This is a genomic window from Amycolatopsis sp. NPDC045836, from assembly GCF_056431745.1.
In genome coordinates this window covers 1-83644 of record NZ_JBWKKF010000023.1, presented here as the reverse complement: position 1 = coordinate 83644, position 83644 = coordinate 1, and the positions used below count along the sequence as shown (strand labels likewise).

Sequence of the window (83644 nt, the reverse complement as noted above, 5' to 3'; positions counted from 1 at the left end):
CGCACCCCCTCGGTGACCTGGGTGGTGGGGCTGGTTCGCGTGGTGGGGTGAGGGGCGGAGTGCGTGGGTCGTTGGCCTGCGCACCCCCTCGGTGACCTGGGTGGTGGGGCTGGTTCGCGTGGTGGGGTGAGGGGCGGAGTGCGTGGGTCGTTGGCCTGCGCACCCCCTCGGTGATCTGAGTGGTGAGGGCTGGCTTGCGTGGTGGGGTGGGTGACTTGGGTGGGGCGGTGGCTGGGGACGTGGTCGGCGGCTCGGCCGGGTGGGTGCCCGGCCGAGCGGCCGCCCCGGTTGATTGTCCGGCCTGGCTGCCCAGCCGCACGATCGCCCGCTCGACCGCCCTGGTCGGCTGCCCGGCACGGCTGCCCAGCCGCTTGGCCGCCCCGGCCAATCGCCCCACCTGGCTGACCAGCCGCCCGGCTGGCAGCCCGACCGCACGAACCGACCAGTTAACTGCCCAGCCGCCTGGCCGCCCCGGCCAATCGCCCAGCCTGGCTGACCGGCCGCCCGGCTGGCAGCCCGACCGCGCGAACCGACCAGTCAACTGCCCAACACGACTGCCCAGCCGCTTGGCCGCCCCGGCCAATCGCCCAGCCTGGCTGACCGGCCGCCCGGCTGGCAGCCCGACCGCGCGAACCGCCCAGTCAACTGCCCAGCACGACTGCCCGGCCGCACGATCGCCCCGGTCGGCTGCCCAAGCTGGTTCCGGGCGCGTGGCCACAGCAGTCGACTGCCTGACGCGGCTGTCCGGGCCGGGTGACTGCCCCGCCCGGCGGTCCCGGACGACTCGGCTGCCTCGGCGCTTGGCTGCAATCGCGTTGGGCTGCCTCGGCGCTTGGCTGCGGTCGCCGCGTTGGGCTGGCTGGGTGTGCAGGCGGGGCTGGTTGAGCGTGTGGGTGGGCGGCGCGTGTGGGTGGGCGGCGCGAGTGGGTGGGCGGCGCGTGTGTGGTTCGGCGGCCTGAAAACAGCGAGGAGGCCACGCACCGGCGGTGCGTGGCCTCCTCGGCGGGTCTCCTGGCTGGAGGGGTGCCCTTGGCCGGGTCAGCGGCGGGGGGCCTTCTTGCCCTTCTTCGCCTGGGCTCGGGCGGCGGCGCGGCGTTCGCGCCGGGTGCCGCCGGCCGAGTCGTTCCCGGCGGAGGCGGCGGCATCGCCGTGGGACTCGACACCGCCGTCTTCGGCGGGGCCCGAGTAGGTCAGGCCACGCGGGGCCCCACCACCGTCGAGGCCCTTGCCGCGCAGGGCGGCGGGCACCGGGTCGGGCTTCGGCTGCGGGGGCACGGCCTGCGCGTGCCTGCCGCCACCGGAGCCGTTGTCCCTGGCGGCACCGTTGCCGTTGCCGTTGCCCTGCGGAGCGCCACCGCCGGTGGGCAGCGGCACCGGCAGGTCGGTGGCCGGTTCCGGGGCGGGCGGCGGGTCCTGCCGCTCGACCTGCAGGTTGAACAGCAGCCCGACCGCGTCCTCCTTGAGCGCCTCGACCATCCGGTCGAACATGTCGAAGCCCTCGCGCTGGTACTCGATCAGCGGGTCGCGCTGCGCGACCGCCCGCAGGCCGATGCCCTCCTTGAGGTAGTCCATCTCGTAGAGGTGCTCACGCCACTTGCGGTCCAGCACCGACATCATCACCCGGCGCTCCAGCTCACGCATCGCGCCTTCGCCGACCGTGGCGTCGATCTCCGCCTCACGCCGCTCGTACGCCGCGTGGATGTCGGCGACCAGCGCTTCCCGCAGCGACTCGGAGTCCAGGTCGTCGGTGTCCTCGGCGAGGTCCTCCCACTGCACGCCGACCGGGTACAGCATCTTCAACGCGGTCCACAGCTTGTCGTGGTCCCAGTCCTCGGCGTAGCCCTCGGCGGTGGCCTCGTTGACGTAGGCGGTGACCACTTCGGTGAGCATGTTCGTCACCTGGTCGCGCAGGTCCTCGCCCTCGAGCACCTTGCGACGGCGGCTGTAGATGACCTTGCGCTGCTGGTTCATCACCTCGTCGTACTTGAGGACGTTCTTGCGGATCTCCATGTTCTGCTGCTCGACCTGCGTCTGCGCGCTCTTGATCGCCTTGGAGACCATCTTGTGCTCGATCGGCACGTCGTCCGGCAACCGCATGGTGGTCATCACGCGCTCGACCATGGTCGCGTTGAACCGGCGCATCAACTCGTCGCCGAGCGAGAGGTAGAACCGGGACTCACCCGGGTCGCCCTGACGACCGGACCGGCCGCGGAGCTGGTTGTCGATGCGGCGCGACTCGTGCCGCTCGGTGCCGAGCACGTACAGCCCGCCCGCCGCGCGGACCTCCTCGGCCTCCGCCTTGACCTCGGCGTTGACCTCTTCGAGCACCTTCGGCCAGGCGGCCTCGTACTCCTCGGAGTGCTCCACCGGGTCGAGGCCGCGCTCGCGCAGCACCTCGTCGGCGATGATGTCCGGGTTGCCGCCGAGCACGACGTCGGTACCACGACCGGCCATGTTGGTGGCCACCGTGACCGCGCCCTTGCGCCCGGCGCGCGCCACGATCAGCGCCTCCCGGTCGTGGTACTTCGCGTTCAGCACCTCGTGCGGCACCTGCAGCTTGAGCAGCAGCTTCGACAGGTGCTCGGACTTCTCCACGCTGGTGGTGCCGACCAGCACCGGCTGGCCCTTGGCGTGCCGCTCGGCGATGTCCTCGGCGACCGCCTCGAACTTCGCCTGCTCGGTCTTGTAGATCAGGTCCGGCTGGTCGACGCGGACCATCGGGCGGTTCGTCGGGATCGGCACCACACCCAGCTTGTAGGTCTGGTGGAACTCGGCGGCCTCGGTCTCGGCGGTACCGGTCATGCCGGCGAGCTTGTCGTAGAGGCGGAAGAAGTTCTGCAGCGTGATCGTGGCCAGCGTCTGGTTCTCGGCCTTGATCTCGACGCCTTCCTTGGCCTCGATCGCCTGGTGCATGCCCTCGTTGTAGCGGCGACCGGCCAGGATGCGGCCGGTGAACTCGTCGACGATGAGCACCTCGCCGTTGCGGACGATGTAGTCCTTGTCGCGCTTGTACAGCTCCTTGGCCTTCAGCGCGTTGTTCAGGTACCCGACCAGCGGGGTGTTCGCGGCCTCGTAGAGGTTGTCGATGCCGAGCTGGTCCTCGATGAACGAGACGCCCTTCTCGGTGACACCCACGGTGCGCTTGCGGATGTCGACCTCGTAGTGCACGTCCGCCTTCATCAGCGGCGACATCCTGGCGAACTCGATGTACCAGCGCGAGGACTGGTCGGCCGGGCCGGAGATGATCAGCGGGGTGCGGGCCTCGTCGATCAGGATGGAGTCGACCTCGTCGACGATGGCGAAGTTGTGCCCGCGCTGCACGCAGTCGTTGATGTCCCACGCCATGTTGTCACGCAGGTAGTCGAAGCCGAACTCGTTGTTCGTACCGTGCGTGATGTCGCAGTTGTAGGCCGCGCGGCGCTGCTCCGGCGTCATGTCGGAGAGGATCACGCCGACCTCGAGGCCGAGGAAGCGGTGGATGCGGCCCATCCACTCGGCGTCACGTTTGGCCAGGTAGTCGTTGACCGTGATGACGTGCACGCCCTTGCCCGAGATGGCGTTGAGGTAGGCGGGCAGCACCTGGGTCAGGGTCTTGCCCTCACCGGTCTTCATCTCGGCGACCTGGCCGAGGTGCAGCGCGGCCCCGCCCATCAGCTGGACGTCGAACGGGCGCTGCCCGATCACCCGCCAGGCGGCCTCGCGCGCCACCGAGAAGGCCTCCGGCAGCAGGTCGTCGAGCGATTCCCCGTTGGCGAACCGCTCGCGGAACTCACCGGTCTTGGCCTGCAGCTCGGCGTCCGGGAGGTTCTTCACATCGTCTTCGAGGGTGTTGATGTGGTCCGCGATGTTGCGCAGGCGCTTGACCATCTTGCCCTCGCCCGCGCGGAGCAGGCGGTTCAGAACCATCTCAGGAGACCTCACTATGACTATGCGTACTTCGGGGGGTCCGGGGGTTGCCCGCCCACCATCGTAGGGAACGTGCCGGTGTTCGTGCACGCACCGCCGTACGAAAGATGCTGCTCGGACAGGCCGACGGCCCGCACGCGCTGCGCGTGCGGGCCGCCGGGCGGAGTACCGGAACGGGATTTCAGCTCTTGGTGAAACAGGCCACCGGGTTCAGTTCGCCAGCCGGATCACGCCGTAGTCGAAGCCCTTCCTGCGGTAGACGACGCTCGGCCTGCCGCTGGCCGAGTCGTTGAACAGGTAGAAGTCGTGGCCGACCAGCTCCATCTGGTAGAGGGCCTGGTCGACGGTCATGGGTTCCGCGTCGTGCACCTTCTCGCGGACGATGCGGCCGGGGAGGTGTTCGGCCACACCGTCGTCCCAGCGCTGCTGGGGTACGTCGATGCCGTTCGTTCTTCCGGCGGCGCCGTCGAGCGCCAGGTCGTCGTGGGTGGGCGCGTCCAGCACCGCGGTGCTCGCGGCGGGGCGCCTGCCGGTTTCGGCCAGTCCGCCTGCCACCGAGGTCGCCTCGGCGACCGATTCGGAACGGCGGCGTCCATAGTGGACCCGACGCCGGTCGTGGGACCGGCGGAGGCGGCTCTCCAGCTTGCTGACCGCGGCGTCGAGCGCGGCGTAGAAGTCACCTGCCGTGGCCTCCGCCCGGACGGCGGGACCCTTGCCTGCCACGGTGATCTCCACGCGCTGGCAGTTCTTCGCCTGGCGGCGGTTGGGCTCGTGGAAGAGCTCCACGTCGTAACGGATGACCTTCTTGTCATAGCGTTCCAGCCGCGACAGCTTTTCGCTGACGTGTGCCCGGTAGTGCTCGGGCACCTCCACGTTACGGCCCTTCACGACGATGTCCATACACGACCTCCCTCGCTGAATTGACTGCGAGCTTGTGTGAGCATTACGGCGCCGGTGAAATCGGGACTGCGATAATCGGAATCCGCCGGAGCGGAACGGAAGTACGCCTTGCTGAGAGAATCCGGCCGCTGGGTCACGACGTCTCGCGCGGCCGGCCGGACGCGGGCTCAGCGCGCCTCCGGCGCCAGGGACATGGGCTTTTCACCTCCCCGCCTACCGGGTTTGCTGATAGCGGAGCACGTTAGCCCGCTCTGGCCCGGAACAACAGCCCCCGAGCCGGGGGATGTCACGCCGTGAGAACCCGTCACTGCGAGCAATGGGCTACGCCGGTTACTCGTCAGTTTCCGACCCGTTCGGAGCATTGCACGGTGCTGCCTTTCACGCAGAAGGCTCAGCGAATGGAAGCCAGAATTCAGCACCGTGACGGATGCGGGGAGAACGGCGGTCACGGCGGCGGGATACCCAGTCGAGGGCGTTCTACTCACTGACCGCGTCATATCCCGACAACGGACGGGCGGTACCGGAATGTTCCCGGCGCAGCTTCACTCGGATGAGTGAGCGTTGATCAGCGTTAACCCGGCGGTAACCGGGTGGCCCGCCGCACGCAGCACGCGGGCGCACGCCGACACCGTGGAACCGGTGGTCAGCACGTCGTCGAGCAGCACGACCGGCGTGCCGGGCGGGGGCAGACCGGCTGGCTCGGCCGTGATCCGGCCGACGAGGTTGGCGGCACGCTGGTGCCTGTTCAACGTGGCGGCGTCCGCGGCCCGCGAGTCGAGCACGAGCCCCGGCGCGACGGCCGCCGGGTGGCCGCGCTCGGCCAGGCGGCGGGCGCAGACGCGCGCCAGCCGCACCATGTGCGGGCCGCCTCTGGCCCGCGAAGCGACCCGGCGCGAGGGCACGGGCACCAGCCACCAGAGGCCGTCGGGCGCGGGTCTCACTCCTGGTAGGTACGGTACGGCCCTCGCGAGCAGCTCGCCGAGCACCGGCGCGAGGTCGCGGCGGCCGCGCTCCTTGTAGGCGAGCACCAGCCGGCGGGCCGTGCCGGTGTACGCGGCGAGGGTGAACACGGCTACCGCGGGCAGCGGGACCGGTACCGGCGCGCCCCAGACGCGGAGGCAGCCGGCACAGCAGGCGGCGCCGAGCGCACCGCAACCGGCGCAGATCGGCGGGAGGATGAGGTCGAGGAGTTTGCTCATGCCTGCAGCCTGCCGAGGGACCCCGACAAGTTGGGATCGAGTGGTAGGAAGTTGCGGTTGGGCGGTGCTGGGGCCGGGCGCGGGTGTGAGGTTGTGCCCCGCTTGGGAGGGGCGGCGGTCGGGCGAAGGGTGGGGTGTTCGGTCATGGGCGCAGCCTGACGACAGACCCCGACAAGTTGAGAACGAGTGGTAAGAACTTGCGGTTGGCGGGGAGGATTCGGCAGGTGGCGGCTTGAGCGGCAGGCGGATGCTGCGGGCAGCGGCCGGTAGCCGGTGCGGTGAGGCAGATCGGTCCGCTGGAGCGGCAGTCGAACCCGGGCGGAGCGGTGGCGGACGGCGGCCGGGTGCTGGGCGGCCGGGTGCGCCGGGGGCGCTGGGGGCGGCCGGGTGTGGAGGGGCGTCCGAGGGTGCGGAGGACCGACGGAGCAGGCAGACAGTGACTGAGGCAGTCGGGGCTGACCGGGACAGCTGAGGACGGCCGAGACCAGCCAGCCTTGATCAGGGAACCGCAGCCGCAGCCCAAGGCAGCCGGAGACGGCCACCGCGAAGGACAGCGGGGGGACGGACGTCAGCCGGGGTAGAAGGGGATGGCTTCTCCCAGGCTGTGGTCGTGCGGGCTCCACACCTCCCCCACCTCCGACGCCGTCCACAGGCCCTCCCGGTCGGCGACCACGACCGGGCGGCCCGGAGCCGCGGTGATGGCCTGCAGGGGCGGGGTCAGGTTCGACAGGTTGAACTGGTCCAGCCGCAGCCCGTCCACCGGGACGCGCACGACCGGCAGCGCCGTCGAGTCGGTGATGGCGACCAGGCTGTCCTGGTTCGCCCAGTCCACGTCCTTGACCTGCGAGAGCCGCGCCGCCTGGAGGACCCGAGGAGCGCGCAGGCTGACCGAATCCGCGTTGCGCACCACCGCGGCGACCACCAGTTTCCCGGAGACCACCAGTGCCGCGCGGGTGCCGTCGCGGGACAGGCGCAGGGCCGAGATGTCCGGGCCCAGTGAACGCACGTTGTCGGCGTTGACCACCTGGCTGGCCCAGGTGCCCTGCGCGGTCCGCAGCACCCGGACCACCTGCGAACCGTCGACCACCGTCCACAGTTCACCGCCCGCCCCGGAGGCCGGCAGCGAGGGGCGCCAGGTCGGCCTGCTCAGCCGGTCCCCGTTCAGCTCGGTCCTGGCCAGGTCGAGGCCGAACTCCCCGACCCGCAACCACAGCCTGCCGTTGTCCCGCTCGATCACCGCCAGCTGCCTGCCGTCCAGTGACTGCGCGGCGCTGACCACGTCGTAGGCCCGCGCACCGGCGGGCCCGGGGATCGGCGCGCCGTCGTTGAGCGCACGCACCCGGCCGCCGGTGACCATCAGGCCGGGCAGGTCGGACTCCGGGGACGCCCACGTCTCGTACGACGGCAGGTCGCTGGCCCGCCACTCCTCCCGGCCCGCCACCAGCGGCGCCCCGTCCGAGAGCAACCGGATCCGGCTGCTGGTCACGCTCTGCAGCGAGCGCACCACCTGCGCGGCGATCAGCCGTTTCTGCTCTTCGCTCTGCTCGGCGACCCCGGTCAGCGGCACCACCACCGAACCGTCCGGTGCGCCGCTGACGTTCTGGTCGATCGTCGCCTGCTGGCCCAGCGGGTTGTCCACCGCGCCGTCGAGGAAGTCCGACGGCCCGTTGAGCAGCAGGTCGATCACCCGCCCGGGCAGCCCGGACTGCGGTTTCTGCACCACGTACCGCAGGTCCGGCACCAGCGAGTTGCGATCGGTGGAGAAGAAGTACACCGGCACCCGGAAGTAGTTGCGGGTGAAGTCGGGCTCGGTGATCACGATGCTGTTCGACGGCGAGACGATGCGCCACTGGCCGTCCGGCTGCCTGGCCAGCTGCACCGGCTGCTCGAAGCTGTCGCTGAGCGGGATGAACGCGCTGTCCGGGCCGAGCTTGCCGACGTAGGTGCCGCGCAGCAGCACGATCCGGCGGTTCGGGTCGGCGGGCTGGTTGGGCGAGTAGACCGTGTCGAACTTCTCCTCCATCACGGTCAGCCCGCGGTCGGGGCGCCAGGTCGACCGGGACGGCGGGTCCAGGAACAGCCGCGCCCGGCCGTTGTCGTTCTGCGGCTGGGCGCTCGCGGCGACGAACTCGCGGACCACACCCAGCGCGTCGAGGTCCTTCTGGGGCTCGGGCACCGGGGGCGCGGGCGGCGCCATGCCGCCGGACGAGATGACCCTGGCCTGCGACTCCTCCGGCACCGTGGCGCAGCCACCGGCCCCCAGCACGACCAGGCAGGCCACCAGTGCCCAGACCGCCCGCCACCGCTTGCTCACCTGACCTCCTCGCGTTCGGCGGCGACCAGGTTCGGCGTCACCGAAGCCTCACCGGCCGGTTCGTCCGGTTCGATGCCGATGAACCCGCCCGGCGGCACGTCCGGGGGCAGCTCCAGCGGGCTGGCCTCCCACTGCTCGCCCTGGCGCAGCGGCAGGGTCAACCGGAAGCAGGCACCGCGGTCCGGCTCACCCCACGCCTCCAGTTCCCCGCCGTGCAGCTTCGCGTCCTCCAGGCTGATCGCCAGGCCGAGGCCGGTGCCGCCGGTGCGGCGGTTGCGGGAGGGGTCGGCCCGCCAGAACCGGTTGAACACCAGCCCGGCCTCGCCGGTCCGCAGGCCGACGCCGAAGTCCTGCACGGTGATCGCCAGCGCGTGCTCGTTGGCCGCCAGCCGCACCCGCACCGGCTTGCCCTCGCTGTGGTCGACCGCGTTGGCCAGCAGGTTCCGCAGGATGCGCTCGACCCGGCGGGCGTCCAGTTCGGCCTCGACCGGCGTCTCGGGCAGGTCCACTTCCAGTTCGCTGTTCGCGTCCCCGGCGATCACCCGGACCTGCTCGACCACGCGCAGCACGATCGGCCGGGCGTCGATCAGTTCGGCGGACAGCTCCTCCACCCCGGCGTCCAGCCTGCTGATCTCCAGCAGGTCACCGAGCAGCGCTTCGAACCGGTCCAGTTCGTCGACCAGCAGTTCGGTGGACCGGGCCAGCCCCGGCGGGAACTGCTCACGCGAGGCGTGCAGCACGTCGGCGGCCATGCGCACGGTGGTCAGCGGGGTGCGCAGCTCGTGCGAGACGTCCGAAGTGAACCGGCGCTGCAGCTGGCCGAACTCCTCCAGCTGCCGGATCTGCCGCTGGATGCTCGCGGCCATCTCGTTGTACGACTCGGCGAGCTTGGCCAGATCGTCCTCGCCGAGCACGCCGAGCCGCTGGTCCAGCTCACCCTCGGCGAACCTCTCCGCGGCCGCCGCCGCCCGGCGCACCGGGTGCACCACCTGGCGGGTGACCAGGTTGGTGATCAGCACCAGCAGGAACAACAGCACCAGGCCGCCGACCAGCAGGGTGTTCTGCACGGTCAGCACGGTGTTCTGCTCGGCGGTCAGCGGGAAGAGCAGGTAGAGCTGCAGCGGGCGCGGGGCGCCGGTGACCGGGGCGCCGATCATCAGGTAGGTGGTGCGGGCACCTTCGGCGCCGGCGGTGTGGATCTGCTCGGAGAACTGCTCGCCCTCGACGAACTGCCGCAGCCGCGGGGTCACCTTCTCGAACGGGCCCGCCACCGCTGGGGACTCGCTGGACTTGCTCGGGTCCACGCTGGCCAGCACCGGTTCGAAGGCCCCGGCGCTGGCACTGGTCGGGTCCTGCCCGGCCGGCGCGCTGGCCAGCTTCTTGAGCGCGTTCTCCAGCCGGGACTTGAGCTGGTCGGCCGGCGCGTCGAGGCCGGACAGCTCGCTCTCGGCGTCGTCGAGGATGGCCCTGGTCTGGGCGATCGCGGCGACCTTCTTGGTCTCGATCAGCCGGTCGGTGATCTGGTTCTGCAGCACCATGCCCAGCACGAAGACCACCGCCGACGAAAGCGCCAGGGTGGAGATGGTGACCCGGAACTGCAGGGACTGCCGCCACAGCTCGCCGAAGTCGATGGACCGGCGGCGCAGGAACGCGGCCACCCGGCGACCGGTGGCCACGGTGCCGCGACCGAACGCGGCCGGCCTGCTCACGGTCTGCTCACGGCGGGCCAGCCTTGTACCCGACGCCGCGCACCGTCAACACCACCTCGGGGTGCTCCGGGTCCTTCTCCACCTTCGACCGCAGGCGCTGGACGTGCACGTTGACCAGCCGGGTGTCAGCGGCGTGGCGGTAACCCCACACCTGCTCCAGCAGCACCTCGCGGGTGAACACCTGACGCGGCTTGCGCGCCAGCGCCACCAGCAGGTCGAACTCCAGCGGGGTGAGCGGGATGGCCTTGCCCTCCCTGGTCACCTCGTGCCCCGGCACGTCGATGGTCAGGTCACCGATGGCCAGCGACTCGGCCGGCTCGGACTCGGTGCGCCGCATGCGGGCCCGCACCCGCGCGACCAGTTCCTTCGGCTTGAACGGCTTGACCACGTAGTCGTCCGCACCGGACTCCAGGCCGAGCACGATGTCCACGGTGTCGCTCTTCGCGGTCAGCATCACGATCGGCACGCCCGACTCGGCGCGGATGGCCTTGCAGACGTCGATGCCGTTCATCCCCGGCAGCATCAGGTCGAGCAGGACCAGGTCGGGCTTCAGTTCGCGCAGCGCGGGCAGCGCCCGCGAACCGTCCGCGACGACGGCCGTGTCGAACCCCTCCCCACGCAGCACGATGGTGAGCATCTCCGCGAGCGCAGGGTCGTCGTCGACCACCAAGACACGTGCCTTCATGTTCACATACTCGCACTCTGGTGCGTGCGCGCACGCACGACCCGGCGAACAGCCGATGATCACCGGCCGGACTTAGCCCGGATGGACGATCAACCGACCGCCACCGGGGCCGCGAGCGCCCGCCGGAGCCGGGTGAACGGGCGCGGGCGGTCCACCGCGAGCACCCCGGTGATAACGCCGTTTCGGTGGTAGGTGGCGACGAACGGGCCGTCGGACGGCGATCCCTCGACCACGCGCACCTCGTCGGCGGCCTCCCCGGCGAACTGGATGCGGTGACCGTACTGTTCGGACCAGAAGTAGTCCGGCCGCCGGTACCGCGCGACGGTGCGGCCGGCCAGCAGGTTCGCCGCGGCGACCCCGGCCTGTTCGGTGGCGGCGGTCCAGTGCTCGGCCCGCACGCGGTGGCCGCCACGGCGGTACCTGGCCACGTCACCCACCGCGACCACGCGTGGATTCGCGGTGACACAACCGGAATCGCAGAGCACGCCGTGGTCGACGGCGATGCCGGAGCCGGTCAGCCAGCCGGTGTTCGGCCGGACCCCGATCCCGGCCACCACCACGTCCGCCCCGGACGGCAACTCGGTCACGCCGGTGCGCAGGCGCACGCCGTTCCGTTCGTGCAGCGCGGAAACCACCGCGCCCATGGTGTCCCCGAGCACCCCGGCCAGCGGGACCGGCAGCGCCTCCACCACGGTCACCTCGTGGCCCAGTTCGCGTGCGGTCGACGCCACCTCGGCACCGATGAACCCGGCCCCGACCACGAGCACGCGGGCTCCGCCACCGGACAGCGCGCGGCGCAGCGCGACCGCGTCGTCCAGGGTGCGCAGGGTGTGCGCCTTCGGTTGTCCCGGCAGGGTTTTCGGCGTGGCACCGGTTGCGAGCACCACACCGTCGGCGACGATTTCGGTGCCGTCGGACAGGGTCACCGCGCCGTCGGCGGGGCTGAGCCGCTCGGCTCGGGTGCCCAGGTACCACCGGGCTTCGAGGTCGAGCAGCTCCTCCGCGGTGGCCAGGTCCAGCTCGGCCACGTCGAGCTCGCCGAGCAGGAAGTCCTTCGACAGCGGCGGCCGGTCGTACGGGCGGTGCGGCTCCTCCCCGACCAGCACCAGCCGCCCGTCGTAACCGCGTGCCCGCAGTTCCTGCGCGGTGCGCAGCCCGGCCAGCGAGGTGCCGATGACCGCGATGGTCTTCACGCGACCTCCTCCCGCACGTCCGGGTCGACGTAGACCTCGCCGTCGGCGACCAGCACGGGATAGGGGCGCACGGGTTTCCTGGCGGGCAGGCAGCTCGGCGCCCCGGTGCGCAGGTCGAACGCCGCGGCGTGCAGGGGGCACTCCACCGCGCACCCCTCCAGCCAGCCGTCGGCCAGCGACGCGTCCTGGTGGGTGCAGGTGTCGTCGATCGCGTAGAAACCGTCGTCGGCGTGGAAGACGGCGATCGGCACATGGGCTTGGACAACGATCGCCTCACCGGGTGGGAGGTCGGCGACGGCGCAGGCTCTGATCATGAGGGGCCTCCGGATTGCCTTGCCGGGTCGAGTTTTCCTTCGCCGTGTTGCGTATGGCGAGACACGGCGTGCTAGACGCAACAGTGCGCGCCCCTCCCGGCGACGTCAAGCGATTCGCCCGGTCGGCCGAGCGGAACCGCGCCGAACGGTTACTGTTGCGCCATGCGGAACTCCGAGCAGGGCAACGGGGCCCCCAGCCAGGTCCAGTCCGTCGACCGCGCGATCAGCGTGCTGGAACTGCTGGCGCGCAACGGGGAAACCGGGATCACCGCGATCGCGAACGAGCTGGGTGTGCACAAGTCGACCGCCTCGCGGCTGGTCAGCGTGCTGGAGGCCCGCGGACTGGTGGAGCAGCTCGGCGAGCGCGGCAAGTACGTGATCGGCTTCGGCATCGTCCGGCTGGCCGGGGCCGCCACCGGCCGGATGGACCTGGCCAGGCTGGGCAGGCAGACCTGCCAGGCGCTGGCCGAATCGCTCGGCGAGACGGTCAACATCGCGGTGGCCGACGACGGCGTCGCGATCAACATCAGCCAGGCCCGCGGTTCCGCCGCGATCACCACGCAGAACTGGACCGGCCAGCGCACCCCGCTGCACGCCACCTCCAGCGGGAAGGTGCTGCTCGCCTACATGCCGGACGCCGAACGCCGCCGCGTCCTGCGGCGCCGGCTGGAGCGGTACACCCCGCGCACCACCACCGATCCGGCGGATCTGGCCGCCGAACTGGACCGGGTCGCCGAGGACGGGTACGCGGCCTGCTTCGAGGAGCTGGAGCTGGGCATGCACGCCGTCGCGGTGCCCATCCACGGCGCGCACGGCGAGATCGTCGCGGCGATGAGCGCGTCCGGGCCCTCGTACCGCCTTTCCCGGCAGCGCGTGCGCCAGGTGGTGCGCCCGATGGCCGACGCCGCCGCCGAGCTTTCGGAGCAGCTCGGTTACTTCCAGCGCTGACACCCAGGGGACTACCTGCCGGTACCCCTTGACAGTGCTGTCCCGCTTCCCGCACCTTGTTGCAGAAGACGGAACACACCTCCCCATCCGCAACACCCGCCACCCTTTGTCCACTCTGGACACGGCGGGTGGCGTACCCCTCTTCCGCTGGAGGTTTCGCGATGGTCGCCAATCCGCGCGTGGTCCTGATCGGGGCGGGCATCGTGGGGTGCGCGCTCGCCGACGAGCTGACCGAGCGCGGCTGGACCGACGTCACCGTGCTGGAGCAGGGCGAGCTGTTCACCACCGGCGGGTCCAGTTCGCACGCGCCGGGGCTGGTCTTCCAGACCACCGGGGGCAAGACGATGACCGGGTTCGCCCGCTACACCGTGGCCAAGTACAGCGCGCTGACGCTGGACGGGAAGTGGTGCTTCCAGCAGCTCGGCGGGCTGGAGGTGGCGACCACCCCGGAGCGCTGGGCGGACCTCAAGCGGCGGCACGGCTGGGCCGCCTCCTGGGGCGTGCGGTCCTACCTGCGCAGCCCGGACGACTGCGCCCAGCTGCACCCGCTGCTCGACCCGTCGAAGGTGCTCGGCGGTTTCCACATCCCCAGCGACGGGCTGGCCAAACCGCTGCGGGCGGCCGAGGCCCAGGCCCGGCGGGCGATGGCCCGCGGGGCGAAGTTCCTGGCAGGCGAGAAGGTGACCCGCATCGAGCGCACGGCCGGCCGGGTCACCGCGGTGACCACGGAAACCGGCACCTTCCGGGCGGACGTGGTGGTCTCCTGCGCCGGTATGTGGGGCCCGCTCCTCGGCGAGCTGGTGGACCTGCCGATCCCGCTGGTGCCGATGGTGCACCAGTACGCCAGGACCAGCCCGCTGGCCGTGCTCGCCGGGCGCAACGACGAGCTGACCGAGGCGGGTCAGCCGATCCTGCGGCACCAGGACGCCGACCTGTACTTCCGCGAGCACGTGGACCGCATCGGCATCGGCGCCTACGGCCACCGGCCGATGCCGGTCGACCCCGGTGAGATCGCCGATCCGCGCACCTCACCCGGTATGCCCTCGGAACTGCCGTTCACCCCGGACGACTTCGACGAGTCGTGGGCGGCGGCGGTCGACCTGCTGCCGGTGCTGGGCGAGGCGAAGGTCGAGGAGGGCATCAACGGGCTGTTCTCCTTCACCCCCGACGGCCTGCCGCTGCTCGGCGAGCACCCGGACCTCGAAGGGTTCTGGGTGGCCGAGGCCGTGTGGATCACCCATTCGGCGGGCGTGGCCAGGGCGATGGCGGAGTGGGTGGTCGACGGCCAGCCGAGCGCGGACCTGCACGGTTGCGACCTGAACCGGTTCGAGCGGGTGCAGCTCGCGCCCGGTTACGTCCGGGCGCGGGCGTGCCAGAGCTTCGCCGAGGTCTACGACATCCTGCACCCGCTGCAGCCGATCGAGCAGCCGCGCCCGTTGCGCACCACCCCGTTCCACCGGCGTCAGGCGGACCTCGGCGCGTACTTCCTGGAGGCGTCCGGCTGGGAGCGGCCGCAGTGGTACGAGGCCAACGCGGACCTGCCCGAGGTCGAGCGCGTCCCGGTCCGCGAGGGCTGGGCCGGGCGGTTCTGGTCGCCGATCGCCGGGGCCGAGGCGCTGGTGGCCCGCGAGCGGGTGGCGTTGTTCGACATGACCGCGTTGCGGCGGCTGGAGGTGAGCGGGCCGGGCGCGTTGTCGTTCCTGCAGGCGCTGACCACGAACCAGCTGGACAGGAAGGTCGGCGCGGTCACCTACACGCTGCTGCTCGGCGAGGACGGCGGCATCCGCAGCGACCTGACCGTGGCGCGGCTGGCCGAGGAGACCTTCCAGGTCGGCGTGAACAGCCCGCTGGACCTGGACTGGCTGCGGCGGCACCTGCCGCGCGACGGCAGCGTGCAGGTCCGCGAGACCACTTCCGGTACCTGCTGCGTCGGGGTGTGGGGGCCGCGTGCCCGCGACCTGGTGCAGTCGCTGTCCCGGCAGGACTTCTCCCACCGGGCGCTCGGTTACTTCAAGGCTCGCGAAGCCTTTGTCGGCGACGTGCCGGTCACCGCGCTGCGACTGTCCTATGTGGGCGAACTGGGCTGGGAGCTGTACACCACCGCCGACCTCGGGGCGAAGCTGTGGGACGCGCTGTGGGCGGCCGGGCGGGAGTTCGGTGTCATCGCGGCCGGGCGCGAGGCGTTCAACAGCATGCGCCTGGAGAAGGGGTACCGCTCCTGGGGCACGGACATGACCACCGAGCACGACCCGTACGAAGCGGGGGTCGGCTTCGCCGTGCGCGAGGACAAGGGCTACTTCATCGGGCGGGACGCGATCGCCGGCCGCTCCGCCGAGACGGTCTCGCGCCGGCTCACCTGCCTGACCTCGGACGATCCGGCGGCGGTGGTGATGGGCAGCGAACCGGTGTACGCGGGCGGGCAGCCAGCGGGTTACGTCACCAGCGCGGCCTACGGCTACACCATCGGCAAGTGCATCGCCTACGCCTGGTTGCCCGCCGCGCTCTCGGTGCCCGGACAGGCGGTGGAGATCGAGTACTTCGGCACGGGACTGCCCTACACGGTCGCCGAGGAGCCCCTGTTCGACCCGAAGATGACCCGGTTGAGGAGTTGACCGTGCGCTACGACGTGATCGTGATCGGCCTCGGCGGCATGGGCAGCGCCGCGGCGTACCGGCTGGCCCGGCGCGGGAAACGGGTGCTCGGCATCGAGCAGTTCGCGCCGGTGCACAACCGCGGGTCGAGCCACGGCGGCTCCCGCATCACCCGGCAGGCGTACTTCGAGGACCCGGCGTACGTGCCGCTGCTGCTGCGGGCGCACGAACTGTGGGCGCAGCTCGAGGCCGACAGCGGCAGGCGCATCTTCGACCGCTGCGGCGGCATCATGATCGGCGAGCCGGGAACGCGGGCGATCGCGGGCAGCAGGCTCAGCGCCGAGAAGTGGGGCCTGCGGCACGAAATGCTGGACGCGGCGGAGATCCGGCGGCGCTTCCCGACGATGACGCCGGGTGCCGGGGAAGTCGGCCTGTACGAGCCGACGGCCGGGCTGGTGGTGCCGGAGGCCAGCGTCGCCGCGCACCTGCAACTCGCCGCGCGGGCCGGGGCCGAGCTGCACTACGAGGAGAAGGTGCTGTCCTGGGCCGCCGACGACCACGGCGTCCGGGTCGGCACCTCGCAGAACCACTACACCGCCGGCGAGCTGGTGGTCTGCCCCGGCGCGTGGGCGCCGGAGGTGCTGTCTTCGCTGGGCATCGGATTCACCGTCGAGCGGCAGATCCAGTTCTGGTTCGCGCCGACCGGCGGGGTCGCGCCGTACCTGCCGGAGCGGCACCCGATCTACATCTGGGAGAACCCGGAGGGGCGGCAGTTCTACGGTTTCCCGGCGCACCGGGGGGCCGACGACGGCGTCAAGGTCGCGTTCTTCCGCGGTGGCAAGCCGTGCACCGCCGAGACCATCGACCGGACCGTGCACCCCGAGGAGGTCGACGACATCGCCGGCTTCATCGGCCCGCGCCTGCCTTCGCTGCCGGGGACGTTCCTGCGCGCGGCGACCTGCATGTACACGAACACGCCAGACGAGCACTTCGTGATCTCCCGGCACCCGGAGTTCGACCGGGTGGTCGTCGCCTGCGGTTTCTCCGGGCACGGGTTCAAGTTCGTGCCGGTGGTCGGGGAGATCGTCGCGGACCTGGTCGCCGACGGCGGCACCGAGCACCCGATCTCCCTGTTCGACCCCGCGCGATTCGCTGGAGTGCCGTGATGACCTCGCTGGACCTGCCGCCGAGCCTGCTCCCGACGCTGGGCGGGCGCTACTACGTCGATGACGCGATCTTCGCCGCCGAGCAGGAGAAGGTCTTCGAGCGCATGTGGTGCTGCGCGGTGCGGAGCGCCGACCTCGAACGGCCCGGCGACTTCCGGACAGTCCGAATAGGACGTGAAAGCGTGTTGCTCAGCCGGGCGCGGGACGGTTCGCTCAGGGCCTTCCTGAACGTCTGCCGCCACCGGGGCGCGCGCCTGTGCACCGAGGAGACCGGTTCGGTGAAGCGGTCGTTCCAGTGCCCGTACCACGCGTGGACCTACGGGCTGGACGGCAAGCTGATCGCCGCGCCGAACCTGACCAGGATGCCGGAGCTCGACCGGACGCGGTTCGGCCTGACCGGGGTCCACCTGCGGGAGTGGCTCGGCTACGCCTGGGTGTGCCTGGCCCCGGAACCACCGTCCTTTTCGGACACCGTGGTCGACGCGGTGACCGCGCGACTGGGTGACGCCGCGGCCATCGAGGGCTACCGGCTGGCGGACCTGCGGGTGGGCAGGCGGATCAGCTACGACGTGCGGGCGAACTGGAAGCTGATCGTCGAGAACTTCATGGAGTGCTACCACTGCGCGACCATCCACCCGGAACTGACCGAGGTGCTGCCGGAGTTCGCCGACGGCCTGGCCGCGCAGTACTTCGTCGGCCACGGCGCCGAGTTCGGCGCGGAGGTGGACGGTTTCACCGTCGACGGCGGGGCCGGGTTCGACCGGCTCGACGGGGTGCGCTCGGAGCAGGACCGGCGGTACTACGCGATCACCGTACGGCCCCAGGTGTTCGTGAACCTGGTGCCGGACCACGTGATCTTCCACCGGCTGTACCCGCTGGCCGCGGACCGCACCCTGGTCGAGTGCGACTGGCTGTACGCACCGGAGGTGATCGCGTCCGGGCGGGACGTGTCGCGGTCGGTGGAGCTGTTCCACCGGGTCAACCAGCAGGACTTCGACGCGTGTGAACGGTGCCAGCCGGCGATGTCGTCGCGGTCCTACGCCGACGGCGGGGTGCTGGTGCCCGCCGAACACCACCTCGGCGAGTTCCACGGATGGCTGCTCAAAGTCCTCGCAGGCTGACCGCGAGCGCCGGGGCGTCGACGGCGCCGGCCCCGTCGAGCACGAACCACGGGGAGAGCCAGTTCTCGGCGGCGAGCTGGTCGTAGACGGCGCCGCAGCGGTCCTGGAGGCCGCCGTCGGCTTCGAAGGCGTCCCTGGCGCGGTCGGCCTCCTCCCGAGCACGCTGCTCGGCGCGCTCCGCGGCGAGTTCGCGGGGTACGCGGAGGAGGAGCTGGGCGTCGGGCACGGGCAGGCCGAAGCGGTCGATCTCCAGCTCACGGACCCACTTGACCACCTCACCGGTGCTGTCCTGGTGCAACCGGGCGGCGGCGTACGCGGCGTTGGAGGAGACGTAGCGGTCGAGGAGGAGCACGTCGTGCCGTTCGCGGAGGTCGTTGATCCGGTCCGCCGCCCCCCGCCGGTCGAGGGCGTAGAGCAGGCCCATGCCGTACACGGAGTCGGCGAGGTCGCCGTGCCCGCGGTGGAGCGCCTCACGCACCAGATCGGCGTGCACGCTCTCGCCGTAACGGGGGAACGCGAGCGTCGCCACGGACGCTCCCGTGTCGTGCAACGCCTTCGTCAGGTTCGCCGTCAGGGTCCGCTTACCGGCCCCGTCCAGCCCCTCGATCACCACCAGCCTGCCCACCGCCGCACTGTACCCAGCGGGCGGTGGACCGGCGCGGTGGCCGCTCAGTAGCGGTAGTGGTCCGGCTTGAACGGGCCTTCGACGTCGACGTCGATGTATTCGGCCTGTTCCTTGGTCAGCTTGGTCAGCTCACCGCCGAGGGCCTCCAGGTGGATCTTCGCCACCTTCTCGTCGAGCTTCTTCGGCAGCCGGAAGACCTCCTTGTCGTACTCCTCGTGCTTGGTGAACAGCTCGATCTGCGCGATCACCTGGTTGGAGAAGCTGTTCGACATCACGAACGACGGGTGCCCGGTGGCGTTGCCCAGGTTCAGCAGGCGCCCCTCCGAGAGCACGATGATCGACCGGCCCGACGGGAACACCCACTCGTCGACCTGCGGCTTGATGTTGTTCCGCACGATGCCCGGGTACCGCGCCAGCCCGGCCATGTCCAGTTCGTTGTCGAAGTGGCCGATGTTGCCGACGATCGCCTGGTGCTTCATCTTCGCCATGTGCTCGACCAGCACCACGTCCTTGTTGCCGGTGGTGGTGATCACGATGTCGGCCTCGGGCAGCGCCGACTCCAGCGTCTTGACCTGGTAGCCGTCCATCGCCGCCTGCAGCGCGCAGATCGGGTCGATCTCGGTGACGATCACCCGCGCGCCCTGGCCCGCCAGCGATTCGGCGGCGCCCTTGCCCACGTCGCCGTACCCGCAGACCACCGCGACCTTGCCGCCGATCAGCACGTCGGTGCCGCGGTTGATGCCGTCGACCAGCGAGTGGCGGATGCCGTACCGGTTGTCGAACTTCGACTTGGTGACCGCGTCGTTGACGTTGATCGCCGGGAACAGCAGCTCACCCGCGGCGGCGAGCTGGTACAGCCGCAGCACGCCGGTGGTGGTCTCCTCGGTGACGCCGAGCACACCCTCGCCGATCTTGGTCCACTTGCCGGTGTCCGCGGCCAGCGATTCCTTGAGCAGGCCGAGGAAAACCTTCCACTCGTCGGGATCGTTGTCGTCCGGCGACGGCACCACACCGGCCTTCTCGAACTCGGTTCCCTTGTGCACCAGCATGGTCGCGTCGCCACCGTCGTCGAGGATCATGTTCGGACCCTCGCCCTCCCAGGTGAGCATCCGCTCGGTGCACCACCAGTACTCCTCCAGCGTTTCGCCCTTCCAGGCGAAGCACGGCACCCCCTTGGGCTCCTCCGGCGTCCCGTGCGGGCCGACCACCACCGCGGCGGCCGCGTGGTCCTGGGTGGAGAAGATGTTGCAGGAGGCCCAGCGCACCTCGGCGCCGAGCGCGACCAGCGTCTCGATCAGCACCGCCGTCTGCACGGTCATGTGCAGCGAGCCGGAAACCCTGGCTCCGCGCAGCGGGTACACCTCGGCGTACTCCCGGCGCAACGCCATCAAGCCGGGCATCTCGTGTTCGGCCAGGCGGATCTCCTTGCGGCCGAATTCGGCCAGGCCGAGATCGGCCACGGCGAAGTCGATCCCGTTCCGGTTCTGCAGCCGCGCGGCAACGCTTTCGGACGACATAGTGGTGGTTCCTCCAAGGCTCGCTGACGCCAGAACAGTACCGTGTCTTTCTCGACGTACGATTGAGGAAGAGTGAGGAGCCCGTGGTGCCGTTACCCGGTCCAGACGCCCGCGTGGTGGAAATCCGCGTGGCCGGCCTGGTCGGTACCACCGGCGAGGCCCTGCTCGACGCGACCGCCGCCGTCGACGTGGCAGGCGACGGCATCGGCCAGTTCACCCGCCCGGCCGATCGGCTCCGCCGTCCGGCCCCCGGCCCGGTGCTCCCCGCGCTCGGCCGGACCGTGCCGCGCATCATCGAGGGCTACCTGTGGAGCCGGATGACCTCCGGCGGGGTGGCCAAAGCCACCTGGGCGCTGCTGTTCCCCTTCTCCCTGGCCAACGTGGCGCACTGGATGCTGCCGCCGGTGCCCGGGCGCCGCTTCCCGCGGGTGCTCGCCGCGGTGTGCCGGAGCCTGCTGCGGATCACCGCGCTGGCGTTGACCATGCTGCTGGTCAGCCAGGTCGCGGTGATCACGCTCGACCTGCTCGCCGCGCAGTGCCTGGCGCCGAACACCGGCTGCCTCGACTGGGCGCCGTCGTGGACGCGGGAGAGCCCGGTGCTCCGGCTCTCCGCCGGGCTGCTCCCGCTGCTGGTGCTGATCTTCCTGCTGCACCTGATCTCTTCGACGAACTGGGCGGTGGCCCAGCCGAAGCCGATCACCGCCGAGGGCGGGCCGCTGCCCGGTGACGACCTGCGCACCTCCCCCGACACGCCGCTGCTGCGCTGCCTGCACACGCTGTCCGCGCTGGCCTGCGTGGCGCTGCTGCCGCTCGGCGGTCCGCTCCGGCCGCCGTCCGACGCCTTCGGCGCGGTGCTGTGGGGCGTGGCCGTCGGGCTGATCGCGCTGGGGCTGGTCCTGGTGGCGGTGCTGGACGTGCGGTTCCTCACCCGCGGCATCGGCCGGTGGACGCAGCGGCTGGTGCTCGGCCTCGGGCTGGCGCTGGTGGTCGCGGTGGTGGTCCAGGTGCGGGAGATCCCGCAGGTGCTGCCCGGCACGCAGGGCATGGTCGAGGTGATCGGCGGCGGGCTCCTCGCCGTCGTGGTGCTCTTCGCGCTGCTGCTCGTCCCGGCCGCGCTGCAGTCCCGCCCGGCGTGGCGCTCGCTCCCGCGTCGGCTGCGGCCGTGGATGGGTGGCTGGGCGCCCGCCCCGGCGCTGGCGCTCGCCGGGCTGATCGGCGGCGGCTTCGGTGCCGGGGTCGCGATCGCCGCCCGTGAGCTGCTCGGTGCCGAAGACCTGGTGCTGCCGCGCGGGTACACGCTGCTGACCATGGTCTGGGGCGTGGGCATCGTGGTGGCCGCCGTGCTGGCGGTGGTCGGCTTCGCCGGGGCGGTGCCGCGGCGGTTGCGCAAGCGCGGTGTGCCCGAAGTGGTGGAAATGCTCCAGGACAAGCCGGAGGACTGCGAGGAAGCGGCAGCGGCGTGGGCCCGCTCCGCCTGGGAACGGCGGCGGCTGCACCAACTCGTGCTGGCCGTGACGCTGGTCATGTCGGCGGCCACGCTGGCGCTGCTCACCGTGCGCGTCGGCGACCTGCCGCTGCCGACCTGGCTGGACCCGCTGTCGGCGCTGGGGGTGTTCGCGCTGGGTGCGCTGGCCGCCGGTCTGCTGCGGGTGGTCTACACCGCGGCGACCAGCCCGGAACGCAGCAGGCACCTCGGGGCGCTGGCCGACCTCGTCTGCTTCTGGCCGCGGGCGGCGCACCCGACCGTGCCGCCCTGTTACGCGCTGAAGGTGGTCCCGGAGCTGGCCGCCCGCGTGCGGCTGCACCTGGAGGAACCGAACACGCGCGTGGTGCTCGCCGGGTACAACCTCGGCGGGCTGCTCGCCGTGGTGACCGCGGCGCGGCTGATGCGCGAGCTGCCGGAGGCCGACCGGTCGCGGGTCGGGGTGCTGACCGCCGGGTCCCCGCTGCAGTGGGGTTACCAGCGCGCCTTCCCGGCGGTGCTGCCGCACCAGGCGCTGGCGCGGTTGTTCGGCCAGCTGGACGGGCGGTGGCGCGGGCTGAGCCGGGGCACCGACACCTTCGGCGGCGGCGTGACCACCTGGCGGCACCACATCAAGGACGGCCAGTTGCACGGCGTCGGTTACCTGCCGGACGGCACGGTCGGCCCGCTCGAGCCCGCGGGCTGCGGGGACACCGGCGCCGTGGTGCTCGGCGGGGACCACTGGCTGCCGGACCCGCTGCGGGCCCCGTCCCCCGGGCACCGGTGGGCGCCCGGGGTGTGCCGGCACGCGGACTACCTGGCGGACCCGGAGTGGGACCGGGCGGTGGCCGCCGCCGCGGGCCTGGAGCGCCCCGGCAAGCCGATGCGCCCGGCCGCCGAGCAGTTCCCGCTGTTCGGCGACCTGCCGCCGGTGGAACGCCCCCGGTTCCGGCTCGACCTGCGCCACTCCCCCAACTGAGCGGGCCTACTGCTTCGGGTCGGCGCCGTCCACCGGCAGCGGGGACGCGGTGGCCTCCTCCTTCATCCGCTTCCCGAGCAGTGAGTGGCGGCGGCTGTAGACGAAGTAGACCACCACGCCCAGCGCCATCCAGGCGAGGAAGCGCAGCCAGGTCAGCACGGTCAGGTTCAGCATCAGCCACAGGCAGGCGATGATCGCCGCGATCGGGATCACCGGCACCCACGGCACCCGGAACGCCCGCGGCAGGTCCGGCCGGGTCCGGCGCAGCACGATCACGCCGGCCGAGACCAGGATGAACGCGAAGAGCGTGCCCACGTTCACCATCTCCTCCAGCTTGTCCGCCGGGAAGAAGGTGGCCGCCACGGCGACCAGCAGGCCGACCACCAGGGTGGCGTTCTTCGGCGTGCCGCGGCCACCGGTCTTGGCCAGCGGGCGCGGCATCAGCCCGTCGCGCGACATCGCGTAGATGACCCGGATCTGCCCCAGCATCAGCACCATCACCACGGTGGTCAGCCCGGCCAGCGCGCCGATGGAGATGACGTTCGCCGCCCAGTCGACGCCGTTCGCGGAGAAGGCCGAGGCGAGCGTCTTGCGGTCGGGGCTGCCGTCCGGCTTCGTGCCGCTGGCCAGTTCGGTGTAGGACACCATGCCGACGATCACCAGCGAAACCGCCACGTACAGCACGGTGACGATGGCGAGCGAGCCGAAGATGCCGCGCGGCACCGACTTCTGCGGGTTCTTCGTCTCCTCCGCGGTGGTGGCCACGATGTCGAAGCCGATGAACGCGAAGAACACCAGCGAGGCCCCGGCCAGCAGGCCGAACGCGCCGAAGCTGCTGCCCTCGCTGCCGAGCAGCGCGGAGAACAGCGACTGCTCCACCCCGCCGGTGGTGTCCCCGCCCGGCTGCGACGGCGGCACGAACGGGGTGTAGTTCGAGCCCTTGATGTAGAAGAACCCGAGCACGACGACGAAGAGCACCACGGCGACCTTGATGCCGGTGATCACCATCGACACCCGCGAGGACAGCTTCGTGCCCAGCGTCAGCACCGTGGCCAGCGCCACCACCAGCAGCAGCGCCCCCCAGTCGACGGTCACGCCGCCGAGCTGGAAGGTGGTCCGGGTGCCCTCGCCGAAGAGGTAGCCGAGCACCGTCTCCAGGTAGACCGACCAGCCCTTGGACACCGCGGCCGCGCCGACCGCCAGCTCCAGCACCAGGTCCCAGCCGATGATCCAGGCCATGAACTCGCCGAAGGTGGCGTAGGAGAACGTGTACGCGCTGCCCGCCACCGGCACCGTCGAGGCGAACTCGGCGTAGCACAGCGCGGCCAGCGCGCAGGCGATCGCGGCGAGCACGAAGGCCACCGAAACCGAGGGACCGGCGAAGTCACCCGCGGTGCGGGCGGTGAGCGTGAAGATGCCCGCGCCGATGACCACCGCGACCCCGAACACCGTCAGGTCCCAGGAGCTGAGGTTTCTCCGCAGCTTGGTATCCGGCTCGTCGGTGTCCGCGATGGACTGCTCCACCGTCTTCGTGCGCCACAAACCCGTGCCGGGCAACGTCGACCTCCTCGGGGGTGCCAGTTCGGGGATTCACCCTAATGGTCGCCACCGCGGATCGCCGCTCGGGCACAGAACCGCAGGTCAGTGCCTTTCGGCCAGGTTGCGGTCGAGGTCCGGCTCCAGGTACATCAGCCGCGCCGACGGCACCTTCGCCCGCACGCGTTGCTCCGCGTCGTCGATGGCCTGGGCGACCTCGGCGAGTTCCAGGCCGGGGCGCATGGCCAGCTTCGCCGCGACCAGCAGCTCCTCCGGCCCGATGTACTGGGTGCGGATGTGGATGACGCGCTCGACCTTGCCCGCGGCCAGCTCGTCCTCGATGGTGCGCAGTTCCTTGTCGGTGGCGCCCTCGCCGATCAGCAGGCTCTTCATCTCGATGATCAGGATGATCGCGATGATGCCGAGCAGCACCCCGATGCAGATGGTGCCGACGCCGTCCCAGACCGGGTCACCGGTGAGCACCGACAGGCCGACGCCCAGCAGGGCCAGCACCAGGCCGAACAACGCACCGGCGTCCTCCAGCAGCACCACCGGCAGCTCCGGCGTGCGCGACTGGCGGATGAAGCCCCACCACGTGGCGTCGCCCTTGATCTTCTTCGACTCGACGATCGCGGTGTAGAAGCTGTAGCTCTCCAGCGCGATGGCCACCACCAGGATGCCGACCGCGACCAGCGGCGAGGTCAGTTCCTCCGGGTGGGTCACCTTGTGGATGCCCTCGTACAGGGCGAACGCCGAGCCGAGGGTGAACAGCATCAGCGCGACGATGAACGAGTAGAAGTACCGGTCGCGGCCGAACCCGAACGGGTGCTCCTTGGTGGCCTTGCGCCGGGAGGTCTTCTGCCCGAGCAGCAGCAGGCCCTGGTTGGAGGTGTCGGCGACCGAGTGCACCGACTCGGCCAGCATCGACGACGAACCGGTGATCAGGAATCCGACGAACTTGGCCGTCGCGATGCCGGCGTTGGCGAACAACGCCGCCAGAATCGCCTTGGTCCCGCCACTAGCTGCCACCACTGCCCCCTGGAGCGTCGACCCGAATTGTCGGGTTGCAGCCTAGAGCCAGTTCACCCCGGCGCGCCCGGTAGGGCGCGGAAGTCGCGGAAGCTTTCCGATCTGTCCACTTCGTCCGAGGGTTAAGGCACAATGCACAGCGTAACCGACTCGTCACTCCCTGACAACGGCCGGGCGACCAGGCCAGCCACACCCACCGGCCCCCGGCACCAAACCGGCACCCCCACCCCGCCGAATCGGGAACCCACCGGTACCGGGAAATCAAAACGGCCCCGGCTCACCCGCAACCGGAGCCGAACGACCATTCCGCCCCCTCACCGAAACCCGGAGAACAAACCAGCAGCCGGGCAACAAACCGCCGCCCGAACTCACTGGCGCCGGGAAACAAGAAGACCCCAACCCCTCCGACAACCGGGGAACCAAACCGGCCACCCACCAGGAAACCTACCGCCAGACGGGGAAACAACCGGCTGCCCAACACCACCAGCCGCCACCACAAGAAACCGGCGGCCGGGCCGGAAAACCAGCCCCATCCACACTTCCCCTTCCCCATCCCGGCCCACAGCCAACCACACAATAAAAACCGGGATGGACCCCCAGTCAAGCCGCCAGACTACCCAGCAATTTCAACCCCTCCTCCGAAGCACTCCCCGCCTCCGCCTGATAGATCACCAATTGCTGCCCCGGCGCCGCATTCACCGTCAAGCTTTCGTACTCCAGCACCAGTTCCCCCACCAGCGGATGCCGGAACCGCTTCCGCTCCTGCGTCTTCTGCCGCACGTCGTGCCGGGCCCACAACCGCCGGAACTCCGCGCTCTTCACCGAGAGCTCCCCGACCACCTCGATCAGCCGCGGGTCGTCGTGGTCGGTCGCGGCCGCGCGCAGGGCGCCGACGGTGTTCACCGCCACCCGCTCCCACTCCGGGTAGAACGTGCGGCCGTCCGGGTCCAGGAAAACCAGGCGCAGCAGGTCGTCGCTGTACCGGTGCCCGGCGAACAACGCACCACCCAGCGCGTTGTGCGCCAGCACCTCCAGGTACGGCCCGAGCACCACGGCCGGGGTGTCCGGCCAGGCGGCCATGCTGCGCAGCAGGTTCTGGCTGACCCGGTCGGCGACCGGACGGCGGCGCGGCACCGGCCGCGCCACCCGGTGCAGGTGCGCCGCCGCTTCCTCGTCCAGGTCCAGCGCCTGCGCCAGCGCGTCCAGCACCTGCGCCGACGGATTGCGCTCGCGCCCCTGCTCCAGCCGGATGTAGTAGTCCGTGCTCACGCCCGCGAGCAACGCGACCTCTTCGCGGCGGAGGCCGCTCACCCGCCGCCGCGGCCCCGGCTCCAGTCCGGCGTCCTCCGGCCGGGTCTGCGCGCGGCGGGCCCGGAGGAACTGTCCCAGCGGATTCATGCCGTCCAGGCTAAGCCGATCTCCCGGCGGTTGGGTGGTCGTGCCGCACCCAGGTTCAGCAGGTGCCCGCGGTCGCCCGGAACAACTGCGCCGGCGCGTCGCCGAGCGGGGTGATGCGCACCGCCGGATCGGCCGCGGCCAGCCAGATCGACTGCCCCCGGCCCAGCTCCAGCTCCCGGCCGTCCTCGGCCAGCACCCGGAACGCGCCCTCGGTGCACAGCAGGATCTGCGGGCCGGTGCAGTCGGCGACCACCGGGTCCCGGTCGCTCGCCGTCCACTCGACCCTGGACAGCTCGAACTCCGGGGTGTCGGTCCGGTACACCGAACCGCAGCTGCCCGGCTCGCCCTTGAGCACCGGCATCTCGACCGCGGCGAAGTCGACCACGCGCAGCAGCTCCGGCACGTCCACGTGCTTCGGGGTCAGCCCGCAGCGCAGGATGTTGTCCGAGTTCGCCAGGATCTCCACGGCCGTGCCGTGCAGGTACAGGTGCAGGTTGCCGGCGGGCAGGTAGATCGCCTCACCGGCCCGCAGCACCAGCCGGTTCAGCAGCAGCGCGGCCAGCACCCCGGCGTCCCGCGGGTGCGCCTCGCCCAGCTCCAGGATGGTCCGGCACTCGGTGTTGAACTCGCCGTGGTCCTTGACGTGCAGCACGCAGGCGTCCAGCACCTCGGGCAGCAGCTCGTCCAGCGTGGCCTGCGGCAGCGTGATCCACGTGGTGAACAGCGCCCGCAGCCCGGCGGAGTCCGGTTGCGCGGCGAGCAGGCTGGTGTACTTCGCCAGGCCGGGCGTCTCGATCGCGTTGAGCAGCTTGACCGTGCGCGCCGGGTCGCGGAACCCGGCCAGCGCGTGGAACTCGGTGAGCGCGCAGACCAGCTCCGGCTTCGCGGTCGGGTCCGGGTAGTTCCGGTTGGCCGCGTCACGCGGGATGCCCGCCGCCTCCTCGCGGGCGTAGCCCTCGGCGGCCTGGTCGGCCGACGGGTGCGCCTGCATCGACAGCGGTTCCTCGGCGGCCAGGATCTTCAGCAGGAACGGCAGCCGGTTGCCCCACCGCCCGGCGCACCGGTCGCCGAGCTGGGCCACCGGGTCGGCCTCGACCAGCTCGAGCAGGCTGCGCTCGACGCCGTCCGGCCCGACGACCTTCGACGGGTCGCCGGGGTGCGCCCCCATCCAGAGTTCGGCTTCGGGGTGCGGGGCGGGCACCGGACGGCCCAGCAGCTCGGGGATGGTCGTCCTCGATCCCCATGCGTAGGGCCGCACGGCATTGCGCAGCAGCTCCACTGCTCTCAACTCCTCGGCGACCTGGTCACCAACGTCGGCCGGGTTTCGCCCGGCGCGGATATGTCTTCGGGGCCACTCACGCGGTCGCGGACGTGTAGCGGCCTGCTCCGCCGATGCTGCCCGCCGCCAGCCCGAGGTAGACCGCGGCCAGCTCGAACCGCAGCGCGAGCACCGCCGCCCTGGCGGGCTCGTCGGCGTCGATCTCCTCGGCGGGGACGAGCACGTCGACCCCGGCGAGCATGTCCTCCGCCTGGTGGCGGGCGGCTTCGGCACCCGGCCCGGACCGCAGCGAGAGCAGCAGCACCCTCGGCTGCGGCAGCCCGCCCTCCTCCGGGTCGGCGAAGATGTCGCGCTCGGTGGTGCTGCCGACCGCCGCGCGGTGCAGCGCCGGCCTGGCCAGCGCCTGGTGGTAGTCGGCCACGTCGCAGACCATCGCCGAATGCGCGGCGAACGAGTGCGCGGCGTGCCCGGCCACGGCCAGCGCCACCGGGTCCAGCCCCCACAGCAGCGGGGTGCGGTCGGCCAGCCGCAGCGCCAGCGCCTTGGCCGGGTTGACGAACGACTCGTGGTTGGGCTGGTCGCGTTCGGCCTCGGCGTCGAGCTGGTCGGCCAGCGCGGCCACGTCGGCGACCAGCAGGCCCAGCGCGTTCGCGGTGAGCAGGCCCGCCGCCAGCGCCCGCGGGAAGGACAGCTCGGGCGGCACCGGCACGCGCGGCGCGAGCAGCAGCCCGCGGCCGGACACCGCGGCGGCCACCGGGCCGTCCGGCGGCGCGGAGAGCACCACGGTGGCGCCGAAGCGGGCGGCGCGTTCCAGCGAGACGGCCAGCTCCCGGTCGTCGGCCTGCTCGGTGTGCGCGAGCACCACGTCGAGCGCGCCGATCCAGGACGGCACCACCTCGCTGACCACGATCGGCACCGGGCAGGTCGGGGTGAGCAGCGCGGCCAGCACGCTGGTCACCGTGCGGCCCACCCCCGGCCGGGCCAGCAGCACCAGCGCCCGCGGCCGGCCGACGTCCAGCCGGTCGGCCAGGCCGATCTCGGCAGCCGCCTCGCGGGTGGCGCGGACCTGCGCCCCGGCCATCGCGGTGGCGCGGAGCAGACCGGCCGAGTCGACGTCGGCCAGTCTCGACGGGTCGTCGATGAGCGTGTCGTCAATCACCATCGGAAGCGGGATCTTTCTCGGCCCGCTCGACGGCCTCGTCGAGCAGGAGCACGGGGATGCCGTCGCGGACCGGGTACACCCGGCCACACGAGGTGCAGGTGAGCGCGTCGGCCTCGGGGTCGTCCGGGGAACCCGGCCGCAACGGGGCGTGATCCTCCGACGGACAAGCCAGGATCTCGAGCAGCTGCTCGTCAAGCGTTACGGCCATGGTTCCTCCTTACCACCGCGAGGTCCGTGATTCCCCTCGCCTCAATCACGAACTATCGCCAGAACCTCATCGGTCAGGGCACGGACGGCCCGCTCGTCCGGCGCCTCGACGTTCAGGCGCAGCAGCGGCTCGGTGTTCGACGCGCGCAGGTTGAACCAGCTGCCGTCACCGAGGCGCACGGTCAGCCCGTCCAGCTCGTCGACCAGCGCGCCGTTGCGCCCGGAGAAGGCGTCCTTGACCGCGACCTGGCGGGCGACCTGGTCGTCCACCGTCGAGTTGATCTCGCCGGAGGCGGCGTACCGCGAGTACTGGGCGGTCAGCTCGGACAGCGGGCCGTCCTGCTCGCCGAGCGCGGCCAGCACGTGCAGCGCGGCCAGCATGCCGGTGTCGGCCTTCCAGAAGTCGCGGAAGTAGTAGTGCGCGGAGTGCTCGCCGCCGAAGATCGCGCCGGTGTTGGCCATCTCCTGCTTGATGAACGAGTGCCCGACCCTGGTCCGCACCGGCTCGCCGCCGTGCTCGCGCACGATCTCCGGCACCGCCTGCGAGGTGATCAGGTTGTGGATGATGGTGGCGCCCGGCTCCTTGGCCAGTTCGCGCACGGCCACCAGCGCGGTCACCGCGCTCGGCGAAACCGGCTCACCGCGCTCGTCGACCACGAAGCAGCGGTCGGCGTCGCCGTCGAAGGCCAGACCGGCGTCGGCCCCGGTCTCGCGGACCCTGGCCTGGAGGTCGACCAGGTTCTTCGGGTCGAGCGGGTTGGCCTCGTGGTTGGGGAAGCTGCCGTCCAGCTCGAAGTACATCGGCACCAGCTCGATCGGCAGGCCGTCGAACACGGTCGGCACGGTGTGCCCGCCCATGCCGTTGCCCGCGTCCACCACCACCTTCAGCCGCCGGTTGGCCGACAGGTCGACCAGTTTCCGCAGGTGGGCGGCGTAGTCGGAGAGCACGTCGCGTTCGGTCACCGTGCCGCGCTGCCCGGCGAACTCGGGCACGCCCTGGGTCACCGTGTCGCGGATCTCGGCCAGGCCGGAGTCCTGCCCCACCGGGGCGGCCCCGGCCCGGCACAGCTTGATGCCGTTGTACCTGGCCGGGTTGTGGCTGGCGGTGAACATCGCGCCGGGCAGGTTCAGCGAGCCCGACGCGAAGTACAGCTGGTCGGTGCTGGCCAGGCCGATGTTGATCACGTCGAGGCCCTGCGAGGTGATGCCGTCGGCGAAGGCCGCGGCCAGGCCGGGTGAGGACTCGCGCATGTCGTGGCCGATGACCACGGCCGTGGGGGCGTCCAGCTTCACGAGCAGGGCGAACGCGGCCCCGAAGTCCCGGACGAGCTCGGCGTTCAGCTGTTCCCCGACAACGCCTCGGATGTCGTAGGCCTTCACGATGGCCGACAGGTCTGACACGCCCTCTCCCGGTGGTTTCGACGACGGCTGGTGCGCTCGACGCGCGTCGGAAAGCCTACCGGCGAGGTATGACGGTGGATGCAGGTACTGAATGAACGGGTGGTGGATCAGCGCTTGATGGGGTCCGGGAGGACCCGGAGGTGGCCGCGGCGCCCGGACGGCGCCTCCGGCTCCGGTGGCTTGGCCTGCCGGTCGGGGCGGCCGGCTTCCCGGACGGCTTCGGCGAGTGCGGTCAGCTCGTCGCCCGAGGGTTGCGGTGCGGCGAAGCCGCCCTCGTGGCGCACGACCTCCCAGCCCCTCGGCGCGGTCAGCCGCAGGGCGTGCTCCTCGCACAGGTCATAGGAGTGCGGCTCGGAGGCCGTCGCCAACGGTCCCACGACAGCGGTCGAGTCGCTGTAGGCGTAGGTCAGCGTGGCGACAGCGGGCTCCAGGCACCCTGTCCGCGAACACTTTCGTACGCTCGGCACAAGGTCAGACGATAGCGCTTAACACGCGCCACATCGCGCAGGCGCACCGGTGAGGCGGATTCTCGCCTCGACCACGGGGGCGCGTACCCTTCGTTGCGTGGCGATGGCTCGTGGTTTCCGACAGCAGCAACGCCTGCGCCGGGACCGGCACGGGCGTGGTCTGCGCGGGCCCCTGTACCCGGCGTCCCTGCCCGCGGCTTCGAGCCGGGCGGAGAAGTTCGACGCGCTGGTCCTGGACGCGCTGGAGCCGATCGAGGCCCGCTGGCGGCACGAGCTGACGAAGCTGGACGTGGCCGTCGACGACGTGCCGGAGGTGCGGCGCAACGGCCGTCCGGTGAACACCGAGGGCGTGCTGCACGACGGCTCGGTGCCGCTGTCGCGGCTGGTGCCGGCCGGGGTGGACCGGGCGGGCATGCCCACGCGCGCGCGGATCGTGCTGTACCGGCGGCCGCTGGAGGCCCGCGCGAAGGACCCGGCGGAACTCGCCGAGCTGGTGCACGACGTGCTGGTCGAGCAGGTCGCCGGCTACCTGGGCGTCGAACCGGACGTCATCGAAGGCGACTGACCTCCGCCGGCACCGAGGCGACCGGCCAGGCCGTGCGGCTCGCCCGGCGCCGGCCTCATCCCGGCTTCGAAGGTGACTCGTCCCGCCTGCCCGGTACCGCGGTCAGCGCCGCGAACAGCAGGGCGGCGACCTGCACCAGGAGCAGCGCGTTCCGCCCACCGGCCGAGTACTCGACGAAGACGTCCGCCTGCCGCGTCGGGACCGCGACCGCGACCTGGTGGCCCCAGGCCCGCACGATCGCCGCCCGTTCACCGTTGACCGTGGCCCGCCAGCCGGGTTCTTCGTCGGCGGCGAGGACCAGCAGGCGCCCGGCCGGGCCGTCGGACACCCGCACCCGGACCTCCGGCGGCACCGCGTCCACCACCGCGGTCCCGGCCACCGGGGACGGCACCGCTTCGGCCGACTGGAGCTCCGGTGGACGGCCGTTCACCGCCCGGTGCGCCAGCTCCGGGGAGATCAGCACCACCGGCCCGCCCACCGCGGTCAGCCGCAGCACCTGCCGCCCGTCCGCGGCCGGGGGCGCCGGGGCCAGCTGCTCCTCGGCGATGGCCAGCATCGGCGCGCTGTCCACGCCCGGCGGCAGCACCACGAACAGCACCCCGTCGGCGGCCATGCCCGCCACCGCCTCCTGCACCGGCTCCCGCACCCCGCTGAGCAGGTTCACCTGCCAGTCGGCGAGCCGTTCGGCGGCACCGGTGACCGGCACCAGGTCGTCGTCACCGTAGGCGGGCAGCCGCCCGGCCACCTGCCGCGCCGGTTCCCCGCCACCGGCCAGCACCACCACCGACCGCTGCGTCTGCGCCAGTTCACCGGTCAGCGGATCCGCCAGCCGGAGGCCACCACCCGCGGTCAGCGGTCCACCCCGCCCGGCCACCACGGCCCCGGTGGCCAGCACGGCCAGCAGCACCACCCCGCCGGCGGCCGCCGCCTTCGGCAGCCAGGCCGCCCCCGGCGCGGTGGTCCGCTCGCACGCCGCGAGCACCGCCCACAGCAGCCCGGCCCCGGCCACCAGCAGCGGCACCCCGGCGAAACCGGGCAGCAGCACCCCGCCGGGCGTGGCCGCCACCTCCACCGAACGCACCAGCACCACCCCGGCGGCGCCCAGCGCGGCCACCAGCAAGCCCGGCACCGCCCGCGGGGTCGGCCGCAGGATCACCGCCATCAACGCCGCCGCCAGCACCACCACGCCGACCGGCCAGGCCCCCGGCCCGCCGGGCGCCAGCCCGAACAGCTCACCGGACCCGGGCTGCGCCCCGCCGGGCGCGCCCAGCCCGTGCAGCAGGAACCCCGGGTACCGCACCAGCACCGCGGGCCACGGCAGGAGCAGCAGCAACGGCAGGAACACCACGATCACCACGGACGCCGCCCGCCGCAGCAGCAATCCCGGCGCGGGCAGCACCACGAACGCGACCACCAGGCCGACCAGCGCGAGCGCGTGGCCGAGCGGGGAGAACGCGCCGAACACGGCCAGCCCGAGCGCGCACAGCACGGAGGTGTGCAGCCACGCGCGGCGCTCGGCGGTCAGCACGGCGGCCACCCCGGCGATCACCACCGGCAGCAGCAGGTGCGCGCCGACCACGTCCAGCCGCCCCTGCGCCACCCCCGCGGTCGCCGGCGGCAGCAGCCCGTAACCGGCGGCCACCGCGGCGCGGGCCCAGCGGTGCACCCGCAGCCGCCGGGTCACCGCGTAGGCGAGCAGCGCCGCGATCGGCGCTTCGAGCAGCAGCACCAGCGCGACCAGCGTGGCCGGTCCGCCGACCGGCTGGAACACCGCGCCGAGCACACCGAGCACGGCCAGCGTCGGCGGGGCCGCGGCCGCCGTGCCGCCGCCGACGGCGTGCCACGAGGCCAGGTACTCCGACCACAGCTGCCCCAGCCCGCCGACCGGCAGCAGCTGCCCACCGGCCAGGTCGGAACCCAGCCGGCCGGCGTTGGTCGCCAGCGCGATCGCGGTGAGCACGACGAAGAGCACCACCGGCGGCGACAACACGGTCGCGGCGAGGATGCGGCGCCGGTTCACCTCGACGAAAACGAGTTCGCGCGGCGTCTCCTCCGGACCCGGCGACGGCCGTGGCCGCTCCGGTTCCCCGGCGGGTTCCTCCGGCAGTTCGACCGCGACCACCCCGGCGGGCCGCCGCAGCCCGGACACCAGCGAGCGCCCCGGGCTGCGGGCCCCGGCGGGCAGCGCGTCCGGTCCGACCGGACGGCGGTGCCCGGCCGGGCCGCCCATCGCCTCCGGTGGAATCCAGGCGGTTTCGGCTGCGGTGGTTTCGGGTAACCGCCCCAGCGCGGCCTCGCTCGCCACCCGCCGCCTGATCAACGACAGCACCAAACCCCGGGTGGCGTTGCGGAGCCGGGCGAACCGGCCGATCAGCAACCCGCGCACGGAACCGCGGTGCCCGGCCCTCGCCCGGCGTGCCGCTCGCAGTCCTGCCCGCCCACCGGCGAGGTAACCGATTGCCCGGAATTCCGCGGCGGCGCGATTCCCCCGCCGCAGCAAGGCGAAGCCCAATCCGCGCAGCAGGCAGAGCAGCAGCAGCCGCGGCAGTCCCCACCAGAACGCCGGGGCCGCGCAGTTCACCAGGAAGGTCCGCAGGCCCAGCGCGCGATCGGCGGCGGCGAGCGAACCGGGCACGGCGTGCGCCGTCCGCTGCCCGGTGGCCAGCGCGCGGACGTGCCGCAGGCGCGCGGACGGCACGGAGAGCACCACGCTGCCCGCCGCGTTCGCCCGCCAGCCGAAATCGATGTCCTCGCGCAGCAACGGGATTTCCGGGTCGAAACCACCTAGCTCGGTCCACAGCTCCCGGCGCACCAGCACCCCGGCGCTGGGCACGGCGAGCACCTCGGTGCTCTGCTCCGGCCGGTGCTCCAGCTCACCCGCCACCGACTGCCGGTGCCCGGAGGCGTCGGTGGCCAGACCGGCTTCGGTGATCAGCCGCGGATCGGTCCAGTCGACCGAAATCGGGCCGAGGACCCCGGCCGACGGCGAGGTTTCGGCCGCGCGCAGCAGCCGGTCCAGGCAGTCCGGTTCGGGTGCGCAGTCGTCGTGCAGCAGCCAGAGCCAGGAACCCGGGTCGCCCCAGCGGTCCGTGGCGTGGGACACCGCGGCGGCGACGGCTTCGGCGAACCCCGTCTCACCCGTGAGTGTGAGCACCCCGTCGAGGATCGGGCCCTCACCGCCGACCGCGGCCTCCGGATCGGCGGCTTCGGCCAGCAGCAGCGGGGTGCGGTCGGTGGAACCGGTGTCCACCGCGAGCACGTGGCGGGGGCGCGGACCGCTGCGGCGCAACGCGGACAAAGCCAGCGGCAGCCAGGCTTCCCCGTTGTGGCAGACCAAAACCGCGAGAACGGGCACGGTGGCGAAGCTCGGCACGCGCTCACCCTACGGCCAGCCCCGGCGCGCCCGCCCCGGCGGGGCGACTGTCGCGTTAGGAGGGTCTCACTGGTTGGAAAGCAGACCGCTCAAATGGCGGGACGGCGTGCCCGCCGGGGCTGTGGCGCCCCGGCGAACACGCCGTCCACGGAACTTTTCGCCTAGACCACGCGTTTCTTGAGCTTGCGGCGCTCGCGCTCGGACAGCCCGCCCCAGATGCCGAAGCGTTCGTCGTGCGCCAGCGCGTACTCGAGGCATTCGTCCTTCACCTCGCAGCCCTGGCAGATCCGCTTGGCTTCCCTGGTGGAACCCCCCTTTTCCGGGAAGAACGCCTCGGGATCGGTCTGCGCGCAGAGCGCGCGCTCCTGCCACTGCTGTTCCTCGGCCGGGTCGAAAAGATCAGTGAGAACCCCCAGTTCCTGCTCCGGGCGTTCGCCCCAATCCATGACCGAGCCCCCTTCCCTTCCGTCGATCGCTGCCCGCATGTCCGCCTCCTCGCTTCCACGCACTCCCAGGCTGGCGGTACCGAAATCACCCGTCGATCCCCTGGCTCCAACGAATGACATCGTTGTGATTACACCCGTGTAATCGGGTCAGGTCAAGCTGAGTAGCGTGTTCGGGGGATACCGAGACCTGTTCGCGCAAGCGGACACGCCGTGCGCCACCCAACGTCGATGGGGAAGACTGGACCAGTGCACCGTTCTGCCACCCGCCCAAGCCCGCTGTTCTACGGCCTGCTCGCCGTCACCGTCGCCGGTGGTGTGCTCATGGCGCTGCAAAGCCCGTTCCCGTTCGACGAGCTGACCGGACGGGTGTTCATCACCGACCGGAACTGGACCGGCACCGCCGGCGCCGTGCTGCTGATCCTCGGCGGCTGGGCGGTTTCGTTGGTGCTCCACGAGTTCGGCCACGCGATCGTGGCCTACCGCGGTGGTGACCACGAGGTGGCCGCCAAGGGCTACCTGTCGATGGACATCCGGCGTTACACCGACCCGGTGTTCTCCATCCTGATCCCGCTGCTGATCCTGGCCATCGGCGGCATCCCGCTGCCCGGCGGCGCGGTGTGGATCAACCGCTGGGCGCTGCGCTCGCGGTCGGTGTCGTCGTGGGTCTCGCTGGCCGGGCCGCTGAGCAACCTGGTGCTCGGCATCCTGCTGACCGTTTCGGTGGCGTTGATCCCGATGCCGGCCGGGCTGGTCATCGGCCTGTCCTACCTGGCCTCGCTGCAGATCCTCGCGTTCGTGATCAACATCCTGCCGGTGCCCGGCCTGGACGGCTACGGCGCGATCGAGCCGTACCTCTCCCCGCAGGCGCGGGAGTTCGGCGCGAAGGCGCGGCCGTGGGCGCCGCTGGTGCTGTTCGCGCTCATCCTCGCCGTGCCCGCCGTCGGCAACGCGCTGTGGAGCCTGACCGACTTCGTCTTCGACGCCGTCGGCGGCAACGCCAACGCCTCCACCGTCGGGCGGATCGCCTTCCAGTTCTGGACCTACTGAGCCCCGCCCTGATCGATCCAGGCGCGGGCGCGCTTGGCCACCCGCTTCAACCCGGACCGCTCCCCCAGGTAGTCACCGGCCATGCCGACCACCGGGAGCACCCCGATGGCGCGGTGGACCAGCCGCCCGCGCGGGCGCTTCTCCAGTTCGTCCACGATGGACAGAAGTGAGCGCCCGAGGCGCCACAGCGTGCGGGCGGCGGCCTTCACCGTCAGCCTGCCGTGCTTGTGCTCGGCCCGCGCCAGCTCTTCGGTCAGTTCCTCGGTCCGGGTATCCTCCGCCGAAGCGTCGTGCGCGGCGTCCTCCCCGGCGGCCAGCACCGGGTCGACGTCCCGCTCGAACAGCACCCAGGCGATCAACCGCACCCGGTCGCCGAGCTCGGTGATGCCGTGCTCCCCGCTGATCGCGCACAGCAGCAGGCCCTGCGCGGCGGCGCCGAGCGCGTCCTGCACCGGCAGCCGGTCGGCCAGCGCACCGCCGAGGCCGGGGATCGAGGTGAGCAGCGCGGTGAACCGGCCGACGCGGTTGACCCACCAGCGGGTGCGCTCGCCGGCGTCCATCGCGGCCCAGGCTTCGGTACCGGGAACCTTCACCGAAGTCAGGCCGTTGAGCAGTTTGTCGCGCAGGGTCGGGTCCACCTCGGCCAGTTCGGCGTTGCCCTCCCGCCGTTCCGCGCGCGCCAGCAGGCCGAGCGGATCGGCTTCCCGCAGCGCGTCCAGCACCGGGCCGCAGCCGCGGACGAACGGCCGCAGCACCTTGACCACCTGCGCGTCCGAAATGGCCTCTCCCACTACGGCTTCGCCTCCTGTCGTCGCACCGGGCCGCCGACGGCGAACGCCCCGGGCAGCGCACCGACCGCCAGCAGCAGCAATCCCCGCCAGTCCTCGACGAATACCCGGTCACCGCCGGGGCCGAACATGGCGAAGGCGATCGCGGTGCCCGCCCACACCGCCAGCACCAGCCCGCCGAACGGCGGCCCGACCAGCGCCCGCGCGCCGAGCACCAGCAACGGGGTGGTGACCGCGGCCACCACCAGCGAAAGCGGCACCGGGAAGGCGCCGAGCGCGGGCAGCAGCGTGCCGTCGGCGCGCATCGGCAGGAAGAACAGTTCGAGCACGGCCAGCAGCACCGCGTCCACGGTGAGCACCACCGCCAGCACCCAGCGCATCACGGCAACCCGCCGAAGAGGTCGGTCGCCGCGCCCTCCCCGTCCCCGGCGGCCAGCACGAAGCACTCGGTGGTGGCCAGCGGCTGCGCGATGCCGTTGGACAACGCGAACAGGCCGTCGCCCACGTGCACCTGCGTGGCGTGCGCCCGCAGGGCGGTCACCTTCTTCGCCAGGTGCCCGGAGACGTCCACCCTGGTGGTGATCAGTTCGTCCGGGGTGGCGGGCAGTTCGCTGTCGGCGGGCACCCGGAACGGCACGCCCTCGCGGTCCCGGAGCAGCGCCAGCGCCCGCGAGGTGTCGCCGGCCGAGGCCACCGTGTGGAACACCCGCCGCACCGAATCGGCACCGGCCACCGCGGCCGTGGTCACCTCGTGCGCGCGGATGTGGTCGGGGTGGCCGTAGCCGCCGAAGTCGTCGTAGCTGACGACCACCTGCGGGCGCAGTTCGTCGAGCAGGGTGCGCAGCTGGCCTGCCTGCTCCTCGAGCAATCCGCGCACGAAGGCGCGCGGGTGCTCGGCCGACGGCGTGCCCGCCATGCCGGAGTCGCGCCAGCGGCCGATGCCGCCGAGGTAGTGGTGCCCGGTGACGCCCAGCGCCGCGCAGGCCGCGGCCAGCTCACCGCTGCGGTAGCCGCCGAGCTGGTCGCCCGCCCAGGAACCGAGCTGGGCCAGCTCGGGCGGGATGATCTCCCCCTCCTCCCCGAGGGTGCAGGTGACCACCGTCACTTCGGCACCCTCGGCCGCGTACCGGGCGATGGTGCCGCCGGTGGTCAGCGTCTCGTCGTCGGGATGGGCGTGGACCAGCAGCAACCTGCGGGGTTCTGGGGAGATCACGGGTTCAGATTAATTCCCGAGTTGGTATTCCACCCGAGGCGACCTCGGATATCCTGCCGGGCAGAGTTGTACGTGACGGGCGAGCGGTACCTCGGTTCGGCGGTTGAAAGCGCTGTTGCCGGGCTCGCTACGTGTACCCCCACGAAGGGCATCTTGGTGAGCACAGAAGCAACAACGACGTCGGGTTCCGTGTTGTCCATCTCGGACCTGCACATCACCTTTTCCACCGACGACGGCATCGTCGAAGCCGTCAAGGGAATCGGGTTCGACGTGGCGCCCGGCGAGATCGTCGCCGTGGTCGGCGAGTCCGGCTCCGGCAAGTCGGTGACCTCGATGTCGGTGCTCGGACTGCTGCCGAAGACGACCAAGATCGCCGGTGAGCGCCGCCTCGAGCAGACCGACCTCGGCGGCATGAAGGACACCGAACTGCGCAAGATCCGCGGCAACGAGATCGCGATGATCTTCCAGGAGCCGATGAGCGCGCTGAACCCGGTGTACACGATCGGCTGGCAGATCCGCGAGGCGCTGCGCACGCACCAGGACCTGTCGAAGGCCGCCGCCGACGCCCGCGCCGTCGAGCTGCTGGAGATGGTCGGCATCCCGAACCCGCCGGTCCGGTTCAAGCAGTACCCGCACCAGCTCTCCGGCGGGCTGCGCCAGCGCGTGGTGATCGCGATGGCGATCGCCTGCGACCCGAAGGTGATCATCGCCGACGAGCCGACCACCGCGCTCGACGTGACCGTGCAGGCGGAGATCCTCGGCCTGCTGCGCAAGCTGCGGGACACGCTGAACACCGCGATCGTGCTGATCACGCACGACATGGGCGTGGTGGCCGACCTGGCCGACCGCGTGGTGGTGATGTACAAGGGCGAGATCGTCGAAACCGCGCCGGTGCGCGAGCTGTTCGCCTCGCCGAAGGAGGAGTACACCCGCAAGCTGCTGGCCGCGGTGCCGGTGCTGGGCCAGCGCCCGGAGGGCAGGCGGCTGCTGGAGACCGAGTCGATCGAGGTCGACACCGAGGAGATCCGGCTCGCCGACGAGGAGCTGGCCGCGCAGATCGAGGAAACGGCGTACGCGCTGGAGATCAAGAACCTGGTGCTGGAGTACCCGGGCAGGCGCGGCCAGCAGAAGAACCGCGCGGTCGACGACGTCTCGCTGCACATCAGCAAGGGGGAGATCCTCGGCCTGGTCGGCGAGTCCGGTTCGGGCAAGTCGACCGTCGGCCGCTGCGCGATCCGCCTGCTGGACCCGACCGAGGGCCAGGTGTTCATCGCCGGGCGCGACATCACCAAGCTGAGCACCAAGGAGCTGCGCCCGCTGCGCCGCTACTTCTCCATCGTGTTCCAGGACCCGGCGTCCACTTTGGACCCGAAGATGACGATCGGCGAGTCGATCGCGGAACCGCTGGTGCTGCACAAGGTCGTCGAGGGCCAGGCGCTCAACGACCGGGTGAAGACCCTGCTGGACAACGTCGAGCTCGGCGGGCACTACCGCAACCGGTACCCGCACGAGCTCTCCGGCGGGCAGCGCCAGCGCGTGTCGATCGCCAGGGCGCTGGCGCTGGACCCGCAGCTGCTGATCGCCGACGAGCCGACCTCCGCGCTGGACGTCTCGGTGCAGGCGCGCGTGCTGGACCTGTTCCTCGACCTGCAGCAGAGCCTGCAGTTCGCCTGCCTGTTCATCAGCCACGACCTGGCCGTGGTCGACCTGCTGGCGGACCGGGTCGCGGTGATGCAGCACGGCAAGCTGATCGAGGTCGGCACCCGTGACCAGGTGCTGCACTCGCCGCAGGAGGACTACACCCGGCGCCTGCTCTCGGCGGCCCCGGTCGCCGACCCGATCCTGCAGGCCGAGCGGCGCAAGGCGTGGGAAGCGGGCAGGCTCGCCCCCGTCGCCGACTGACCCACCGTCCCACCGGAACGGCCCCCGCCGGATGGCGGGGGCCGTTCTGCTTTTTCACCCGACCGTGGTGCGAAAACACGGCGGGGATCGCGTTGTCGAGGCGGTGTTCCCGCCTGGACGAAACGATCCCCGCCGTGGGTCAGCTTCGCGTACCGGGGTGGCTCACGCCTTCATCCGGCGCTGCCGCGGGTCGAACGCGTCCCGCAGCCCGTCGCCGATGAAGTTGATGGTCAGCGAGATCAGCACCAGCACCACGAACGGCCCGAAGAACAGCCACGGCCTGCCCTGCAGCTGCGCGTAGTTCTCCAGGATGACGCGGCCGAGCGAGGTGTCCGGCAGCTGCACACCGAGGCCGATGAACGAAAGCGCGGCCTCGGCGAGCACGGCCTGCGCGACCGCCAGGGTCGCGTTCACCGTGATGCTGCCAACCATGTTCGGCACCAGGTGCTTGAAGATGATCCGCCCGGTACCGGCACCGGCCGCCCGCGACGCCTCGACGAATTCCCGCTGCGAGAGCGACATCGCCTCGGCGCGCACGATGCGGGCGATCGGCATCCAGCCGAAGGCCGCCAGCACCATGGCCACCACGTACCACGAACCGCCGCCGGCCACCTTGACCAGGATGGCCGCCGCGGCGATCTGCGGCACGATCAGGAACAGGTCGGTCAGCCGCGAGGCCGCCGAGTCGGTGAACCCGCGCAGGTAACCCGCGCTGGCCCCGATCAGCACACCCAGCGTGGTGGACACGATCGACACGGTGAGCGCGATCAGCAGCGAGTACTGCGTCCCCCGCAGCACCTGCGAGACCATGTCCTTGCCGACCTGCGTGGTGCCGAGCGGGTGCTCCCCGGACGGCGGCAGGAAGCCGCCGACGGTCTCCTCGTAGTCGTACGGCCAGAAGATCGGCATGATCACGGTGATCAGCACCAGCAGCAGGAGCACCGCGCTGGAGATCATCGCCGCCTTGTGCCGCAGGAACTTCCGCAGCACCAGCTTGCCCTGGCTGGACGGCTCGGGCATGGTCGCGCCCGGCACCGCCATCGTGCCCTCCGATGCGGTTTCCGCACCGGTCAGGAGTGAATTCATGTCAGCCAACGCGAATCCTCGGGTCCAGGATGCCGTACATCAGGTCGGCGATCAGATTGGCAACCACCACCATGGCGGCGACCAGGACGAGCCAGCCCATCAGCACGTTCGGGTCGTTCCGGTCAACGGCTTCGACCAGCACCGAGCCCATGCCGTTCCAGTTGAACACGCGCTCGGTGATGATCGCCCCGGTGAGCACCGCGGCGAAGTTGACCGAGAACAGCGTGGTCACCGGGATCAGCGCGTTCCGGAAGGCGTGCCGGAAGATCACGCGGGACGAGGACAGGCCCTTCGCCCGCGCGGTGCGCACGTAGTCCGCGTTCAGCGTCTCCAGCATCGAAGCGCGCTGGAAGCGGCTGTACGCGGCGAAGCTGATCGCCATGATCGACAGGGTCGGCAGCAGGAACGCGCCGACGTACTTGGTGGCGAAGTCGAACAGACCGTCCGCCTGCAGGTTCTCCGGACTGGTGGTGCGCAGCCAGGGGTTGCCCAGCCATTCGTCCCACCCGAGGTCGCGGATCAGCACGTTGATCTCGATCGCGTACTGCTTCAACACGATGGCGACGCAGAAGATCGGCATCGAGAAGAGCAGGAACGCCACCGTGGTCGCGAGGTAGTCGACGATGGAGTACTGCTTGACCGCGGCGATCACGCCGACGGTCACACCGAGGACCACCGCGAGGAGCTCGGTCCCGATGACCAGCCGGGCGGTCACCTCGAAGGCGCTCATCACCTTCGGGAAGACCGGCTGCAGCCCCTGGCCCTGGGCGATGGACACGCCCCAGTCACCGGTCAGGAAGCTGCCGAGCCAGTCGAAGTACCGGGGCACCAGGCCCTGGTCCAGGCCGAGCTGGCGAGCCAGCTCGTCGACCGCCTCGCGGCTGACGTTGGGGTTCCCGCGGAGTTCGCCGAGCGGGTCGCCGGCCCCGGCGACCATCAGGAAGCACAGGAAGGTCGCGATCAGCAGAATGGGGATCGAGATCGCGATGCGTCGTAGTACGTAGACAACCAGGTTCAACTAATTGCTCCTCGTCGGGGCCCGGCGGTGGAACGCAGCCGAGCCCGGAATACCTGGTACACCGTAGTGCCCCGGTCCCGGGCGTCAACAGCTACTTCCGAAGGGGACCGGGGCCGGCTTGTGGCCGGGCCCCGATCCCCTGCCGGGTCGATCGGTAGAAGCGGGATCCGACCAGTGCTAGCTGGTCTTCTCCCACTCGCCGGCGTTCCACAGCGCACCGTTGTACGACTGCATGTACACCTTGTCGATGCCCCGGAAGCCCCACATGGACGGCGTCTGGAACAGCGGCAGCGTCGCGTAGTTGTCCGCGATCAACTTGTCGGCTTCCTGGTAGTGCTGCGTGCCGGTGGTCTCGTCGGTCGCCGAGACCGCGGCGTCGAAGGCCGTCTTGATCCGCGGGTCGTTCAGGCTCTGGTAGTTCTGGTTGCCGCCCTGGTCCTTCGGGATGTAGATGGAGGGCTGCTCGGCCTTGAACGGGGCCGCCGACCAGCCGAACAGCGCGATGTCGTACTCGCCCTTGTCCAGGTTCCCCTTGAGGAAGTTCGGGTCGGTCTGGTCGGTGATCTCGATGCCCGCGGCCTTGGCCTGGGCGATGATGATCTCCACGGTCTGCTTGCGGCGGTCGTTCTGGTTGTGCGTGATGGTCACCGAGAACCTCTGGCCGTTCTTGGCGAAGATGCCGTCGGCACCCTTGACCCAGCCCGCGTCGGTCAGCGTCTTGGCAGCGGCTTCGGCGCCCTGGCCCGCCTTGTCGCTGTACAGGTCGACGTAGCCCTGCTCGCCCGGGTAGAAGACGATGCTGTTCAGCGGCTGCGCGTCGGCCTGGACCTCCTTGAGGAGCTTGTCCACGATCTCCTGGCGGTTGACCACCTGGAAGAACGCCTTGCGGGTGGCCTCCTCCTGGAAGATCGGCTTGGCGAAGTTCAGGTCGAGGTGCTCGAAGGTCAGCTGCGAGGCCGAGCCGTAGGTCACGCCCTGCGCCGCGAGGCCCTTCATGGTGGCCGCCGCGGTGGCGTCCGGCTGGGTCGACGCGGCCACGTCGATCTCACCGTTCTGCAGCGCGGTGGCCATCGCCTTGGTGTCCTTCATGGCGCGGACGACGATCTTGGCCGGGCCGCCCTTCTCCCCGATCCAGAGCGGGTTCTTCTCCAGGGTCACCGACTCCTGGTTGGCGTCGAAGGCGGTGATCTTGTACGGACCCGAACCCGGCATGGTGGCGGGGTCGAAGTCCTTCATCTTGTTGGTCCAGTAGTCGCCCGCCTTCTTCAGCTCCTCGACCGGGCTGGTCAGGGTGAGCTTGGTGATGTCGGCGATACCGGTCTGCTTCTCGATGATGTGGGCGGGCATCACGTGCGTCGAGGCGAACATGCCCTTGTAGTCGAGGTAGGGCTTCTCGAACTTGGCCTCGAAGGTCAGGTCGTCCTTGCAGGTCGCCTCGGAGACGAGGTTGTACCCGGCCGGGGACGCGGCGTTGAAGATCGGCGTCTCGCCGTCCTTGATCTTGCCGTTGTGCGAGAGCCACGCGAGGTAGAAGTCGTCGCAGTCCCAGGCGTCGCCGTCGGACCACTTCACCCCGGGCTTGATCTTCCACTCGACGACCTGCGGGTCCTTGGACGTGACCGTCCACGACTCCATCACGTCGTTGTTGAGCAGCACCTTGTTGTTGCCGTCGAGCACGTCGGCGCCAGAGAGCACGGTGGTCAGCACGTAGGTGTTGTACGAGCTGTTGGAGTCCGGCGTGTCGTTGTTGTACGCCGAGAAGCCCTGGTCGATGCCGACGATCACCTGGTCGCTGTTCGCCGCGGCGCCCAGCTTGAAGTTCTCACCGCTCTGGGCCTTGCCCGTCGCCATACTTTTGATATCGGCGCTCGAGCCCGTGTTCGGGTCGCCGCCCTCGTTGCCGCCCCCGCTGCACGCGCTCAGCAGGAGCGCGGAACCGGCGACCAGCGACAGGGCGGAGACTGCTTTGCTTCTCCTCATTTACGTGTGCCCTCCTAGCACTGGGTCCCGGGGCATCGGACCTGGGGACCCACCCGCCCCGGATAGTTGAGCCGGAGCTTATGTCACGCCAAGCAACCCTCAATTGGCGCACTGCGGGAGCACGCTAGAAAGCGCGGGCACGCCGGGTCACCAGTTACCGCGCGATCGTGACCAAAGGGTGACTTCCCACCAACGTCCGGAAATACCGCGGTTACCGGCCGGTACCGACCGGGTAACGGACTTCACCCGGATATGACACGGGGCCGGGTGATCGCCCGGCCCCGCGCAGTAATCGATGATCACTCAGTCGTGCGCATAATTACTTGGTGACTGCCCACTCCCCGACGTTCCACAGCGCGCCGTTGTAGGACTGGTTGAACACCCGGTCCACGCCGCGGAAGCCCCACATGGACGGGGTCTGGAACAGCGGCAGCGACGCATAGTTTTCCGCGATGATCCGGTCCGCCTCGGCGAAGCCCTCGCGGGCGACGTTCTCGTCGGTGGCCGCGACGGCCTTGTCGTAGGCCGCCTTGATCCGCGGGTCGTTCAGGCTCTGGTAGTTCTGGCTGCCGCCCTGGTCCTTCGGCACGTAGATGGGCGGCTGCTCGGCCTTGAACGGGGCCGCCGACCAGCCGAACAGCGCGATGTCGTACTCGCCCTTGTCCAGGTTCCCCTTGAGGAAGTTCGGGTCGGTCTGGTCGACCACCTCGATACCCGCGGCCTTGGCCTGGGCGATGATGATCTCGACCGTCTGCTTGCGGCGGTCGTTGGTGTTGTGCGTGATGGTCACCGAGAACTTCTGGCCGTTCTTGGCGAAGATGCCGTCGGCACCCTTGACCCAACCGGCGTCGGTCAGCGTCTTGGCGGCGGCTTCGGCACCCTGGCCCGCCTTGTCGCTGTAGACGTCGGTGTAGCCCTCTTCACCGGGGTAGAACACCAGGCTGTTCAGCGGCTGGATGTCCGCCTGGACCTCCTTGAGCAGCTTGTCCACGATCTCCTGGCGGTTGACCACCTGGAAGAACGCCTTGCGGGTGGCCTCCTCCTGGAAGATCGGCTTGGCGAAGTTCAGGTCGAGGTGCTCGAACGACAGGCGCGGCGCCGAGCCGTACTTGACGCCCTGCGCGGCCAGGCCCTTGAGCGTGTTGGCCGCGGTGACGTCCGGCTGCACCGAGGACGCGACGTCGATCTCACCGTTCTGCAGCGCGGTGGCCATCGCCTTGGTGTCCGGGATGCCGCGGACGACGATCTTCGCCGGGCCGCCCTTGGCACCGATCCAGTGCGGGTTCTTCTCCAGCGTGACCGTCTGCCCGTTCTGGTCGAACGAGGTGATCATGTACGGCCCGGAGCCGGGCATGAGCGCCTTGTCGAAGTTCTTGAACTTGGTGTTCCAGAACTCGGCGACCTTCTTGAGGTCCGCGAGGTCGCTCTGCAGGTTGAGCGTCTTGATGTCGGCGATGCCGGTGTTCTTCTCCACCACGTGCGCCGGCAGCACCGCGGTCGAGTTGAACATGCCCTTGTAGTCGAGGTAGGGGCTGGAGAACTGGGCCTCGAAGGTCAGGTCGTCCTTGCAGACCGGCGCGCTGACCTTGTCGAAACCGGCGATCGACGCCGACTGGAAGACCGGGGCGTCGCCCTCCTTGACCTGGTTGCTGTGCGAGAGCCAGGCCAGCCAGAAGTCGTCGCAGTCCCAGGCCTCGCCGTCGGACCACTTCACCCCCGGCTTGATCTTCCACTCGACGATCTGCGGGTCCTTGGACTTGACCGTCCACGACTCCAGCACGTCGTTGTTGAGCAGCACCTTGTTGTTGCCGTCCAGCACGTTCGCCCCGGACAGCACCGAGGTCAGCACGAAGGTGTTGTACGAGCTGTTCGCGTCCGGGGTGTCGTTGTTGTACGCCGAGTACCCCTGGTCGATGGCAACGGTGACGGTGTCGCTGTTCGGCGCGTCGCCCAGCTTGAAGTTCTCACCGGTCTGCGCCTTGCCGACGGCCATGCCCTTGATGTCCTCGGCCGAGCCGGTGTTCGGGTCACCGCCTTCGTCTCCTCCTCCGCCACTGCAGGCGCTCAGCACGAGCGCCGCGCCGGCGAACAACGAGACCGCCTGGACCGCTCTGGTTCTCCTCATGTCGGTTGTGCCCTCCTAGCACCTGGCCGTGGCTGTGACCGCCGGCCGTTGGTGCACGCTAGAAAGGCGGCGTCCACCTGGTCACCAGTTCAGTGGTGATCGTGACCAAAGGGTGACGAGCGGACCAACCACGCAATTCGCACCCGGGCCGTGCGCTCAGTTGCTGCCGCGGGTCCAGTTCACCGCGTTGCCGAACGGCCCGGTCATCGGCGGCCCCTGGCTCACCCCGGACACGCCCTTCCCCACCGCCAAGGTGTCCGCGAGCTGGAACAACGGGATGAGCACGTGCCGCTGCCACAGCTCCGGCTCAATGGTCTCGACCACTCCGGCGGCGGCGGAGCCGATGCCGGTCAGCGCGGCCTCGATCCGCGGTTGCAGTGCCTCGTCGCAGAAGGCCGCCGGGTTGGCCGGGACCACCGGTGCGGTGGTCCCGGCGCTCGTCCGGTCGGCGGGGCAGCCGAACTCCGAGGCCAGCGTCAGCGCCGGGTTCGTGCTCACCGCCTGCGGCACCACCGCGATGTCCACCCCGACGCCGCCGTCGACCGGCGGCAGCTGCGCCTCGTCCCCGGTGGGCAGGGCGAGCAGGTTCGAGAACAGCTCCCGCGGCTGCGGGTTGATCGCGCGCACGTCCACGCCAGCCGCGACCAGCTGCGCGGTCAGCTCCTTGGCGATCGTGGCGTAGGGCTCCTGCTTGCCCGGTGAAGCGACCACAAGGGACAGTGGACGGCCGCCGGCGTCCCGCCAGCTGCCCGCGTCCCTGGTGTAACCGGCGTTGGCGAGCAGTTCACCGGCCTTCGCCGGATCGGGCGCGGCCGGGGCGCCGGTCGCCGGGATGGTCGGCTGGTAACCGGGGACCGACGGCGGCGTGAGCAGCGAATCGGCGCGCAGCGGCGCCGACGACCCGCCCTTGGTGCCCTCGTCGATCAGCTTGTCGCGGTCGAGCAGCGCGGCGATCGCCCCGCGCACCCGGTCGTCGGCGAGTTCGGCGCTCGGGCGCAGCAGCACACTGGCCAGGCGCGGTTTGGCCACGGTGTGCAACTGCACGGACCCGCCCAGTTCACCGAGCAGTTTGAGGCCGGTGGAATCGGTGCGGGACAAGGAGAACTGCACGGTCCCGCTGCGCAGCGCGGCGGCCGTGCCCGGCTGGTCGGCCCGGCGCAGCACCAGCCGGTCGACCGCGGCGGGCTTCTCCCACCAGCGCTCGTTGCGCTCGAGGATGATCTCCCCGCGGTCGCGGTCCAGGGTTTTGATGGAGAACGGGCCGCCGTAGGCGGGGAACCCACCCTCCAGCGCGCTCCGCCAGCCGCCGGGGGCGTCCTTGAACAGGTGCTGGGGCAGCAGGCCGCTGAACAACGTCTTCCAGCCGGGGTAGGGCTTCGAGAAGGTCACCTCGACGCGCTTGCCGCCCTCGCGGGACTGGATGTCGGAGATCAGCCGGTAGCCGGCCGGGTCCACCGCGCCCGGCTCGGTCTTCATCGCGTTGGCCAGGTAGGCGAAGTCCTCGGCGGCGATCGGCGCGCCGTCGGACCACGACGCGTCCGGCCGGATGTCGTAGGCGACCACGAACGGCATGTCCGAGCCGACCTGCGCCGAGCCGGAGATCACCTCGGCGGCGTCCATCAGGTTCTCGTCCAGCCGCGGCGTGCCGTCCTCACCGGCGCGGAACACCGAGGGCAGCAGCAGTTCGGCCAGCGCGGAGGTGACCGTGGAGGAGTCGGCCAGGTTGTGCGGGTTGTACCCGCCCAGGATGTCGTCGACGCCGATGACGATCTGCGAGGGCGTTTCACCCGGTGGCGTGGACTGCTCGGCCACCGGTGTGCTCACCACCGGCGGCGGCGGGGTGTTGGTGCACCCGGTGAGCAGGGCGGCGGCGAGGAACCCGATGGCGCCCAGCCGCGGCCCGTTCGCGCCGCCTCCGGTGGTTCCGCGCCTCAACCGCAACTGCTCGCCTCTCCCTCGCCGGACCGTCATGCTGCCATGGACAGCGATCACCCCGACACCGGGTTTCCCGCTACCAGGAAGACGTCCGAAAGACGTCCGGGCCCCGCCGCCGGTTCCGGCTCAGCCGCGGTTCTTGACCCGGTTCCGCTCCTTGGCCCTGGTGTTGACGTCCAGGATGACCTTGCGGATGCGGACCACCTCGGGGGCCACCTCCACGCACTCGTCGGCGGCGCAGAACTCCAGCGCCTCCTCCAGGCCCAGCTTGCGCGGGCGGGCCAGGCGCTCCAGCTCGTCACCGGTGGAGGAGCGCATGTTGGTCAGCTTCTTCTCCTTGGTGATGTTGATGTCGAGGTCCTCGGCACGCGGGTTCTCCCCGACCACCATGCCCTCGTACACCTCGGCACCCGGCTCGACGAAGAAGGTGCCGCGGTCGGCCAGCTGGATCATCGCGTAGGCGGTGATCGGGCCGGACCGGTCGGCGACCAGCGAACCGCTGTGCCGGGTGCGGATCTCGCCCGCCCACGGCTGGTAGCCCTCGAACACGTGGTTCGCGATGCCGGTGCCGCGGGTTTCGGTGAGGAAGTCGGTGCGGAAGCCGATCAGCCCGCGGGCGGGCAGCACGTACTCCAGCTTGATCCGGCCGGTGCCGTGCCCGCCCATGTGCTCCATCCGGCCCTTGCGGGCGGCCAGCAGCTGGGTGATCGAGCCGAGGTGCTCCTCCGGCGCGTCGATCGACAGCCGCTCGAACGGCTCGTGCAGCTTGCCGTCGATGGTGCGGGTGACCACCTGCGGCTTGCCGACGGTCAGCTCGAAGCCCTCGCGGCGCATCTGCTCGACCAGGATGGCCAGCGCCAGCTCACCGCGGCCCTGCACCTCCCAGGTGTCCGGGCGCTCGGTGGGCAGCACGCGGATGCTGACGTTGCCGATCAGCTCCTGGTCCAGCCGGGCCTTCACCAGCCGCGCGGTGACCTTGTCGCCGCCGTTGCGCCCGGCCAGCGGCGAGGTGTTCACGCCGATGGTCATCGAGATGGCCGGCTCGTCCACGGTGATCCGGGGCAGCGGCGCCGGGTCGTCCACGTCGGCCAGGGTGTCGCCGATGGTGATGTCCGGGATGCCCGCGATGGCGACCAGCTCACCGGCGCTGGCCTCGGTGGCAGGCACGCGGGTGAGGGCCTCGGTGACCAGCAGCTCGGAGATGCGCACCGACTGCACCGAGCCGTCCTCGCGCAGCCAGGCCACGGTCTGGCCCTTGCGCAGCTTGCCGGCGTGGATGCGGATCAGCGCGATGCGGCCGAGGAAGTTCGACGCGTCGAGGTTGGTGACCAGCGCGCGCAGCGGGCCGTCCGGGTCGGCGACCGGGGCGGGCACGTGGCGCAGCAGGGTGTCGAACAGCGGGTCGAGGTTGTCGCTCTCGGGCAGGCCGCCGTCGGCGGGCTGCTCCAGGCTGGCCTTGCCGGCGCGGGCGGAGGCGTAGACCACCGGGAGGTCGAGCACCGCGTCGAGGTCGGCGTCCTCGATGTCGCCCGCCAGGTCGAGCAGCAGGTCGTGGGTCTCCTCGACCACCTCGGAGATGCGGGCGTCCGGGCGGTCCACCTTGTTGACCACCAGGATCACCGGCAGCCCGGCCTCCAGCGTCTTGCGCAGCACGAACCGCGTCTGCGGCAGCGGGCCCTCGCTGGCGTCGACCAGCAGCACCACGCCGTCCACCATGGCCAGGCCGCGCTCGACCTCACCACCGAAGTCGGCGTGCCCGGGGGTGTCGATGACGTTGATGGTCACCGGCCCGTCCCCGGTCTGGCGCCGGATCGAGGTGTTCTTGGCGAGGATGGTGATGCCCTTCTCGCGTTCCAGCTCGCCGGAGTCCATCACGCGGTCCACCACCTCGGCCCGTTCGGCGAACGCGCCGGACTGGCGGAGCATGGCGTCGACCAGGGTGGTCTTGCCGTGGTCCACGTGTGCGACGATGGCGACGTTGCGCAGGTCGGGCCGGGTCCGGCCGGACGTCTCGCGGTCGGCTCCGGCGGCGATGACACTGGCTGCGGGCACGCTCGAGCTCCTGATACTTCGGATTTGGGGTGGCCGACCGCGGATACCCGTGTTGGAATCCAATCCAAGGCACGCGAGAGCGGCGCTGGTCATACGCGATCACAACCAGGATACCTGCCGCGGTCGTGTGATCAGCCCCACGCCCCGGGATCGGTGAGGCTTACCTAGCCTGGAGGGCTCCGGGACGGGCCGCGGCCAGGAGGTGTGCGTGGGCAAGAAGCACAAGGATCCGCAGGCGCTCGTGCGGAAGTGGATGAAGGCGGGCAAGGTCAAGAGCAAGTGCTGCCGGTCGAAATCCCGGTGCAAGAAGTGCCCGGTGCTCGCGCTGAAGAAGGCGAAGGCGAAGGCCGCCGCCTGAGGTTCAGTGCGTGAGTGCTTCGTTCACCAGGCGCACTTCGGGCGCGGTCCGCGTGGCGGAGAATTCGATCACCTCGTACCGCGCCAGGTGCTGCAGCGCGAAGGGATCGGTGGCGAGGATCGCATCGAGCTTGCCCCGGGGCATCGGGCGGGCGATGATCACGCCGCCGACCCGGGGATTGCGCCTGCCGGACGCCAGGAAGTGGCGGTGCTCGTACTGCCGGATCAACCAGTCGGTGTGGTCGGGCAGCACGTAGTCGATTTCTTCCAGCGGTGCCGTGTAGTTGACCAGTACGACATACATCCGTTCAAGGTAGCTCCGGCGAACGGTGGTGAACCCCGTTCACCACCTGGTCGATGCCGGTCTGATCCCCTAGCATGGTCGCTATGCGCTCTTCGTCTCAGCTGTGGTGGCCGCCGACGGCGGCCTGAGACCTGCGCGTGACAATCCGCGGCCGCCCGATCGGGTGGCCGTTTTTCGTGTCGGCACCCGTGGGCGGCGCCGACCCGAAGGGAACCCCGTTGATCCGGCTCTCCGCCATCACCCCGTCCGGCCACGCCCACCTCGGCAACCACCTCGGCGCCATCCGCCGCTGGGCGGCCGAGGGCGCGCCGGACGACCTGTACTTCATCTCCGACCTGCACGGCATGACCGGTGCGCACAACCCGGCCGTGCTGCGGTCGCTGGCCAGGGAGCAGCTCGCCGTGCTGATCGCGGCCGGGGTGGGCGAGCGGACCGTGTTCGTGCAGTCCGACCTGGCGCGTGAGCTGGGCGCGCTGACCTGGGTGCTGGAGTGCACCTGCAGCTACGGCGAGGCCGCGCGGATGATCCAGTTCAAGGAGAAGAGCGGGGGCCGGGCCGGGGTCCGGCTCAGCCTGCTCACCTATCCGGTGCTGATGGCCGCGGACATCCTGCTGCAGGGCGCCGCCCAGGTGCCGGTCGGCGAGGACCAGCGGCAGCACGTGGAGCTGGCGCGGGTGCTCGCGCGGCGGTTCAACGCGACCTACGGCGAGGTGTTCACCGTGCCGGAAGCGGTGCTGCCGCCCGCCGCCGCGCGGGTGCGGGACCTGACCGAGCCGACCAGGAAGATGTCGAAGTCGACCCGGGATTCGGCCGGGGTGCTGTTCGTGCTCGACGAGCCGGACGCGCTGCGGCGCAAGATCAGGCGCGCGGTCACCGACGGCGGCAGCGAAGTCGCCTACGAGCCGGAGCAGCGGCCCGGCCTGGCGAACCTGCTGGACATCCTGGCCGGCTGCACCGGCGGGGACCCGGCGAAGCTGGCCGCCGAGCACACCTCGTACGGCGCGCTGAAGGAGGCGGTCAGCGAGGCGGTGATCGAGACGCTCTCGCCCATCCGCACGGCGGCCCAGGCGCTGCTGGCCGACCCGGCCGAGCTGGACCGCATCCGCAAGGCGGGCGCCACGCGGGCCGCGGCCCGGGGTGAGCACCGGCTGCAGTCGGCCCTGCGCCTGATCGGCGCGGGGTGACCGGCCGCCCTGCTGGTGCCTTCAGCGCGCCAGCAGGGCGTGCAGGTCGGGGATGAGCACGCGGTCGGCGGGCAGCCAGTCCAATCCGTCCAGGTCGGCCGGGGCCAGCCAGCGCAGGTCCCGGTGTTCCACCGCCCGCGGCTCGACCCCCGGTTCCAGCAGGGCGGCGTAGACCCGCAGCACCTTCCCCCCGGGCAACGGCACGTCGGCGCCGACCCGCTCGCCGACGGTGATCGCCGCGTCCAGTTCCTCCAGGCACTCCCGGCGCAGAGCATCCACTTCGGACTCCGCGGGTTCGACCCGCCCGCCGGGCAGTTCCCACTTGCCGTCCGCGTCGGCCGGCCAGGCCCGCTGCTGCGCGAGCAACTCGCCGTCCCGCACGATCGCCGCCCCCACAATGGTGTTCCCGGTGTTCCCGGTGTTCCCGGTGTTCCCGCTGTTCACAAGCGCGGCACGCTAGCCGACCGCCACCGCACCTCGAACCGCGCCCCGCCCTCCGGCGACTCCCCGACCTGCACCGCGCCACCCCGCCGCCGCACCGCCTCGGCCACCATCGCCAGGCCGAGCCCGGTGCCGCCGGAGGCCCGCGCCCGGTCGTCGGCCACCCGGTAGAACCGGTCGAACACCCGGTCCCGGTGCTCGGGTGCGATGCCGGGGCCGTCGTCGTCGACCACCACCCGCACGCTCGACCGCGCCGCCAGCACCGACACCACGATCTGCCCGCGGGCGTACCGGGCCGCGTTGCGCAGCAGGTTGTTCAGCACCAGCTCCACCTCGGCGTGCGACGCGTGCGCCCACGCCTCACCGACGGCCCCGGTGATCCGCGTCTCCGGTGCGTCCGCCGGCATGCGCGCGACCGCGGCCCGCGCCTCGGTGACCAGCTCGACCGGTTCGGCCGGCGGCAGCTCCCCCGCGTCCGACCGCGCCAGCGCGAGCAACCCGTCCAGCAGCGACGACAGCCGTTCGGCCTCGGCCAGCACGTCGGCCAGCGTCTCCTGGGCCAGTTCCGGATCCGGGTTGGCGACCGCCACCTCGGCCTGCACCCGGATCGAGGCCACCGGCGAGCGCAGTTCGTGCGCGGCGTCCCCGGTGAACCGGCGCAGCCGTTGCGCGGCCTCCTCCTGCCGCGCGAGCAGTTCGTTGAAGTCGGCGGCCAGCGCCCGCAGGTCGTCCTGGGCCACGGGCAGCGGCAGCCGCGCCCCGGACGGCAGTTCACGCACCGACCGGCGCATCTTGGCCACCGGCCGCAACGCGGACCGGACCCCGAGCCAGGTCGCCATCGCCGCCACCAGCGCGCTCAGCAGGGCCACCCAGACCAGCCAGAACGCGCCGTCCGAAACGGCCTCGTGGAACCCGACCAGCCCGGTGCCGACGACCACCAGCCGCTGCGAGCCGTCCGGCGCGGTCACCACCGAGCCGAGCCACCGCCAGCGCGGCTCACCGGCCACGTCGTCGTCGGTCCGCACCGCCAGCCCGGACTTCAGGTCGCGGATCTCCCGCGGGCCGAGGCCGGGTGCGGGCGGCAGGCCGTCACGCGGTGCACCCGCGATGTCCAGCACCCGCACGGTCACCCCGGACAACGGCGTGGCCGGGCGCCCGGCGGTGACCTCGGCCACGGCCGGGGCCAGCGCCTGGTTCAGCTCGAAGTCCACCGACCGGATGAGCAGCGGCCCCAGCCCGCGCCCGGCGATCAGCGCCAGCCCGGCCAGGCAGGCGAAGGTGACCGCGGCCGAGACCAGCGTGATCCGGAACCGCAGGCCGCGGCGATTCCACCAGTTCACCCCGGGGTCAGTACTTCGTCCAGCTGCGGGTCGGAGGCCAGGTAACCGTGCCCGCGCACGGTGCGGACCACCGAACCCGCGCCGACCGCGTCCAGCTTCCGCCGCACGTACCCCACGTACACCTCGACGACGTTGCGGGTGGCTGCCTGCTCGTCGCCCCACACCGCACGCAGCAGCTCGTCCTTGGTCACCACCGTGCCCGCCCGGCCGACCAGCACCTCCAGCAGGGCGAACTCCCGCGGGCTCAGCGCCACCGGCTCGGCACCCCACCTGACCTCCCGCGAAGCCCGGTCCACCTGCAGCGACCCGATGCGCAACGGCCCGCGGGCGCCGTCCGGTGCCGCGCGCCGCAGCACCGCCCGCACCTGCGCGACCAGCACCACGAACGAGAACGGCTTCACCAGGTAGCCGTCGGCACCCAGGTCCAGCCCGTCGGCCTGGTCCACCTCGCCGTCCTTGGCCGAAACCAGCAGCACCGGCGTCTGCACGCCCTGCGCCCGCAACGCCTGCAACACGCGGTAACCGGACAACCCGGGCAGCATGATGTCGAGCAGCACCACGTCGAAGGCACCGGTCTCGGCGAGCTTGAGCGCGCTCGGCCCGTCCGCGGCGGCGATCACTTCCATGCCCTCGGCCCGCAGCCCGCGCTGCAGCGCCTTCCGCACACCCGGCTCGTCGTCGACAACCAGTACCCGTGGTTTCACGGTTCTCAGAATGCCTCCAACGCCGGGTTGCGCCGCGGATCTCTCAGTCAACTCTCAGCGTCCCGGGGCATCTCAGCTCGATCTCAGCCTCGGGAGGGAAGCCTGGGTGGCGGGAATCCTCCACACTGGCAGTACCGGACCACAGGGAGTTCACGCGATGCAACCCAGGAAGAAAGCCCTCGTCGCCGCGGCCTCGGGCACCGCGCTCGGCCTGGCCGGGCTGGCCTTCATCGCCATGCCGGCCGGCGCCGGTGAAGCCCCGCCCGAGCTGCCCGCGGTCAGCGCCGAAGACCTGGTCCAGTCCGTGCTCACCGCGGACGCGCCCGCCCTGCGCGGCACCGTGACCGTCTCGGAGCAGCTCGGCCTGCCCACCGCGCTCCCCGGCGTCGGCGCGCTGGACCTCGAAGAGGCACGCGTGTTCAACGACGGCAACGGCAGGACCCGGCTGGCGATCAAGCAGGGCGGCAGCGAGAACACCGTGGTGCACGACGGCACCACGGTCTGGACGTACAACTCCGCGGAGAACGCCGCCACCAAGGTCACCGTGCCCGAGGGGCAGTTCGAGCACGAGGGCGTGACCGGGAACGGGCAGCTCACCGATCCGACCGCGGCTGCCGGGCAGCTGCTCGCGGCCGTGCGCGAGAGCAGCACGGTCACCGTGGACGGCACCGCCAGGGTGGCCGACCGCCCGGCCTACGAGCTGGTGCTCACGCCGAAGCCGGACGAGCGCACGCTGCTGCGGGAGATCCGCGTGGCCGTCGACTCGGAGACCCGGCTGCCGCTGCGGCTGGAGGTGCTGACCAACGGCACCACCGAGCCCGCGCTGGAGATCGGCTTCAGCGAGTTCACCGTCGAGCAGCAGCCCGCCGACCTGTTCACCTTCACCCCGCCTGCCGGGGCCGAGGTCGAAGAGGTCGCACCGGAGCTGCCGCCGAACGCCGAGGAGCAGGCGAACAAGGCCAAGGACGCGATCGACCCGCGGACCGTCGGCACCGGCTGGGACACCGTGCTCACCGGCCGCGTCCCGGCGGAGGCGCTGACCGGCGGCGAGCTGCCCACCGAGGTGCCCGCCGCCGAAGGCCGGGAGGCGGTGGACGTGCGGGCGCTGCTCGGGCAGGTCGCCAAGCCGGTCAGCGGGCCGTTCGGCACCGGCCACGTGCTCACCACCAAGGTCGGCACCGCACTGCTCACCGACGACGGCCGGTTCGCCGCCGGTGCCGTGCCGGAGCAGGTGCTCATCGAGGCACTGGGCACCAAGTGACCACCACCCACCAGGGGGAGGAGACCGCGGTGGCCGTTCCGGGAGGAGCGGCCACCGCGGCCGTCCCGCTGGCCGCGAAGACCCGTGGCCTGCGCAAGGTCTACCGCGGCGCGGTCGCGGTGGACCAGGTCGACCTCGACGTGCCGTCGGGGGCGGTGCTCGGGGTGCTCGGCCCCAACGGCTCGGGCAAGACCACCACCATCCGGATGCTGCTCGGCCTGGTCCGGCCGACCGAGGGCGAGGTCGAACTGCTCGGCGAGCGCATGCCCGACGGGGCGGGCCGCGCGCTGCCGGACGTCGGCGCGCTGGTCGAGGGGCCCGGGTTCCACCCGTTCCTGTCCGGCCGGGAGAACCTGTTCCGGATGGCCGCCGCCGAACCGCGGCTGTCCACCGCGGAAATCCCGGGCGCGGTCGCGTCGGCGCTGGACCGGGTCAACCTGACCGGGGCCGCGCACCGGCGGTACCGGGGGTACTCGCTCGGCATGAAGCAGCGGCTCGGCCTGGCCGCGGCGCTGCTGGTGCCGCGGCGCATGGTGGTGCTGGACGAGCCGACGAACGGGCTGGACCCGGCGGGCACCCGCGACATCCGCCGGATCATCGCCGAACTGCACGCCGCGGGTACCACCGTGGTGGTCTCCTCGCACCTGCTCGCCGAGGTCGAGGCCACCTGCACGCACGTGGCCGTGCTGCACGCGGGCACCGTGGTCGCCCAGGGCGAGCTGGCCGAACTGCTGGAGTCCGGCTCGCCGAGCCTGCTGGTGTCCACTCCGGACACCGAACTGGCGATGGAGGTGCTGCGGGAGAACCGGGTGCCGAGCAAGCTCACCCCGGAGGGGGTCCGGGTCGAGCTGAGCACCACCACGCCGCCGCAGGTGCTGGAAACCCTGGTCAAGGGCGGGGTCGGGGTGTACGAGGCGCGCCGCGCCCGCACCGGGCTGGAGGACCTGTTCGCCCGGTTGACGCAGGACGACCCGAGCGAAGGGGAACGCGCATGACCGCCACCACCGTGCCGCACCCCGCGCCCGCGCGGGCGGTCGGCGTGCCGCGCCTGCTGCGCGCGGAACTGCGCTGGATCTTCCGCCGCCCGCGCACCCTGGCGGTGCTCGGGCTGCTCGCCGCGCTGCCCGCGGTCATCGGCATCGGGCTGACCTTCGTGGACGGTCCGCCGAGTGGCGGTTCCGACGGGCCGAACAACGGCGGTGATTCGCTGCTGGTCGCCGCCGCCGGAAACGCGCTGGTCCTGCCGATCGCCGCGCTGACCATGGGCCTCGGCCTGCTGCTGCCGCTGGCCGCGGCGATGGCCGGTGCCGACGCGCTGGCCGGCGAGGCCGCCCACGGCACGCTGCGCGGCTGGCTGCTGTCGCCGGTCAGCCGGGGCAGGCTGCTCGCGGTCAAGGCGCTCGGCGTCGGGCTGGTGGCGCTGGTCGCGGTCACCGCGATGGCCGTGGTCGGCGTGGTCACCGGATTGTTCCTGAACGGGCCCGACGCGGTGTTCACCCTTTCCGGCACCACGCCGGGATTCGGTGCGGTGCTGGGCAAGATCGCCGTCGCGGTGCTGTGGGTGACGCTGCAGGTGTGGGCGATCGCCGCGGTGGCGCTGGCCGTTTCGGCGTGCACCGAGCACCCGATGCTGGTGGTGGCGTCGGTGCTGGGCGGGGTGATCATCTCGTCGGTGCTGGGCCTGCTCGACTCGCTCTCGTGGCTGCACCCGTTCCTGCTGAACACCTCGTGGGAGGCGCTGGCCGACGTGCTGCGCGATCCGATGCCGACTTCGGGGTTGCTCGAAGGGGCGGTCCGGGCCGCCTGTTACATCGCGATCGGCCTGTCGCTGGCGTACGCGCGCCTCCTCACGAAGGACGGCTGAGCACGGCGATTCCGTCCGGGTCGAGCCTGAGCCGGACGGAATCGCCCGCCTCCAGCTCGGCGAGCACCGGCGCCGCCGCGTCCACTGTGGATCCGTCGTCGAGGCGCACCTCCAGCCGGACGTGGTCGCGCCGGTACACCTGCGAGACCACCTCCCCGTGGACGCCGGTTCCCGCGACCCTGAGCGCCGTCGGCCGGAGTCCCAGCACGGCTTCGCCTTCGGCGTCCGCCTCGACTTCGCCGAGCGCCGACCGGAGCACCCCGTCCCGCCCGGTGGCGTCGACGAACCGGGTCACCCCGAGGAACCGCGCCACCCGTTCGTCCACCGGGCGCCGCCACACCTCGCGCACCGGCCCCACCTGGCGGATCCGGCCGCCCTCCAGCACGGCGACCCGGTCGGCCAGGGTGAACGCCTCCTCCTGGTCGTGCGTGACCAGCAGCGTGCTGACCCCGGCCCGCCGGAGCAACGCGGCCAGGTCGATGGCCAGCTGCTCCCGGAGTTCGGCGTCCAACCCGGACAGCGGCTCGTCCAGGAGCAGCAGCCGCGGCCGCGGGGCCAGCGCCCTGGCCAGCGCCACCCGCTGCGCCTCACCGCCGGACAGCTCGGTCACCCGGCGGCGTTCGTACCCGCCGAGCCCCACCAGTTCCAGCAGCTCCGTGACCCTGGCGGCCTGCTCCCCCTTCGGCACGCGGTGCATGCGCAGGCCGAACGCGATGTTGCCCGCCACGTCCCGGTGCGGGAACAGCTGACCGTCCTGGAAGACCAGCCCGAACCCCCGGCGGTGCACCGGCGACCCGGCCAGGTCGGCCCCGTTCCAGCACACCCGGCCCCGGGTCAGCGGTTCCAGTCCGGTGATCGCCCGGAGCAGGGTGGACTTCCCGGAACCCGAAGGCCCCAGCAGCGCCAGCACCTCCCCGTCGGCGATCTCGATCGACGCGTCGTCGACGGCGGTCAGCGAGCCGTAGCGCACGGTCAGGTGCTCGGCGGTCAGTGGCATCAGAACTCCCCGGTCGACGGCCTGAGCCGGTCGATCACCGCCACCACGGCCGCGGTGAGCAGCATCAGCAACACGCAGGCCGCGTACGCCATCTGGCTGTTCAGTTCGCCGGGCCGCGAGATCAACGCGGCGATCGCCACCGGCAGCGTCGGTTCACCGGGGCGCGCGAGGAAGCTGGTGGCCCCGAACTCGCCGAGCGCGATCACGTACCCGAAACCCGCGGCGGCGACCAGCGACCTGGCCGCCAGCGGGAGGTCGATCTCCCGCCAGGCGCGCCACGGCCCGGCGCCGAGCGCGGCGGCGGCCTGCCGCAGCCGTTCGTCGACCGAGCGCAGCACCGGCAGCACCGTGCGCACGATCATCGGGATGATCACCAGCGCCTGCGCGAACGGCACCAGCAGCGGCGAGGTGCGCAGGTCACCGGGCAGGTCGTCGAGGGTGACCAGGTAACCGAAGCCGACCGTGACCGCCGAGACACCCAGCGGCAGCATCAACGCGGCGTCCATGGTCTCGCCGGCGCCCCTGGCGAACCGGCCGGGCGACCGCCGCAGCGACACCAGCACCACCGACGCCAGCACCCCGACGCACATCGCCAGCACGGTCGCGTCCGTCGCCGTGCGCAGGGAGCGCAGTGCCGCGTCCCAGCCGGACACCGGCAGCGCCCCACCGGTCGTGGCGAGCCCCTCGAACCCGGCGAGGCTCGCCTTCGACAGCAACGCGGCGATCGGCGTCAGCAGCAACCCCAGCACCACGACCGCGGCGGCGACCACCCACCATTCGCGTCCCTCCGGCCGTCGCACCGCCTCCGCGGCCGCACGCAGGTGCAACGCGGTCTCGCGCCGGCGCCGGGCGAACGCGCCGAGCACCAGCGCCGCGACCACCGCGAGCAACTGCACCAGCGACAACGCCGCCGCGCCGGAGAGGTCCAGCAGGTTGACCGTGCGCAGGTAGATCTCGGTTTCCAGGGTGCGGAACCGGCCGCCGCCGAGGATGAGCACCACGCCGAAACTGGTGGAGCAGAACAGGAACACCACCGCCGACGCGGAGAGGATCGCCGGGGTCAGCCGCGGCAGCGTCACCGAGCGGAACGCCTGCCACGGGGAGGCGCCCAGCGCGCGGGCCGCCTCCTCCGCCCGGCGGTCCAGGTGCGACCAGAGCCCGCCGACCGTGCGCGCCACCACGGCCACGTTGAAGAAGGCGTTGGCCAGCACGATGGCGAGCACACCGCCGTCCGGCCAGAGCGCGCGGAAGGCCAGCCCGACCACCACCGTGGGCAGCACGAACGGCACCAGCACGAGGGTCCGGACCAGGGCGACCCCCGGCAGCCGGAGCCGCGCCAGCACGAAGGCGATCGGCAGTCCGGCGAGCACGGACAACACCGTGGACGCGGCCGCCTGCCCGAGGGTGAACCCGGCCAGCCGCCAGGTCGGCGCCTGGCCGAGGACCTCGGCGACACCGCCGTCGCCGAACCCGAGCCCGATGATCGCGGCGACGGGCCAGGCGAAGAAGACGAGCAGGAAGCCGACCGGCAGGAGGGCGAGGAGGGCTAGCCCTCGATGAGTCCGCGCCACTGCTCGATCCACCGCTCCCGGTTCGCCTGGATCTCCTCACCCGGCAGCGAGGCGGGCTTCGGCGGCTGCGGTGCCGCCTGCACCCAGCTCGCGGGCAGCTCGACGCCCTCGCGCGAGGGGTAGACGAACATGTTCTCCGCGACCGTGCTCTGGAACTGCTGCGAGAGCAGGAAATCGACCACCCGCCCGGCCTTGTCGGCCTGCTTGCCACCGGCCAGCAGGCCGGCGTACTCGACCTGGCGGAAGCAGGTGTCGAGCAGCGCCCTGGTCCGCGGCCTGCCGTCCTCACCGATCTCCGCGGCGGGCGAAGAGGCGTAGGAGACCACCATCGGCCGCGAGCCCTTGCCGGAGGAGCCGGAGAACTCCTGGCTGTAGGCGATCTCCCAGCTGCTGACCGCCTTGACGCCGTTGGCCTTGAGCCGGGACCAGTAGTCGGGCCAGCCCTGCGGGCCGTACTCGGCCACGGTGCCGAAGAGCCAGGCGAGGCCGGGTGAGCTGGTCGCCGGGTTCTCGACCACCAGCAGGTCCTTGTACTTCGGGTCGGCGAGGTCGTCGAAGGTGGCCGGCTCGGGCAGGCCCTTCTCGGCGAACCAGGCGGTGTCGATGTTGACGCACACGTCGCCGACGTCGACCGCGGAGAGCCGGTGCTCGGGGTCGATGGCGTAGCGCTGCGGGCCGCGGTCGGCCTCCGGGCTGGTGTAGGGCTCGAACACGCCCTCGGCCAGCGCCCGGCTGGCGAAGGTGGAGTCGACGCCGAAGGCCACGTCGGCGATCGGGCTGGCCTTGGTCAGCACCAGCTTGTTCGTCAGCGCGCCGGCGTCCCCCTCCTTGAGCACCTCGATGCGGATGCCGGACTGCTGCTGGAACGCGTCCAGGATCTCCTGCGGGGCGGCGAAGGAGTCGTGGGTGACCAGTTTGATGGTGGTCACGTCGTCGGCGGGTTCGTCGGAACCGGAGAACAGCGTGCAGCCGGTGAGCAGCACCCCGGCCGCGCACAGCACGGCCGCCGTGCGGACGGTGCGTGTCATGAGCCCCTCCTCCTTGCTCGGGCTTGCTCGGGATGACCGGCGGCAGGCGAGGGCGGGCCTCCCCCTGTGGCGAAGGTGCAGCGTACCCGCCGGGGTACCACCATGGGGTCATGGCGGAACTATTGAGTGATCAAGAACTGTCCGAAGCACTCTCCCACCTGCCCCGCTGGCGGCGCGTCGGGGACGCGCTGGAGGCCGCGGCTTCGCTACCGAGCTTCCCCGAAGCGATCGCCGTGGTGAACCGGGTCGCCGAGATCGCGGAAAGCGTCGACCACCACCCGGACATCGACATCCGGTGGCGGACGGTGACCTTCCGCCTCAGCACCCACTCAGCCGGCGGATTGACAGCCAAGGACACCTCCCTGGCCGCCCAGATCGATGCCGTACTGGACGTGAGTTAGACCACACCTCCGTAACAAACCACCTGATCAACGCGCTGTTCCGGGCGACGGTGAACCTTCTTGGTTAGGACGCTCGATGAACAACACCGCCCCCACCCTCACCCCGGCGCAGCGAGCCTGGATCACCGCCTTCGCGACCGCGGTGACCCTCATCGCCGTGGTCCTCCTCGGCATCGCCGGCTGACGGGCGCGGGTCAGGCGTTCAGCCTGACCCACTCCGCGGCGGAGCGATGCCGGGCCTGAGCCACTGAGCCAATCGATCCGCGGCCGCGGCGTAAGCCACCGAGCCGGTCGAGACGCCGATGACCAGGTCGTAGGCCTCATCCTCCGGCGCGTCGAGGTCGAAACCGTTCAGGCCGTAGAACACGAAGGCCGCCATCCAGCCCAGGCGCTTGTTGCCGTCGATGAGCGGATGGTGGCGCAGGATGGACTCCATGAGCACGGCCGCTTTCTGGTGCAGACTCGGATAAGCATCCTGCCCGAGGATGGACGACCGCGGGCGGTGAGCCGCAGAATCGAGCAGCCCCAGATCGCGGATCTTGGGCACCCCCAAGTCCTCGGCAAGCGCCAGGAGATCCTCCAGCCCGAGGTACTCGATGCTCACTGCGCCAAACGATCGAGCAACGAGCGGTAGCGCTCGCGCCCCTCGCGCGACAACTCGCGCACACGGCTGTCACGCACCCGGCGCGCAGCCGCGTCAGTGATAGCCCGGACCACCGCCTCGTGTTTGCTCACCCCTTCGGCTTCAGCGAGCATCGCGAGCGCGCGTTCCTGCTCATCGGTCAACCGCAAGGTCATGGCCATACACCCATGCTACCACTCTGGTATCAACGCCCTAATCCTAGAAATGACAGTCGAACGGGCTCAGACGTTGAACCTGAACTCCACCACGTCCCCGTCCGCCATGACGTAGTCCTTGCCTTCCATCCGCACTTTCCCCGCCGACCGCGCCGCCGCCATGGAACCCGCTTCCAGAAGGTCGTCGTAGGAGACGATTTCCGCTTTGATGAAGCCCCGTTCGAAATCGGTGTGGATGACGCCGGCGGCTTGCGGGGCGGTGGCGCCCTTCGCGATGGTCCACGCCCGGGCCTCCTTCGGGCCCGCCGTCAGGTAGGTCTGCAGGCCCAGCGTGTGGAACCCGGCCCGCGCCAGTGCGTGCAGGCCCGGCGCCTCCTGGCCGACCGACTCCAGCAGCTCCCGCACCGACTCCTCGTCGTCCAGTTCCAGCAGTTCTGCTTCGACCTTGGCGTCCAGGAACACCGCGTCGGCGGGCGCGACCAGCTTGGCCAGCTCCTCCCGCCGCGCCTGGTCGGTCAGCACGCCCTCGTCGGCGTTGAACACGTACAGGAACGGCTTCGTCGTGAGCAGGCTCAACTCCCGCAGCAGCGCACCGTCGATCTCCTTCGACGCGGAGAACAGCGTCCGCCCGGCGTCGAGGACCTCCTTCGCCTGCTGCGCGGCCTCCAGCGCCGGCCGGTTCTCCTTCTTCGTCCGCGCTTCCTTCTCCAGCCGCGGCAGCGCCTTCTCCAGCGTCTGCAGGTCGGCCAGGATCAGCTCGGTGTTGATCGTCTCGATGTCGGACAGCGGGTCGATCTTGCCGTCGACGTGCACCACGTCCGGGTCGTCGAACACCCGGATGACCTGGCAGATCGCGTTCGCCTCGCGGATGTTGGCCAGGAACTTGTTGCCCAGCCCGGCCCCCTCCGAAGCCCCCTTCACGATGCCCGCGATGTCCACGAACGACACCACGGCGGGCACCGTCTTCGCCGAATCGAACAGCTCGGCGAGCTTGTCCAGCCGCGGGTCGGGCAGCGGGACCACGCCGACGTTGGGCTCGATGGTGGCGAACGGGTAGTTCGCGGCGAGCACGTCGTTGCGGGTCAGCGCGTTGAACAGGGTGGACTTGCCGACGTTGGGCAGGCCGACGATGCCGAGGGTCAGGCTCACGGGCTGGCAGTCTACGTGCTCGCCCGCGACCCGCCGACGGCGGACGTGACGTCGGATTTCCGCCAGTCGGGCCCGTCGCCCGGTGGCACCATCGGAGCATGACCGCGGTCCTGGACACCCCGACCCCCGTCGGCCTCTGGCGGGACACCGAGCGCTGCTACCGCGCCGTGGCCTCCCGCGACGCGCGGTTCGACGGGCAGTTCATCATGGCCGTGCGCACCACCGGCATCTACTGCCGCCCGTCCTGCCCGGCGAACACGCCCAAACCGCAGAACGTGCGCTTCTACCCGACCTCGGCCGCCGCCCAGTCCGGTGGTTACCGCGCCTGCCGCCGCTGCCTGCCCGACGCCGTGCCCGGCTCGCCGGAGTGGAACGTGCGCGCCGACCTGGCCGCCCGCGCGATGCGGTTGATCGCCGACGGCGTCGTCGAGCGCGAAGGCGTGCCCGGCCTCGCCGGTCGCCTCGGTTATTCGGAACGCCAGCTCGGCCGCGTGCTCACCAACGAACTCGGCGCCGGTCCGCTCGCGCTCGCCCGCGCCCACCGCGCGCACGCCGCCCGCCTGCTGATCGAGATGTCGTCGCTGCCGCTGACCGACGTCGCCTTCGCCGCCGGATTCGCCAGCGTCCGCCAGTTCAACGACACCATCCGCGAGGTCTTCGCCGCGACCCCGTCCCAGCTACGGGCCGCCCGCCCCGGTGAGCGGGCCGATCCGGCGGCCATGCGGCTCTCGCTGCGGTTGCCGTTCCGGCCGCCGTTCGACGCCGACGGCCTGCTGGCGTTCTTCACCCAACGCGCGGTCCCGCTGGTCGAACACGCCGCATCCGGCACCTACGCCCGCACCCTGCGCCTCCCCCACGGCTCCGGCACCGCGCACCTCACGCCCGAAGCCGACCACGTCCGCTGCGACCTGAACCTCGCCGACGTCCGCGACCTCAGCAGCGCCGTCGCCCGTGTCCGCCGCCTCTTCGACCTCGACGCCGACCCGCAGGCCGTGGCCGGTGTGCTCGCCGCCGACCCCGCCCTGGCCCCCGTGTTCGACCCCGGCATCCGCGTGCCGGGCGCGGCCGACGGCAACGAGCTGGTCATCCGCGCCATGCTCGGGCAGCAGATCTCCGTGGCCGCCGCCCGGACCGCCGCGGGCAGGCTGACCGCCGAACTCGGCGACCCGCTCCCCGACGCGCAGCGGACCGGTGAGCTGAGCAGGCTGTTCCCCACCGCGGCGGCGATCGCCGAGCACGGCCGCGACGTGCTGCGTGGTCCCCGCAAGCGCATCGAAGCCATCTGCGGCGTGGCGGCCGCACTGGCTTCCGGCGAGGTGTCCGTCCACGTTGGACGGATCTGCGCCGAACTGCGCACCGATCTCCTCGCCCTGCCCGGAATCGGCCCGTGGACCGCCGACTACGTGCTGATGCGCGTGCTCGGTGCCCCCGACGTGCTGCTCACCGGGGACGTCGCCCTGCGCAAGGGCGCTGTCGCACTCGGCCTGCCCGGCGACCCCGCCGCCCTGCGCGAACGCGCTTTGCCTTGGCGCCCTTGGCGTTCCTACGCCGGGATGCACCTGTGGCGGGCGTCAGCCGGCGTGTAGCGCCAGCGTCGAGCCGGAGCGCGCCTTCCGCACCCGGAGCCGCGTCGGGATGCGCTGCCGCAGTTCCTCCACATGCGACACCAGCCCGACCACGCGCCCGCCCGCGCGCAGTTCGTCGAGCACGTCCATCACCACGTCCAGCGTCTCGGCGTCGAGCGTGCCGAAGCCCTCGTCGATGAACAGCGTGTCCAGCAGCGCGCTGCCGGTCTGCGCGGCGACCACGTCCGCCAGGCCGAGCGCCAGCGCGAGCGATGCGAGGAACGATTCGCCGCCGGACAGGGTTTTCGCCGGGCGGACCGTGCCGGAGTAGTCGTCGAGCACGTCCAGCCCCAGGCCACCGCGCGTGCCGCGGGCCCCGGCCGCGTCCGAGTGCACGAACGAGTACCGGCCCTGGCTCATCGCGCGCAGCCGGGCCGTCGCGGCCAGCGCGACCTCCTCCAGCCGCGCGGCCAGCACGTACGACCGCAGCGAGATCTTCCGCGCGTTCTGCCCGCGGCCGTTCACCACGTCGGTCAGCGCGTCCAGCTCGGCGGCTTCCTCCTCGGCGGGCGCGAGCTTGCGCAGCGCGGCGTCGAACCGGGTGCCCAGCGCGGCGAGGTCCTCGGCGATCCGCGCGGCGGCCCGGTGCGCGGCCACCGCCGACTCGACCTGCGCCGACGCCCGCTCGGCCGCCTCCCGCGCCGACTCGACGTCGACCACTTCGTCGCCGGTGATGCCCGCCAGTTCCGGTTCGGTCAGCGTGGACCGCGCGACCGCCGCCGCCCGGTCCGCCTCGACCAGCGCTTCGTCCAGCCGCGCGATGTCGGCTTCGTCGCGGACCGCGCTCAGCGCCTTCTTCACCGTCTTGAACCCCGCGCGGCTCAGCACTTCGGCGACCGTTTCGCGTTGCTCCTCCAGCCGTTCTTCGGCGACCACGACCGCCGCCCGCGCTTCGGCCAGTTCCTCGATCGCCTTCACCCTGGCCAGCAACGCCGCCCGGCGCGCGGCGACGTCCTCGTACTCCTGGCGGGCTTCTTCGAGCCGCTGACCGCGTTCGGCGACCGTCACCGCAAGCGCTTGCTGCTCGGCTTCCGCCTTCGCCGATTCGCGTTCCGCGGCGGCCCGTTCCTCGGTCAGCCGCTCGATCTCGGCGGCCAGCCCGCGCTGCTCCCCCTCCAGGCGTTCCCGGTGTTCGGCCAGCTCGGCGAGTTCCGCGACGTTGGCCCTGACCTCGGTCAACTCCGTCGCCAGGTCTTCCGCGGTCCGGCCGAGCAGCGCTTCACGCAGGGCGCCGAGACGGGTTTCGGCCTGGTGACGGGCTTCCAAGGCGCGCTGGCGCTCGGCGTCGGCCGCGCGCTCGACTTCCGCCGCCACCCGTTCCTCGGTCTCGCCGACCTGCTGCCGGCCGGGGTGCGCGGGCGAGGGGTGCTCGGCGGAACCGCAGACCGGGCACGGATCGCCGTCGGCGAGCTTCGCCGCCAGTTCGGCCGCCATGCCGCTGAGGCGGCGTTCCCGCAGGTCCAGCAGCTGCCCCCGGGCTTCCTGGTGCAGGTCGACGGCCTTGGCCTGCACCTCGACGGCGGCGCGGACGGCTTCCTCCGCGGCCGGGATCCGGTTGGCGGAGGCGACGGCGCGAGCCAGTTCTTCGGCACGGGCCTGCGCACCGTCCAGCTTCGCGGCGGCCTGCGTCGCCGCTTCGACCCGCGACCGCAGTTCCTCCGACCTGGCGGGCATGGTCGCCAGCTTCGCGCCCAGCGTTTTCGCCCGGGTGCTCGCTTTCTCCGACTGCACCGCCAGCTTGCCGAGGCGTTCCTTATCGCGTCGCTGCTGCTCGCCCTCCTCGACGAGGCCGGACAGCGCCCCGGCCTCTTCCCGCAGCTCACCGGCTTCCCGCCGCAGTTCGGGCACGGTGGCCTTGATGCGCGCAAGCGCTTGCGCGCGCTGCTTGGCGTTCTGCTGGACCTCGGTCAGGCGCTCCTTCAGCCGCTCCTCGATGGCCACCGCCTCGGCCACCGGGATCGCCCGCCGTGCCGCCGCGAGCTCGGCCGTCCAGCGCTTGCGCTCGGCCTCGCCTTCCTTCCACGCCTGGAGGTTCGCCACCGCGACGCGCACCCGGCGCACCTGCTCGACGAAGGTCCGGCCCTCCTGCAACCGCTGGTCGGCCGCCTCCCACCTCCGGCGGGCCTCGGTCTCGGCCGCGAGCGCCCGCGCGACCTCGGCGTTCGCGTTCTCCCGCAGCTCCGCGGCCCAGGTGGAAGTGACCTCTCCGGGTGCCTCGACCCCGGCCGCCTGCGACAGGCGCGCGACCCATTCGCGCACGGTCTGGCGGCGGACCTCCAGTTCCCGCATCCGTTCGGTGCGCAGGCTCCGGAACCACGCCTCGACGTCGGAAAACCGCTTGGTGCCGAAGAGTCGCTCCAGCAGTTGCTCGCGTTCGGCGGTGTCGGCACGCAGGAAGCGGGCGAATTCGCCCTGCGGCAGCAGGACCACCTGGAAGAACTGGTCCGCGCTCATGCCGAGCAGGCGCTGCACGGTGCGCGCGACCTCGTCGATGCGGGTCAGCCCCTCCGCCGGATGCCCCGGCGGGGTCTTCCCGACCCACGTCAGCGAGCACTTGGCGCGCTGCCGGGTGGTGCCGTCGCCGGTGCGCTTGGGGCGGTCGTATTCGGGGCTGCGGACCAGCCGGAGCCGCTGCCCCTGCACGGTGACCTCGAGCACGACCTCGGTCACCTGCTCGGCTTCGGCGAGTTCGCAGCGCAGCTTCTTGGCTTCGTTGCGGGCGCCGGGCACCACGCCGAACAGGGCGAACGCCACCGCGTCGAGCAGGGTGGTCTTGCCGGCGCCGGTGTCGCCGTGGAGCAGGAACAGGCCGTCGGCGCCCAGCGCGTCGAAATCCACCACCTCGCGGCCCGCGAACGGGCCGAAGGCGGCGACTTCCAGCCGGTGCAGCCTCATAGTTCCGGCCCCACCGCCTCCAGCTTGCCCGCTTCCTCCAGCGCGCGGGTGAGCAGCGCCTGCTCGGATCCGTTGGGCGCGGCACCCCGGCAGTCGGCCACGAAGGTGGACGCGATCTCCAGGTCGGACCGGCCGCGGATGGCTTCGGAGTACTTGAGTTCCCCGGTGGCGCGGCCGCCCTCCGGCTCCCACTCCAGGTGCACGGCGTGGGCGAACCTGGTGCGCAGCTTGCGCATCGCGTCGATCGGGCGGACCTCGTCGGTCAGCGTGACGGAGAGGTAGCACTCCTCGACTTCGTGGTGCGCCGGGGATTCCAGCAGGTCCTTGAGCTTTCCGCGCAGGGTCGCCAGCTGACGCGGCACGGGCAGCTCGTGCTTGCGCACCCCGGCGAGACCGGTCGCGTCGAGCTCCACCAGCCACACCGATTTCCGTTGCCCCGCTTCGGAGAACGAGTACGCCAGCGGGCTGCCGGAGTACCGCAGGTGCGGGGCGAGCGTCTGCGGGCCGTGCAGGTGGCCGAGCGCGACGTAGTCCACGCCGTCGAACACCGAGCCGTCGACGTCCTCGACCCCGCCGACGGCGATGGTGCGTTCCGAATCGGTGGGCGCGGCACCGCTGACGAACGCGTGCGCGAGCACGATGGAACGCGTTCCGGCGGGCCGCGTGGCGAGGTCCTCGCGGATGCGGCGCATCGCCTCGGTGAGCACGCCGGTGTGCCCCTTCGCCTCCGGCACGCCGAGCGCGTGGCGGGCCGGTTCCGGTTCCAGGTAAGGGATTCCGTAGCAGGCCACGGGGCCGTGCTCGTCTTCGAAGAGCACCGGTTCGTGCAGCGCCTCGATGGTGGTGCGCAGGTGCAGCCCGCCTGCCGCGGCGAATCCGGCGAAGGCGCCCAGGCGCGCGGCGGAATCGTGGTTGCCCGGCGTGAGCACCACGCGGGCGCCCGCCTCGCGGATCCGTTCCAGGCCGCGGGTGGCGGCCCTGACGGCCTCGGCCGAAGGCACCGCGCGGTCGTACACGTCGCCGGCGACGAGCACGACGTCGACCGCCTCGGCCGAGACCAGCTCGGCGAGGTGGGCGAGCACCGCTTCCTGCTCGGCCAGCAGGTCGGTGCCGTGGAAGGTGCGCCCGACGTGCCAGTCCGAGGTGTGCAGGACCTTCATGCCGTTCAAGTTAAGCGCAGCCCCGGGCCGGACCGGGGACCTGTCGTGGGCGTGTCACCGACCGGATTCTGTCGGTGCCCGCCACCATGGTGGGCACCGGCCCCTTCAAAACCCGGAACCGAGGAGTGTGCTTGCGGTGACCACGGTGATCACCACGGCGGCCGTCGCCGTCGCGCTGGTGCTCGCGATCGGGATCGCCCTGGTCTGGCGGCTCTACACGGACAGCGTGCGCCGCGCGGACGCGGCGGTCCGGCAGATCGATGCCGAGCGGAAGCGGGTGGACGCGCAGCAGGCGGCGTTGCGCCGCTACGAGGTCGCGTTCGCCTCCATCAGCGGGCGCGGTGAGCTGGGCGAACAGGTGCTGGCCGAGACGGCGAAGGCACTGGGCCTGCGCGAGGGGCTGCACTTCACGCTGCAGACCGACCTGGCCGGTGGCGGGGCGGCGAAACCGGACATGGTGCTGCGCGTCGGCGGTGATCGCACGGTGCCGGTGGACGCCAAGGCGAGCATGGCGTGCTGGGCGGAGGCGGTGGAAACGGACGACCCGGCCGAACGGCTGGACGCGCTGCGGGTGCACGTGCGGAACCTGCGGTCGCGGGCGGCGGAGCTGTCCGGGAAGGGTTATTCGCGCTGGGCGGACGCGATCTACGGCACGATCATGTTCGTGCCGTCGGACGCGGCCGTGGTGGCCGCCCTGGACACCGACCCGGAGCTGCTGCGCTGGCTGCTGGACCGGCGGGTGTTCATCTGCGGGCCGACGGGGTTCGCGGTGCTGGCCTCGTCGGCTTTGTTCGCGGTGACCGAAACGGCGCTGGCCGAGGACGTGGAACTGGTGCGGGAGGCCGCCGCTTCGGCACACCGGGCCGCGGGCGGCGCGATCGACGCGCTGAACCTTTCGAGCACGCACCTGCAGCGCTTCGTCTCGGCCCGGCGGCGGGAGCTGGAGGCGCTCGAGGGCTTCCGCGCGGCGGTCACCCCGCTCACCGAAGCCTCCGCGAGCCCGGCGCCGGTCCCGGCCATCCGGCGGGGAGAGGAGCTGGCCTAGACGCCGATCAGGACACCGCCCCAGGATCGGCGCACGGACGGCACCGGTAACACGCCCGGGTGAAGTCCGCCCTGCCCACGGCCGCCGCCTCGAACGCACCCCGCCGCAACACACCGCTTCCGCTCACACTTCAGGGCGACAACGCGACCCACGGGCGCCCAGCAACCGCGGCGCGTGAACGTACCCGGTGGGGAGCCTGGCCTGGACGCCGATCAAGACGACGCTCCGAACGCTGTGGAATCGGTGGAGAGGTTTGCGTCACACCGCGGAGGGGAACGCATTCGCCCTGATGGCGGCACCGGCGGTCACCCTCGGGCGCCGTTCGGGCGGGCGTGCTAAGACAGTGGTGGCAATCCACCCGTGACCACGGGATACGGTGTGCCCTGTGACCGCCATACGCGATCGGCAGAGCGATCCCGACGCCGACGACCTCTCCGTACCCTGGGACGAGCTTCCCGTCGTGGGTACGCGACGAGGTCTGCCGTGGTGGGGCGCGGTGCTGCTGGGCTTCGGGCTGGCCGCGCTCGGCGCGGTGGCCAGCCTGCAGATCACGGACAACCTGGAACTGATCTTCCAGGGCGCCTACTTCGCCGGCGCGGTCGGCGCGGTCGCCGCGGTGCAGCGCCGGAGCCTGTTCGGGCCGATGGTGCAGCCGCCGCTGATCCTGGCCGTCACCGTGCCCGCCGCGCTGCTGTTCTCCGGCGCGCCGACCAGCGGCGACAAGTTCTCCACCGCACTGGCCATCGCGACCCCGCTGATCAACGGCTTCCCCACGATGGCGATCACCACCGGCGCCGCGCTGGCGCTCGGCTTCTTCCGGATCTTCCGCGAGCGCGACCCGGACCCGCCGATGCGGAAGCCGTCGAAGTCCCAGGAGCCGCGGCCCGCCGAAGCCGCCCGGCCCCCGGCCAAGCCCCGCCCCCGCGCCACCGACGACGACGCCCCTCCGTCCCGCCGCCCCGGCCGCTCCGGCGCCACCGCCGCGGGCCGGGACCGCGACCGCAGCAAAGACCGCGACGCAGCCCGCAACCGCGACCGTGAGCGAGACCGCGACCGGGATGCCCCCCGCGACCGCGAAACCCCACCCCGGCGCCCGTCCGGCTCGAGTTCGACCGGTGCCGTGCGCCGCCGTCCCGCCGAGGACACGCCGCGCCGCCGGGAACCACTCGACCGTGATCCCCGGAAGCGCACCCCGCCCCCGGGCGAGGGCAAGCCGGTGCGCCGCACCCCGCCCCCACCCCGCACCGACACCCCCCGCGACCGCACCGGCCGCCCACCCGGCCGCCGCACCCCGCCGCCCCGGTCCCGTCCCTGGGACGACGACCGCGACTAACGCCCTCCGTGGAGGGCGGCGTCCGCTTCACCCAAGCGGTCGGCGGCGGTCTTCGCCTGGTGCCAGTGCGGGTAGATCAGTTCCGGGGCGCTCACCGAGGCCAAAGCGGACACCTCGTCCGCGGACAACCGCAGCGATGCCGCCGCCAGGTTGTCCTCCAGCTGGGCATCCTTCCGCGCCCCGATCACCAGGGTGCTCACCGCCGGCCGCGTCAGCAGGTACGCCAGCGCCACCTGCGCCGCCGAGACGCCGTGTGCCTCGCCGATCGACATCAGCACGTCGATCGTGTCGTACAGGCGGGACTGGTTCCGCACCGGCGGCTCGTCCCACTCGCTCAGGTGCCGCCCCTCGGCCGCGTCGCCCCGCCGGTACTTCCCCGACAGCAGCCCACCGGCCAGCGGGCTCCACACCATGATCCCCAGCCCCTGGTCCACCGACAGCGGCACCAGCTCGTACTCCGCGTCCCGGCTCTCCAGCGAGTAGTAGATCTGGTTGCTCACGAACCGCTGGTAACCCCGCGCGTCCGCCACCGCCAGCGCCTTCATCAGCTGCCAGCCCGCGTAGTTCGACACCCCCAGGTACCGCACCTTCCCGGACCGCACCAGGGTGTCCAGCGCCTCCAGCGTCTCCTCCAGCGGCGTCTGCCCGTCCCACTCGTGCACGTGGTAGATGTCGATGTGGTCGGTCCGCAACCGCCGGAGGCTGGCTTCGGCCTGCGTGATGATGTGGTGCCGCGAGAGCCCGGCGTCGTTCGGCCCCTCGCCCATGCCCATGCGGACCTTCGTCGAGATCAGCACCCGGTCACGCCGTCCGTCGAGCACCTCGCCGACGATCTCCTCCGACGCCCCGCTCGAATACACGTTGGCCGTGTCGATCAGGTTGACCCCGGCGTCCAGGCACCGGTCGACCTGCCGCCGCGCACCGTCCACACCGGTGTCCCCGACGTTGGCGAACACCCCGCCACCGCCGAAGGTCATCGTGCCCATCGTCAGCACCGAGACCCGCAGCCCGGACCGGCCAAGCTGGCGATACTCCATCGAGCGTCCTCCCGGAAGTCGTTGCCCCTCAAGGCAAACCTAACCCGGCGCGGACGTCACCGCACGGCTCAGCCGCGGTGCGGGCCGAGCAGTTCGGCCAGCTGCTCCTTGGCGGGCAAGGAGAACAGCTCGGGACGCGCGGTCATGTCCCCTTCGGCCAGGCCGACGGTGTGCGGGCAGACCGCCGTGTCCGGCTTCCCGAGCACCAGTTCGCTGTCCAGCACCGCCCCGGTCCTGGCTTCGTACAGCGTGTACTGGAACTGGCTCTCCTTGACCACGACCGCCCCCACCGGCGGCCGGTAGCTGCAGCTCACCGCCGAAGAGGTCGCCGCGACGCGCTGGAAGCAGGCCACCAGCTGGACCTCCTGCGGTGACCCCGGCGCCGGCCACGGCAGTTCCGGCCCGGTCAGCTCGGTGAAGTCCAGCGGATCGGGCACCTCGCCGGCGCGTGCGAAGGATTCGCTGGCGAACACCACCACCGGGCGCGGCCCGGTCGGCGCCCGCGGCGGCGCCTGGGCCAGCGGGACGCGGGTTTCGCAGAGCTGGCTGTAGTGGGAGTTGAACTCGGCCCGGTCCCTCGGCCCGGCGGGCTCGGACGACTCCTCCCCGGAGCAGCTCACCACCAGCACGGCGACCGCCGCCGCGACCGATCCGAACACACCCCAGACCACCGGCCTCGCCACCGCGCACCCTCCCGCAACCCAACCCGGACCAGGCCACCATAGACGGCCTAGAACCGTTGGGGAGACGGGAAAAACGCCGTCAGCGCACGGTGCTGCGCAGCTCCTTCGGCAGCGAGAAGGTGATCTTCTCGTTCGCCGTGGTCACCTCGTCGACGTCGCCGTAACCACGCTCGGCGAGCCAGTCGAGCAGGTTCATCACCAGGGTGTCCGGCACCGACGCCCCGCTGGTCACGCCGACCGTGGTGACGCCGTCCAACCAGGACTCGTCCACCTCGTGCGCGAAGTCGACCAGGTGCGCGTCCTTGGCACCGGCCTTCAGCGCCACCTCGACCAGCCGCTTCGAGTTCGACGAGTTGGTGGAGCCGACCACGATCACCAGGTCGCACTCCGGGGCCAGCGCCTTCACCGCGACCTGACGGTTCGTGGTGGCGTAGCAGATGTCGTCGCTGGGCGGGTCGGCGATCTCGGGGAAGCGCTCGCGCAGCTGGTCCACCCGCTCCATCGTCTCGTCGACGCTGAGCGTGGTCTGCGACAGCCAGATCACCTTGGACGGGTCGCGCACGGTGACCTTCTGCACGTCCTCCGCGGTGTCCACCAGCTGGACGTGGTCGGGGGCCTCACCCGCGGTGCCCTCGACCTCTTCGTGGCCCTCGTGACCGATCAGCAGGATGTCGTAGTCGGTCTTGGCGAACCGGTTGACCTCCTTGTGCACCTTGGTCACCAGCGGGCAGGTGGCGTCGATGGTGCGCAGGTTGCGCTCGGCCGCCTCGGCGTGCACCGCGGGCGAAACGCCGTGCGCGGAGAACACCACCAGTGCGCCCTCGGGGACCTCGGAGGTCTCGTCGACGAAGATGGCGCCGCGCTCCCGCAGCGTGTCGACCACGTGCCGGTTGTGCACGATCTCCTTGCGGACGTACACCGGCGGGCCGTGCAGCTCCAGCGCCTTCTCCACGGCGATCACCGCGCGGTCCACCCCGGCGCAGTAACCACGCGGCTTGGCGAGCAGCACGCGCTTGCCTTCGCGCGGCTTGATGGGGGCGATTTCGGCGGGCTCGGTACCAGGAGTGGGTGAGTCCATGCCTCCAGGGTACGGGTAGCCCGGTTGTGCCCGTGCTCACGCGGGGGTCGTCCCGCTAGCCCGTTGGAGTAGGCCGAACAACACACAGAGTTGGGAAAGATGGTCCAGGTACGGCACGCTGTACGGCATGAAGCCACTCCCGCTCCCGCTGCGCGTCGCGGCGGGCCTCGCGGTGACGACCGTCGAGCGGGCTCGCGAACTGCCGCGGCAGCTCACCGGCCTCCCGGTCACCGTCGCCAGCCAGGTACTCCAGTTCTCCATGCGCGTCCAGCAGCACGTCACCGAGCTGGCCATCAAGGGGGACGACGTGCTGTCCACCCTCCGGCCGGCCGAGGAGGCGCCCAGCTGGGCCACCTTCGACGAGGACCTGCCGGACGAGCCCGCCCGCAACGGCCACCGCACGCCACCCACCGGCGGCGCCACCGAGTACACCGAGGTCGGCGAACCCACCGAGGACCCGTGGGCCGCCGAGGAACAGGCGATCGCCGGGGAGGCGGGCCCGGCCGGGGTCACCGGCTACGACGAGCTGACCCTGCCGCAGCTGCGTGCCCGCCTGCGCCGGTTCTCCGCCGCCGAGGTGGAGGAGCTGCTCGCCTACGAACGCGACCACCAGAACCGGTCCTCGTTCACCGGCATGCTGGCCCGGCGGCTCGGCAACCTCCAGCAGCCCGGCGACGGGGACCGGTGAGCGAAACCGCGGCTCGCGAGGTCTCGACCGCGGAGAACCCCTGGCCGGTGCGCACGGTGGCGCGCAAGATCGGCGACTGGATCCACCGCCTCGGCGCGGTCTGGGTGGAGGGCCAGGTCACGCAGATCTCCGCGCGTCCCGGCACCGGCACGGCCTTCCTGACGCTGCGTGATCCGGCGGCGGACGTGTCGATGTCGGTGACCTGCCCGATGAGCCTGCTCCGCTCGCTCGAACCGCCGCCGCGCGAGGGGGCGAGCGTGCTGGTCAACGCGCGTCCGGCGTACTTCTTCGGCCGCGGCACTCTGAGCCTGCGGGCCAGCGAGATCCGCATGGTGGGCATCGGCGAGCTGCTCGCGCGGATCGAGCGGCTGCGCCGCCTGCTCGCCGCGGAGGGCATGTTCGCCCCCGAGCGCAAGCGGCGGCTGCCGTTCCTGCCGAAGGGCATCGGGCTGATCACCGGCCGGGCCTCGGCGGCCGAGCGGGACGTGCTGGTCAACGCGCACGCCCGCTGGCCGGCCGCGCGCTTCCGGGTGATCAACACCGCGGTGCAGGGCGCGCTCGCGGTGCCCGAGATCCTCGACGCGCTGTCCATCCTCGAACGCGACAAGAGCATCGAGGTCATCGTGATCGCCCGTGGTGGCGGCAGCGTGGAGGACCTGCTGCCGTTCTCGGACGAGGCGCTGTGCCGCGCGGTGTCGGCCGCCCGCAAGCCGGTGGTCAGCGCGATCGGCCACGAACCGGACACCCCGCTGCTCGACCACGTCGCCGACGTGCGCTGCTCCACGCCGACCGACGCGGGCAAACGGGTGGTGCCGGACGTGCGCGAGGAGAGCGAGCGCGTGCGGCAGATGCGCGACCGCGGCCGCCGGGCGCTGCACGGCTGGGTGGACACCCAGCGCCGCCTGCTCGACCAGTTGCGCAGCCGTCCGGCGCTGGCCGATCCGCTCGGCCCGATCGACCGGCGCGCGGACGAGGTGGAGATCCAGCGCCAGCGCGGCCGCCGCGAGATCCTGTCCGCGCTGACCAGGGAGCAGACCGCGCTGACCGCCGCGCGTGCCCGGTTGACCGCGCTGGGCCCGGCCGCGACCCTTGAACGGGGTTACGCGGTGGTGCAGTTTTCCGACGCGGCGGGCAACCTCGGGGTGCTCCGGTCGGTCTCCGAAGTGTCGGAGGGCGCCGAGGTCCGGATCCGGGTGGGCGACGGCGCGGTCCGCGCGATCGTCTCGGAGAAGCAGGAGGAGGGGTAGCCGTGCTCGAACCACGCGCGAACGAGTTCCTGCCCCTGACCAGCGGTGCCGCTGCCAGGGCCGGGGCCGGGGCGGTGCTGCTGCGCGCGCAGGAAGCCGACGTCGCGGCGGGTGAGTGCTGGACGGCGCTGCTGGCCGGCTGCGCGAACGCCGGTCGCTGGGGGCTGGCGCCGCGGCTGCGGCAGCTGTCCGAGGCCACTTCGGAGTACGTCGGCACGCGCTGGTGGTCGACCGAGGGCGTGTCGCACCGCAACCGGGTGGCCGGGGCGCAGGGCCAGATCGAGGACGCGATCGCCGAGGGTGACGGCCAGGAGTTCGCGAAGGCGTTCAGCGACTACGACAACGCGATGGCCAGCGCGGTAGTGTGCGGCGGACGTCGGCGAGCGGAGAAGCAGGCACAGTGACCGAAGAACTCGGCTACGAGCAAGCGCGCGACCAGCTGGTCGAAGTGGTGCGCGACCTGGAAGCGGGCGGGCTGTCGCTGGAGCAGTCGCTGGCGCTGTGGGAGAAGGGCGAGAAGCTCGCCAAGCTCTGCGAGCGCCACCTGGCCGGCGCGCGCGAGCGGGTCGAAGCGGCACTGGCCACTGTGGAGAACGGCGCCGAAACCCCTGAAGAGGGCAACGCAGGGTGAGGAACCCCATGCTCGCGGATACCGGGCCGAGCGGCCGGTATCTGAGAGGATGAGCGGGCGACTGGACGACCCTGGAGGCCACATGTCCCACCCCAGCCAGCCCACCGATGCGACGCGCCGTGGGGAGGCGCCCGACCGCAACCTGGCCATGGAACTGGTCCGGGTGACCGAGGCCGCCGCGATGGCGGCCGGGCGCTGGGTCGGCAAGGGCGACAAGAACGGTGGCGACGGCGCGGCCGTGGACGCCATGCGCCAGCTGGTCGGCACGGTGTCCATGCGCGGGGTGGTGGTGATCGGGGAGGGCGAGAAGGACGAAGCCCCGATGCTCTACAACGGCGAAGAGGTGGGCAACGGCGACGGGCCCGACTGCGACGTCGCGGTCGACCCGATCGACGGCACCACGCTGATGGCCAAGGGCATGCCGAACGCGCTCGCGGTGCTCGCGGTGGCCGAGCGCGGCGCGATGTTCGACCCGTCCGCGGTGTTCTACATGGAGAAGATGGCGGTCGGGCCGGAGGCCGCCGGGCTGGTGGACCTGGCCGCACCGGTCGCGGAGAACATCCGCCGGGTGGCGCAGGCGAAGAACAGCGGCGTGTCGGACGTGACGGTGTGCATCCTGGACCGCCCGCGGCACCAGCAGCTGATCAAGGAGGTCCGCGAGGCGGGCGCCCGCATCCGGTTCATTTCGGACGGTGACGTGGCCGGCGCGATCGCCGTCGCGCGGCCGAACACCGGCGTGGACATGCTGCTCGGCATCGGCGGCACGCCCGAGGGCATCATCGCGGCGAGCGCGCTCAAGTGCATCGGCGGTGAGCTGCAGGGCCGGCTGTGGCCGAAGGACGACGAGGAGCGCGAGAAGGCCATCGGCGCCGGGCACGACCTCGACCGCGTGCTCTCCACCGACGACCTGGTCCGCGGCGACAACGTGTTCTTCTGCGCCACCGGCGTCACCGACGGCGACCTGCTGCGCGGGGTGCACTACCGCGCGGGCGGGGCGACCACCCAGTCCATCGTGATGCGGTCGAAGTCCGGCACGGTGCGGATGATCGACGGTTACCACCGCCTGACGAAGCTGCGCTCGTACTCGTCGGTGAACTTCGACGGCCACCTCGACGACGTCGACGGCGAACTCGACGTGGTGCCGCCGCTGCCGTGATCAAGCGCGTCGCTCTGGCCCTGGTTTCGGCGTTGCTCGCCGCGGCACCGGCGGCCGCGGTGGAGCCGGTCATCGTCGGCGGGGTGGCGGCCGACCAGCCGTACCCGTTCGTCGTGTCGATGCAGTCGAGCAGCGGGAAGCACAACTGCGGTGGTTCGCTCGTCGCGCCGGAATGGGTGCTCACCGCCGCGCACTGCGTGCAGGGGCGCGATCCGAAGACGCTCAAGGTGCGCGTCGGCAGCAACGACCACACCAAGGGCGGCGAAGAGCTGAAGGTGGCCGCGATCGCGGTGCAGCCGGAGTACGATCCGGACGGTGCCCGCGGCGACATCGCCTTGCTGCGCCTGGCTTCCCCGTCGGCGGCGGTCCCGGTCGCCATCGGCACCGCCGCCACCCCCGGCACCCCGACGCGGTTGCTGGGGTGGGGCCAGACCTGCCCGAAACTGGGCTGCGGTGACAAGCCGACGGTGTTGCAGCAACTGGACACCTCGATCGTGGCGCCTTCGGAATGCGCCGCGGTGCCGTTCGATGCCACGGTGGAGCTGTGCACGGACAACCCCGGCGACACCGCCGGTTCGTGCTACGGCGATTCAGGCGGACCGCAACTAACGCGGGTCGGCGAAACGTGGGTGCTGCTCGGGGTCACCAGCCGCCCCGGCAACGATTCCGACACCTGCGGCACCGCCCCGTCGATCTACACCTCGGCGATCGCCTACGCCGGCTGGATCGCGGAGCAGCAGACCCCGCCGCCACCCGCCCCCTGATCACTCGGCGTTGCTGGAGTGGCCGGGGAACAGGTGCGCGTCCGGGTCCAGCGCCACGGCGATGTTGTTCACCGCGGTGGCCGCCTCCCCGAAACCGGTGGCGATCAGCTTCACCTTGCCCGGGTACGCCGCCACGTCACCCGCCGCGTAGACGCGGGGTTTGGCGGTGGCCATGGTGGAGTCGACGGTGATGGCGCGGTGGTCGATCTCCAGCCCCCAGTTCTCGATCGGGCCGAGGTCGGCGGTGAAACCGAGCGCGGCGATCACCGACTGCGCCGGCAGCACCACCGACTCACCGCCCTTCACCTCGACGGTGATCTCCCCGAGCGCGCCGTCGCCGTTGTCGCGCAGTTCGGTCACCTCGGCGTCGGTGATGATCCGCACGCCGAGGTCCCGCGCCTGCCGCACGATCGACTCCACCGCCCGGAACCGCGCTCGCCGGTGCACCAGCGTCACGCTGCGCGCGATCGGGTGCAGCGCCAGCACCCAGTCGAAGGCCGAGTCGCCACCGCCGACGACCACCACGTCCTGACCCTCGTGCGCCCGCAGCGACGGCACGAAGTGCACCACGCCGCGCCCGAGCCAGCCGTCGCCGGCGGGCAGCGGTCTCGGGGTGAACTCGCCGATGCCCGCGGTGATCAGCACCGCCCGCACCCGCAGCACCTCACCGCCGTCGAGGCCGACCTCCAGCCCGTCGTCCCGGTACTCCAGCCCCTCGGCCTTGCGCCCCAACAGGTACGACGGCTTCCACTGCGCGGCCTGCTCGACCAGCGAGTTGATCAGGTCCCGCCCGCGCACCGCGGGGAACCCGGCCACGTCGTAGATCATCTTCTCCGGGTACATCGCGGTCACCTGGCCACCCGCCTCCGGCAGCGAGTCGATCACGGCGGTGGACAGCCCGCGGAAACCGGCGTAGTAGGCGGCGAACAGGCCGGTCGGCCCGGCGCCGATGATGGCCAGGTCCACGGTCGAATCGGGCGCGCTCATCCTCGGTGACCTCCGCGGTGCTGTGGTGGTGTGGCAGCAGTCACACGCCAGCCTAGTGCGAAACACCACTCCGCAGGCTTGCCTCGGCTGGGCCAGACTGGGGTCATGCCTGAACAGGAATTCCGGATCGAACACGACACGATGGGCGAAGTGAAGGTGCCCGTCGACGCGCTGTACCGCGCCCAGACGCAGCGCGCCGTGGAGAACTTCCCGATCTCCGGCCGCGGCCTGGAGCGCGCCCAGATCCGCGCGCTCGGCCTGCTCAAGGCGGCGACCGCGCGGGTCAACGCCCGGCTCGGCGTGCTCGACGAGGACCTCGCCGGCGCGATCGCCGCCGCCGCGGACGAGGTGGCCGAGGGCAGGCACGACGCGCACTTCCCGATCGACGTGTTCCAGACCGGTTCGGGCACCTCGTCGAACATGAACGCCAACGAGGTCATCGCGACGCTGGCCACCCGCGCGCTCGGCCGCGACGTGCACCCGAACGACCACGTCAACGCCTCGCAGTCGTCGAACGACACGTTCCCGACCACCATCCACGTCGCCGCCACGGAAGCGGTGCTCTCGGAGGTGATCCCCGCTCTCGAACACCTCGCGGGCACCATCGAGGGCCGAGCCGCGGAGTGGGCGGACGTGGTCAAGTCCGGCCGCACGCACCTGATGGACGCCGTGCCGATCACGCTCGGGCAGGAGGCCGGGGCGTGGGCCGCGCAGGTGCGGTTCGGCATCGAGCGGTTGCGCTCCGGGCTGGACCGGCTCGGCGAACTGCCGATCGGCGGCACCGCCGTCGGCTCCGGGCTCAACGCGCCGGACGGGTTCGGCGCCGCGGTCGCCGCCGAGCTGGCGGAGGTGACCGGGCTGCCGCTGACCGAGGCCCGCGACCACTTCGAGGCGCAGGCCACGCAGGACGGCGTGGTGGAGACCTCCGGTCACCTGCGCACGGTGGCCGTTTCGCTGAACAAGATCGCGAACGACCTGCGCTGGCTGGGTTCCGGGCCGCGCACCGGCCTGGCCGAGCTGGCGCTGCCGGACCTGCAGCCGGGTTCGTCGATCATGCCGGGCAAGGTGAACCCGGTGATCCCGGAGGCGACGCTGCAGGTGGTCGCGCAGGTGATCGGCAACGACGCCGCGGTGGCGTTCGCCGGGGCGCAGGGCAACTTCCAGCTCAACGTGAACCTGCCGGTGATCGCCCGCAACGTGCTGGAGTCCGCGCGCCTGCTCGCCGCGGTTTCCCGGCTGCTGGCCGACAAGGTGTTCGCCGGGGTGACCGCGAACGCCGAGCGGGCCCGCGAATACGCCGAGGGCTCGCCGTCGATCGTCACGCCGCTGAACAAGTACATCGGCTACGAAGAGGCGGCGGCCGTGGCGAAGCAGGCGCTCAAGGAGCTGAAGACGATCCGCGAGGTGGTCATCGAACGCGGGTACGTCGCCGACGGCAAGCTCACCGAGGCCCAGCTGGACGAGGCGCTCGACGTGCTGCGCATGGCCCGCGGCGGCAAGTGACTCAGCTGCTGATCGGGCTGTCTTCGGTCGCTCCGCGACGACGCAGCCCGATCAGCACACCGAGCGCGACCAGCCCGACGCCTGCCACGTCGACCAGTTCCAGCCGCTGGGCGCCGAGCAGGACGGCGACCAGCAGGCCCGACACCGGCATGACACCGATCAGCACCCCGGCGCGGTCGGCGCCGAGCACGGACACCGCGTAGTACCAGATACCGAACGCAACCGCGGTGACCAGCACGGCGAGCACCAGCAAAGCGCTGAGCTGCCGGGCATCCGGCAGTCGCCAATCCTCCACGAAGGACGACAGGAGGACGCTGCCGATCGCCGCCGCGACACAACTCCACGCCGAGGTGGCCACCGGCCCGAGCCGCTTCACCAGGCCGACCGCGAACAGGGTGAACGACGCTTCCCCGAGCATCGCGAGCACCGCCAGGACCAGCCCGGGGCCGGAAGTGGCGCCGCCACCGGTGAGCACGACGACTCCGCTGACGGCCAGCACGGCCCCGAACACCGGCGCCGCCGACGGCTGCCTACGAGCCAGCAACGGCGCGGCGACGGCCAGCACGAGCGGACTGCCACCGAGCACCGCGGCGACCAGTCCGGGTTCGGCGTAGCGCTGGGCGTAGAGCAGGCAAGCTTGGAAGCCGACCATGCCGGTCGCGGCGAGGGCGAGGAGCGCGGGTACGTCCGTCCACTTCGGAATGGGCAACTTCTTCCGGCGGAGACCGAACCAGGCGAGCAGCAGGAGGCCGGCCAGCCCGTAGCGAAGGCCTTGGCCGAGGAGGAGCGGATAACCGTCCAGCAGTCCGGTGACCGGCACCGACCCGCCGACAATCGCCGCCGTCGTCAGTCCGGCGGTGATCCCCACCCGGTCCCGAGCCGGTGCCACTGTGATCGTCATACCGTTCAGCCTGTCCGGGAAGCGGCCCACTCAGAAGGACCACTTCCCCGTTGCCGAACTGAGCCACTTGGATCTTGTGCCGAGCACCGGACGACTTTCAAGAGCAGTGCTCTCGAAGTTGAGCACTGCTCCATTCACCCAAGAGAGCAGTGCTCAGCCAAGAGAGCACCGCTCTCCAAACTTGAGCTTTCGGCAACTCACGCCTGAGGTCAGCGAATGGGCGCAACTTCCCCCAGCAGAGCGGCACGCTTACCCAGAGCAGTGCTCAAAGTCGAGAGCACTGTTCTTGAACACGGAGGTCCACCAGCGGTGACGGAGTGCGGCGAGCGCTGGCCGCCAAGGAAGGCCGCCGGTGACCCGCCGGGCGATCACTGGTCATCGATTGACCCACCGGACGATCACTGGCTATCGATTGACCCACCGGACGATCACTGGCTATCGATTGACCCACCGGACGATCACTGGCTATCGATTGACCCACCGGACGGTCACTGGTCATCGATTGACCCGCCGAGCGATCACTGGCTATCGATTGACCCACCGAGCGATCACTGGTCATCGATTGACCCGCCGAGCGGTCACTGGTTGTCGATGTCGACCGAAGGCCACCCGCGGTTCTGCCGAGCGGTCGCCGGTTTGTCGATGGCAGCCAGGAAAACTCCCGTGCTCCTGCCAGGCGGTCGCCAGTTCGCGAAAGCGGCCGAGGAAGGCTACTCATGGTCTGCCAGGCAGCCACCGGGTTGTCGATGACGGCCAGCGTGGGCGCGCCGCTGTCTAGATGTATGAGGCCATGACATTGGTGACACCGGTGTCGAGCCGGGATGCTGGTGGCTGATTTCCAGCAGCAGTGTGGGGACGATGATAGTTGTAGTGC

70 protein-coding genes are annotated in these 83644 nt (G+C 71.4%); 24 read left to right on the top strand and 46 right to left on the bottom strand.

Going from position 1 to position 83644, the window contains the following annotated elements; genetic code table 11:
* Positions 1–1038 precede the first annotated feature (1038 nt).
* The 8 genes from secA to AC07EG_RS33060 all read right to left on the bottom strand — a co-directional run bounded on the left by secA (position 1039) and on the right by AC07EG_RS33060 (position 12220).
* On the bottom strand, positions 1039–3906 hold the full coding sequence (gene secA / locus AC07EG_RS33095; RefSeq protein WP_478257168.1) for a preprotein translocase subunit SecA: 2868 nt from the start codon (positions 3904–3906) through the stop codon (positions 1039–1041).
* A gap of 210 nt (positions 3907–4116) precedes the next feature.
* Positions 4117–4806 carry a ribosome hibernation-promoting factor, HPF/YfiA family gene (gene hpf / locus AC07EG_RS33090; RefSeq protein WP_478257167.1) on the bottom strand — a complete coding sequence of 230 codons (690 nt, stop codon included), beginning with the start codon at positions 4804–4806 and terminating at the stop codon, positions 4117–4119.
* 542 nt (positions 4807–5348) lie between these two features.
* On the bottom strand, positions 5349–6005 hold the full coding sequence (locus AC07EG_RS33085; RefSeq protein WP_478257166.1) for a ComF family protein: 657 nt from the start codon (positions 6003–6005) through the stop codon (positions 5349–5351).
* Between the two features lie 568 nt (positions 6006–6573).
* Positions 6574–8319 (bottom strand): LpqB family beta-propeller domain-containing protein, encoded by a 1746-nt coding sequence (locus AC07EG_RS33080; protein WP_478257165.1) that lies wholly within the window; start codon positions 8317–8319, stop codon positions 6574–6576.
* Entirely contained in the window at positions 8316–10028 is a 1713-nt protein-coding gene (gene mtrB / locus AC07EG_RS33075; protein ID WP_478257164.1) for an MtrAB system histidine kinase MtrB, read from the bottom strand. Before mtrB ends, AC07EG_RS33080 begins: the two co-directional genes overlap by 4 nt.
* A gap of 7 nt (positions 10029–10035) precedes the next feature.
* Positions 10036–10713: an MtrAB system response regulator MtrA gene (gene mtrA / locus AC07EG_RS33070; RefSeq protein WP_113697829.1), complete on the bottom strand. Its 678-nt coding sequence runs from the start codon at positions 10711–10713 to the stop codon at positions 10036–10038.
* An 89-nt stretch (positions 10714–10802) separates the two neighbouring features.
* Positions 10803–11906, bottom strand: coding sequence for an NAD(P)/FAD-dependent oxidoreductase (locus AC07EG_RS33065; RefSeq protein ID WP_478257163.1), 1104 nt, complete (start codon positions 11904–11906; stop codon positions 10803–10805).
* Complete coding sequence (locus tag AC07EG_RS33060) at positions 11903–12220, bottom strand: bifunctional 3-phenylpropionate/cinnamic acid dioxygenase ferredoxin subunit (RefSeq protein WP_478257162.1); 318 nt, start codon at positions 12218–12220, stop codon at positions 11903–11905. The genes AC07EG_RS33065 and AC07EG_RS33060 overlap by 4 nt, the downstream gene beginning before the upstream one ends.
* 162 nt (positions 12221–12382) lie before the next feature.
* Between AC07EG_RS33060 and AC07EG_RS33055 the strand changes: the two genes are divergently transcribed.
* The 4 genes from AC07EG_RS33055 (at position 12383) to AC07EG_RS33040 (ending at position 18046) form a co-directional block, all read left to right on the top strand.
* Positions 12383–13168: an IclR family transcriptional regulator gene (locus tag AC07EG_RS33055; protein WP_478257161.1), complete on the top strand. Its 786-nt coding sequence runs from the start codon at positions 12383–12385 to the stop codon at positions 13166–13168.
* A 161-nt stretch (positions 13169–13329) separates the two neighbouring features.
* Entirely contained in the window at positions 13330–15780 is a 2451-nt protein-coding gene (locus AC07EG_RS33050) for a GcvT family protein (protein ID WP_478257160.1), read from the top strand.
* Between the two features lie 2 nt (positions 15781–15782).
* Positions 15783–16925 (top strand): N-methyl-L-tryptophan oxidase, encoded by a 1143-nt coding sequence (gene solA, locus AC07EG_RS33045; protein ID WP_478257159.1) that lies wholly within the window; start codon positions 15783–15785, stop codon positions 16923–16925.
* Positions 16925–18046: an aromatic ring-hydroxylating oxygenase subunit alpha gene (locus AC07EG_RS33040; protein ID WP_478257158.1), complete on the top strand. Its 1122-nt coding sequence runs from the start codon at positions 16925–16927 to the stop codon at positions 18044–18046. The genes solA and AC07EG_RS33040 overlap by 1 nt, the downstream gene beginning before the upstream one ends.
* Here the strand turns inward: AC07EG_RS33040 and AC07EG_RS33035 are convergent.
* Together AC07EG_RS33035 and ahcY are read right to left on the bottom strand one after the other, a co-directional pair.
* Complete coding sequence (locus tag AC07EG_RS33035) at positions 18027–18671, bottom strand: dTMP kinase (protein WP_478257157.1); 645 nt, start codon at positions 18669–18671, stop codon at positions 18027–18029. The two genes, AC07EG_RS33040 and AC07EG_RS33035, sit on opposite strands and share 20 nt — an antisense overlap.
* Before the next feature lie 44 nt (positions 18672–18715).
* Positions 18716–20188, bottom strand: a complete 1473-nt coding sequence (gene ahcY / locus AC07EG_RS33030) for an adenosylhomocysteinase (protein ID WP_478257156.1) — start codon at positions 20186–20188, stop codon at positions 18716–18718.
* An 86-nt stretch (positions 20189–20274) separates the two neighbouring features.
* Between ahcY and AC07EG_RS33025 the strand changes: the two genes are divergently transcribed.
* Positions 20275–22629 (top strand): hypothetical protein, encoded by a 2355-nt coding sequence (locus AC07EG_RS33025; RefSeq protein WP_478257155.1) that lies wholly within the window; start codon positions 20275–20277, stop codon positions 22627–22629.
* A 6-nt stretch (positions 22630–22635) separates the two neighbouring features.
* Here the strand turns inward: AC07EG_RS33025 and AC07EG_RS33020 are convergent, their stop codons facing one another.
* The 8 genes from AC07EG_RS33020 to AC07EG_RS32985 all read right to left on the bottom strand — a co-directional run bounded on the left by AC07EG_RS33020 (position 22636) and on the right by AC07EG_RS32985 (position 31108).
* Entirely contained in the window at positions 22636–24186 is a 1551-nt protein-coding gene (locus tag AC07EG_RS33020; RefSeq protein WP_478257154.1) for an APC family permease, read from the bottom strand.
* Positions 24187–24270: 84 nt separating this feature from the next.
* Positions 24271–25194 (bottom strand): cation diffusion facilitator family transporter, encoded by a 924-nt coding sequence (locus tag AC07EG_RS33015; protein ID WP_478257153.1) that lies wholly within the window; start codon positions 25192–25194, stop codon positions 24271–24273.
* Positions 25195–25794: 600 nt separating this feature from the next.
* Positions 25795–26592: a helix-turn-helix domain-containing protein gene (locus AC07EG_RS33010; RefSeq protein WP_478257152.1), complete on the bottom strand. Its 798-nt coding sequence runs from the start codon at positions 26590–26592 to the stop codon at positions 25795–25797.
* A 55-nt stretch (positions 26593–26647) separates the two neighbouring features.
* Positions 26648–27871, bottom strand: a complete 1224-nt coding sequence (gene manA, locus AC07EG_RS33005; protein ID WP_478257208.1) for a mannose-6-phosphate isomerase, class I — start codon at positions 27869–27871, stop codon at positions 26648–26650.
* A 76-nt stretch (positions 27872–27947) separates the two neighbouring features.
* Complete coding sequence (locus tag AC07EG_RS33000; protein WP_478257151.1) at positions 27948–29033, bottom strand: hypothetical protein; 1086 nt, start codon at positions 29031–29033, stop codon at positions 27948–27950.
* Positions 29023–29241 (bottom strand): Trm112 family protein, encoded by a 219-nt coding sequence (locus AC07EG_RS32995; protein ID WP_478257150.1) that lies wholly within the window; start codon positions 29239–29241, stop codon positions 29023–29025. Before AC07EG_RS32995 ends, AC07EG_RS33000 begins: the two co-directional genes overlap by 11 nt.
* A gap of 41 nt (positions 29242–29282) precedes the next feature.
* A complete protein-coding gene (locus AC07EG_RS32990; protein ID WP_478257149.1) occupies positions 29283–30641 on the bottom strand; it encodes a phosphomannomutase/phosphoglucomutase in 1359 nt (452 codons plus the stop codon).
* Positions 30642–30748: 107 nt separating this feature from the next.
* The gene (locus AC07EG_RS32985) at positions 30749–31108 is read right to left on the bottom strand and encodes a DUF3499 domain-containing protein (protein ID WP_478257148.1); all 360 of its coding nucleotides are present in this window, start codon (positions 31106–31108) and stop codon (positions 30749–30751) included.
* A 103-nt stretch (positions 31109–31211) separates the two neighbouring features.
* Here AC07EG_RS32985 and AC07EG_RS32980 point away from each other — a divergent pair, with 103 nt between their 5' ends.
* On the top strand, positions 31212–31673 hold the full coding sequence (locus AC07EG_RS32980; RefSeq protein WP_478257207.1) for a metallopeptidase family protein: 462 nt from the start codon (positions 31212–31214) through the stop codon (positions 31671–31673).
* 55 nt (positions 31674–31728) lie between these two features.
* On the opposite strand, the gene AC07EG_RS32975 is transcribed toward AC07EG_RS32980, so the two are convergent.
* Positions 31729–35046, bottom strand: coding sequence for a glycosyltransferase (locus AC07EG_RS32975; RefSeq protein ID WP_478257147.1), 3318 nt, complete (start codon positions 35044–35046; stop codon positions 31729–31731).
* A 161-nt stretch (positions 35047–35207) separates the two neighbouring features.
* Entirely contained in the window at positions 35208–35531 is a 324-nt protein-coding gene (locus tag AC07EG_RS32970; protein ID WP_153029281.1) for a WhiB family transcriptional regulator, read from the bottom strand.
* A 207-nt stretch (positions 35532–35738) separates the two neighbouring features.
* Here AC07EG_RS32970 and AC07EG_RS32965 point away from each other — a divergent pair, with 207 nt between their 5' ends.
* Positions 35739–36539 carry a site-2 protease family protein gene (locus AC07EG_RS32965; protein ID WP_478257146.1) on the top strand — a complete coding sequence of 267 codons (801 nt, stop codon included), beginning with the start codon at positions 35739–35741 and terminating at the stop codon, positions 36537–36539.
* On the opposite strand, the gene AC07EG_RS32960 is transcribed toward AC07EG_RS32965, so the two are convergent.
* The 3 genes from AC07EG_RS32960 to mshB are packed head-to-tail and all read right to left on the bottom strand — an operon-like array spanning position 36533 to position 38516.
* Entirely contained in the window at positions 36533–37330 is a 798-nt protein-coding gene (locus AC07EG_RS32960; protein WP_478257145.1) for a hypothetical protein, read from the bottom strand. The genes AC07EG_RS32965 and AC07EG_RS32960 overlap by 7 nt on opposite strands.
* Positions 37330–37707 (bottom strand): hypothetical protein, encoded by a 378-nt coding sequence (locus AC07EG_RS32955; RefSeq protein WP_478257144.1) that lies wholly within the window; start codon positions 37705–37707, stop codon positions 37330–37332. The genes AC07EG_RS32960 and AC07EG_RS32955 overlap by 1 nt, the downstream gene beginning before the upstream one ends.
* On the bottom strand, positions 37707–38516 hold the full coding sequence (gene mshB, locus AC07EG_RS32950; protein ID WP_478257206.1) for an N-acetyl-1-D-myo-inositol-2-amino-2-deoxy-alpha-D-glucopyranoside deacetylase: 810 nt from the start codon (positions 38514–38516) through the stop codon (positions 37707–37709). The genes AC07EG_RS32955 and mshB overlap by 1 nt, the downstream gene beginning before the upstream one ends.
* Before the next feature lie 180 nt (positions 38517–38696).
* On the opposite strand from mshB, the gene AC07EG_RS32945 reads away from it, so the two are divergent.
* A complete protein-coding gene (locus AC07EG_RS32945; RefSeq protein ID WP_478257143.1) occupies positions 38697–40442 on the top strand; it encodes an ABC transporter ATP-binding protein in 1746 nt (581 codons plus the stop codon).
* Between the two features lie 162 nt (positions 40443–40604).
* Here AC07EG_RS32945 and AC07EG_RS32940 read toward each other — a convergent pair whose 3' ends face one another.
* The 6 genes from AC07EG_RS32940 to typA form a co-directional block, all read right to left on the bottom strand.
* Positions 40605–41528, bottom strand: a complete 924-nt coding sequence (locus AC07EG_RS32940; RefSeq protein ID WP_478257142.1) for an ABC transporter permease — start codon at positions 41526–41528, stop codon at positions 40605–40607.
* Between the two features lies 1 nt (position 41529).
* Positions 41530–42546 (bottom strand): ABC transporter permease, encoded by a 1017-nt coding sequence (locus tag AC07EG_RS32935; RefSeq protein WP_478257141.1) that lies wholly within the window; start codon positions 42544–42546, stop codon positions 41530–41532.
* A gap of 177 nt (positions 42547–42723) precedes the next feature.
* The gene (locus tag AC07EG_RS32930) at positions 42724–44526 is read right to left on the bottom strand and encodes an ABC transporter family substrate-binding protein (protein WP_478257140.1); all 1803 of its coding nucleotides are present in this window, start codon (positions 44524–44526) and stop codon (positions 42724–42726) included.
* A 319-nt stretch (positions 44527–44845) separates the two neighbouring features.
* Positions 44846–46651, bottom strand: coding sequence for an ABC transporter family substrate-binding protein (locus AC07EG_RS32925; RefSeq protein WP_478257139.1), 1806 nt, complete (start codon positions 46649–46651; stop codon positions 44846–44848).
* A 156-nt stretch (positions 46652–46807) separates the two neighbouring features.
* On the bottom strand, positions 46808–48535 hold the full coding sequence (locus AC07EG_RS32920; protein WP_478257205.1) for an ABC transporter family substrate-binding protein: 1728 nt from the start codon (positions 48533–48535) through the stop codon (positions 46808–46810).
* 177 nt (positions 48536–48712) lie between these two features.
* On the bottom strand, positions 48713–50638 hold the full coding sequence (gene typA / locus AC07EG_RS32915) for a translational GTPase TypA (RefSeq protein ID WP_478257138.1): 1926 nt from the start codon (positions 50636–50638) through the stop codon (positions 48713–48715).
* A gap of 208 nt (positions 50639–50846) precedes the next feature.
* Between typA and AC07EG_RS32910 the strand changes: the two genes are divergently transcribed.
* Entirely contained in the window at positions 50847–50996 is a 150-nt protein-coding gene (locus tag AC07EG_RS32910) for a hypothetical protein (RefSeq protein WP_478257137.1), read from the top strand.
* A 3-nt stretch (positions 50997–50999) separates the two neighbouring features.
* On the opposite strand, the gene AC07EG_RS32905 is transcribed toward AC07EG_RS32910, so the two are convergent.
* Positions 51000–51299, bottom strand: a complete 300-nt coding sequence (locus AC07EG_RS32905) for a YciI family protein (protein ID WP_478257136.1) — start codon at positions 51297–51299, stop codon at positions 51000–51002.
* Between the two features lie 218 nt (positions 51300–51517).
* Between AC07EG_RS32905 and trpS the strand changes: the two genes are divergently transcribed.
* Positions 51518–52483, top strand: coding sequence for a tryptophan--tRNA ligase (gene trpS / locus AC07EG_RS32900; protein WP_478257204.1), 966 nt, complete (start codon positions 51518–51520; stop codon positions 52481–52483).
* Positions 52484–52504: 21 nt separating this feature from the next.
* Here trpS and AC07EG_RS32895 read toward each other — a convergent pair whose 3' ends face one another.
* The 3 genes from AC07EG_RS32895 to AC07EG_RS32885 are packed head-to-tail and all read right to left on the bottom strand — an operon-like array spanning position 52505 to position 54980.
* A complete protein-coding gene (locus AC07EG_RS32895) occupies positions 52505–52927 on the bottom strand; it encodes a (deoxy)nucleoside triphosphate pyrophosphohydrolase (protein ID WP_478257135.1) in 423 nt (140 codons plus the stop codon).
* Positions 52924–54264, bottom strand: coding sequence for a sensor histidine kinase (locus AC07EG_RS32890; RefSeq protein WP_478257134.1), 1341 nt, complete (start codon positions 54262–54264; stop codon positions 52924–52926). Before AC07EG_RS32890 ends, AC07EG_RS32895 begins: the two co-directional genes overlap by 4 nt.
* On the bottom strand, positions 54261–54980 hold the full coding sequence (locus AC07EG_RS32885) for a response regulator transcription factor (RefSeq protein ID WP_478257203.1): 720 nt from the start codon (positions 54978–54980) through the stop codon (positions 54261–54263). Before AC07EG_RS32885 ends, AC07EG_RS32890 begins: the two co-directional genes overlap by 4 nt.
* Positions 54981–55125: 145 nt before the next feature.
* On the opposite strand from AC07EG_RS32885, the gene AC07EG_RS32880 reads away from it, so the two are divergent.
* The 3 genes from AC07EG_RS32880 to AC07EG_RS32870 are packed head-to-tail and all read left to right on the top strand — an operon-like array spanning position 55126 to position 58093.
* Positions 55126–56229, top strand: a complete 1104-nt coding sequence (locus tag AC07EG_RS32880) for a LolA family protein (RefSeq protein WP_478257133.1) — start codon at positions 55126–55128, stop codon at positions 56227–56229.
* Positions 56226–57224 carry an ABC transporter ATP-binding protein gene (locus AC07EG_RS32875; protein WP_478257132.1) on the top strand — a complete coding sequence of 333 codons (999 nt, stop codon included), beginning with the start codon at positions 56226–56228 and terminating at the stop codon, positions 57222–57224. Before AC07EG_RS32880 ends, AC07EG_RS32875 begins: the two co-directional genes overlap by 4 nt.
* Entirely contained in the window at positions 57221–58093 is an 873-nt protein-coding gene (locus tag AC07EG_RS32870; protein ID WP_478257131.1) for an ABC transporter permease subunit, read from the top strand. The genes AC07EG_RS32875 and AC07EG_RS32870 overlap by 4 nt, the downstream gene beginning before the upstream one ends.
* Here the strand turns inward: AC07EG_RS32870 and AC07EG_RS32865 are convergent.
* The 3 genes from AC07EG_RS32865 to AC07EG_RS32855 are packed head-to-tail and all read right to left on the bottom strand — an operon-like array spanning position 58077 to position 61689.
* Entirely contained in the window at positions 58077–59090 is a 1014-nt protein-coding gene (locus tag AC07EG_RS32865; RefSeq protein ID WP_478257130.1) for an ABC transporter ATP-binding protein, read from the bottom strand. The genes AC07EG_RS32870 and AC07EG_RS32865 overlap by 17 nt on opposite strands.
* Positions 59090–60661, bottom strand: coding sequence for an ABC transporter permease (locus AC07EG_RS32860; protein WP_478257202.1), 1572 nt, complete (start codon positions 60659–60661; stop codon positions 59090–59092). Before AC07EG_RS32860 ends, AC07EG_RS32865 begins: the two co-directional genes overlap by 1 nt.
* Positions 60637–61689 (bottom strand): thiamine ABC transporter substrate-binding protein, encoded by a 1053-nt coding sequence (locus tag AC07EG_RS32855; RefSeq protein ID WP_478257129.1) that lies wholly within the window; start codon positions 61687–61689, stop codon positions 60637–60639. Before AC07EG_RS32855 ends, AC07EG_RS32860 begins: the two co-directional genes overlap by 25 nt.
* A gap of 110 nt (positions 61690–61799) precedes the next feature.
* Between AC07EG_RS32855 and AC07EG_RS32850 the strand changes: the two genes are divergently transcribed.
* Entirely contained in the window at positions 61800–62090 is a 291-nt protein-coding gene (locus AC07EG_RS32850; RefSeq protein ID WP_478257128.1) for a 4a-hydroxytetrahydrobiopterin dehydratase, read from the top strand.
* A 202-nt stretch (positions 62091–62292) separates the two neighbouring features.
* Here the strand turns inward: AC07EG_RS32850 and AC07EG_RS32845 are convergent, their stop codons facing one another.
* From AC07EG_RS32845 to ychF, 3 genes are read right to left on the bottom strand one after another with little or no spacing between them, the layout of a single operon-like run.
* Positions 62293–62694 (bottom strand): type II toxin-antitoxin system death-on-curing family toxin, encoded by a 402-nt coding sequence (locus tag AC07EG_RS32845; protein WP_478257127.1) that lies wholly within the window; start codon positions 62692–62694, stop codon positions 62293–62295.
* The gene (locus AC07EG_RS32840) at positions 62691–62894 is read right to left on the bottom strand and encodes a CopG family transcriptional regulator (protein WP_478257126.1); all 204 of its coding nucleotides are present in this window, start codon (positions 62892–62894) and stop codon (positions 62691–62693) included. Before AC07EG_RS32840 ends, AC07EG_RS32845 begins: the two co-directional genes overlap by 4 nt.
* 60 nt (positions 62895–62954) lie before the next feature.
* A complete protein-coding gene (gene ychF, locus AC07EG_RS32835; RefSeq protein ID WP_478257125.1) occupies positions 62955–64037 on the bottom strand; it encodes a redox-regulated ATPase YchF in 1083 nt (360 codons plus the stop codon).
* 98 nt (positions 64038–64135) lie between these two features.
* Here ychF and AC07EG_RS32830 point away from each other — a divergent pair, with 98 nt between their 5' ends.
* On the top strand, positions 64136–65623 hold the full coding sequence (locus AC07EG_RS32830; RefSeq protein WP_478257124.1) for an AlkA N-terminal domain-containing protein: 1488 nt from the start codon (positions 64136–64138) through the stop codon (positions 65621–65623).
* On the opposite strand, the gene AC07EG_RS32825 is transcribed toward AC07EG_RS32830, so the two are convergent.
* Together AC07EG_RS32825 and AC07EG_RS32820 are read right to left on the bottom strand one after the other, a co-directional pair.
* Positions 65609–68557, bottom strand: a complete 2949-nt coding sequence (locus AC07EG_RS32825; RefSeq protein ID WP_478257123.1) for an AAA family ATPase — start codon at positions 68555–68557, stop codon at positions 65609–65611. The genes AC07EG_RS32830 and AC07EG_RS32825 overlap by 15 nt on opposite strands.
* Positions 68554–69717 (bottom strand): exonuclease SbcCD subunit D, encoded by a 1164-nt coding sequence (locus tag AC07EG_RS32820; protein WP_478257122.1) that lies wholly within the window; start codon positions 69715–69717, stop codon positions 68554–68556. The genes AC07EG_RS32825 and AC07EG_RS32820 overlap by 4 nt, the downstream gene beginning before the upstream one ends.
* A 136-nt stretch (positions 69718–69853) precedes the next feature.
* Between AC07EG_RS32820 and AC07EG_RS32815 the strand changes: the two genes are divergently transcribed.
* Both AC07EG_RS32815 and AC07EG_RS32810 read left to right on the top strand, forming a co-directional pair.
* Entirely contained in the window at positions 69854–70762 is a 909-nt protein-coding gene (locus AC07EG_RS32815; protein ID WP_478257121.1) for a DNA recombination protein RmuC, read from the top strand.
* A 385-nt stretch (positions 70763–71147) separates the two neighbouring features.
* The gene (locus tag AC07EG_RS32810) at positions 71148–72095 is read left to right on the top strand and encodes a DUF6542 domain-containing protein (protein WP_478257120.1); all 948 of its coding nucleotides are present in this window, start codon (positions 71148–71150) and stop codon (positions 72093–72095) included.
* Here the strand turns inward: AC07EG_RS32810 and AC07EG_RS32805 are convergent.
* The 3 genes from AC07EG_RS32805 to AC07EG_RS32795 all read right to left on the bottom strand — a co-directional run bounded on the left by AC07EG_RS32805 (position 72092) and on the right by AC07EG_RS32795 (position 74893).
* The gene (locus AC07EG_RS32805) at positions 72092–73132 is read right to left on the bottom strand and encodes an aldo/keto reductase (protein ID WP_478257119.1); all 1041 of its coding nucleotides are present in this window, start codon (positions 73130–73132) and stop codon (positions 72092–72094) included. The genes AC07EG_RS32810 and AC07EG_RS32805 overlap by 4 nt on opposite strands.
* A 68-nt stretch (positions 73133–73200) precedes the next feature.
* A complete protein-coding gene (locus AC07EG_RS32800; protein WP_478257118.1) occupies positions 73201–73815 on the bottom strand; it encodes a hypothetical protein in 615 nt (204 codons plus the stop codon).
* Positions 73816–73894: 79 nt separating this feature from the next.
* Positions 73895–74893 (bottom strand): 4-hydroxy-3-methylbut-2-enyl diphosphate reductase, encoded by a 999-nt coding sequence (locus AC07EG_RS32795; protein ID WP_478257117.1) that lies wholly within the window; start codon positions 74891–74893, stop codon positions 73895–73897.
* A 127-nt stretch (positions 74894–75020) separates the two neighbouring features.
* Here AC07EG_RS32795 and AC07EG_RS32790 point away from each other — a divergent pair, with 127 nt between their 5' ends.
* From AC07EG_RS32790 to AC07EG_RS32765, 6 genes are all read left to right on the top strand, one after another.
* Positions 75021–75581, top strand: a complete 561-nt coding sequence (locus AC07EG_RS32790; RefSeq protein ID WP_478257116.1) for a lipid droplet-associated protein — start codon at positions 75021–75023, stop codon at positions 75579–75581.
* Entirely contained in the window at positions 75578–76828 is a 1251-nt protein-coding gene (gene xseA / locus AC07EG_RS32785; RefSeq protein ID WP_478257115.1) for an exodeoxyribonuclease VII large subunit, read from the top strand. The genes AC07EG_RS32790 and xseA overlap by 4 nt, the downstream gene beginning before the upstream one ends.
* 2 nt (positions 76829–76830) lie before the next feature.
* Positions 76831–77232, top strand: coding sequence for a hypothetical protein (locus AC07EG_RS32780; protein WP_478257114.1), 402 nt, complete (start codon positions 76831–76833; stop codon positions 77230–77232).
* Positions 77229–77459 (top strand): exodeoxyribonuclease VII small subunit, encoded by a 231-nt coding sequence (locus AC07EG_RS32775; RefSeq protein WP_478257113.1) that lies wholly within the window; start codon positions 77229–77231, stop codon positions 77457–77459. Before AC07EG_RS32780 ends, AC07EG_RS32775 begins: the two co-directional genes overlap by 4 nt.
* A gap of 82 nt (positions 77460–77541) precedes the next feature.
* On the top strand, positions 77542–78615 hold the full coding sequence (gene glpX / locus AC07EG_RS32770; RefSeq protein ID WP_478257112.1) for a class II fructose-bisphosphatase: 1074 nt from the start codon (positions 77542–77544) through the stop codon (positions 78613–78615).
* Positions 78612–79379: a S1 family peptidase gene (locus tag AC07EG_RS32765; RefSeq protein ID WP_478257111.1), complete on the top strand. Its 768-nt coding sequence runs from the start codon at positions 78612–78614 to the stop codon at positions 79377–79379. Before glpX ends, AC07EG_RS32765 begins: the two co-directional genes overlap by 4 nt.
* Here AC07EG_RS32765 and AC07EG_RS32760 read toward each other — a convergent pair whose 3' ends face one another.
* Positions 79380–80366: an NAD(P)/FAD-dependent oxidoreductase gene (locus AC07EG_RS32760; RefSeq protein ID WP_478257110.1), complete on the bottom strand. Its 987-nt coding sequence runs from the start codon at positions 80364–80366 to the stop codon at positions 79380–79382.
* 105 nt (positions 80367–80471) lie between these two features.
* Here AC07EG_RS32760 and AC07EG_RS32755 point away from each other — a divergent pair, with 105 nt between their 5' ends.
* The gene (locus AC07EG_RS32755; RefSeq protein ID WP_478257109.1) at positions 80472–81869 is read left to right on the top strand and encodes a class II fumarate hydratase; all 1398 of its coding nucleotides are present in this window, start codon (positions 80472–80474) and stop codon (positions 81867–81869) included.
* Between the two features lies 1 nt (position 81870).
* On the opposite strand, the gene AC07EG_RS32750 is transcribed toward AC07EG_RS32755, so the two are convergent.
* A complete protein-coding gene (locus AC07EG_RS32750; protein ID WP_478257108.1) occupies positions 81871–82770 on the bottom strand; it encodes a DMT family transporter in 900 nt (299 codons plus the stop codon).
* Positions 82771–83644: the final 874 nt, after the last annotated feature.

Bases quoted from the DNA above. Each gene is read 5' to 3' on its own strand.
- AC07EG_RS32880 (WP_478257133.1), top strand. From the start codon at position 55,126: ATGCAACCCAGGAAGAAAGCCCTCGTCGCCGCGGCCTCGGGCACCGCG.
- AC07EG_RS33085 (WP_478257166.1), bottom strand. From the start codon at position 6,005: ATGAGCAAACTCCTCGACCTCATCCTCCCGCCGATCTGCGCCGGTTGC.
- AC07EG_RS32970 (WP_153029281.1), bottom strand. From the start codon at position 35,531: ATGCGGGCAGCGATCGACGGAAGGGAAGGGGGCTCGGTCATGGATTGG.
- AC07EG_RS32995 (WP_478257150.1), bottom strand. From the start codon at position 29,241: ATGGCCGTAACGCTTGACGAGCAGCTGCTCGAGATCCTGGCTTGTCCG.
- AC07EG_RS32980 (WP_478257207.1), top strand. From the start codon at position 31,212: ATGGCTCGTGGTTTCCGACAGCAGCAACGCCTGCGCCGGGACCGGCAC.
- AC07EG_RS32905 (WP_478257136.1), bottom strand. From the start codon at position 51,299: ATGTATGTCGTACTGGTCAACTACACGGCACCGCTGGAAGAAATCGAC.
- AC07EG_RS32925 (WP_478257139.1), bottom strand. From the start codon at position 46,651: ATGAGGAGAACCAGAGCGGTCCAGGCGGTCTCGTTGTTCGCCGGCGCG.
- AC07EG_RS33050 (WP_478257160.1), top strand. From the start codon at position 13,330: ATGGTCGCCAATCCGCGCGTGGTCCTGATCGGGGCGGGCATCGTGGGG.
- AC07EG_RS32825 (WP_478257123.1), bottom strand. From the start codon at position 68,557: ATGAGGCTGCACCGGCTGGAAGTCGCCGCCTTCGGCCCGTTCGCGGGC.
- AC07EG_RS32855 (WP_478257129.1), bottom strand. From the start codon at position 61,689: ATGACACGCACCGTCCGCACGGCGGCCGTGCTGTGCGCGGCCGGGGTG.
- AC07EG_RS33055 (WP_478257161.1), top strand. From the start codon at position 12,383: ATGCGGAACTCCGAGCAGGGCAACGGGGCCCCCAGCCAGGTCCAGTCC.
- AC07EG_RS32850 (WP_478257128.1), top strand. From the start codon at position 61,800: ATGGCGGAACTATTGAGTGATCAAGAACTGTCCGAAGCACTCTCCCAC.
- AC07EG_RS32755 (WP_478257109.1), top strand. From the start codon at position 80,472: ATGCCTGAACAGGAATTCCGGATCGAACACGACACGATGGGCGAAGTG.
- AC07EG_RS32930 (WP_478257140.1), bottom strand. From the start codon at position 44,526: ATGAGGAGAAGCAAAGCAGTCTCCGCCCTGTCGCTGGTCGCCGGTTCC.
- AC07EG_RS32830 (WP_478257124.1), top strand. From the start codon at position 64,136: ATGACCGCGGTCCTGGACACCCCGACCCCCGTCGGCCTCTGGCGGGAC.
- AC07EG_RS32865 (WP_478257130.1), bottom strand. From the start codon at position 59,090: ATGCCACTGACCGCCGAGCACCTGACCGTGCGCTACGGCTCGCTGACC.
- AC07EG_RS32750 (WP_478257108.1), bottom strand. From the start codon at position 82,770: ATGACGATCACAGTGGCACCGGCTCGGGACCGGGTGGGGATCACCGCC.
- glpX (WP_478257112.1), top strand. From the start codon at position 77,542: ATGTCCCACCCCAGCCAGCCCACCGATGCGACGCGCCGTGGGGAGGCG.
- AC07EG_RS32840 (WP_478257126.1), bottom strand. From the start codon at position 62,894: ATGGCCATGACCTTGCGGTTGACCGATGAGCAGGAACGCGCGCTCGCG.
- AC07EG_RS32955 (WP_478257144.1), bottom strand. From the start codon at position 37,707: ATGCGCTGGGTGCTGGCGGTGGTGCTCACCGTGGACGCGGTGCTGCTG.
- AC07EG_RS32820 (WP_478257122.1), bottom strand. From the start codon at position 69,717: ATGAAGGTCCTGCACACCTCGGACTGGCACGTCGGGCGCACCTTCCAC.
- AC07EG_RS32870 (WP_478257131.1), top strand. From the start codon at position 57,221: ATGACCGCCACCACCGTGCCGCACCCCGCGCCCGCGCGGGCGGTCGGC.
- AC07EG_RS32790 (WP_478257116.1), top strand. From the start codon at position 75,021: ATGAAGCCACTCCCGCTCCCGCTGCGCGTCGCGGCGGGCCTCGCGGTG.
- secA (WP_478257168.1), bottom strand. From the start codon at position 3,906: ATGGTTCTGAACCGCCTGCTCCGCGCGGGCGAGGGCAAGATGGTCAAG.
- AC07EG_RS33000 (WP_478257151.1), bottom strand. From the start codon at position 29,033: ATGGTGATTGACGACACGCTCATCGACGACCCGTCGAGACTGGCCGAC.
- AC07EG_RS33010 (WP_478257152.1), bottom strand. From the start codon at position 26,592: ATGAATCCGCTGGGACAGTTCCTCCGGGCCCGCCGCGCGCAGACCCGG.
- mtrA (WP_113697829.1), bottom strand. From the start codon at position 10,713: ATGAAGGCACGTGTCTTGGTGGTCGACGACGACCCTGCGCTCGCGGAG.
- ahcY (WP_478257156.1), bottom strand. From the start codon at position 20,188: ATGTCGTCCGAAAGCGTTGCCGCGCGGCTGCAGAACCGGAACGGGATC.
- AC07EG_RS33040 (WP_478257158.1), top strand. From the start codon at position 16,925: ATGACCTCGCTGGACCTGCCGCCGAGCCTGCTCCCGACGCTGGGCGGG.
- AC07EG_RS33060 (WP_478257162.1), bottom strand. From the start codon at position 12,220: ATGATCAGAGCCTGCGCCGTCGCCGACCTCCCACCCGGTGAGGCGATC.
- hpf (WP_478257167.1), bottom strand. From the start codon at position 4,806: ATGGACATCGTCGTGAAGGGCCGTAACGTGGAGGTGCCCGAGCACTAC.
- AC07EG_RS32940 (WP_478257142.1), bottom strand. From the start codon at position 41,528: ATGAATTCACTCCTGACCGGTGCGGAAACCGCATCGGAGGGCACGATG.
- AC07EG_RS32805 (WP_478257119.1), bottom strand. From the start codon at position 73,132: ATGGAGTATCGCCAGCTTGGCCGGTCCGGGCTGCGGGTCTCGGTGCTG.
- AC07EG_RS32795 (WP_478257117.1), bottom strand. From the start codon at position 74,893: ATGGACTCACCCACTCCTGGTACCGAGCCCGCCGAAATCGCCCCCATC.
- AC07EG_RS32760 (WP_478257110.1), bottom strand. From the start codon at position 80,366: ATGAGCGCGCCCGATTCGACCGTGGACCTGGCCATCATCGGCGCCGGG.